Origin of the sequence: Chromohalobacter canadensis (assembly GCF_029544075.1) — a bacterium.
Taxonomy (GTDB): domain Bacteria; phylum Pseudomonadota; class Gammaproteobacteria; order Pseudomonadales; family Halomonadaceae; genus Chromohalobacter; species Chromohalobacter canadensis_A.
In genome coordinates this window covers 1-115343 of record NZ_JAJQJH010000009.1, presented here as the reverse complement: position 1 = coordinate 115343, position 115343 = coordinate 1, and the positions used below count along the sequence as shown (strand labels likewise).

Below are 115343 nucleotides of genomic sequence, written 5' to 3'. Positions count from 1 at the left end.
GAGATGGAAGCCGCCCTCCAGGATCGTCTATGGATGGAAACCGAGCTGCGCCAGGCTACCCAGGACGAGCAGATGCGCTTGTACTACCAGCCCCAGGTCGATGCCGAAGGCAACATCATCGGGGCCGAGACGTTGATTCGCTGGCAGCATCCCGAACGCGGCATGATCTCTCCGGGTGCATTCATCCCCCTCGCCGAAGAAACCGGTTTGATCGTGCCCATCGGGCAATGGGTACTGGCAAGGGCATGCGAGCGACTGGCTCGCTGGGCAGCCGATCCGGCCTTGTCTAACCTGCAGCTGTCCGTCAATGTCAGCGTGCACCAGTTTCAGCAGCACGATTTCGTCGCCCAGGTACTGGCCACGCTCGCCGACCACCAAGCGCCACCTGAGCGCCTGACCCTGGAACTCACCGAGAGCCTGCTACTCGCCAACGTCGAGGGCGTCATAGAGAAGATGATGCAGCTCAAGCACCACGGCGTGAGTTTTTCTCTGGATGACTTCGGCACTGGCTATTCGTCGCTGGCCTATTTAAAGCGTCTGCCTTTCAATGCTTTGAAGATCGATGTTTCCTTCGTGCAAGATGTCCTGGTCGAGGCCAACGATGCCGCTATCGTCAAGACAATCATCGCCCTGGCCGACAGCCTGCAACTAAAAACCGTGGCCGAAGGCGTGGAAACCCTGCCCCAACGCGATTTTCTCGCGCAGCTCGGCTGTCATCATTATCAGGGCTATTATTACGGACGCCCCGCCCCGGCCGAGGCCTTCGAGGCGCTCGTCACGCCACCTCCCGCACAGCACACGACACTCAGATAAGCCCTATCACGCCACGCACGGCGTAGTAACCACCTACCAGGGTAACCAACCAGCGCGTCCAGCCACGAAAGCTGGCATCGGTGAGCCGCTTCAGGATGGCGTTTCCCGAACGCGTCCCCAGGAAACTCAAGGGAATCGCCAACACGATCCAGCCCCACTGCCCCCGCTCCAGTGCCAATACCGCCTGAAAATAAAACACCACCTTGATGGTATGCGCGATGACTTGAATCGCCGCCTTGGAGGCCACCACCGTGCGCCGGTCGAGCCGCGTGCGCACGAAGCCGATATCGATGGTCGGCCCCGATACTCCAGCGGCGATGGTTAAACCGCCGGCTACCAGGCCGCACAGGATGGCATCGACAGGCCGCGAGACATCGAACCGGAACCAGCGACGCGGCAACCATACCAAAACCGGCATAACCCCGATCAAAAGCAACACCACATTTTCGCTGGGGGTGTAACGCAAGCTGGCCAGCAATAGCGCCGCGACCACCACGCCCAGCACGATCCACGCCACGATGTGCCAATCGATGTAACGTCTCGACAGCCAGGCACGCGAGGCATTGGAGCCCATCTGAATGATACCGTGCACGGCGATGGCCGTCGTGGCCGGCATCCACGCCAGCAGAAAGCCCATCAGGATCAAGCCGCCCGCCATACCGAAAACGCCGGACAACGCCGAGGCAAAAAACACCACGCCGAGAAACACCAGAGAAAGAGAAAACGTCATGCCTGTCCCGAACAGCCCCCGCGCCTATTGATCCGCACACATTCGCGCACCCTCACACCACTTTGAGCGTCGGCCAAGCGTGCCCCGGCCGCGCCACCAGGGTGTCACGCAATGCCTCGCCCGCCGCACCGCTGGTCAGCATCACATCGAAGGTCTCGAGGTCAGCGAAAAACGCCGGGCGCACCCGATCGAGCTTGCTCTCGTCGGCGATGAGGATGCGTTGCACGGCGGTTTCCAAGGCCACCTGCTTGGGCACCACCTCGTGGAAGTGAAAGCAGCTCACCCCCTTATCGACGTGCACGCCAGCGGCGGAAATAAACGCCTTGTTGATACCCAAGCGACGAATCGCAGTGACCAGCTCCTCGCCCCCGAAGGATTGCGACACGGGATAGTAGAGCCCGCCGAGCAATACCAGACGCACGTGAGGTAATGCCATTTGCTCGATGGCATTGGCGACGTTGAGCGCGTATGTCACCACCGTCAGCGGCATGTTGGGGTCTAGCTGGGCGAACAACGGGATCAGCGTTGTGCCACAATCCACGAAGATCGTGTCATCGGCCTCGACCATACGCGCCGCCTCGTCGCACATGCGCTGCTTGGCCTGGGCGAAACTGTCCTGCTGAGTGGCGAAGTCGTATCCGGTGGCAACCTGTGGATGCTCGGCCAGCAGCAAGCGCCCGCCCAGCGAGACGATGGTGTCCTGGCTGGCGGCGATGTCGCGGCGTATGGTCATCTCCGATACCTGACAGCGCTGGGCGGCCTCGGCAATCGGCAACATGCCTTCCGCGCGCAGGGTGTCCTGTAGCCATTGAAGGCGCGCCGCACTGCGGCTATTCATTTGCACATCTCCCTCGGCATACCGGTCGACGAGATCGCTCGCCCTTCTCCGGCACATTTTGTTAGCTTAGCCACAAAATTTCTGTTAGAAAATTAACAAAAATGGCTCGACGATAAATACAAGGACATTACCATGTCTGTGACTTCTTTCGCGCCGCCCGGCTCAACGGTCGGCAGCACGACCGACTCATCGCCCCATGCCCCGGCTCTGCCCGGACGCATGCCACTCGGGGACCCACGCCCATGACCGATCTCAAGCCCGTTGCCCGTCAGGCCCTGGCCCTGATGGACCTCACCTCGCTCAACGACGACGATGACAGTGCCCGCATCCAGGCGCTGTGCCGTCGTGCGGACACGCCCGCCGGCCATCCCGCCGCGCTGTGCCTGTACCCGGCCTTCATCGAGGACGCCCAGCGCGAGCTCGACGCCATCGGCCTGACCCGGCGCGTACGCATCGCCACGGTGACCAACTTTCCCGATGGCGCCCCCAACGCCGAGCGCGCCGCCCGGGAAACCCGGCTCGCGGTGGCTGCCGGCGCCGACGAAGTCGATGTGGTTTTCCCCTACCGGGCCCTGCTCGACGGCGCACCCGATGTCGGCCGCTTGCTCGTCGAGGCGTGCCGCGAAGCCTGCGGCGGCGCGACCTTGAAGGTCATCCTCGAGAGCGGCGAGCTCAAGGACCCCGCTCTGATCCGTCAGGCCGCGGAGATCGCTATTACCGCCGGTGCCGACTTCATCAAGACCTCTACCGGCAAGGTTGCCGTCAACGCCACCCTGGAGGCCGCCGAGATCATGCTCGACGCGATCCGCGACAGTGGCCGCGACGTCGGTTTCAAGGCCGCCGGCGGGATTCGCACCACCGAGGACGCCAAGGCCTACCTCGACCTGGCCGCACGGATCATGGGCGCGGCATGGATCAGCCCCGCGCACTTCCGCTTCGGCGCCTCGGGGCTGCTCGATGCCCTGCTCGCCACGCTGGAGGGCGATGAGGCCAAGGCGCCCGGCGACGGTTACTGAACGCGCCTCGGCAGATATCGACATTCAACAGCAGACATCGCAACGACAAAGAACAACACGGTTATCGCCATGCTGATTCAAGACATCATCCGTCGTAAGCGCGACGCCGAGACCCTCGACGCCGACGCCATCCACGCCTTCATGCGCGGCGTCGCCGACGGCAGCGTGGGCGACGCCCAGATCGGCGCCTTCGCCATGGCAGTCGTGCTCAACGGCATGACCCGCGACGAGGCCATCGCGCTGACCGAGGCCACCCGCGATTCCGGCCAGGTCCTGCGCTGGCATGACCTGCACCTCGACGGCCCGGTGCTCGACAAGCACTCCACCGGCGGCGTGGGCGATCTCGTCTCGCTGGTACTGGGGCCGTGGATCGCCGCCTGCGGCGGTCACGTGCCCATGATCTCCGGGCGCGGACTCGGCCATACCGGCGGCACACTGGACAAGCTCGAGGCGATTCCCGGCTATGACGTCACCCCCGACGTCGACCTCTTCCGCCGGCTGGTCAAGGACGTCGGCGTGGCGATCATCGGTCAGACCGGCACCCTCGCCCCCGCCGACAAGCGTCTGTACGGCGTGCGCGACGTGACCGCCACGGTCGAGTCCCTGCCGCTGATCGTGGCCTCGATTCTGGGCAAGAAACTGGCCTGCGGGCTCGACACCCTGGTCATGGACGTCAAGGTCGGCAACGGCTCCTTCATGCCCACGCCCGACGCCTCGCAGGAACTGGCCGAGGCCATCGTCGCCATCGGCAGCGGCGCCGGCACGCCCACCAGCGTGCTGCTGACCGACATGAATCAGCCGCTCGCCGACTGCGCCGGCAATGCCCTGGAAGTGCACGAAGCGCTGCGTCTGCTGAGAGGGGAAGGTCGCGATAGCCGCCTCTACCAGGTCACCCATGCCCTGGCCACGGAAATGCTCGTGCAAGCCGGCCTCGCCGCCGATGCCGCCGACGCCGCGACGCGTCTGGAAACCGCCCTGGCCTCCGGCGAGGCACTGGAACGCTTTTCGCGCATGGTGCATGGCCTCGGTGGCCCGAGCGATCTGGCCGAACGCGCCGAGCACTATTTAGCGCCAGCGCCCTTCACGACCGATGTCGTCGCGCCTCGGGCCGGCACCGTCAACGCCATCGACACCCGCGCGCTTGGGCTCGGCGTCGTCGAACTGGGCGGCGGCCGCCGTAACGCCGGGGATGCCATCGACCATCGCGTCGGGCTTTCGCGAATCGCTGCGCTCGGCCAGCGCGTCGAGGCCGGCCAGCCCCTGCTGCGCCTCCACGCCGCCAGCCAAGCCGATGCCGAGGCCGTCACACGCCAATTAGGCGCAGCCTTCACCCTCGGCGAGGCAGGTAGCGTCACGCCGGCGGCGCCGATCCACGCCACCCTGCGTCAGGAGACATCGTCATGACACGCGCCATCCTGTTGGTACTTGATTCCTTCGGCATCGGCAACGCCCCGGATGCCGCCGCCTTCGGCGATGCAGGGGCGGATACGCTAGGCCATATCGCACGTCACCGTGCCGCTGCCGGCCGACCGCTGGCACTGCCCCATCTGGCAAGCCTCGGGCTCTATCACGCGCACCATCTCGCCACTGGCGAGTGGGCCGAGGGCATCACGCCCCCCGAGACACTCGACGGCGCCTACGCGGCAGCGGCCGAGATCTCTTCGGGCAAGGACACGCCCTCCGGGCATTGGGAGATCGCCGGCGTCCCGGCGCTGTTCGAATGGGGTTACTTTCTCGACAAGACGCAGAGCTTCCCGCCCGATCTTTTGGAAGCGCTGATCGAGCGCGCCGACCTGCCCGGCGTTTTGGGCAACTGCCATGCGTCCGGCATGCCGATACTCGAGGCACTTGGCGAAGAACATATCGCCACTGGCAAGCCCATCGTCTATACCTCAGCGGACTCGGTGTTCCAGATCGCCGCCCACGAGACCCATTTCGGACTCGACCGCTTGTACGCGCTGTGCGAAATCGCCCGTGAACTGCTGATGCCCTACAACATCGGTCGCGTCATCGCCCGCCCTTTCGTCGGCGAAACGGCTTCGGGTTTCATTGGAGAGTCCCCCGAGACCTTCGAGCGCACCGGCAATCGCCGCGACTACGCCATCGAGCCCCCACGCCGACCGTACTCCAAAAGCTGCACGACGACGGCGGCACGGTGCTCGGCGTAGGCAAGATCGGCGATATCTATGCCCATTGCGGCGTTTCGAAAGTGCTCAAGGCCCACGGCCATGACGCGCTGTTCGACGCGACGCTCAAGGCCATCGATGAGGCCGGCGAGCGTTCACTGGAGAATAAGCAGACGCTGGTGATGACCAACTTCGTCGACTTCGACACGCTTTACGGCCACCGGCGCGACCCGGATGGCTACGCCGAGGCACTGGAAGCCTTCGATCGGCGTTTGCCGGAAGTGCTCGCCAAGCTGCGTCCCGAGGACCTGCTGATCCTCACCGCCGATCACGGTAACGATCCGACCTGGACGGGGACCGACCATACGCGCGAAAAAGTCCCCGTGCTTGCCAGCGGCGCGAACTTGGCGCCGGGACCGTTGGGCAACGAGGCCGGTCGTCTGGCGACCTTCGCCGATATCGGCCAGAGCCTGGCGACGCATTTCGGCCTTTCCCCCATGGTCCACGGCACCGCCTTCCTCGATGCCGCGCCGGCCGGCCCATCCTCTCACGCTTCGACGACAGGAGACTGACGCCATGTCGACCCCGCACATCGATGCCCCCGCCGGCGCCTTCGCCGACACCGTGCTCATGCCCGGCGATCCGCTGCGCGCCCAATTCATCGCCGAGACCTTTCTGGACGACGTCGAGTGCGTCAATCGGGTGCGCAACATGCTCGGTTTCACCGGCACCTACCAAGGCCAGCGCATCTCGGTGATGGGCAGCGGCATGGGCATTCCCTCGATCTCGATCTATGCCAAGGAGCTGATCACCGAGTACGGCGTCAAGCGCCTGGTGCGTGTGGGCTCCTGCGGTGCGGTACGCGACGACGTGGCGGTCAACGACATCGTCGTGGGCATGGGCGCGTGTACCGACTCCGGCGTCAATCGCGCCCGCTTCAGGGGGCATGACTTCGCCGCCATCGCCGACTACGCGCTGACCCGCCACGCCGTCGACGCCGCCAGCGCACGGGGCATCCCCGTCAAGGTCGGCAACCTGTTCTCGGCGGATCTCTTCTACTCGCCCGACGAGGCCATGTTCGAGGTCATGAAGCGCCATGGCGTGCTCGGCGTCGAGATGGAAGCCGCCGGGCTGTATGGCGTCGCCGCCGAGTTCGGCGCCCGCGCATTGACCGTGTGCACGGTGTCCGATCATATCCTGAAGGGTGAAGCCCTCGACGCGCAAACGCGCCAGACCGGCTTTCACGACATGATGGCCATCACTCTCGAGGGCCTGTTGCGCGACGACGAGGACACCTCCCATGACTAAGCCGCGTTTCACGCCTCTTTCCGAGGACTCACGCCAGGCGCTGATCGCGGTGCGCGACAGCGCCTACGCGCCCTACTCCCGGCACCCGGTCGGGGCACTGCTGATCGCCGAGAGCGGCCGGCATTATCTGGGCTGCAACGTGGAAAGCGCCAACTTCAAGGGCCTATGCGCCGAAGCCGGCGCCATCAGCGCAATGATCGCGCAGGGCGAGCGCGAGATCGCCACGCTTTACGTCATCGGGCCCGACGAGCATCTATGCACGCCCTGCGGCGACTGCCGCCAACGCATTCGCGAGTTCGTCACGCCGGACACCGTGATCGTCATCCTCGACGGCGAAGGCAATCCGCTCAAGCACTACACCATGGAGCAGTTACTGCCCGACTCCTTCGGGCCGGAGAACCTGCCACCCTCGTGACGCAGGCAACCGGCCTCAAGCATCCCAATACGGCGGCTCGCCGATCGTCGTCTGCAAGTCGTTCAGGAACGCCGCCACCTTGGAGGAGCGCAAGCGGTTTTCCGGAAAGATCGCATGAATGCCTTGCGGGGCGGGCTCACCGGAGGCTTCCCAATCGGACAGCACGGGCGTCAGCCGCCCGGCCTTGAGCTCCGCATGGATCAGCCAGGTCGGGAACAGCACGATGCCCTGTCCCTGCAAAGCTGCTTCCAGCAAGCTTTCCGCATTGTTGCTGCGCAGGTTGCCACGCACCTCCCTGACCCGGTACTTACGCGCGCCGGGATCACGAAAATACCACTGTTGAACGCCGCGCGTGCCCTTGTAGATCAAGCAGTTGTGTTCGGATAACGCGTCCGGCGTCGACGGCATGCCCCAGCGTTCAAGATAGCCAGGCGAAGCGCATACCACGAAGTGTTGCCTGGCCAACTGCCGCGCGACCAGGCTCGAATCGTTCAGGGCCCCCACCCGCACCACGACATCGACGCCTTCTTGTACCGGGTCGATGAAGGCATCGCTGAGCGTCAGCTCCGTCTCGATCCGCGCGTATCTAGCCTGAAAGCTCGCCAGACGTGGCGCGATATGCCGTCGCCCGAAGGCCACCGGGGCGTTGATGCGCAACAGCCCCTGTGGCTGCGAGGCCGTGCCCGCCGCCTGCTCCGTGGCAATATCCAGCGTATCCAGTATCTCGCGCACCTGCTGATAATAACGCTCGCCCACCTCCGTCAGCCGCACCGCGCGCGTATGCCGATAGAGCAGCCGCTGACCCAATGCCTTCTCCAGCGCCGCGATATGTCGCGATACCGACGAGGCCGGCAACCCCTGCTGGCGCGCCGCCGCCGCAAAGCTCCCGGTGGCCGCGACCCGTACGAACAAGCGCAACGCCACCAACGACATCGAGTTGCTCATAATGCAATTCACCTATGCCAAATCACCGCATTGTAGCGATAAAAGCAAGGCGCTATCGTCGCCTTCCTTTTGCGGAGGTTACCCCATGAAAACCATCATCATATTGCTGACCGTCCTCCTGGCAGGCATGGGCCTGTCCATGGAAGCCGGTCTGCTCGGCCCCTTGGGAGAGGAGATCGGCCACTTCTCGGCGACCCTGTCGATCTTTCTCGTCGGCGGGTTGTTATTGACCCTGGCCTTGATCTTCGCCCGGCCCCGGCTCGGCCAACTGTTCCAACAGCCTCGCTGGCTCTTGACCGGCGGCATTCTCGGCCCGGTCTACGTCGTCGTGCTCACCATCGCCACGCCCTTCGTGGGCGTGGGTACGACCATGATCGGCATTCTCAGCGGCCAGGTCGCCGCCAGCCTGGCCATCGACCACTTCGGGCTGCTGGGCAGCGAACGTCGCGCCGTCGACGGCTACCGGCTTCTCGCCCTGCTATTGATCATCGCCGCCCTCGGGCTCATGCAGTAAGGAGACTCCCATGCTACTGCCGTTCATCTTTCTCGTGCTTCTCGTCGGCGGCGCGGCTCTCGCCGCGCAATCGTCGATCAACGGCCGTCTCGGCGCCAATGTCGGCGTGCTGGAAAGCGCCTGGCTGACTTTTGCCTCGGGTGCCTTGGTCACCTTTCTGTTGATGTTCTTCTTCGAGCCCGCGCACAGCGAGACCTTGTTCACGGTTCCCAAGTGGCAGTTGATCGGCGCCCTGTTCGGCGTGGTCTACATGCTCGTCATCGTCTTCGCCGTGCCCCGCGTCGGCACCGCCGCCGCCACGGTCGCGACGATCTCCGGTCAATTGCTGATGAGCGTGTTGATCGACAACTTCGGCTGGCTGGGCAACGCCCGCATGCCGCTGGACGCCTCGCGCTATACCGCCCTGGCCCTGCTCGCCGGCGCCCTGGTGCTGATTTACCTGAGCAATACGCGGCGACGGGGCCAGCAGGCCAGAACTGCCACCGCGGGATGAGCGTCAGCGCAGCGGTTCGAGCAGCGCGTTGAGGCCGTTGTGGTCGATTTCATGCATCAAGGCGAGCAGCCGCCCGATTTCCCCCTGCGGAAAGCCCTCCCGGGCGAACCAGGCCAGATAGGGGCCGGGAAGGTCAGCGATGAGTCGGCCTTCGTATTTACCGAACGGCATCGTGCGGGTGGCGAGCTTTTGCAAATCTTCAGAGTTCATGGCGGCGCTTCTCGCGTAATGATTCGATGCGGTCATGCTAACGAACGCGTCATCGCACGTCGCCATGGCGCGTATGCCATGCGTCGCACGCATACCCCCATTACCAAGTAGCGTTTGAGCGTAGCGCACCGTGTGTCGGTAGAGTGGCATGCCATGCTATCGGCGCATGGCGCCACACGATAACGACAAACGGAGACTGGGTGATGCAAACATCGCTACGGCCCTTGGTTTTCTGGCCAACCTTCCTGGTATTGCTGGCAGCGGTAATCGCCAGCTACGTCAATCTCGATGCCTTCCTGGCGACCGCCAGCGCGCTAAACGATGCCATTCTGGATAACTTTGCGTGGCTCTTCAGCCTGGGCAGCCTGTACCTGCTGGTGTTGGCCGTCATCGTCTATTTCTCGCCACTGGGTAAACTACGCATCGGCGGTGAGCAGGCAACGCCCATGCTGTCGCGGCTGCGCTGGTTCTCGATCACCTTGTGCACCACCCTGGCCGTGGGGGTGTTGTTCTGGACCACCGCCGAGCCGCTTTATCACTTCATGGGGCCGCCCGAATCACTGGGTCTGGAAGCCGGTTCCAGCGATGCCATGCTGTTCGCGATGTCGACCATGTTCCTGCACTGGTCGTTCACGCCCTACGCCATCTACGCCGTGCCGGCGCTGATCTTCGCGCTGGCGTTTTATAACCTGCGTTTGCGCTTCTCGATCTCGAGCATGCTGGAGCCGGTATTCGGGCCCAAGGTCAAGCGTTTCGGCGGCTTGATCGACGCCGTCTCGCTCTACGCCCTGGTGGCCGGCATGGCCTCGTCGCTGGGCACCGGCGCGCTGACGCTGGCCGGCGGCGCAGGCCAGTACCTGGGCGGCGAGGCCAGCCCCCTGCGCCTGGGCGTGGTCATTGCCCTGATCGTGGTGACCTTCGTCATTTCGGCGGCTAGCGGCCTGCAGAAAGGCATCGCGCGGCTATCGTCGCTGAACGCTATATTGCTGTTGATTCTGGGCGTGTTCATCTTCGTGGTGGGGCCGACGAGCTTCATGCTCTCGCTGGGCGTGGAGTCCTTCGGCGTCTATCTCGACAACTTCTTCACCAAGAGCCTGTTCACCGGCGCCGCCGGCGAGGACCAGTGGCCACAGTGGTGGTCGATCTTCTACTGGGCGGTATGGTTCGCCTGGGCGCCCATGGCGGCGCTGTTCCTGGGCAAGATTTCACGCGGCTACACGGTACGCGAGTTTCTGCGCGTCAATCTGTTTTATCCAGCCCTTTTCGCCTCCGCTTGGGTCATCATCTTCTCCGGCGCGGCGCTTTACTTTCAGGCCCACACCGGTGTCGACCTGCATGCCATTCTTAATGACCGCGGCGTGGAAAACGTGCTCTACGAGCTGTTTCGACAGATGCCTTTCGCCGATGTCTGGATTCCCTTGCTGCTGTTCATTGCCTACATCTCCTACGTCACGGCGGCGGACTCGCAGACCGATGCCATCGGCAATCTTTGCACACGCGGTCTGACCGCCGACTCGGACCTCAACACTGGCGTGTCGATGAAAGTCCTGTGGGGCGTCATCGTCGGCATCGTGTCCTGGGTCATGGTCAGCTTCGTGGGCATCGACGGCATCAAGATGCTCTCCAATCTCGGCGGCCTGCCGGCGCTGATCATCGTGCTGCTCGCCACGGGCTCGCTGTGGCGCTGGTTGAAACATCCTGAGCGCCTCGCGACACCGCCTCACTCTTCTCACGCTTCCAAGGACGACGCATGAACATCAAGCACGACTTTCCACACCGCGTGCGCGAGATCGAGAACCAATGGATCGTGCTCGCCGATGGCACGCGGCTAGCGGCCCGTATCTGGTTGCCCGAGGATGCCGAGTCGAAGCCAGTGCCGGCGATCCTCGAATACCTGCCCTATCGCAAACGCGACGGCACGGCGGTGCGCGACGAGCTGACTCACCCCTACTTCGCCGGCCACGGTTACGCCTGCATTCGGGTCGATATGCGCGGCAACGGCGAGTCCGACGGGTTGATGGAAGACGAATATGCCCCGCAAGAGCAACGTGATGCGCTGGAGGTGATCGATTGGATTACCGATCAACCCTGGTGCGACGGCAAGCTCGGCATGATGGGCATCTCCTGGGGCGGCTTCAATAGCCTGCAACTCGCCGCGCTGCGCCCCGAACCGCTCAAGGCGATCATCACGCTGTGCTCCACCGACGACCGCTACGCCGACGACATCCATTACAAGGGCGGCAACATGCTGCTCGAGAACCTCGGCTGGGCGGCGACCATGCTGAGCTTCTCCGCCGCCGTGCCCGATCCGGCGCTGGTCGGCGATCGATGGCGCGAGATGTGGAAGCATCGCCTCGACAACATGCCGCTGCTGGCGGAAACCTGGCTCGAGCATCAGCATCGTGACGACTACTGGAAACATGGTTCGATCTGCGAGGGCTATCACCAAGCGCTAGGCGGCATCGAAGCGGCTGTCTATATGGTCAGCGGCTGGGCGGATTCGTACATCGATGCCATTCCGCGAATGATGGAGCACCTGTCGTGCCCCAAGAAGGCGCTGATCGGGCCGTGGATGCACAAGTACCCGCACTTTGCGATCCCCGACCCGGCCATCGGCTTTCTGCAGGAGGCGCTGCGCTGGTGGGACTACTGGCTCAAGGATACCGACACCGGCATCATGGACGAGCCCGCGTGCACCTTCTATCTGCAGGATGGCGTGCCGCCCGCACCGAATTACCTCGAACGCCCGGGGAAGTGGGTGCGGACCTCAGCCTGGCCAGCGCCCAGCGACGAGGTCGAGATGCAGTCTCTGGTACTCGGCGATTACGGCCTGGGGAGCAAGGGTCGGTTGAGCAATGATCGACAAATCGCCTCCCCGCTGACCACAGGCTCGCTGCAGGGCGAGTACATTCCGCTATGGTTTGGCGCCGACTTTCCCCCCGACCAGCGTCGCGACGACGGCCTGTCGTTGACCTTCGACTCGGCGCCCTACATCGAAGGGCTCGACATTCTCGGCCAGCCGACGGTGAGGGTGACGCTCGCCAGTGCCGAGGATTGCGGTCAGTTCCACGTGCGCCTTTGTGACGTAGCGCCGAGCGGCGAGAGCGCGTTGATCACCTACGCCACGCTCAATCTCAATCTGCGCGACGATCCCGGCACGCTCACGCCGCCGGTCCCCGGCGAGCCGATGGATATACGCCTGCCACTGGACCTAATCGGCTACCGCCTGCCCCCAGGACACCGCCTGCGCGTGGCGCTCTCCAGCGCCAGTTTTCCGCTTGTGTGGTCGCCCCAAAAGCGCGCTGACCTGACGCTTCAGTCGGGCATGCCGACACTCGAGCTGCCATGTTCAAAAGCGGCTTACATCTCGATGCCATTCGAAGCACCGGAGAGCGCCGCGCCGTGTCGCGTCGAAACGCTTCGCGGCGGACAACCCAAGCGCACTCTCAGCGAAGACGTCGGCAGTGGCGAGGTGACCGTCACCGTGGAAGACGACATGGGCGACATTCGCTTCGAAGATCACGGCTTACGTGTCGAGCAAAAAGCAAAAGAGGTCTACAGCAGTCACCCGACCGACGCCACACGGACACGTGCCAATATCGAATGGGTCTATCGTGCCAGCCGCGATGAAGGCGACGGTCAGTTCGCCGTCGAGGTGACCAGTCGCTATCACCTGCATTGCGACGCAGACACCTTCTACCTCAGCGCCGAGCAAATCGCCCACGAGGGCGAGACACTGGTCAGTGAGAAGTCGTGGCAGCGCGAGATTCCACGCACGGCCATCTGACCGGCGGCGTGCATGTTATGCTCCGGGGTCGTTTCATGGCCCCGGATACGTCTATGTCTTCCCGTGATGCGTTACCGCCGTTGGCGTGCTTGCGTGCCTTCGAGGCGGCCGCGCGGCATGCCAGTTTCACGCAGGCCGGCAGCGAACTGCACCTGACCCAGAGCGCGGTCAGCCGCCAGATCAAGCGGCTCGAGGACGACCTGGGCCGGCCACTGTTCGAACGTCATTACGAAGGCCTACGTTTAACGCCCGCCGGCGAACACTACTTTCGCGTGGTGCAGCGCCTGTTGCGTGACCTGCGCGACGAAACGGCGCGCCTGCGGCGTCGCGGCGACGACCGTCAGCTCACGTTGGCCTCCAGCCCCACCATTGCCTCGATCTGGCTGGCGCGGCAGCTTCCCGACTTCCAGCGTGCGCATCCGCATATCGAGATCCGCATCCTGACGGTCGAGGACCCTCACCGCCTGGACCTCGCCGAGTTCGATCTGGGCATCTACTATCACGTTCCTCACGAGGTCGACCCCACCGGCCTCGACGCCGAGGCGATCTTCGCCCACGAAGAGGTCGCCGCGGTATGCAGCCCGGCCTACCTGGCTCGTCATGGTGACATCCGCGATGCCGATGACCTGCTCGCTCGTCACACGTTGATGGTCGTCGAAGATCATTATCATGACTGGCTAACCTGGGAAGGCTGGTATCAGGCCCAGAACCTGGCCTGGCGCACGCCGGAGCACAGCCTGCGCGCCAACAGCTTCCAATTGCTGATGAATGCCACTCTGGCCGGGCAAGGCGTCACCCTGGGCTGGAAACACCTACTCGAGGCGGACCTGGCACAGCGCAACCTCGTGCAGGTTCTACCGCATACGCTGCCCAGCCGGGGGTGCCTGTCACTGCTCACCCCGCAACATCGCCACCTGACTGAGCCCATGCGCGCATTTCGGGCCTGGGTGTTGGGCGCCACCTGAACAGTGCCCGCGCTCATACGCCTAAAGTGGCATGCCTGGATCATATCCGGTAAGCTGCACGCCCGCTGCCCGCCTACTCTGGCCCACTTCGCAGCCACCGAGACGACTTCATGAGCTTTACCTCCTTGGGGCTTTCCGCTCCGATTCTGGATGCCGTGGCCGAGCAAGGCTACGAGACACCCTCACCGATTCAAGCCAAGGCGATCCCCGCCGTTCTCGACGGACGCGACGTCATGGCCGCCGCGCAGACCGGCACCGGCAAGACCGCCGGTTTCACGCTACCGATCCTCGAGCGCCTGTCTACCGGCACGCGCGCGCCCGCCAAGCAAGTGCGCGCGCTGATTCTCACGCCGACCCGCGAGCTGGCCGCCCAGATCGGCGCCAATATCGAGGCATACGGCAAGCATCTGCCGCTGCGCAGCGCCGTGGTCTTCGGCGGGGTGAAGGTCAACCCGCAGATCGCCAAGCTACGCGGCGGGGTCGATATCTTGGTGGCAACGCCGGGTCGACTGCTGGATCTGTATAGCCAGAAGGCCGTCAGTTTCGATGCGCTGGAAGTACTGGTGATGGACGAAGCCGACCGCATGCTCGACATGGGCTTCATTCACGATATCCGCCGGATCCTCAAGACCCTGCCCGCCAAGCGTCAGAACCTGATGTTCTCGGCGACTTTCTCGCAAGAGATCCGTGCGCTTGCCAAGGGCATGGTCAACGACCCTGTGGAAATCTCGGTCACGCCGCGTAACACGACCGCCGAGACGGTCACGCAGTGGATTCACCCGGTGGACAAGACCCGCAAGCCGGCGCTGCTCACACACTTGATCCACGAGAATCAGTGGCAGCAAGTGCTGGTCTTCATGCGTACCAAGCATGGCGCTAACCGCCTGAGTCGCCAGCTCGAAGACGCCGGTATCGAGGCGGCTGCGATTCACGGCAACAAGAGCCAGAATGCGCGCACCAAGGCCCTCGACGGCTTCAAGAGCGGCGATATTCGTGTACTGGTGGCAACCGATATCGCCGCGCGCGGCCTCGACATCGATCAGCTCCCGCAAGTGGTCAACTTCGAGCTACCCAATGTCGCCGAGGACTACGTCCACCGTATCGGACGTACCGGACGCGCAGGTGCTAGCGGCCACGCGGTGTCGCTGGTCAGCCCCGAAGAAGGCAAGGAGCTCGCGGGAATCGAGCGGCTGATTCGCCAGACGCTGGAACGCCAAACCATCGCCGGCTTCGAGCCCAGCGAAGCACTCGTCAGCGGCCAGGGCACCAGCCCGCCGCGCGGTGGCAACGGTGGAGGCCAGCGCAACGGTAACGGACGCGACAACGGCCAACGTCGCGGTGGCAACTCAGGCGGTAACGACTCACGCAACAGCAATGCATCCCGCGATCGCAATGGCGGCGAAAATCGCCCGCGCCGCCGTCGTGGCGGACGGGGTCGCGGTAACGGCACCCAAGGCGGGGCATAAGTCACGTCAATCGAGAGTCGTGGTACTATCGGCGCCGACGGCTCACGTATCGTCGTCGGATGCCGGTGACTCGCAACAACCGCGGGCAACACTGTGAGACAGCCGGATGTGATCATCGAGCAATGCCCGCGCGGCGCGAATGTCTCGACTCAGTGCCAGTTCGACCAGCTCGCCATGTTGGCGATCAAGCGCCTTCCGCACCGCCGGATTGGGCGGCGCCAGGCGCCGGTAGCGGTCGAACTGGTCGTGTAATTGTTCGATGAAGCGTAACAACCAGTGCGAACCACACGACGCTAGCAACGCCCGATGAAAGCGCAGGTGTGCTTGCTCCCATTCCTCCACTTGCTCAGGATGCTCGTCGGCACGGCGCAACCGATGATGCGCCGCCAATACCTGTGACTCCCATTCTGAATCTCCCGCCTGAAAAGCCTGCGTCAACGCCATGCATTCAAGCTGAGCGCGCAGCCCCGCGATGTCATCTAGCTCCTCAAGCTCCATTGCTGGGACTCGAAACCCCCGCTGGTTGACCTGCTCGAGCAGGCCGTAGGCCGCCAGTCGGTTGAGAGCCTCACGCAGCGGGCTGAGCCCCACTCGGTAATGGTCCTTGAGGGCGCTGATGGCGAGCTTCTCACCCGCCGCGAAACGTCCGCGAATCAAGTCCTGCTTGAGTGTCTCGAAGATTCGGCTCGAGGCCATGTCGCGACTAGTCGATGGCGATGCGGTCATGGCGTGGTTCTCTTATCAAGTTCAAAGGTAATGGCTGGCGATATGTGTTTCCGTTCGGCGAGCAAGGATTTGCCTCAGTGCAGTAAGCCCTTTGCCAAAATCCCATATTGACGTTAATTAAATTGCGCGCCATAGTCATCTCAACAAAATCGATTTTTTAATTCAAAACGATTTATAACATAACAATCGATCGGAGACGGCATGTTGACGCCCTTTTCCCAGGCAACGCCCTACACTTCCCAGCGCAGCGCTACCTATGCCAAACACGGAATGGTCGCCGCGTCCCAACCACAAGCCAGCCAGGTTGGCCGTGACATTCTCGCTCAGGGCGGCAACGCAGTGGACGCCGCCATCGCCACCGCAGCGGCGCTCACCGTGGTCGAACCCACCGGTTGCGGGATCGGCGGTGACGCTTTCGCGCTGGTCTGGATAGCCGACGACAATGCAGGCAACGGGGAACTTCACGGTCTAAACGCCAGCGGCACCGCCCCCGCCGCATTGACCCCACAGGCGGTCGCCGAGGCCGGATTCGAGTCCATGCCGCTTTACGGATGGACGCCGGTGACTGTGCCCGGCATTCCCGCCGCATGGGCCGAACTATCGCAGCGCTTCGGCAAGCTCGATTTTCAGGCGCTGCTCGCCCCGGCGATCCGCCTAGCCCGAGAGGGCTTTCCAGTCTCGCCGGTCATCGCCAGTCTCTGGCAACGCGCCGAGGAGACCTTCCGCAAACATCTAACGGATACCGCTACCTCAGGCTGGTTCGAGACCTTCGCGCCGACCGGGCATGCCCCGCGCGCCGGCGAGTGGCACCGCTGCGAGGAGCAGGCGAAAACCCTGGAAGCCATCGCCGCAAGCCACAGCGAGAGTTTTTATCGCGGCGAGCTGGCCGAGCGCATCGACGCCTTCTCCCGCGAGACCGGTGGCTATCTGCGTGCAGAAGATCTTGCCGGTTATCAGCCGGAATGGGTCAAGCCGATCGCGGCAGACTACCGTGGTCATAAAGTCTGGGAGATTCCGCCCAACGGCCAGGGGCTGGTCGCGCTGATGGCGCTGCGCATACTCGAGGGCTTCAAGATCGACAGCCGCGACAATCCCGAAGTAATGCACCGCCAACTCGAGGCGATGAAGCTGGCCTTCAGCGATGGGCAGGCCTATATCACCCAACCCGAGCACATGACCCATAGCGTCGAATCGCTACTCGGCGACGCCTATACGCGAGAGCGCCGCGCACTGATTGGTGAATCGGCGCTGGACCCGACCCCAGGCACCCCGCAGGCCGGCGGCACCGTCTACCTGGCGACCGCCGACAGCGACGGCAATATGGTCTCGTTCATACAGAGCAACTACCACGGCTTCGGCTCCGGTGTAGTGGTGCCGGGTACCGGCATCGCGCTGCAGAACCGCGGCCACAACTTCAGCCTCGACCCGAACCACGACAACGTGCTCGCGCCGGGCAAGAAGACCTTCCACACCATCATTCCCGGCTTTTTGACCCGCGACGACGGCACGCCGCTCGGGCCGTTCGGCGTGATGGGCGGCTTCATGCAGCCCCAGGGCCACGTCCAGGTGGTGATGAACCTGATCGACTTCGGCCTCAACCCGCAGGCCGCGCTCGACGCACCGCGCTGGCAGTGGATGGGCGGCAGGCGCATCGGCATCGAGCACGGCTACCCGGCGCCGCTGGTACGGGCGATGGCCGAGCGCGGCCACGACATGCGCGTCGATCACGACCCGCGCGGCTTCGGTCGCGGGCAGATGATCATCCGCGACCCGGACAGCGGCATCTACTGCGGCGGCACCGAGCCGCGCACCGACTCCAGCATCGCGGTGCTGTGATCATGCTGCGTACTCAAGCCCAGCTATTCATGGCCTTCCTGCGCATCGGACTGTTCGGTTTCGGCGGCGGCCCGTCGATGATCCCGCTCGTTCATCAGGAGGTGGTTAAACGCCACGCTTGGATGGACGACGAGGCATTCGCCGACGTGCTGGCGATAGGCAATACACTGCCCGGGCCAATCGCCACCAAGATGGCCGGTTATATCGGCTACCGGGTCGGCGGCGTGCTGGGCGCACTCAACGCCGTAGTCGCGGTGATCGGGCCAATAATCATTGCAATGATCGCGCTACTCGGACTCTACGCCCGTCACGGCGACCAGCGCTGGGTGCAGGGCATGGGCCAGGGCGTGGTCCCCGTCGTCATGGTGATGATGGCCAAGTTGACCTGGGATTTTTTCACCAAGTCGCGGGCCAGCCTTGGCTGGCTTGTGACGCTGGTGATGGGGGCCATCGCCGGTGGGCTGATCTACTGGCTCGATGTGCACCCGGGGCTGGTCATCGGCGCGATCTTGATCACAGCGTTACTGCGCCCCGAATCGCAGCAAGCGACCAGCGAGACGAACAAATGATCTATTGGCACCTGTTCCTGGCGTTCTTCATCCCCAACATCGTCGGTTACGGCGGCGGCCCGGCGATCATCCCGCTGATCGAGAACGAGGTGGTCGGCCGCTATGGGTGGATGAGTTCACAGGCTTTCGCCGAGACCTTGGCACTGGGCAACGCCCTGCCCAGCCCGATCGCCACCAAGATGGCCGGCTATATCGGCTACGACGTCGCCGGCGTGCCCGGATCGCTGATCGCCACCTTCGCCACCGTCGCACCGTCGCTGCTGCTGATGCTAATTGCGCTTGGCACGCTGTATCGCTACCGCGACTCGATCAAGGTCAAGTCGATGAGCCAGTGGGTCCGCCCTGTGGTGATGACGCTAATGGCCTATCTGACGTGGCGCTTTCTCGCCGAAGGGCTGGAGACCGCCGGCGCGGTGCACACCGCGATCATCGGCGGCGTGGCCGGCGTATTACTCCTGGCGACCCGGGTTCACCCGGCGTTCGTCGTGTGTTTCGGGCTCGGCTACGGCGCGCTGCTGCTCGGGTAGCGAGCGCCATGACCTCCCGTTCGCGGATTCGGCGATGTACCGCGCGAATCCACCAAGGCTCTTACGAGTCGGTAATCAAGCAATGCATGAATACGATGACCAACAAGGACAATATAGCCATGTCATTTACTTCTCAGCAGAGCAACACTATCCAAGGTCGTCCCCAAGCAACCCGCTCCCTCCGTTTCAAGCTAATTATCGGGGGGCTAGTGCTGGGTACAGCATTAGGTGCTAGCACCGCATCACTGGCCCAAGCCGAGGACTATCCCAACAAGCCGGTAGAATTCATCGTTCCATGGTCACCGGGCGGTGGCAGCGACACCTTGATGCGAGTGGTCTCCAATAATGCCGAAGAGTACCTCGGTCAGCCCATGCCGGTCATCAACATGCCCGGCGTCAGCGGCACCACCGGCCTCAAGGAACTATCCAAGCGCGACCCCGACGGCTACACGGTAGGCCAGATCCACGAGGGGCTACTAGTCGCCAACCATACCCAACTGACCCAACTCAACTGGGACGACTTCACCCCGGTCGCCGCCATGACCGCTTCGCCGCAATATCTAACGGTCAACGCCGATAGCCCATGGCAGACCTTCGACGAATTCGTCGACTACGCCCAGGACAACCCCGGCGAGATCCGTGTCGGCGTGACGCTTGGCGGGATTCCCCATGTCCACGCGGCGATGATGGAGGATGCCGCGAATCTATCGTTCCGTTATGTCGGTTTCGAGGGCACCGGTGCTCGCATCCGTGCGCTTGTTGGCGGGCATATCGACGCGGCGATTGGTGATATCGCCTCGAGTGGCGAGTTCGTCAAGAATGGCGATCTACGTTTCCTGGCGGTGGGCAGCGCTGAGCGTCAGGAAGAGACGCCAGACGTGCCGACCTTCAAGGAACTCGGCTACGACTCGCTCAGCCTCAACATCGTGCGCGGCCTGATCGCTCCCAAGGGTACTCCAGAGGATAAGGTCAAAGTACTCGCCGATGCCATGCAGGAACTCTCCCAAGATAAGCAGTTCATCCAGGCGGTACATAACGCCGGCGCCCAAGTACATTTCGAAGGTCCTGAGACATTCACTGACTACCTCAAGACCACCGACGAGACCATCGAACGGCTGTCCGGGAAGCTAGCCAAATGAGTCCGCAGTCTTCTTCGCAGCAGACCCGATCGTCGGATCGGGTCGCCGATGACGATACTCGGCGCGCCAACGCGCTCGCCCATCTGCTGCTGAACGGCGCGCTGGTGGTGCTGTTCGGCGCGCTGTTCGTCCAAGCCGGGGCGCTGCCCTCGTCGATGTGGGAACCCCTCGGTTCGGGCAGCTTTCCACGTCTGGTACTGGCCGTCCTGATGGTGATCAACCTGGGCATCATGGCCCAGGAGTGGCGACGCTATCGCGGTGCGCCGCGTGCCTCAGCGGGGCTTGTCAAGCGCTGGATGTGGCGGCACCGACTGGCGCTCGGCGTGCTGGCGCTGTTCGCCCTATACATCGTCGGCGTGCCGATGCTGGGCTTTCGCCTGGCCTCGCTGCTCTTCCTGACCCTGGTCCAGCTCACGCTTGGCGTGCGTCGCCCTCGTAGCCTGGCCATCGCCGCGATCATCGCCGTGACGTTCTCGTTCGGCATCGACTGGCTGTTCCGGGATGTCTTCATCATCAGCCTTCCGCGCGGCCCCTTCGGCTGAACATTGGCTGACACCATGGCTTCGCAGCTGCCCTCGAGAGGAGACATAACATGACGGAAGCGCTGTTCGCCGGCATGGACCAGTTATTCACGCTGCCGACCATGGCCACCATGCTGCTCGGCGTGGTCGCTGGCGTCATCGCCTCGGCGATTCCCGGCTTCACCATCACCATGGCCATCGTGCTGACCCTACCGCTGACCTTCACCATGGACCCACTGCAGGGCGTGGCGACCATGCTCGCGGTCTACGTCGGCGGCTATTCGGGCGGACTGATAAGCGCGGCCCTGCTGGGCATTCCCGGCACGCCCTCTTCGGTGGCCACTACCTTCGACGCCTTCCCGATGGCGCGCAGCGGCCAGCCCGGTCGCGCCCTGGCGCTGGGTATCTGGTCATCGTTCTTCGGCGCCCTGGTCAGCGCAATCGTGCTGATCATCGCCGCCCCACCGCTGGCAATGATCGCCGTCAAGCTGGGCGCCTGGGAGTATTTCTCGCTGATCATCTTCGCCATGACGGTGGTCGCCAGCCTGGTCGGCAAATCGATGCTCAAGGGTCTGATGACCGGCCTGCTGGGACTTTTCATCGCCACCGTAGGCGCCGACCCGATGATGGGCGTGGCGCGCTTCACCTTCGACTTCGACCTGCTCGCCAACGGCTTCCCCTTCCTGGTGGTACTGATCGGCATCTTCGCCGTCAGCCAGTTGCTCCAGGAAGTCGAGGACGCCGAGCAGACCAAGCACGGCAAGCAGTTGATTCCTGCCAACGTAGCCTTCAAGCCACTGGATGCGCTGCGCGAAACGCTGACCTACCCGATCAACTTGATCCGTTCGTCGCTGGTCGGGGTGTTCATCGGCGCGGTCCCCGGCGCTGGCGGCAGTATTGCCAACTTGCTGGCTTACGACCAGGCCAAGCGTGCTTCCAAAACACCCGAGAAGTTTGGCACCGGCACGCCCGAGGGCGTCATCGCTTCGGAATCCGGCAACTCGGCGACCTCAGGGGGCGGGTTGATCCCGATGATCGCTCTCGGCATTCCCGGCAGCGCCGTCGACGCCGTACTGATGGCCTCGCTGATGGTTCACGGCATCGGCATCGGCCCGCGACTAATTCTCGATCACGGCGATCTGGTCTATGGCATGTTCATGGCCATGCTGCTCGCCGCGTTCATGGTGCTGGTGGTGTGCCTGTTCAGCATGCGTTTCTTCCTGCGTGTTACCGACGTGCCGCGTTCGGTTATCGTCCCAGTAGTCCTGGTGTGCTGTGTCGTCGGCGCATTCGCCCTCAACAACCGCGTCACTGATATCTACCTGCTGCTAGGGGTGGGAGTCTTCGGCTATATCCTCAGTAAGCTGGACTACCCTCTGGCCCCGTTAGTGCTCGGCGTCATCCTCGGTCCGATTGCCGAAACCAACCTGCGCCGCGCACTGATGACCGACGAGAACTGGACACTGTTTTTCACCCGGCCGATCTCCCTGACGCTATTAATCCTTGCCGTGGTGTCAGTGGCCTTTGCAATTCGTCATCGGCTGCGCCAGCGCCACACCGCGAAACCTGCCTGACCCGGCCCCCTCGGGGGCCGCTTCGAAACCTCATCGATGACAACAAGGAATTAGCCCATGTCACCTTCCCGCTTGCTGGACTTTCATCCACCCGTGGCCACACCGTTCAAGCTGGCCATCGCCGTGCTGCTTGTTGCCCCTAGCCTGACCAGCACCCTTTCCGCACAGGCCAGCGACATTTCCGGCGAGGATAGACAGCACGTACGCATCGCCGTCGACGTGCCCTACCCGCCGTTCGAGTACCGCAACGCCGACGGTGAGCTGGCCGGGTTCGAGATCGATTTGGGCAACGCGCTCTGTCAGCGCGCCAAACTGGACTGCGAGTGGGTGGTACAAGGTTGGGATGGCATCCTCCCCGGACTGCTATCGCGCAAGTACGATGCCATTTTATCGTCGATGCGCATCACCCCCGCCCGCGAGAAGCAGGTACGCTTCACCGACCCCTACGCCATGTCACCCAAAGTGTGGGTGGCGCGACGTGGCAGCGACATCGATATCGACGACATGGAGACACTGAAAGGCTTGTCCGTCGGCGTGCAACGCGGGACGACACAAGATAACTATGTCACCGAGCGCTACGCAGATACTCTTGATATCCAGCGATATGCCACGGCAGCAGATGTGGCACTCGACCTACAGTCGCAGCGCCTCGATTTGGCATTCATCAACTATCCAGTCGCTTTGGATACGTTGGACGTCGATGACACCAATAGCGATTTTGTCCAAGTCGGGCCCCGCATCAACAGCCCTGAGTCGATCTTTGGCAAGGGTAACGCCATCGCCGTGCGACCACGCGACAAGGACCTGGCTGCCACTTTCAATCAAGCGCTGGACAGCGTCTACGCCGACGGCACTTTCATCGAGCTGATGGAACAGTACTTCGACTACGACCTGCGGCCCGCGTCGAGGAAATAAAAAAACGCCGTCGGAGAGTCTCCGACGGCGTTTTAGTTTTCCATTTACTGACAATCAAAATTCCAGGCAGATCTTGCCGAAGTGACGCCCTGCCTCTTGGTGACGAAACGCCTCGGCGATCTCGTCGAGGGCGAACCGGCGGTCGATGACCGGATGTAGATCGCTGGCGTCGATGGCACGGATCATCTCAATCTGATCGCGCCGGCTACCTACGATCAAGCCCTGCAGACGCGCCTGCTTGGCCATCAGCTTGGCGGTAGGAATTTCGCCGCCGCGTCCGGTGAGCACGCCAATCAATGAGATGTGTCCGCCGATGCGCACGGCGTCGATGGATTGCGGCAGCGTGCCAGGGCCACCGACTTCGATGACATGGTCGACGCCCCGGCCACCGGTGAGTGCCTTGACGCGCTTGCCCCACTCCGGCTCGGTCTTGTAGTTGAGCGTGTGATCAGCGCCCAGTTCCTTAAGCCGTGCGATCTTCTCGTCCGAGGACGAGGTCGCTATCACCGTGGCGCCCATCAGCTTGGCGAACTGCAAGGCAAAGATCGAGACACCGCCGGTGCCCAGCACCAGCACCGTGTCACCCGCCTTGAGCTTGCCATCCACCACGAGTGCACGCCAAGCGGTCAATCCGGCCGTGGTCAAGGTAGCCGCTTCGGCGTGGTCGTAATCGCGCGGTGCGTGGGTAAACCACGTCGTCGGACGCACGACCTGCTCGCGCGCGTAGCCATCAACACCATCGCCAGGCGTGGTGGTGAAGTCGCCGATCCGTGCCGGCCCTTCGAGCCAACCTGGGAAGAACGTCGATACCACGCGGTCACCCACGGTGAATTCCTCGACGCCTTCACCCACGGCTTCGACGACACCGGCCCCATCCGACATGGGAATACGGCCGTCTTCGGTCGGCATGGCTCCGGCGACAACCCCGTAATCATGGTAGTTGAGCGAGCTGGCATGCACCCGCACGCGCACCTCGCCCGGCCCCGGCTCGCCCGGCGCTTCGCGTTCGTGAACATCGAGCTTATCCAGCCCGCCCGGACTACGTAATGTGACGACGTTCATGGCACTTTCCTTTGCTGTTTGAATGCTATTCATAACCTTCAATGGCGATCCGCAGTCCCAACTTCAATGTGGCGGTTAACCTTGTCGGCACGGCGCCCTTCTTATTTGCCATCAACCTTGAGTCGATTTTTAGCGCCATATGGGCGAGCGCAGCCATTTCGCCAACTCATCGACGACCAGCAGCGTGACCGCAATCGCCAACAGAAGGCCCCAGGTCTGCAACGATACCGGTTCCAGCCCCAGCACATCCTTGAGGCCGGGAATGTACATCGCCGCGATATGGATGCCCTGCGCGGCCACGATCGAGCCTAGTAGCAAGGGATTGTTGAATGGAATCCGGAACAACGAGCGGTGCTCCGAGCGGCAGCTCAACAAGTGCACGTTCTCGAAAAGCACCATCAGTAGCAGCGTCAAGTTGCGGGCCTGATCCTCGCCCATGCCCATCGCCGAATGCAGATAGAAATACACGCCAAACGCCACCAGGCCGATATACATTCCGGAAACCAATACGTTCTCGACCATATGACGATTGAATATTGGTTCATCTGGCGAGCGCGGCGGGCGCTTGAGCACGTCCGGGTCGGTCTTCTCGAAGCCCAGAGCGACGTCCTGGATGCCGTTGGTAACCATGTTCAGCCACAGCAGTTGCACCGCCGTCAGCGGTATCGGCAGTCCGAAACCCAGCGCCAGGAAAAACAGCAACACTTCGGCCGCGCCGGTCGATAGCAATAGCCAGACGACCTTGCGCACGTTGTCGTAGGCGGTGCGTCCCCATTCTATGCCCGGCACGATGGAGACGAAATTATCGTCGGTGAGAATCAGGTCGCCGGTGTTGCGCGCCACGTCGGTGCCACTTTCGCCCATGGCGATCCCGATGTTGGCGCGATCCAGCGCCGGTGCGTCGTTGACCCCGTCGCCGGTAACGGCGACGAAATGTCCGGCACGCTGCAGCGATTCGACGATGCGAGTCTTCTGCAGCGGCTCGACCCGGGCAAAGACACGCGCCCGGCCGATGTGCTCGCCGGCTCCGTCGCCGGCCTCCGACAAAGACTTTCCGGTGAGCACCTGCTGCGGGTCATCGGTCAGCTTGAGGCCGTGGCCGATAGCATAGGCCGTGTCCGGATGGTCGCCAGTGACCATGCGCACCCCCACGCCGGCGCCGTAACACTGCTCGATGGCCTCGGGAACCTGGTCGCGCAGCGGGTCGATCATCGCCGCCAGTCCCAGCAGATCCAGTCCGCGCAGGCTCTCCTCATCTGTGCCATCCACCTGGCCGCCGGCAATCGCGAGTATCCGGAAACCCTCTTCGGCCCACGCCTTTCGCTGTTCCTCGGCGACGCACCGGGTCTCGCCATCGAGGTTGCACATTTCCATGATCGTTTCCGGCGCCCCTTTCGCGTACGCCAGCGTGCCGCCTTCGGCCTCGCTGAACACGGCGCTGAAGAACTTGGACGGATCGAACGGAATGCGCGCCTGCTCGGGGTAGTCGTCGTCCAGACGCCGGCGGTCGATCCCGAGCTTCTCCGCCAGAATCAGAAAGGCCAGATCCGTGCTGTCGCCCTTGCTGTCGGCGATCTCGCCGTTGTCGACCCGCAACGCGCCTTCGTTGGCCAGCGCACCGGCGGTGGCGAAGCGTTGCAGAGCATCGCGCAGCTCGTCATCGGGCGACTCGCCTTCCGCTGTGACCTCGCCTTCAAGCCCGCGCCCCTCGCCGCCGATCTCGACGCGCCGCCGCGCGCCCAGCCAGGTCCGCTGCACGGTCAGCTGGTTGGCGGTCAACGTGCCGGTCTTGTCACTGGCGATCAGCGTGCAGGAGCCCAACCCTTCGACAGCCGCCAACCGACGCACGATCACGTTGCGTTTGGCCATCCGGGCGGAGGCGACCGACAGCGCGACGGTGATGGCGACCGGCAGCCCGGCCGGTATCGCCGAGACCGCCAGGGCCACCGCCACGGTGACGATGTCGGCAAGCCCTTTGCCGTTGAGGAACTGGATCAGCGCCACTCCGGCCACTGCCACCAGCGTGAAGACCGCGATCCAGTTGGTCAGCCGCTTGAGCTTGTGCACCAGGGGCGGCGTGCCGCTATCGGTCTCCGCCAGCGATTCGGCGATCTGGCCGATCTCGGTGTGTTCGCCGATGCGAACGACGATGCCGGTGGCACGGCCGTTCATGATCGAGCTTCCCGAGTACAGCAGCGTCTCGCGCTTTGCCAGGGGTGTGTCTTCGTCCAGTTGTGCGTCGGCGTTCTTGGCGGCCGGGGTGGATTCCCCGGTCAGCAGCGACTCGTCAGCCTGCAGGTTGGTCGTCTCGATCAGCCGCAGGTCGGCGGGCACCGCATCGCCGGATTCGAGCAGCACGATGTCGCCGGGCACCAATTCGGCCGCCTCGACTTCCTCGCTACGCCCGTTGCGCAATACCCTCGGGCGAATGCGCACGACCGATTGCAGCGTCTGCGCGCTGGACTCGGCCTGGTACTCCTGAAAGCAGCCGACGACGGCATTGAGCACCAGCACAGCAGTGATGAAGACGGCGTTGGCGAAGCCACCGGCGAACAGTGAAACCGCCGCTGCGATCAGCAGGATATAGATCAGCGGGTCGGTGAACTGGCGCAAAAAGATGCGCACCAGGCCGGCATGCGCATCGTCGGGAATCTCGTTGGGGCCGTAACGCTCGCGCCGACGCGTTACCTCGTCACTACTCAGGCCGCTGTCGGCATCGCTGTCGAGATGGTCGAGAACCGCCGCCGTCGACTCGGCGTGAAAGCTAACATCAGGGTATTCTTCGCTGCGTCCTTGCTGCGCCACAACGCCTCCTGTACTGACCACGGTGGCACCCTTCCTGGGCACGGAAATCGTAAGCTCAGCATAGCAGCGCTCCATCACGACAACGATCCAACTACGCCAACTCCTATGGATTAGCCACACGCGCCCTGGCGTGCCGTCCAGTCTAGAGCGGCGCGATGATGCGATAGCCTACGGAGGAGTGGGGAACCGGCGACGACACGCCATGAGGCGTGTCGTCGGGCGTTTCATTCCAGCACGATCAGACGATTGGGGAGTTCGTTGCGCTCGTGCGTGGCGGGAACGTGCTCTCGGAGGTGCTCACCGCATGCTTCGATACAGGAGAGAAAGCCCTGCAGCGTCTGGCCTTGCTTTACCTGCTGGGTGAAGGTCGAGACAATGCCCTGCCAGGTTTCGTCGTCGAGGCGGCTGGAAATCCCGCGATCGACCAGGATCTCCACGTAGCGCTCAGCCTCGGAGACGAAGATCAGCATGCCGGTGCCGGCTTGGGTGTGATGCAGGTTCTGTTCGAGAAACTGCCGCCTTGCCAGATTGGCGGCCCGCCAGAAGCGCACACGTCGCGGGATCAGACGCGTCGTCACCGCCGGCAGCCGAAACACAATCGCGAGCACCGCGAAACACGCCCACTGCACGATCAACAGCTCCGAAGCACCCAGCCATTGGGGGAAATAATTGATCGCCCCCGGGATCAACAGGGACAGAATCCCTGCCCAGAGCAATGGGATGTAAGTGTAATCGTCGGCCTGCGGCGCGAGTACGGTGACTAGTTCGGCGTCGGTATCGCGCTCGATGTGCGTAATCGCATCACGCACCTGCTGCTGCTCGCTGTCGCTCAATAATGCCATGGTGATGTCCCTTGCGTTGATCTACCAGCCACCGGAGGCACCGCCCCCGCCGAAACCACCACCGCCGCCGCCGAAGCCGCCGCCTCCGAGGCCGCCACCGCCGCCTCCGAAACCGCCGCCCATGGCGCCGCCAAGCAGAAGACCGCCGAGCAAGCCACCGCCGCGTCCGCGACGACGCCCGCCGCGTCCGCCACCACCGATGCCGCGTACGATACCCATGACGATCATCAACATGACGAAAAACGCCACGGATGCGCCGCCGACATCGCGCGATTTATCTTGCCCGGAAGCCGATCCGGCAGGAGGCGCATCGGCCATCGGGTCGCCGCCCAGGACCTGAATGATCGCTTCCGTACCTTGGGTAATACCGGTCGCGTAATCGCCCTCACGAAACGCCGGGGCGATCTGCTGTGTGATGATTGCCGAGGACTGCGCATCAGTCAGGCGACCCTCGAGGCCATAACCGACCTCAATGCGGATGGCCTGCTCTTCCATGGAGACGATCAACAGCGCGCCAGTGTCTTCACCCTCCTGACCGATGCCCCAATGACGTCCCAACTGATAGCCGTATTCCTCGATCGGCGCACCCTGTAAATCGGGCAGCGTGACCACGACGACCTGCTCGCCGGTATCTTCCTCGTGCGCCGCGAGCATGCCGCTCAACTCATCTTGAGTCGACGCATCTAGAAGGTCGGCCTGGTCGACCACGCGCCCGGTCAGCTCGGGAAACTCGATGTCCTGCGCCTGAACGCTGAGGGCACAGGCCCACAATAGCGCCAGACATGTCAGACGGATGCAATGCCTCATTAGAACTCCACCTCAGGCGCCTGATCGGCGTTCTCAGCAGTCGCTTCGAAGTTTTCGCGAATCGGCATGTCGCTATACAAAAGGCCATGCCAGAGTCGCCCGGGGAAAGTACGAATCTCTGTATTGTATTGCTCAACCGCCTGGATGAAGTCGCGGCGCGCCACGGCGATGCGATTCTCGGTACCTTCCAGCTGCGACTGCAGTGCCAGGAAGTTCTGGTTCGACTTCAGCTCCGGATAGCGTTCGGACACCGCCATCAGGCGACTCAGCGCCCCAGTCAGTTGGCCCTGAGCCTGCTGAAATTGCTTCAGCTTTTCGGGATCGTCCAATGAGTCGGCGTCGATGTTGATCGAGGTTGCCTTGGAACGCGCTTCGATCACGGCCGTCAGCGTTTCCTGTTCTTGATCGGCGAAGCCTTTGACGGTTTCCACCAAATTGGGCACCAGATCCGCGCGCCGCTGATATTGGTTCTCGACCTGCGCCCAGGCCGACTTCACCTGTTCGTCCAGCGTAGGAATATTGTTGATGCCGCAGCCTGTCAGCGAGACGGCAAGGCACAGCCACAGCATGACGTGCCAGACGGAACGAGCAGTAAACGGCATTGGCAAGGATCGCATCGACATATGCATTTCCGATGAAGTGGGCAAATAGAGACCCCCTAAGCTACAGGTGAGCGCGCATTAAGCATAGCGTCGACTGAAGGAGACGGCGTATCGTCGGGAGACCAAACGTCGGCAGCGCAAAATTAAACCTGCCTCGACCGGCGATGTTGCGTAGAATCTTGTGCGTTGCGAACCATTTGATAGGGCATGACATGGGTAGGGCTTTCCAGAACCGCAAGGAATCCATGGCCAAGACGGCCGACGCCAAGACCAAGGTGTACAGCAAATACGGGCGTGAGATTTACGTTTGCGCCAAAGCCGGCGGGATCGACCCCGAGGGCAACCTCGCCCTGCGTGGTTTGATCGAGCGCGCCAAGAAGGACCAAGTCCCGTCGCACGTCATCGACAAGGCGCTGGACAAGGCCAAGGGCGGTGGCGGCGAGGACTACTCCCTCGCGCGCTACGAGGGCTTCGGTCCGGGTAGTTGCATGGTCATCGTCGAATGCCTGACCGACAACCCCAACCGCACCTTCGGCGACGTACGCGCCTGTTTCAACAAGGCCAAGAGCAAACTCGGCACCCCGGGCAGCGTCAGCCACATGTTCGATCACTGCGCGATCCTCGCCTTCGAGGGTAGCGACGAGGAAGCGGTGTTGGAAGCCTTGATGGAGGCCGATGTCGATGTCACCGACATCGAGAGCGAAACCGATCGTATTACCGTGTTCGCGCCTCATACCGAATATGCCAAGACCAAGCAGGCCCTCGCCGAGGCCTTCGGTGAGCTCGATTTCGAAGCCGACGAGATCCAGTTCCTGCCGCAGACCACGACCCCCGTCGTCGGCGATGACGTGGCCATGCTCGACAAGCTGCTCGCTACCCTCAACGATCTCGATGACGTTCAGAACATCTACCACAGCGCCGAGCGGCAAGACTGACCCGGCCTCGTCGACGATGCACTCGCCGACGACGTACTTACCGATCAGGTGAGCGCCGGCCACGGCATGCCGGCGCACGCCTATACTGATCGTCCCATTCTCCACGGGAGCCCGGTATCGCATGAGTCATGACATCGCAGACGCCACTGCCACCGAAACTCGCCCCACCGAACGCGCCCACACCCTGCAAGCCACGCCCTCGGTGATCGCCGTTCAGGGGCTGACCAAGCGTTACGCCTCGGGCTTCGAGGCGCTCAAACGCATCGACCTGGATATCCAGCATGGCGAAATCTTCGCTCTGCTGGGGCCCAATGGTGCCGGCAAGACCACCCTGATCAGCATCATCTGCGGGCTGGTCAACGCAAGCGACGGTCAGGTCCGTGTCAACGGCCACGACATCGTCACCGACTACCGTGCCGCGCGCGCCCAGATCGGCTTAGTCCCTCAGGAATTGACCAGCGACGCCTTTGCCACGGTCTGGAACACGGTCAGCTTCAGCCGTGGCCTGTTCGGCAAGCGCGCCGACTCTGCGCACATCGAGCGTGTGCTCAGGTCGTTGTCGTTGTGGGACAAGCGTCGCAACAAGATGATCACGCTCTCGGGCGGCATGAAACGCCGGGTACTGATCGCCAAGGCGCTGGCGCACGAGCCGCAGATCCTGTTTCTCGACGAGCCTACCGCCGGGGTCGATGTCGAGCTGCGTCGCGACATGTGGGACGTGGTGCGGTCGCTACGCGACCAAGGCGTCACCGTCATCCTGACTACGCACTACATCGAAGAGGCCGAGGAGATGGCCGACCGCATCGGCGTGATCAACGATGGGGAGATCGTGCTCGTCGAAGAGAAAGCCGCCCTGATGCGCCAGTTGGGCCGCAAGCAGCTGCGGCTCGATCTGCAGACGCCACTGGCGTCCATTCCCGAGACGCTGGCGCACTATCCTCTGAGCCTCGCCGACGACGGCCACGTACTGGTCTATACCTACGCCGCGTCACCTGACGAACACTCGACGCCGGCAAGCATCAGCGCCCTGCTCAACGATATCGAAGCAGCGGGCGTTCGATTCAAGGACCTCCACACCGAGCAAAGCTCGCTGGAGGAAATTTTCGTCAATCTGGTGAGGAAGGACGCATGAATTTCCGCGCGGTCGGCACCATTTACCATTTCGAATTGGCACGCGCATGGCGCACGTTGCTGCAGAGCCTGGTCTCGCCAGTGATTTCCACCTCGCTGTACTTCGTGGTCTTCGGCGCCGCCATCGGCTCGCGCATTCAGGAAGTCGAAGGCGTCAGCTACGGCGCCTTCATCGTGCCCGGGCTGATCATGTTGATGCTCCTCACCCAGAGCGTCTCCAACGCCTCGTTCGGGATCTTCTTTCCCAAGTTTACCGGCACCATCTACGAGGTACTCTCGGCGCCGGTTTCTTATTTCGAAATCGTCCTCGGGTATGTAGGCGCGGCGGCCACCAAGTCGCTCATCCTGGGCTTGATCATCCTCGTCACCGCCAGCTTCTTCGTGCCCTTGCGTATCGACCATCCATTCTGGATGCTGCTGTTCCTGACACTCACCGCCCTTACCTTCAGCCTGCTGGGCTTTATCATCGGTATCTGGGCGGAGGGTTTCGAGAAGCTACAACTCGTGCCGCTCTTGATCATCACACCGCTGACCTTCTTGGGCGGCAGCTTCTACTCCATCGACATGCTGCCCCCTGTGTGGCAGACGGTGACGCTGTTCAACCCGGTCGTTTATTTGGTCAGTGGCTTTCGCTGGAGCTTCTACGGCATCAGTGATGTGAGTGTCGGCGCCAGCCTGCTCATGATCATGATATTTCTGGGCCTGTGCCTGGCGCTGGTCGGCTGGATCTTCAAGACCGGTTACAACATCAAGCCCTAGATAGGCCTTAGAAGCTGGCCCGTACTGGGCGTTATCATGCCCGTTTTCGTTTTCACCAAGATGCCACCATGCCGATTCTGACCAGCACCATCCATCGCATCGACAAGTCCGATACCGAGACGCCCGCCACGCTGACCTGCGCCGAGCACGCACCGTCATCGACGGCATCTCTCGAGGCATTGCTGACGAGTGTCAATGACAGCTTTCATGCCAAGCCCAAGGCCTGGGGTCACTTCGGCGAGACCGGCAGCAGCGCCTTCGCCGCGGGACTCTCGGAGTATCTAGCCGGATCGATCGATTTCGTCACCTGGAGCGCGCGGATGGCGGAGCGCATCAATGCCTTGATCGACGCCCACCTCTCGGTGGGTGGCCATCTGCTATTCGTGCATTATCAGCACGGCGAGACGCAGTACGTCAGTGTGGCACTCCTCCATCATCGCCAGGGTTTTGCCATCGATAATGCCCTCGAAGTGACCGAAACGCCTCAGCTCAATCTTGGCCAATTGATGCTCGCCGCACGCATCGACCTCGCTCAATGGCAGGGCGGCGCCTCACATCAGTACGTGTCTTTCATCAAGGACCGCGGCGGCAAGAAATTCGCCGAAGGCTTCCGCGAACTGCTCGGCGTCGAGGAAGGCGTGGATGCCAGCGGCGAAACCCGAACCTTGCTCAAGGCATTCAGCGACTATGCCGAGCGCGAGGACTTGTCTGACGACGCCAGCCGCGAGAAGACCGATGCCGTGATCGACTACGCCAACACCCAGGCCAAGCACGGCGAAAAGGTGACCCTCGATGAGTTGTCCGAGCTCGTCGACGAGCAACATCCCAAGGCGTTTTACGACTACATTCGTCATCAGGATTACGGGCTCTCCGAGGAGATACCGCCGGACAAGCGAGCTCTCAATCAATTCCGGCGCTTCACAGGGCGCGCCAGCGGCGTCTCGATCAGCTTCGACTCTCACTTGCTCGGCAACAGTATCGAATTCGACGCCGAGCATGATCGCTTGATCATCAAGAAGGTGCCCGGCCCACTGAAGGAACAGCTCAAGCAGCGCAAGGAATAATAAAAGCGCACTAGATGCCTGGCTCGTGTCGGTCGGGACACATACGGTCACCATCGTGACATTGCGATGCCCGTGGCAGCGTCTATCTTGGCTTAAGATAGCCACGCTTATTGAAGCGCCATCACGGAAGAGGTGACGATATGCCCGCCAAGTCTCAGGCCCAGCAAATGGCTGCCGGTGCCGCGCTCGCCGCCAAACGCGGCGAGAAAAAGGCCAGTGAGCTAGAGGGAGCCGCGAAGTCGATGTACGACTCGATGAGCGAAGAGGAGCTGGAAGCCATGGCCTCGGCCCAGCAAAAAGGCAAGCCCGAGCACGACTCGAACGCCTGATCGTACGATCACCGCCTGCGACGATCGCCCTCACGAGACACGACCGTCAGCGACACCCTCCCGGTTAACGCATGCCGTCAGCGCTCCAGATAGCGTGGCTTGACGATGCCTTCGAGCGCCTGGGCAGGAATGCGTAGCTCCGGTTGCCCATAAGAATAAGGCGCGATGTCATAGGCGTTGTAACGTACCCGCCATTCATCGGCAAACGGTGCCACGTTGCGGTTCATGCTCAGCGGCCAGGATTCGACAAAGTCGGCACCCGCCTGTTGTTCTTCCAGCCAACGTAGATGCGCGCGCGACAGTGCCTTGCGATACGCGGACGTCTGGCCCTCGCGCAGCATGTCATCGAGTGTCACCACGCGTCGCTCGCGTTCGTCGATGACCATGAACTGCGTCAGCGGCATACCGTGCGCCCCGCCGGTGAACACGTAGCTATCGAGCTGGATGGTAGTCAGCTCGGCATGCCGGTCATAAACCTCTGCCTTGAAGACCGCCTGGTAACCGGGTAATTCAGGCACGCGCTCCCGCGCCGCCTTGGCCTCGTCGAAGAACGTCTGCGCATACTCTTCCCAGGACGCAATCACCACTTCGCTTTCGCCATTGGTGATACCCGAGCCCATGCTCAGCAGCGAATCTCGCAGCCGCTCGCTCAGGCCCGGTGCTCCGGGTAAACGCAGCGATTCGATCTCGATGGTCGCACAACGTCCTGCCGGGCAATCACCCTCGACGAAGCTTTTCTCCACGCGCTCGACATCCAGCCCTTCCGGCGCCGGCGACCATGCTTGGCAACCGCCAAGCACCGCCAGAACGCCCAACATGACGCCACCGCCCGCCAGACGGCGTGCGATCGATACATTCGCCTCACAGAACAAGATCCTTCCTCCCTGATAGGCCGAGGTTAGCCCGGCTGTCCTTCCTGACACGATTCCATCGTGTTGCGCATGACCCACTATAGACGATATCCAGTAATGGAAGCGTGGGTCTGCGCTGGACGCTCTTACCCTCTCGGGCGGGAAAACATGATGAAAGGGCCGATGAGCCGATTACAGAATCGGGCATGGACTCGACAGAATCGCGCATTTTGTCTGCCGTCACAGGGTCCATACTGAAGGAGCCATCCCGCCATGCCGCTTATCAGCGTCACGGGTCACAACGGCGGTTACCTACGCGGGTCGAATTCATCACCGTCAGGAGTGTTTCATGCGTTATCAACCCTTCGGCAATACCGGTTTGTTCGTTTCCGAGCTGTGCCTCGGCACCATGACCTTCGGTGGCCAGGGCGAACTCTGGAGCCAGATCGGCGATCTACAGCAAAGCGACGCCGAGCGCCTGATCGGCCGCGCGTTGGATGCCGGCATCAACTTCATCGACACCGCCGATGTATATTCCCAGGGCCAGTCCGAGATCATCACCGGCCAGGCGCTCAAGAATCTAGATGTCTCGCGCGACGAAATCGTCGTCGCTTCCAAGGTGTTCGGCGAGACCGGGCCTGGCGTCAATGCACGTGGCATGTCGCGCTATCACATCATGGAAGGCATCAAAGCCAGCCTGAAGCGAATGCAGCTCGATCATCTCGACCTCTACCAGATACATGGCTTCGATCCTGCCACACCCATCGAGGAAGCCGTCCGCGCACTCGACACTCTCGTGCAACAAGGTCATGTACGCTACGTCGGGGTCTCCAACTGGGCGGCTTGGCAAATCATGAAGGCGCTAGGCATCGCCGAGCGTCACGGTCTGGCGCGCTTCGAGTCGCTGCAGGCGTATTACACCCTTGCCGGGCGCGACCTCGAGCGCGAGCTGGTCCCCATGCTGCAGAGCGAAAATCTCGGGCTGATGGTCTGGAGCCCGCTTGCGGGTGGCTTCTTGAGCGGCAAATATACGCGCGACAGCCAGGGCGAGGCGGGCAGCCGCCGCCTCAACTTCGACTTCCCGCCAGTCGATAAAGAACGTGCCTTTGACTGCATAGATGTGATGGCCAAGATCGCCAAGGCACACAGCGTGTCCGTGGCCCAGGTCGCACTGGCTTGGCTGCTACATCAGCCGGCGGTGACGAGTGTCATCGTCGGGGCCAAGCGCGTTGACCAGCTTGACGATAACATCGCCGCCACACAGGTCACGCTCAGTACCGAGGAACTCGCCGAGCTCGAGGCCGTCAGTGCGCTCCCCGCCGAGTATCCCGGCTGGATGCTCGAACGTCAGGGCGACTATCGACGTCAGCAAATCGATCAGTCGCGTCAGCGCTGATCAACCTTATCGCAATGTGCCCGACGGCGTGACCGATCCCTCCAGGACACTCGTACCGCTGGCCGTCGAGCAACATGGCGCCAGCCCGTATGATCCTTGAGTCCCTTATGTACGTGGGCCGCTCAGCGGCCCATTTTTTTGCGCCTGTACTTTCTTTTCCCAGCCTTTATTGGCCTTGTAGCGTCTTTTTCTACCGGGTCCATATCGGCGGCCTTTTGGTCATCGACCTTTTTGTAATAGCCTTTTCCGTGACGGCTTTCGCGTGGCTGTCACTCATGTATCGCTGGATCAGCCCGCCATGCTGGCGCTGGCATACCCGAGTCTTGCTATTCTTTTACTCATCGAAGCGGTGCTATACCGTGAAGTGACGATGAGATCCCCGGTTCCCACTGAACGAGAATAGTAAGCCATGGACGAGCACCAGCAGACAGCAAGCAGTACCCAACGAGCCCGGCGCCGGCAATTCGCTCTTTTTGCCAGTAACTTCTTCAAGCATCCCAAGATGCTGGGCTCGATCATTCCCAGCTCGCCCTTTTTGGTCAGGCGCATGCTGAGCCATGTCGACTGGGAGAGTACCCGGGTGCTGGTCGAGTACGGCCCAGGCATCGGCACCTTCACCAAGGAAATCCTGCTCCAGATGCACCCCGACGCGGTGCTGCTGGTGCTTGAGACCAACAAGGATTTCGTTGATTACATCAATGGCACCTTCTTGGATCCGCGCATGCAGGTCGTACATGGTTCGGCGGCTGATATCCAGCAGGTACTGAGCGAGCGCGGGCTCGGTGCGGTCGACTACGTGGTCGCCGGCATCCCTTTCAGCACACTGCCCGACGCGGCGCGGAAAAACATCCTCGATGCGACGCGACAGGTCATCTCGCCGGACGGCACCTTCCTGCTCTACCAGTTTTCGCCCAACATCCTACCCTCGCTACACAAGACCTTCTCCCAGGTGACGCGGGAGTTCGAGCCGATGAACTTCCTGCCCGCGCATTTCTATCGCTGCCGCCCCTAGCATGCTGAGCGCATCGACCCTGAACCGCGCCATCCTCGATTGACGACGACATAGACTGGCACCAGGCAGAGCATTCACTCTCCCACAATGGCACAGTCGCAAACGACAACGGCCCGACCATCTCTCGATGGCCGGGCCGTGTTTTACATCATGGTTCGTGATTAAACGATTCGTGGTTAACCGCGACCCGCTTTCACCCCTTCTTCGATGCGACGTCCAATCTCGGCATCGATGTTCTTCCAATACTCGAACACGCGTGACAGCACCGGCTCTTCGACACCACCGGAGACATGCCCGACCACGTTGTTGACCAAACGATCCCGCGCGGCATCGTCCATGACCTTGTTGATCAGGTCATTGGCCTGGCCATAGTCGTTGTCATCCTTGCGCAGGGCATAGGGCGCACGCACCATCTGCCCATTGGCTTCCCAAGTGGAATCGGTGGGATAACGCTCGCCATCCGCCGCCGGACCACCCTTGGAATTGGGCGCGTAGACCGGGTCTGAGACCTTGTTGATGCGCATCGCCCCGTCCTTGCTGTAACTGTGCACGGGGGCCTTGGGTGCGTTGACCGGGATCTGCTTGTAGTTGACCCCGAGACGTGCGCGGTGCGCGTCGGCGTAGGAGAACACACGCCCGATGAGCATCTTGTCCGGGCTGATGCCGATGCCGGGCACGAGGTTGTTGGGCTCGAAGGCCGCCTGTTCGATCTCGGCATGGTTGTCGGTCGGGTTGCGGTTCAACTGCAGCTTGCCGACCTTGATCAACGGATAGTCATCGTGCGGCCAGACCTTGGTCAGATCGAACGGATTGATGCGGTACGTATCGGCATCCGCGAACGGCATGATCTGCATGTAGAGGGTCCAGCCCGGATAGTCACCACGCTGGATGGCCTCGTACAGATCACGGGTATGATAGTCACTATCTTCCCCGGCCAGGCGGTCAGCTTCTTCCTGGGTCAGGCACTCGATGCCTTGGTCGGTCTTGAAGTGGTACTTGACCCAGAATTTCTCGCCCTGGGCATTGGCCCACATGTAGGTATGACTGGAATAGCCGTTCATGTGACGCCAAGTCTTGGGAATCCCGCGATCGCCCATCAGCCAGGTGACTTGGTGCGCGGACTCCGGCGACAGCGTCCAGAAATCCCATTGCATGTCATGGTCGCGAAGGTTGCTGTCGGCGCGACGCTTCTGGGAGCGGATGAAGTGCTGAAACTTCATCGGATCGCGGATGAAGAACACCGGCGTATTGTTCCCCACCATGTCGTAATTGCCTTCGCTGGTGTAGAACTTGATCGAAAACCCACGCGGGTCACGCCACGTATCGGGACTCCCGCGTTCACCGGCTACCGTGGAGAAGCGGATCAGCACGTCGGTCTTGGTGCCGGGCTGGAACACGGCTGCCTTAGTGTACTGACTGACGTCGTCGGTCACCTCGAAATGACCGAATGCCCCGCTGCCTTTGGCGTGCGGTTGGCGCTCGGGAATCCGCTCGCGGTTGAAGTTCGCCATCTGCTCGATGAGATAGTGATCGTGCAGAACGAGCGGGCCGTCAGGCCCCACGGACAGCGAATGCTCATCACTGGCCACTGGGATTCCAGCGTCTGTCGTCGTCGGCTTGCGATTGTCTTGCGTCACGATGATATCTCCCCGTTCTATTTTATATGTGGCCCGGCATATCGCCACGCCCTTTCCTTGGGATCGAACCGTAGATCCGTGAACTCGAACCGCTGGTCCGATTGCAATCTGGCTGGAGGACCTCCTTCCCCCCGCTTCATGTATAGGAACAACCGCAGTGACTGTCTACCTACACACCATTGCCCAGGCGGCTAGGAAGGTCATTACCAGCCTCTCCCCGACCATCGCTGATGAAGTAAAAGCAGCCCGCCAAGCCCCGCATGGCAAGGGATCACTATGAACACTGCTCAATCAAAACGGCCCTTGCGATAGTCTTCTACAATCTACATCATCAAGAAGTTTCATAGCACGTGACACGCGCGCACGTCCAAGTAGTGCGCAATGTCAAGCCCCTTCGAAGTCCTGCTTTCCCCCGAGGTACGGCTTGCCCTTGGCGGTTTCACTCAAGACGTCTCCTCGTTATCGTTGGGCGCATTCGCCTTGCCAAATGTGGCGATGACGTGGCGAAGCACCTTGCGTTGCTCGCTAGGTAGGCTGCGGTATATTTTCAGCACTTCAGCTTCGTCTCCGCAGACCGGCACGACATCCAATTCGATAGGCGTGGCGTAAAGCGCTCGCTCACTCTCATCTCCATAGCGCAACACATGCGGTTCGATACGCAGCCACTCGGCAAGCACCTGTAGTTTGTCCTGGGCAGGAATGGAGTCACCACGAAGCCAACGCCGTACCGCTTGGAATGTAATCGGCTTTCCCCAGTAGCGAAGATTGAATTCGCGTTCAAGTACCGAGGGGCGAGGCTCATAGCCTGCGGCAATAAGGGCCTTTTTAAGGCGTTCGGCGAACATGGTTTTTTCATTCATACGCTGAATTTGAATCAATGATTCAATTCGCGTTGAATCGTAGTTCACTTTAATATTGAATTATCCATTCAGTGCGCTGATTGGACGGTTCATGATGCAGCCCCCATATGCCCTGGTGCTTCCGGGTGGACCAACCATGATACAGGGGGAAGGGGGATCGGCTAAGCGTCTCGTACGACGTCTCACTGAATTCAAACAAACGGTTGCGTATTCTAGACATCGGGAGATGGCATTGTGACGCTAAAACGACATGAGCAACGTCGCCTTCATGCACTGCATGGGACCGGGCTTCTGGATACCCCACCGGAAGAACGCTTCGATCGCCTTACGCGTATTGCCAAGCAACACTATCAAGTCAATACCACGCTTTTCACGCTCATCGATGCCAAGCGTCAATGGTTTAAATCCAAGCAAAATCTCAGGATAGAAGCGACTCCCAGACGACATTCATTTTGCGACCATACTATTCAGCAAAATAGTATTTATGTCGTTGAAAACGCAGCCAACGACCCTCTCTTTTATAAAAATCCGCTTGTCACCGGAACGCCCTTCATCCGCTTCTATGCCGGTATCCCCGTGCGTGACCCCACAGGTTTTAAGGTCGGAACCTTATGCCTTATTGACTCTTCCCCACGTGATGCATCTCGCATGGACTTCAGCATCCTGCGTAGCTTAGCGGCGATATTGGAAGGAGAGCTAGAACGTATATGCGCCGATATCGTCGATCAGGAGAAAAAGAAATGGCTGCATGAAGCCGGCAATATCGATGGCCTCACGGGCCTCCCTAACCGTCGTCTTCTCAATGAACTTTTCCAGAATGAACTCACTGCAGCAAGGCACCGGCGCGGTTCAGTTTCAGTATGTTTTCTCGATCTGGATGGTTTCAAGGCGATCAACGACCTCCAGGGCCACGCAGTCGGTGACGAGGTGCTCAAATGCGTTGCGGATCGACTCCGCAGCGCCGTGCGGCATCACGATGTCATCGCCCGGCTGAGTGGCGACGAGTTCGTGATCATTCTCCGTGACGTGGAACACCCTAGGACGTACCGCCATATCCTCGATCAACTGCACCATCCCATGCATCTTCAAGGGCACGTTATCGAGTTGTCTGCCAGCATGGGGATAACACGCTTTCCAAACGATGACTCGGATAGCGACTTGCTGCTACGTCACGCAGATCAAGCCATGTATACCGCCAAGGAAACAGGCAAGAATTGTTACCATTTCTTCGATCTTGAGAGTCATCATTCTCAACAGAAACGCTTTGCCATCGGTGAGCAAGTTCAGCATGCTCTGGACAACGATCAACTCGAACTTTTTTATCAACCTAAGTTACATTACAAGACCGGTGTCGTATCGGGATTCGAGTGCCTGATACGTTGGCATCATCCATCCGGAAAGCTCGTATACCCGGGACGTTTTCTGCCCTATATCGAACACACAAAACTCGATATCGAGCTCGGAAAACATGTTATAAGTCAAGCAGTATCGACCCTCGAAACATTCCAGAAACAAGACCTTCCTTACACCATCAGCATCAATTTGAGCCCGGCTCACTTTCTCGATGACGAGTTCCTCGACCACCTGAATAATACACTAAGCCGGTATGACATGGCGTTTCGCAAGCGCCTGACGCTCGAGATTCTCGAAAGCACGGCACTCGATGACGCGGGCCTCGCGGCGTCGAACATCAAGGCGTGTCAAGCACTAGGGGTACAACTCTCCCTCGATGACTTCGGCACCGGTTTCGCCTCGTTGAGTTACCTGCGCAAGTTCTCGACCAACGAGATCAAAATCGACCGCTCGTTCATCCTCGGCATGCTGGACGACCCCGAGGATGAAATGATCGTCGAGGCGATCATCGCGCTTTCCAGGAGTTTCAACCGCCGCGTGATCGCCGAGGGGATCGAGCATCGTGCCACCGAAGAAAAACTCATCGCCATGGGCTGTGACATGGGGCAAGGCTTTCTTTACAGCCCCGCCTTGCCCCTCGATGAAGCGCTGGACTGGGCGGCATGCTATGCGCGCCCCTGACATCGTTCAGCTGCCGTCGCCCTGCGTGGCAAAGCGCCATACCGTGCGCGACTCATACGTGTCGCCGGGCTTGAGGATCGTCGACGGGAAATCAGCCTGGTTGGGAGAATCCGGAAAGTGCTGAGTTTCCAGTGCGAAACCGCCACGCTTTTCGTAGGCTTCGCCCCCCTTGCCGGTCAGCGTGCCATCGAGAAAATTCCCCGAGTAGAATTGAATCCCAGGCTCAGTAGTGGCGACCTCCAGCACACGGCCACTGTCCGGCGCTACGACGCGGGCAGCCGTTACCAGTTCTCCTGCAGCCGCTTCATCACGCACTAAAACGAAATTATGATCGTAGCCTTGGCCGTATTCGAGCTGGGTATTGTCGTCGCCGATACGTGCGCCGATCGCCGTGGCCTCGCGGAAATCGAACGGCGTGCCCTCCACGTCGCGAATCTCACCGGTCGGGATCAACGCCTCTCCAATCGGTGTAAAAGCATCGGCATTGAGCATCAACCGGTGATCGGTAATCGGCCCACTGCCTTCACCCTCGAGGTTGAAGTAACTGTGCTGGGTCAAGTTGACCGGCGTCGCCTTATCGGTGGTGGCGTGATAGTCGATGATCATTTTGTTGTCAGTGGTTAGCGTATACCGCACGCGGGTCTCGAGCGTCCCGGGATAACCTTCCTCGCCATCTTCGCTGGTATAGCGCAGTTCGACACCGACGCCGGTGTCGTTCTCGAAGGAATGTGCCTGCCAGAGCCGCTTGTCGAAGCCTTTATCGCCTCCGTGGAGATGATTGGGGCCGTCATTGGTCGCCAGCTCGTAGGTCGTGCCATCGAGCGTGAAGCGCCCCTCGGCGATACGGTTGCCATAACGCCCGATCAGGGCCCCGAAATAGGGATTGGATTTACGATATGCTTCGGAACGGTAGTCTTCCAGGGAATCGAACCCCAGCACGATGTCGTCGACATTACCCTGCGCGTCCGGGGTGCGCAGCGAGGTAATGATGCCGCCGTAGGTAATCACCTGCATGTCAATGCCTTGGCCGTTGCGTAGGTGATACGCCTCGACCTCGCGGCCATCGGGAAGTTGGCCGAAGCTGTTCTTTTCGACGGAAGGAGTCTGTGTGGTCATCTCGTCTGCCTGTGCCGCACTCAATGCCAGGCATGTCATTCCCATGCCCAACGCCAAGCGCGGAATCGTCTGAAATCGTGTCATCCTCGGCCTCTCGATAGCGCACCTAAGCGCCACCCCATGCGACGCTTCATTATTCACGCTAGACGGGGCGAGTCCCTCTCACCAATAACCGAGTGACGACATCCTCATGTCCTAATGGATATCGACTCTGCACGAAGGGTGTCGATACCCTCGTGCGCGCCCTCGCATGCCGATCTCACGCTAGACCAACGTCGTGTCAAAATCAGCTTATCAGAGCGTCGCCATGAAACGCCCCTTGCGTCCGGCCGCCATCATGCCCATCTAATGAATACAGGCAAGCCCATCCGAGTGGGCGGCATGACACATACTGGTCATCACAGCGGAGACATCATGGAATCGCGCTATTTCACCATTCATTCCCATCCCCAAGGCCTACCATCTCGAGATTTTTTCGCGCTGGAGTCCCGGGCGTTACCTGAGCTGGCAGCAGGCGAGGTCCGCGTGCAGAACCACTGGCTCTCGGTCGATCCCTACATGCGCGGGCGTATGGACGGCGTGACGACCTATGTCCCGCCCTTCACGCTGGGCGAGCCCCTCGAAGGCGGCGCCATCGGCGAGGTGCTCGAATCACGTGACGAACGCTTCACCCCCGGAGACCGCGTCGTCCACATGGGCGGCTGGCGCGATATCGCCCAGCTTCCCGGCGATAGCTTACAGGCATTGCCCGATCTCGATGTGCCACCGCAAGCCTTTCTCGGCGTGCTCGGCATGCCGGGCATGACCGCCTGGACCGGGCTCAACCGCATTGCCCAGCTCAAGGAAGGCGAGCGCGTGTTGGTCAGCGCGGCGAGCGGCGCCGTCGGCTCCCTGGCCGTGCAATTGGCCAAGGCCAAAGGCTGCCATGTTGTGGGGATCGCCGGTGCCCCGGAAAAGCTCGAATGGCTGGAATCGCTCGGCGTGAGCGCGGTCAGCTATCGCGGAAAAGACGCGCAACAGCTCAGCGCCGACCTCAAGGCGGCGAGCCCCGAAGGGTTCGATGTGTACTATGAAAATGTCGGCGGCGACTGCCTCGAGGCCGCGCTCGATAACATTCGCGTCGGAGCGCGCATCGCGGTATGTGGCTTGATCGATAGCTATAACGCAGAGACGCCCACGCCCGGCCCCAGCAATCTGTCTCAGTTGCTGATCCGCCGCGCACGGATGGAAGGCTTCATCATCCTCGACGCCGGAAACTGGGAGCATTACCCCGAGTTCCTGCAAGAGATCGGCCCGCTCGTAGCGCGTGGCGAGATCGACTATCGGGAAACCGTCGAGGAAGGCCTTGAACGCACACCCGACGCCTTCCTCAAACTCTTCGAAGGCGGCAACACCGGCAAGATGCTGGTCCAGCTGTAAATACCAGCGGTTAAACCCTACCCAGCGTCTCGGCGATCCGCTCGCCGAGGCGCCGTCCGTTCTCCAAGCAATCTCCCACCGCTATACCATCGCGCCAGTTGCCAATGAGCGAGAGGCCCGGATGACGCTCGAGCGCCGTCTCGAGGGCAGCGATACGCTCGAGATGCCCCAGCTCGTACTGCGGAATCGCCTGCGGCCAGCGGCTTACACTCTGCCACACCGGCTCACCGCTAATGCCCAGCAGGTCACGGAGATCAGCGACGACCTGTGCCACCTGGGCGTCGTCATCTCTGGCGGCAGCCTCAGGCTGGCGACGGCCACCGAGAAACGCGGTCAGCAACACATGCTGGGAAGGTGCGCGCCCGGGAAACAGCGTCGAGGAAAATAGTGCGCCCAGAGTCTGGCGATGCTCGACGCCGGGAATCAGCATGCCGAAACCATCCAGCGGATGGGCGATATCGGCACGACAAAAGCCCACCGACACGGCGTTGACCGGCGGATAAACGATCGCCTCCAGCGGCGCGGCCACGTCTGGGTCGAGCGGTGCCAGTAGCGCAGCAGCCGTGGGCGCTGGAACCGCCAGCACCAGTTCCCGTGCACGAAAACCCTGCCCCGATGCCGTCTCCACACGCCAGTGTTCACCCTCGCGATACACGGCGCTAACCTCGCACTCGCAGTGAATCGACGCGCTGGACTGAGCGGTGATGTCCTCGGCCAAACGCTCGGCGAGGCGTTGCAGACCAGAGGGAAAGCTTACCAATTGGCCACGCCACTCGCGCGGCAAGGCAGGTGCCGCGCGGCGCGCTTGACGCAGCCGCACCAACCCCCCGCGAACCAACGAGCCATACTCGCGTTCCAGCGCCACCAGTCGGGGCATCGCCGCCTGCGCCGAGAGCCGCTCGGGATCACCGGCGTAAACACCGGAAACGAAAGGATCGACCAGATGATCGAGCGTGCGACGCCCCAAGCGCCGAGTGATGAAATCGGCCAGACTTTCCTCGGCCTGCGGTGCACGCCGTTGAAACGGTTCGCGCAACAACGCGCCCATGCCTCGCGGACCGATCAGCGAATTGATCGGCGCCTTGAGCCAATGCGACGGCAGCGCCACCGGTGCACCTCGATAGGCAATGTAACGCCGCCGCGCAGTCGGATTTGCGGGCTGCGCCTCGTCGAGCAGGCCGAGCTCATCGAGCAACACATGCAGCGGCGGTTTCATCATCAGGGTGTTGGGGCCGAGCTCGATCTGCCAGCCGCCGTCGCGGCGGGTACGCAGATTACCGCCGACCTGTGGCGAGCGTTCCAGCAAGGTGACGTTTAGCCCACGCCTGGCCGCCGCGCGTGCGGCCGTCAAGCCGCTGGCGCCACCGCCGACGACCACCAGGTCGCGTGTCTCGGACTCGGCGTGCCGTACCGACGCGTCGGGTTGTGCTTCACACTGCATGACATCTCCCGTGACAGGGTGCGCCGGCGCGTACCATTCGGTCAGGCGCGTAGGGTGCATTCAGGTGCCCAGCATAGCGGGAAATGCCGCCACCGCGTGCTTTCACGAGCGCGGCGCATCGACGCATGCGTCGCGTTGTCCGTCTTCTTCACTGCGGGCAATGATCGAAGCACCGACCATATCCCCGGTGACGTTGAGCGCCGTGCAACCCATGCCCACCAAGGCGTCGATGGCGGTCAGCAAGGCTACCGTCTCGATGGGCAGACCAACCTGCGAGAACACCGTGGCGATCATGATGATGCCGGCGCCAGGTACGCCCGCGGTACCGATGGACACCAGCGTGCCGATCAGCACGATCTCCAACATGCTGGTGAAATCCAGCGGCGCGCCGATCACATTGGCCGCGAATACCGCAGAAATCGCGATACGAATAGCCGCGCCATCCATGTTGATAGTCGCCCCCAGCGGCAAGCTGAAGCCATAGGTGCTTCGTGATAGCCCCATACGCCGTGCGGCGTCCAACGTCAGTGGCAACGTCCCGGAACTACTCTGGGTCGCGAAGGCAGTGGCCATTGGCGTGCGCGCCTCGCGGAAAAAGCCCCGCAGCTTGACACCAAAGGCTCCCATCAAGACGCAATAGAGCAGCAGATGCACGCCCAGAGCGATATACAGCACCAGCACCATGTCGCCCAGCGATAACAGTGTCTCCAGCCCCTGCTCGGCCACGGTGCCGGCAACGATGGCGAACACGCCGACCGGCACGTAATGCAGCACGCCCGACATTACCTTGAGCGTGACCTCATTGAGCGCCTCGACCACACGGTAAAGTTGCTCGGCTAGCACCCCATGCGACTCGGACGTCCGCAGCTTCAATAGGGCGATGCCGAAGACGATAGCCGTAAAGATGATACCCAGCAGGTTCAACTCGGCGAACGCCCCAATGATGTTATCCGGCACCACACCAAGCAGTACCTGGGCAATACCGGGATTCTCCGGCACCGAGACCTCGGCGCTGCTATCCAACGTCATCCCGGTCCCCGGGGAAAACAGCGAGGCCACCGTCAACCCCACGGCGATCGCCAGCGCCGAGGTACCGATATAGTAGACGAACACCTTGCGCCCGACGCGGCCCATGCTGCCTGCGCTGGCTTGGTTGATGCCCACCATCAGCGTGAACAGCACGATGGGCACGATCAAAAACTTCAGCAGCCGCAGTAGCAAATCACCGAATGGCGCCAGCCAATCCGCGACATCCTGGCCGCCGACCAAACCCACGACGACGCCGAGTACCAGCGCAATCGTAACCCTCAGGATCAATGAGCTCTTCGTATAGGCCTGCCACAATGCTTTCACCGCTCCCTCTCCTTCTTGTTTGGCCGACAACATGTGTTTGGCCGACACCGTGTTTCGCCTCCTGTTAGACAAAATGCCCGACACGGAGGCTGCGGCAGCGCTACATTACCATTATGCTGGTCGCATCGATTCAGCAACAGGACAACAAGGCGATGAGCGAACGCGCGATCGACTGCTGGTTAACAGACATGGACGGCGTACTGATCGGCGAGGACCGGGCCCTGCCCGGCGCGGTCGAGTTGATCGACCAATGGCGCGCCAATGGCACGCCTTTTCTCGTGCTCACCAATAACTCCATCTACACGCCGCGCGACCTCAGCGCCCGGCTGACGCGCCTGGGTATTGATGTCCCTGAAGACCGACTGTGGACATCCGCCCTGGCGACCGCCGCCTTTCTGCGCGATCAGACGCCCGGCGGCTCGGCCTTCGTAATAGGCGAAGCCGGCCTGACCACGGCGATTCACGAAGCCGGGTTCGTGATGACCGATGTCGCGCCAGACTTCGTGGTGCTCGGTGAGACGCGCAGCTATTCGTTCGAAGCGATCACCCGCGCGATCCGCTTGATCAACGGCGGCGCACGCTTCATCGCCACCAACCCCGATGTCACCGGCCCCAGCCCCGAGGGCCCCTTGCCCGCCACCGGGGCGGTCGCGGCTTTAATCACCGCCGCCACCAAGCGCGAACCTTATTACGTCGGCAAGCCCAACCCGATGATGTTTCGCTCGGCCATGAACAAGCTCGGCACGCATTCCGAGCGCACCGGCATGATTGGCGACCGCATGGATACCGACGTCATCGCCGGCATCGAAGCCGGCCTGCACACGGTTTTGGTAATGACCGGCATCGCCACGCGGGACGAAATCGAGCGCTACCCCTTCCGCCCCCGCGAAGTGCTCAACTCGGTCGCGGAACTGCTGGAGAAGTAGCGCTCGTTGACGGCGTAGGCATTATGACTCGAGTTTATCCTGCGTTTTGGTCTCAAAGTCGCTGGCATCGTGACGCTCGTGCAGCTGCATCTCCGGCTCACCGAAGGTGCGATTGACCATCCTTCCACGCAGCACCGCCGGGCGCGCGTCGATTTCCTCGGCCCAACGCCTAACATGGGTGTACTCCTGCACTTGCAGGAATTCAGCGGCATCGTAAAGACGCCCCAGCACCAACTGCCCATACCACGCCCAAGTGGCGATGTCGGCGATGCTGTATGCGTCGCCGGCCAGATACCGATTTTCCGCCAGATGCCGGTTCAACACATCGAGCTGACGTTTGGTCTCCATGGTATAGCGGTCGATGGCGTACTCGAGCTTGACCGGCGCATAGCTGTAGAAATGCCCGAAGCCGCCACCGAGGAACGGCGCGCTACCCATCTGCCAGAATAGCCAGTTGAGCGCTTCGGTGCGCGCCACATGCTCCTTGGGCAGAAGCTCCCCGAACTTCTCGGCGAGATACAGAAGAATTGAGCCCGACTCGAAAACCCGTGTCGGCGTGTCGGTGCTGTGGTCCATCAGCGCCGGAATCTTCGAGTTCGGGTTGGCCTCGACGAAACCACTGCCGAACTGATCGCCTTCACCGATGTTGATCAACCATGCGTCGTACTCGGCGCCCTGATGGCCCAGCGCCAGCAACTCCTCGAACATGATCCCCGCCTTGACGCCATTCGGCGTGGCCAGCGAGTACAGTTGGAACGGATGCTCGCCCACCGGGAGTGCTTTCTCATGGGTCGGCCCCGCGATCGGGCGGTTGATGCTCGCGAACTTGCCGCCGCTTTCGCTCTTCCAGGTCCACACACGGGGTGGGGTATATTCGGTCTCTTGGCTCATGAAGCCTCCTGATTGGTGCGTCGGATCACGCCTCACCAAGCGGCGGGACGTATCCAGTCGCCTGAAAAGGTAGTCTGATAATCATTGGGACGCGAGGTGGGTGGTTCAAGCGGGCCGATAACACAGCTCGATCCTCCCTTAACAAATCATGACAAAGTGCTAGAACTCAGGGTAAATTACGCTTTTTGCGGCCAATGTGCCCGCGTCCCGAGAACTGACACAAGGCATTGCCATGGCCGCGCCCCAGGACGAGTCGTCCCCTACCCTCGACGCCGGCATTTCCCTGCCACCCACGTCGTCTTCCCAGTCCATCTCCGAGCACGACTTCTCGGCCATTAACACCGGACCAACGCCCACACAGCGGCGCAGCGCCTTGAAAGAACAGCGCACGCAAGAATTGCTGGATCACTGCCGCGATGAAGCGCTAAGGCAACTGATTGGGCCATTTGGGCTAACACCGGCCATGTTCGATGATGTCGAAGGTGGCAATGTCACTACACAGCACAACGCCAGTCAGGATGTTTACGCCAAGACATCGGAAAAATATAACCGCGACGACTACGACTACCAGAGCGCCAAGAGAAACAAGAAGCGCGACGCCGTTAAAAACGGTGATATGAATTCCGACACCTTCACGGATGCCTATACAGGGGAAAAGGCACCTACTAAACGCACCACGTCTGGCGGCAAGCAGGCCATGAATGCGGAACTCGATCACACCGTTCCGCTCAAGCAGGCGCATAAAGAAGGTGGCTGGATGCTCGATGAAGAGCGCCGCCAAGCGCTCGCCTCAGATGATAAAAACCTGAATTACACCACGCTCGAAAACAATCGCAAGAAAAGTGATGCGCCTGCCGACGAGGCGCTTTCCAGTCAGCATGGCTACGATGAGGCACGCACACGCCCCCTCATTGATGGTGCACGCACCGCCATCGACGAACACTTACCCGACACAAAAGGGCGGGCCACCTACCATGCCAAGGAGCTCGGCAAGACCGGTGCCCGTGAGTTTGGAAAAATGGGGCTGCGTCGCGCCATGGGACTGTTGCTTCACGAGCTGATCAACGGTGTTTTTTCCGAAATCAAAATAGTGATTAATGATCGGCAGAACCCAGACGCCCTGCTCGATCGCTTGACCGCCGCGATCAAGCGTGTGGCCCAGCGCATGCAAAGCAAGTTCAAAGCTGCGCTTGACGAGTTCTTCAAGGGAGGGATTCAGGGCTTTATCAGTAACCTTCTCACCTTCCTCATCAACAACCTCATTACCACCTCCGCCAAGGTGGTCACGATCATCCGCGAAGGCCTTCATCAGTTATGGGATGCATTAAAGATGATGCTCTGGCCACCCGAAGGGATGAGCCGTGAGGAAAAGCTGCGTGCCATTACCAAAAGCATTGCCGGACTTTTCACACTAGGTGCTGGCATGGTGTGGGAAGAGTCTCTTAACGCTTTCTTGCTAGGCATTCCGCCGTTGGCGCCAATCGCGGGTTTCATCTCCCCCGTCATCACCGGCCTATTGACCGGGTTGGCGACGGCACTGCTGATGTATGCCATCGACTCGCTCATTGACTGGATGCTCGACAAAGGCACCGCCTACCTGAATGGTCAAATCGAAGCCTTGGAAGGTTATCAGTCGCTCATCCAAAGCACGGCCGAGCATATCGACGTGCAATTCCAACTGTCCGCGAGCTACAAGACGTCATTAGGCATCAACGAAGCCACCAAACATCAGTTAAGCGATGCCGACAACGCAATGGCTAATACCAACTTGGCCGCTGCACACACGCGCTCTACGCACGACCAGACGCGAACTCGCCTCGACAGCGCCACGCGTACTCAACAAGAAGTCAATGCCAAGCTCTCCCGCCTTCTCAATCGATCTCATAAGGAAACATGAGATGTCCAACGTCATTGCCCAGCTCGCCAAGACACAACCGCCGAAAGAACTGCTACAGCATATTGATATCAATGACATCTATGAGAAGTTCCACGAGACCTTCAAGCGTCTGGATGATTTCAAGGATATCCGCGACAAACATGAGCAACGCGGTTTCCTGGGACGTCTCTTCAATGGCAAAGAACTAAAAGACGCGCAGCTCGATGCCCACGAGCAGCAGGCGGAATTCTCCAAGACATTGGCCCAGCTGATGATGATCAGCACCATGCAGTCGCAACAACTCGTGGCACAACAAAATCAACTGGGCCAACAGCAGGGCGATTTGAAAGAAAAGGCCGAGTCACTCGCCGCCCACACGCACAAACTGGAAGAACACCAGGCCAGTATTTCGCGGCAGGCAACCGAACTACGCCAATACGTCACCAACCTCCTCAATGTGCAAGGTCTCACTGCTGAGCATGGACAGCAGCTGATCGACATCGCCGAAGAGGTCACGACGACCAAGGACCGTCTGCTGGAAGAATTCGCGGCGCGCGTCCAAGAGATCGATGTCGCCTTGGCCGCTCAACAAGAAAGCGCCCAGGCGGAAATTGGTCGAGTACACGACGAGTTACAAGAACGTCTCGCCGTATCCGAACGACACCAACTTGAAAAGCAGCAGCATGCCGAAAGCCAACAGGCACAGCAGCAAGAGGCATTGGTGTCACGTCTGGAGCACGTCAAGACAACGCTCGAGGAAGCAACACGCGCCGACATCGCCACGCTACGACGGGAGGTAGAGGCACAAAAGGCCGATTTCCTATCACGTCAGTCATCTCTGTCCGAGGCCCTCTCGCAAGCTCGGCAAGAGTTGCAAGCACAGCTCGATACCGACATCACCAAAACTCACGAGGCACTCTCGCGACAAATTGAAGAACATACGACACAACGTGATAAAGAAATAGCGTTGCTACACACCGAGCTTGGCCAGTTACATCAACAGCAACGCACCGACGCCAAGGCACAGCGTCGACGCACCTATTATCTGTGGGCCGGCATGGTCTTGCTCGCCATTGCCGGCGGTATTGGCATCGCTTACCCGTACCTGCCGCTCAGCTATCTTGCATAGCCACCGCCACGGCCAGTGCCGGCGCCAGCGGTAGACGCGGCAGCAAGGTGGCTTGATAAGCGTGATAGAGGTCGGGTTTGACGTCACCCTGCTCCGGGTCGATGGCGAGGAAATGATCCAGTTCCTGCTGCCAGCCACCGCGTTGCCGGTCGATGAAGGTGGTGTCGATGAAGTCCCACAAGTGGCGGTACCAGCGCTCGTAGTGCGCCTCGCCCGTGCGTTGCAGGAAGGCACCGGCGGCGGCCAGTGCCTCGGCATGGGTCCAGTGGCGACGACGGCGAGAGCTCGGCTGGCCTTGCCAGTCCACGGTATACACCAGCCCCGGCGCGCCATCGGGCGCCCAACCATCGCGCAGGCTGGCCTCGAACAGCGCAGCGGCGTCCGCGAACAGCCAGGCGGGCGCCTCCCGTCCGCGCGCCTCGAGCGCCGCCTCCAGATGCAGCATCAGGCGCGACCATTCGAAGCCGTGTCCAGGCGTGGCGCCATACGGATAGAAGTCGTGATGCGGCTGCTCGGCGTTGTATTCCGGCCACTCGGCCCAGTCGCCATGGAAATGCTCGAGAATGCGGTAATCGCGAGGCGCGGCATGGCGATGGATCAGGCGCTCGGCGATGGCCAGTGCACGATCCAGCCAATGCGGCTCGTCGCGCACGTCGGCCAACGCCAGGCACAGCTCCACGCCATGCATGTTGCTGTTGCCGCCACGGTAGTCCGCCAGCTCGTGCCATCCTTGTGCATAACGCTCTACGAAGGCCTGCTCGTCCTCCGACCAGAAGCGCGTCTCGATGACCTCGACCACCTCATCGAGCAGCCGCGGCGCGCCGGGAATGCCCGCCTGGGTTGCCGTCGCGGCTCCCAGGGCGACGAAATGATGCAGGTAGCACTGCTTGGTACGATCCTCCATCACGGCGGGATCCCCCGCCAGCCAGCCGCCGTCTCGTTCGTCGCGCAGCAGGCCGCTCAAGGCACGTATGGCATGCTCGGCCAGCGCGGCCGCGCCGGGCACGCCCTGCATCGCCGCCAAGCCATAGCTGTGCGCCATGCGACCGGTGATCATGGTATCCGCGCTCGCCCCTTCGGAAATCCTCCCATCGCCGTCCAGCGGCGCGAACCCGCCGCTCGACAGGCGGGCCTGTCGGTGGAACTCGAGCAGCCCCAGCCCTTCCCGGGTCAGCCAGTGGTGATGCGTGTCGGCGTCCAGCCAGCGCCGTGCCGGTGAGTGCCTATCATCTGCCATGCCTTGCGCGCCTCGCGTGACCAAAACGTTGGCTGTCATTAGCCATTGACGACGGTACCACCATTGGGATGAATCGTCTGGCCGCTGATGAAGGAAGCATCGAGACTCGCCAGGAAGACGAATACCGGTCCCAGCTCGCTGGGCTGTCCGGCGCGTCCCATCGGCGTCTCCTCGCCGAAGCCTTCCAGCCATTGCGGGTCGTGGGCGCCCAGCGTCGCCGGCTGCAACGGCGTCCACACCGGCCCGGGCGCCACGGCGTTGACACGAATGCCGCGCCCCACCACCTGGTTCGAGAGACTCCGCGTGAAGCTGACGATCGCCCCCTTGGTGGCCGAATAGTCGACCAGGAAGTCCGGCCCGATATAGGCATTCACCGAGGCGTTGTTGATGATGGCGTCGTCCTCGCCCAGGTGCGGCAACGCCGCCTTGGCGAGATAGAACTGGCTGTGCATGTTGGTCTCGAACACCGAGCGCCACTGCTCGTCGGAAAGCTCGGTCAGGTCCTGGCACACCCACTGGGTGCCGGCGTTGTTGACCAGGATGTTGAGCCCTCCGTAGACCTGCACCGTCTCGTCGATGCAGCGACGGCAGAACTCGGCCTCCGCCAGGTCGCCCTCGATCAGATGACAACGGCGCCCTTCGGCCTCCACCAGGCGCTGCGTCTCGGCGGCATCCTCGCGCTCGCTCAGATAGACCACCGCCACATCGGCGCCCTCGCGAGCGAAGTGGATCGCCACCGAGCGGCCGATGCCGCTGTCGCCACCGGTGATCAAGGCGATCTTGCCTTCCAGCTTCGCCGCTCCCCGGTAGCCGGGACGGATCATTTCCGCCGGCGGGTCCATCTCGGCTTCGCTGCCCGGCAGTGTCTGGGACTGTGCGTGAATCGCGACCTTGCGAACCATGCTCACCTCCATGTGGTGTATAAGACATCCTTGTACGGCAAAACGTGTTTAGCCCTCTAAACGTAGATCCTGCTATAAGCCACAACAAGCAAGCGCTTATTCACGCTGCGCCAGGGCTCGCTGGTACTCGTCCCGCCACGCCTGGGCATGCAGGGCGGTATCGGCGGGAAACCGCTCCAGTTCGACGGCTAACTCGAAGAAGCCACGTGCCGGCATGTGCGGGGCACGGCGGCTGACCACCAGCGCGGCGATAAAGGGGCGGTCCTGGGCGGCATCCTCGCGCATCGACGCCTCCAGTGCTTGGGCGACACGCTGGATAGTACGCGGTGGCTGCAAGCCGAGCGCGTCGGCGACGTCCTGGTAGGTCATTGGTAGCTTCTCTCGCGGCGCCAATCCAAGCGTTTCGCGCACGGCGACCACAAACGGTAACGGACTATCGGACATGGTTTCGCTCAGTTGCTCGGGTCAAACAGTTTCACTTCGCGAATATCGACTCGCTCCCATACGCGACCGGTCATGTAGGGTTCTATCTCAAGCCATGCTTCCAACGCCTGGCGGTCGGCGAACTGGAAGTGCGCGCTAGAGCCAACCATCTTGCCGTTGTCATCCAGGATTGCCCCACCACTCAGGAAACATCCCTCTTGGGCAAGCGCGCGCACGCCCGCCAAATGCGCCTCGCGGTTGGCCAGGCGGCGATCCAACGCCTCGGCATCAGTGTAATCGTAGGCCACTACGGCATATTGCGGCATGATGTCCTCTCGTCTCAGAAATATCGAATCGGGGCGTTGCCACCATGGTCTGAATCATGCGTGAGGCCAGGCCGTGGTACAACGGTCGTTAGCGGATTAACGCTGCCACTCCGATCCTTCAACCAGTCCAAAACGCTTATGCACAGCAACTCAAACCGTACGACCTTCTTCTCCCGTCAACTGCTATGCACGGCATGAGTGATACCCGCCTTTTTCGCTCGCTACGTTTTTACAATTACCGCGTGTGGGCCATCGGCGCCCTGGTTTCCAATATCGGCACTTGGATGCAGCGCATCGCTCAGGACTGGTTGGTACTAACCGTGCTCACCGACCACGATGCCAGCGCCGTGGGCATCACCATCGCCTTACAGTTCGGCCCACAGTTGCTGCTGCTTCCGCTGACCGGCTACGCCGCCGATCATTTCGACCGCCGCCGGCTAATCCTTCTCACTCAGGCATTGCTGGGGCTATTGGCAGTAGGGCTGGGACTGGTCACCCTCACCGGCGTGGTGACACTTTGGCAGGTTTACCTCTTCGCTTTGGGGCTCGGCTGCGTCACGGCCTTCGATGCCCCCGCACGACAGACCTTCGTCAACGATCTGGTCGGCGAAAAGTATCTCTCCAACGCAGTGGCCCTCAACTCGACCTCCTTCAACGCTGCACGGATGATCGGCCCTGCCGTTGCCGGGTTGTTGATCGCTGCCTTCGGCAGCGGTTGGGTCTTCATGATCAACGCAGCGTCTTTCGCCGCCGTGCTCGGGTCGCTATGTTTACTGCGGCTAGATGAACTGCTCCCCGTCGCCCGGCCAAGGCATAACACTGGCGGACTGACGGAAGGTTTCCGTTATGTCTGGCAGCGCCCCGAGTTGAAAGCCATTTTGCTGATGCTCTTCATGATCGGCACCTTCGGCTTCAACTTCGCGGTCTATATTTCCACCATGTCGGTACGCGCCTTTCATGGCGAAGCTGGCCAGTACGGGTTCCTAACCTCATCCTTAGCCGTCGGCTCGGTCACGGGTGCGCTATTGGCAGCCAAGCGCGAGCGCCCACACATGCGGCTACTGTGCTTCTCTACTCTGGGATTCGGTGTCTGCTGCGGCCTGGCAGCTCTTGCCCCCAACGCATACCTCTTCGCCTCCGCCCTGATGCTGACGGGCTTGGCCGCGCTGACCTTCATGACCGCGTCCAACGCACTGATTCAGCTCTCGACGGAACCGATGATGCGTGGCCGAGTAATGGCGTTGCGCATGGCGATCACCATGGGTGGCACGCCGCTTGGCGCCCCCATCGTCGGCTGGCTCGCCGACCACGCTGGGCCACGCTGGGCGATGAGCGTCGGCGCCAGTGCCGGCGTCATCGCCGCCCTGATCGGGGCTATCATGCTGATCCAACAGCGCCGACAGCGCCGACAGCGCTTATATCTTCAACCGCAAGAGACCTATCGCCAACACGAGCCGTAATACGGGTTGATCTAATTAGTGACTACGAGATCGCCAGTCGAGCCCCATTTGCCAAAAGTCGATCTCTAGACGGGTCGCATCTCGAAAAACACCCACCAGTTCTTCAAAGCGCTGCTCAGTCACGCCGGCCAGCCGTTTGTCCAGCCATTCGATTTCGCTGCGCATGGCGCTCTGAAATTCATCGCTTTCGTACATCGCGATCCAGGCATCGTAAGGATTATCGGCACGTACCGTCGTGGGCTCGCTATTGAGTACATTGGCGATTTCACCGTAGCCCACCAGACACGGGGCAAGCGCCACGTGCATATCGAGTAAATCACCCCGATTGCCGGCATCGAGCACATAGCGCGTGTAAGCCATGGTGGCACGGTCTTCTGGTAATCGAGCCAAGTCATGGTCACTGATGCCCCATTGCCGGCAGTAGTCGACATGCAGCGTCAGCTCGGTATCGACGATGGCCTTGAGACCGTCGAAGGCTTGGCGCAGATCCGCCATATTGCGGCTTTTATAGATCGCCAGCGCATACGCCCGCGCGAAATGCTGAAGAAACAGATAGTCCTGCTGGAGATAATAGCGAAAAGCACCCGGCTCGAGCGTACCGGTGCCTAGACGGCGCACGAAATCGTGCTGGAGATACGCCTGCCAGTCGGCCGCGCACGCGTTTTTGAGATCGTCGAAACTGTAGGCCATGATCGTCTCCGGTCGTTGGCAAGTAGGATCCGGAGGCAGGCCACAGGGGACAGGCAGATGTGTTGTCACAGGCCCGCTTGATTCCCTACGCCAGTACCCGCCTGCACGCGCAGGCATTCGCCGGATCAGGTTCAACGGGTTAATGCGCTAGCCCGACTCACGGACTTGCATCTCTCAGCCGGTCGCCCGGCACCCCGTCAAGCACGCTAGACACACTAGCCAACGGGAGGTTGTTTGTTCAACAACTGTCTGGGATGAGCTAGTCCTGAGAAACAAGAGACGAAATCACAGCAAAAGCGTTCTTATATCGCTCAAAGCCCGGGCCAAAAAGGCCGTGAAGCGAGCCGCGTCGGCGCCGTTGACCGCTCGGTGGTCGTAGGACAACGACAGCGGCATCATCAGCCTTGGGGCGAACTCCGAGCCGTCCCACACCGGTTTCGTCTGCGCCTTGGAAACGCCGAGGATGGCGACTTCCGGGGCGTTGACGATGGGCGTGAAGGCGGTGCCGCCGATGGAACCCAAACTGGAGATGGTGAAGCAGCCACCGCTCATCTCCTCGCGCTTGAGCTTCTTCGACTGCGCCTTGCCGGCCAGCTCGACCGATTCCTTGGCCAGCTCGATCAGCGATTTCTGGTCGGCGTTACGGATTACCGGCACCATCAGGCCGTCCGGCGTATCCACGGCGATGCCGATGTGCACGTAGTGCTTCTGCACCAGCGTTTCGCCGTCGCTCTTCAGGCTGACGTTGAACTGCGGGAACTTCTGCAAGGCGTAGGCACAGGCCTTGATCATGAACGGCAGCGGCGTGAGCTTGGCGTCCTGCTTGGCGGCCTCGTCCTTCATCGACTTGCGGAAGGCTTCGAGCTCGGTGATGTCCGCTTCGTCGAACTGGGTGACGTGCGGCACGTTGAGCCAGCTGCGATGCAGGTTGGCCGCGCCCGCCTTCATCAGGCGGCCCATGGGCTTTTCCTCGACCTCGCCGAACTGGCTGAAGTCGATGTCCGGCACCGCCGGGATACCCGCACCGCCACTCGGCGCGGCCGAGCTTCCGGCCCCGCTGGAACGCTGCTGCAGGGCGTTCTTGACGTAGCCTTGCACATCTTCCTTCAGCACACGATTCTTGGGCCCAGTGGGTGTGACTTGGGCCAGGTCGACGCCCAGCTCGCGCGCCAGCATGCGCACCGCCGGACCGGCATGGACATGAGCTCCCACCGTTTTGTCGTCGCCGTGCTTGTGGCGTGCCTCGGGGCCCGGCTCGCCCGCTGGCTCCTTGGCAGACGGCTCCGACTTGGTAGCGCTGGTCGTTTGCTGACTGGCGTCTTTCTGACCGGCATTAGCTTTCTTGGCTGACTTCTTGGCTTCCGCAGGCAGCGCGACACTCTCAGACTCGCCTTCCGCTAGCGTCTCGTCGGCGTCTTCCGCATCGTCCCCTGCATCGGCAACTTCCATGGTACCGATTAGGTCTCCTTCGGAGACGCTATCTCCTTCCTTGACCGAAACTTCGACCATCTTGCCCTTGTAGGGGCTGGGCACGTCCATGGAGGCCTTGTCGGATTCCAGCGTGATCAACGTATCTTCCGCGTCGATCTCGTCGCCTGCGCTAATCGCCAATTCGATGATCGGCACGTTCTCGCTGCCGCCGATGTCGGGCACCCGTATCATTTCCTTACGCACTGTAGCGCTCCTTGTCCTTTAATCCGCTTTCATGTCATGTGAGCTCATACTCGGGTGCGCTTCAGTGATCGAGCGGGTTAGGTGCGGCAGGATCGATGCCGTAACGCGTCATGGCATCGGAAACCACATGCGGCGCTATCTCGCCACGTTCGGACAAGGCCCAAAGCGTCATCGTCACTACGTGATAGCGGTCTACCTCGAAGAAACGGCGCAGCGCCTCGCGTGTGTCGGAACGTCCGAAACCATCGGTGCCCAGCACATGAAAGTCACTCGGTACCCAGGCACGAATCTGATCGGCATACAGACGAATGGAATCGGTGGCCGCGATCACGGGGCCTTGTCGATCGGCCAACTGGCGCTTCACCCAAGGGGCTTCCTGGTGCTCACCCGGAGCAAGGAAGCGCCGGCGATCATAGTCGAGCGCCTCGCGACGCAACTCGTTGAAGCTGGTCACACTCCAGACGTCTGCGGTCACGCCATGTGCTTCGCGCAGTATCTCGGCCGCCGCCTCGACCTCGCGGAGAATCGTCCCGCTCCCCAGTAGCTGAACCCGGGGCTTGCCGTCGTCACTCTCTCCCGGATGCAACAGGTACATGCCGCGCACGATGCCCTCTTCACAGTCGTCGGGCATGGCCGTGTGCGGGTAGTTCTCGTTCATCACTGTCAGGTAGAAGAAGATGTCCTTCCCTCGCTCGTACATCTCCTGCAGGCCATGGCGCACGATGGCCGCAACTTCATATGCATAGGTCGGGTCGTAAGTACGGCAGTTGGGAATGACAGAAGCGAACAAGTGACTATGGCCATCCTGATGCTGCAGCCCCTCACCGTTGATCGTGGTCCGCCCCGCCGTGCCGCCCACCATGAAACCCCGACACATCATGTCGCCAGCGGCCCAGGCGAGATCGCCGATGCGCTGGAAGCCGAACATCGCATAAAAAAAGTAGAAGGGAATCAACATCGTGCCGTGGTTCGCATGCGACGTCGCCGCCGCGATCCACGACGACATGGCACCGGATTCCGTGATGCCTTCCTCGAGGATCTGCCCAGCTTGGTCCTCGCGATAGAACATGATCTGCCCGGCATCGACTGGCTCATATTTCTGGCCTTCCGGCGCATAAATGCCAAGCTGGCGGAACATGCCCTCCATACCGAAGGTCCGCGCCTCGTCCGGAACGATCGGCACGACTCGTTCGCGTAGCGGCTTGTACTTGGTCAAGCCACTCAGCACACGCACGAAGGCCATCGTGGTCGAGACCTCGCGTTCCCCAGTGCCCTTCAATTGAGCAGCGAATGGCTTGTCTTCGAGCTCGGGAATCGGCAGCGTCTCGTGATCAGTCCGCCGCGCGGGCTGAAAGCCATATAGACGCTCGCGAGACCCTTGCAGATAACGCATCTCGAGAGAATCCGACGCCGGCCGATAGTACGGCATGCCACCGTCCTGCAATTGCTCGTCGGTAATCGGCACCTGAAAACGATCGCGAAGCTGCCTCAAGCCCTCTGGCGTCATGGTCTTGATGTTATGGGCTTCCATATCAGCTTCACCGTGCTCGCTGCCCATGCCATAGCCCTTCACGGTATGCGCCAAAACCACCGTGGGTCGGCCATTGTCAGCGTCCATGGCAGCACGATAAGCGGCATGAACCTTCACCGGATCGTGTCCACCGCGAATGAGGCTCTGGATTTCCTCGTCCGATAGAGAAGCGACCTGCTCCGCCAGCTCATTGTACTTGCCGAAGAAATGCTCACGTGTGTAGGCCCCACCTTGTGCCTTGAAGTTCTGATATTCGCCATCGACGGCTTCGTCCATGCGCCGTTGCAAAAGACCACTATGATCTTCATTCAGCAAGCGATCCCAGGTACTCCCCCAGACCACCTTGAACACATTCCAACCCGCACCTCGGAAAGTCCGCTCCAGTTCGCTCATCACGCTACCGTTACCACGCACCGGCCCGTCGAGACGCTGCAGATTGCAGTTGATGACGAAGATCAGATTATCCAGCCGCTCCCGGCTCGCCACGTTGAGTGCACCCAACGTTTCCGGCTCGTCGCATTCGCCATCGCCGAGAAACGCCCAGACCTTGCGATTCTGGAGAGGTTGGAGCCCACGGTTATCCATGTATTTCATCAGGCGCGCCTGATAGATTGCCTGGATCGGCCCGAGGCCCATCGATACCGTCGAGAACTGCCAATAATCCGGCATCAGGTAAGGATGTGGATAAGACGATAATCCTCCGCCCCCGACTTCCTGGCGAAAGCGATCCAACTGGTCTTCGGTCAGACGCCCCTCGAGGAAAGAACGTGCATAGATACCTGGGGTGATGTGGCCTTGGAAATAGACCAGATCGCCGGCGAAGTCATCCGACGCGGCGCGAAAGAAGTGGTTGAAGCCGACTTCATAGAGCGTACAACTCGACATATAACTGGCCAGATGACCGCCGAGGCTCTTATCTTTGGCATTGGCACGCACCACCATGGCCACGCTGTTCCAGCGCACCGCCGAGCGAATCTTGCGCTCCAGCACCAGGTCGCCGGGATAATCTGGCTCTTCTTGGGGAGCGATAGTGTTACGGTGGTGCGTCGCGAACCCACCCTCGAATGACACCCCGTTTTCACCGGCCGCCTCGAGTAAACGGTGAATCATGAAACGTGTTCGATCCTGACCTTCACAATGAGTCAACGATGACAGAGCATCCAGCCATTCACGTGTTTCAATGGGGTCCGCATCGACAATGTTGCTGACAACGTCGCTCATAATATCGCGCCTCTTTCAAAAGATAAGATCGATTAAGCTATACAAGAGGCCGGCCGCCTACTCCTCGAAAACCCTAATATTGCGCCTCGATGCTGGCAACGCAGTAAGATTGGAAACACTTTCCCGGATTTGAGCCTATGAATCTCGATTACTTAAAAGTCTTTGTCGCCATCGCCAAGCAAGGTTCGATCCTGGCAGCCTCAAAGGCATTGGACATTCCCAAGTCAACGGTGGCACGCCACCTCGATCAATTGGAAAATCAACTGTCTCATCAGTTAGTAATGAGAAATACACGACATTTGCGCCTTACCGCCGAGGGCCAACGTTTATATCATCTATCAGAAAGCATCATTGGCGATTTGGAGGAAGTCGAGCATGAGATGAAGGGTCAACATGGCAGCCTAAGCGGTAGGATTACCGTCGCTATTCCTTCCGAATTCGGCGTCAAATGGCTCGATGAAAGTATCGCCACTTTCGTGGCCGACCACCCGGACATCGCCATCGACTGTATCACCAGCATGGCACCGCTCGACCCCGTCAGAAGGGATGTGGATGTCTCGATCTGCTACCACCGTGGCAAGCTGTCCGATAGCGGTATGGTGGTTCGCCCACTGGTCAGCATGCGCAGCGCCGTGGTCGCAGCCCCTTCGGTCATTGCCGAGCATGGCCGGCCCGCGTCGGTGCAGGAACTCAGCCAGTTACCCTGCATTTCGACCTTGACGGCACTACAGGCGAATCCCTGGCATTTCCTTGACGCTGAAGATCGAACCATCGCGCTGGATGTACCGACTCGCTATCGCGTTGACAGTAGCTTGATGCTCATCGCTGGCGCCCGTGCCGGAATCGGGTTCGCGATCATTCCCTATGAATTTTGCAAGGACAGTATCGAGGCAGGTGAACTCATCGAATTAGGACTCGACCTCAAACCGGCACCACTGGAAATCGTCGCTATCCATCCGAATAGGCAAAGTATTTCGACACGAACACGTGCGTTCGTCGATATCGTAGAGCAGCAATTGCGGGCACGCCAAGACCTTTAACTTCTGTCATGAAAACTGGTTCATTGACGCTAGCGCATATCATGGAGCACGATACTTTGACTAATTTCCAGGAAAGGTGGACAAAAAAAATTAACCACTCTTCTCCTTTTACCCGAGGTCCGACCAATGGAAAAGAGCTTATCCCAACCAGAAACGTCACCTTTTAATCACCCTATACCGGCAACAATAGCAGCCGTTATTCGGGATGGTAATGTCTTATTAGTTAGACGCAGGAACCCACCGGACGCCAATCACTGGGGCTTTCCGGGAGGAAAAATAGATTTTGGCGAAACGATTGAAAGCGCAGCATTACGTGAGCTTCACGAAGAGACGGGCGTACAAGCAAACGTTGTAAAAACCTTTACCGCCGTAGATGTATTCGATCATGATGACACTGGCCATATTCAGCAGCACTTTGTTCTTATCGCTGTATTGTGTCAGTGGATCTCTGGCGAGCCCGTGGCCGGCGATGATGCCCTGGATGCACGATGGTTTCCGATAGAAAGTCTAGAAAGACAAGACTTGGCGTTGAGCCTTGATGTGGTTGAAGTGGCCAAGATGGCTGCGGCGCTATAAGCGAAAGCCGGATCGTCTATCCTAGGGAGACTGTCTTTTCCCGCCTCCCGGAGCTTCCATGGACCTTAAAAGCGGCTACCCCTATTGGGCGGTCAAGAACGGCCTGATGCAGGCGTTTCCCAAACTCGACCGGGATGTGAACTGCGAGGTGGTGGTCATCGGCGGTGGCATTACCGGGGCCCTGATCGCCGACGAGCTGGCCCAGCACGGGTATGATGTCATCGTACTGGAACGCCGCGATGTGGGCTGGGGCAGTTCCGCGGCGAGCACCGCGTTGATTCAGTACGAGCTCGATACTCACATGACCGACCTCGCCGCGCTCTACGGCGAAGCCGATGCCGTCTCGACCTATCGCGCCTGCGCGCAGGCCATCGACGCTCTCCAGAAGTTGGCCGAAGCCGTGGGCGACGTCGATTTCGCCAGGCAAGCCAGCCTGTATTACGCCAGCGACGAAGGGGATCTCGACAGCCTGCGCCGCGAATGGGAAAGGCGTCGTCAGCACGACTTTGACGCCGACTGGCTGACGCCCGAAGCCATCGCGTCGCGTTTTGGGTTCGAAGCGCCGGGCGCGATTCTGACACCCCAGGCGGCGCGGCTCGACCCTTACCGCATGGCCTACAAGCTGCTCGACCGGGTGCTCACCACCGGCGGCCAGGTGTATGACCGCACCGAGGTCGCCACCGTCACGCCGCATGCGCACGGCGTCACGCTCACCACTACCAGCGGCCACTCACTCGACTGCCGGCACCTCATCGTCGCCGCAGGCTACGAGGCCCAGTCCTGGCTCGATGACAAGGTCGCCATCAACCGCAGCAGCTATGCCTTCATCACCGACCCCATTGCACAGGATGTGCTCGGCGAACTCGCCTCGACGCTGATCTGGGAATCCGCGCGCCCGTATCTCTACATGCGCACTACCGGCGACGGCCGGCTAATGGTCGGCGGCGAGGACGACGATATCGACATCCCCGCCAAGCGCGACCAACGCGTGGGCCAGAAGGCTGAAACTTTGATTAAGCAGGTGGAAACGCTCTTCCCACGGCTCTCGCTCAACCCGACGTTTTCCTGGGGCGGTACCTTCGCCGAGACCGATGATGGCCTGCCTTTCTTCGGCCCCCACCCGCAATACGGCCCCCGCGTCCACTTCGCCATGGCCTACGGCGGCAACGGCATCAGCTACAGCATGATCGGCGCCGGCTTGTTACGCGCCCTGATTGAGGGCCGAGAGCATCCACTGGCCGAGTTATTCTCCTTCCGACGCGTGGGAGATTGACAAGCTTCAAGCCACTCATAATTACCGATCGGTCATTAAGGAAACGCTGCACAAATCCCGGTGCAGCTGCTTGATCGCCACCGGCGGGGTAGAATCGGGTCATCCCATCAGCGTCTGACAGAGCCATCCCATGAAGCAGATCTCTTTCGCCCAGGCAGAGCACCACAACAAGAAGAAGATGACACGTCGCGAGCGGTTCCTGGCCCAGATGGAGGCGCTGGTGCCTTGGCAACGACTCATCAACGCGCTGTCGCCGTCTTACTTCCCTAACGCAGCAGGCAAACGCGGCCGTCCGCCCATCGGCCTAGAGCGCATGCTGCGGATCTACTTCCTGCAACAATGGTATGCGCTCGCCGACGAGGCGCTGGAGGATGCCATCTACGACAGCCAGGCGATGCGTGACTTCGTGGGTATCGATCTGGCCATCGAGAGCGTGCCGGACGCGACTACGCTGCTGCGCTTCCGTCATCTGCTGGAGAAGCATGCCCTGACTCAGCGGATCTTCGAGGAGATCAACGCCCACTTGGCCGAGAAAGGGCTGTTCATGCGCGAGGGCACGATCGTCGACGCCACTATCGTGGCGGCTGCCCCTTCCACGAAGAACAAGGCCAAGCAACGCGATCCGGAGATGAAGCAGACCAAGAAAGGCAACCAGTGGTACTTCGGGATGAAGGCCCATATCGGCGTCGATGCCGTCACCGGACTGACTCACAGTGTCGCCGCGTCCTCGGCCAACGTCGCCGATGTCACCATGGCCGGCGCTCTGGTCCGGGACGATGATAAGCGGGTATACGGCGACGCGGGCTACACCGGCATGGGGAAGCACCTCGACGAAGAGAAGGATGCCTCGGATTCGCGGTGCTGTGTTGCCGCCAAGCGTGGCGCCATCAAGAAGATGGACGACAGCCCGATGAAAGCGCTGCTGTTGGCGATCGAGAAGACCAAGGCCAGTATCCGCGCCAAGGTCGAGCATCCGTTTCATGTCATCAAGAACCTCTTTGGCTACCGGAAGGTGCGCTACAAGGGGCTGGCCAAGAACCAGGCGCAACTCTTGAGCCTGTTCGGGCTGGCCAACCTGGTGCTGTCGACACGATGCAAGGGCCGAGTTAACGGGGCCAGTGCGCCTTGAGTCTGGCCTAGCAGCCGGGGTAACCGGCTGCCAGGGAAAACAGACCACCTCAGGTGGTCAGAAATTGATCGCTGACGCGGTGATTATGCCCCTCTGAGCCCTTCGGCCGCTCAGAGACGAATTGATCAGTGGTTCCTTAATTGGTCGAATAGTCTCTCGTAGCGCTATAAATTACCGCTCAGTAATTCTAGACTAGGAATGCACATGGCCGACCTCACCCCACCCAAAACGCTTAGCGACCGTATTCGTCACAGCGAAGACCTCGGCAAGCTGGTGCGCCAAGCGCGTACCGAGCAATCATTGCTACAGATCGATTTGGCCGGGTTAGCCGGCACCGGCAACCGTTTCATCGTTGATCTGGAACGGGGAAAACCGACGCTGCAGCTCCAGAAAGTTCTGGACGTACTCGATCTCTTGGGCTTTGAAGTCATCGTGCAGCGCAAGGAGGTACATCAACAACGGACCTCCAGCGGCTCATTGGCTGGTTTTTCTTCAACCTGCTGATCGGTAACAACGATAACCACGCAAAGAATCCTTCCCTCTTGCAGATCGACGAATGCCCATTGCACTGGAAGCCACCCGCGCAAGCCTCGAAGAGGTCGCCCAGCCCGGCAAGGAGCAGATACTGCTGGAAAGGCTTCATCAGCGACTGATGAGCAACTGTCGCAAACTCCCCGCCCACTGGTCGGCCAGCCAGACGTGAGACGCTATAGATGATCGCCAGCGCTCTCGGCACCGTGGGATCCATCAGGAGGCCCCGCCGCCATGGCCGGAAGGACGTCCCGGCCTTTCCCCTAGCGCCACATCGTGTTCACTGATAGCCGTCACTTCTCTTGGCCACCATTCGGGGTGGTTGTCCCGGATGAAGGCCATCAATTTCTCCCGCACATTCATCTCGGCGACCCAGCCGGCGAACGGGTCCGACGTCATCAAGTAGCAAACGACCGTCTGCGCTCGCTCGGTCTGCCCCGTCACATAGCAAGAAAGCTTGTGATGTTCGATGACATTATCTTCTTCCTGCGCATACTCCAGGAACTTCTCCCTGAGGCATTGGATATCAGCGCTCAAGTGGAGGATCAACTCCAGGCTCCGGAACTCCTTCGCGCTCTTGACCGACAGGTTTTCGAAGGGTCTGGAGACGAAGTACGTGACCGGCACGATCAAGCGCCGGTCGTTCCAGATCCTCAAGCGGATGTAGGTATAGAAGATACCCTCCACATAGCACCACTGGCCTTCGAAGACCACCAGGTCGCCGATGCGTATGGATTTGGCTAACGAGAGCTGAAACGAAGAAAGGATATTGCCGATCACTGCCTGCCCGGCGATCCCCACCAGGACCGTCAGGACACTGGCCGAGGCCAGCAAGGTGACCCCCAGCGTCTCGAAGAGTTGGACCTGGCTCAGCACATAGGCCGAGACCGCAGTAACCGCGATCAGGATGATGATCCGACGCAACGCATAGAGTGTCGTCAGCAGCTTGCGTTCGTCCTTGGGCTTGGTGTCATCGATCTGGCCGATGAGGCGCCGCGTCAATCGCAACATCAGGGTATCGACTAAACGCAGCGCCACTGTCCCCGCGCCCCAGGCCAGGATGACGATCAACAGCACCCGGAAGGTCGTGGTTGCCACGGCCGAGAAAGACACTACATAGTCGAGCACAGCCTGGGTGACCAGTGACATGACGACGAGTGCTACAGGCGTCTTGATTCGCCCGGCGAAGATGCTTGGCGATCCGGAAGGCAGCCAGCGTGTCGCCACCCCGACCAAGTGGTGGACCCACCAGCCCATCAGCCCCACCAGCAACAGAAAAACCGGTATGGCGACCCATTCCCAGATTCTGAGCATTCCAAACGAGGCCTTGAAACGCTCCGGAATATACGCCTCAAACATCAAAGGGCCGTATTCCTGGTAAAGCAGAGGCACCGACGAAACGCTGTCCGGCATAACCAGCCAAACCGGTTCCTCGTCGCCCATTCGGTATCGGCCCAGACGGATGTCATAGGTTTCGCCCTGGGCCGTGAGTGACGCCAGCTTGAGGTTTCGTCGAGGTTCTCCGGTCTGGGGGTGCTGGCCTGTGGGATCCTCGATGGCGGCATCCTGGCGTCCAGGGAGGTCAGAAACCTTGAGCCATTCGCCACGCTTGAGAACCTCGGCCAGTTGCCTGGCCAACTGGCTCCCTCGCTCTCGCTGTTCCGCCTGAGACAGTTCTGAAAGATTGAGGATATGCGCCGCCGCCGCGAAGTCCTCATTCTCGGTCAGGGTCAGAAAGCTACGAATCGCCTCTCGCGGTGTCATTCGTTTGACCGCCTTGGGAACCTCGTCCAGCCCCGCGTTCAGCGAGTCGACGACAAACCAACGCGTCTCCCCATCCCCTTCATCCGGCGTTTGAGCCCCACATAGGCTGGTAAAAATGAGTGCCACTGCGGCCACCAACCACAGTCGCCATGCGCCATTTTTCTTCATACGTCCCTTACCGATCCGGTGAGCCATCCATGCATTCCACCTACCACCGGATCGATCCCGACCCGGCCAGGCCTTTATCTATAAAAGGCCTTCAAGTTAATGGTTTTCGCAGTACAGCGCACCGAACATTGGCTCGTCTAGTCTTCATTCCCCCGATACCCCGCGTCAGGAACGCAACTCAGAGTGTCATAGGCGAGCAAAGTGTCATGGGAAAGCAAGGGGATCGGTCAGTACGACTATTTTGGTGGGACCTGCATGAGCCAACTACACTGCAGCCGAATACGCATCGCCAAGTCCTTTTGGCGAGGCGTCTTCCATTGATCCGCAAAAGGAGTTTGCCGTGATTGCCACTGCCGAACGACCGGCTCGAAACGGGCCGAACCCGCTACATGGAATGTTGCTTGCGGGCGCCTTCCCTCTCTTTTTGGGCGCCGCATTGAGCGACTATGCTTACGCCTCGACATATCACATTCAATGGAGCCACTTCGCTTCCTGGCTGATCGCCGGCGGCCTGGTGTTCTGCGGCCTGGCACTGATCTGCGCACTGATCGGGGTCTTTCGTCCCGCCACTAGTCGAGGACTTTCCATCGTCTACTTCCTGCTGTTGCTGGTGACTTGGGTTCTGGGCTTCGTCAACGCACTGGTCCACGCCAGAGACGCCTGGGGCATGATGCCGACGGGGCTGACGCTCTCCATCGTCATTGCCGTGCTCTCCTTCATAGCCGTCTGGATCGGATTTATCAGCCGCAAGAGCGGAGGTCAGTCATGAAGTTCACACGCAAGCACATCGGCATGCGTTACGCCGCACCGCTCACGCTCCTGCTGCTCGCCGGTGGCACCTACGCCGCGGATTCGGGTCAGCAGTATGGCCCTAACCCGGAGCTGCCCGAACCGCAGCGAGGCCTTCTGCCCAACATGACGGTCCCCGAGCAGGCCCCGTGGGACGATGCGAAACCCGCGGTACCCGATGGCTACACGATCACCGCCATCGCCACCGACCTGAAGGTCCCACGTCAGACGCTGGTGCTCCCGAACGGCGATATCCTGGTGGCGGAAGGCAAAGGCGGCGGCAAGGCGCCGAAATCGCGGCCGAAGGATTTCATCGCCGGGCTGATTCAGTCGCAAGGCACCACCTCGGTCAAGGGCGGCGACCGGCTGACCCTGCTGCGCGACGGCAACGGCGATGGCAAATACGAGGAACAGACGGTCTTCGCCGACAACCTCAATGCGCCCTACGGCCTCGCCCTGGTGGATGACGATCTCTACGTCGCCAATCAAGATTCGCTCGTTCGCTTCGACTACGAAACGGGCCAGACCGAAGCCAGCGGCCCACCGGAACTGGTCACGCCGCTGCCGTCGGAGATCAATCATCACTGGACCAAGGCCCTGACCGCCAGCGCGGATGGCGACTATCTCTACGTCGGCATCGGCTCCAACAGCAACATCACCGAGCGCGGCATGGCGGCGGAAGTGAACCGTGCGGAAATCTGGGAGATCGATCCGGAGACCGGCGCGCACCGCGCCTATGCCACCGGCGTGCGCAACCCCACCGCGCTGACCATTCAGCCAGACTCGGACGAGCTTTGGGCCGTCGTCAACGAACGCGACGAACTCGGCCCCAACTTGGTGCCCGACTATCTCACCTCCATTCAGGAAGGCGGCTTCTACGGCTGGCCTTACAGCTACTGGGGCCAACACGTCGATCCGCGTGTGAAGCCGGAGAACCCAGAGCTGGTGGAGTCAGCGATCGCGCCCGACTACAGCCTCGGTTCGCACCACGCCCCGCTTGGCGTCGACTTCTCCAACACCGCCGTGGGTGGAGAATTCACCAACGGCGTCTTCGTCGGCGAACACGGCAGTTGGAACCGAGCCGACCCCGTCGGGTACAAGGTGGTCTTCGTGCCATTCGAGAACGGTGAGCCCTCTGGCGACCCGGTCGACTTCGTCTCCGGCTTTCTCACCGGTGAGGGCAAGACACGCGGCCGACCAGTCGGCGTCACTGTGGCACCGGATGGTTCGGTAATAATCGCCGATGATATGACCAATGCGATCTGGCGGGTGACGCGAGATGATGCGAACGCACAGCCAGCGGAGTCCGCTACCGAGGCGCCATCGGCCTCCTCCAACGAGGAAGCCACATCGCCTGAAGGCGAGCCCGAGATGCCCGAGGACGGATACGCCGGGGACGCATGAACCCGGCGCGGGGCGCCCTGCTCGGCCGTTACTCGATGATCGAGGCGAAGCGATCGTTCAATCGTCTGAGTGCGGGCTTGAGCAGGGGCGCCGGCTTGTCGCGACGCATCAGCGCTTCTTCTCCGGCATAGCTGAAGGTGATCGCTTGCGCGGCGAGCCAACGTAGCGGCTCGACTTCCCAGCGTTTTATCAGCTGACGATGACTGGCGTCGCTGAAGGCCCAGGGCATGCACACCCGCTCGGTATCGCGCTCGAGGATCATCTCCGCCAGGGTGCGACCGAACAGGTGCGAGGCGGCCACCCCTTCGCCGGCGTAACCGCCCGCAGTGGCAAGGCCGCTGGCGCGGTCGAGGATTGCATGGGGGCGGAAGTTGCGCGACAAGCCCAGCGAACCGCCCCAGCCATACTCGACCCTGACACCCTCCAGCGCGGGCAGGAGATCCACCAGCAGGTCCCGCCGCATGCGGATGGCCTCATCATCGATCGCTTGGTCGGCCTTGGATCTAGCGCCGAGATAATAGTTGCCGCGGGCACCGAAAACGATGCGCCCATCGGCGGTGCGATGGCCGTAATTGATCAACCGGCTGGCATCCGCGAAGGCGGGACGCTCGGCCATGCCGATCTCCTGCCAGCGGGCCTCCGATAGCGGCTCGGTGGCGATCACCAGGCTCTGCACCGGAATCACGTGGCGCTTGAAATCGAGGAACCGGTCGGCGTACCCCTCGGTGGCACACACCACCATCGGTGACTCGACGCTGCCTTCGCGCGTGCTCACCTTGTGGTGCGACAGGGTTTCGGCGCGGCTCTGCTCATGGATCGTCACGCCCAGGCGCTCGACGCACTCGGCCAGGCCAGCGACCAGCTTGGCCGGGTTCACGGTGGCGACCTGGCGATGATAGATGCCGCCATGGCCGTTTCTGAACCGGGCCTTCTCCGAGAGTTGCTCGGCATCCAGCCAGCAGCAGTTCGCCTCACTGTGCCCCAGCTCATGCAGATGCTGCAGGTAGTCGCGCTGGATGGCGATCTGATCCCGGTAGCGAGCCGCCGCATAGATCGCGCCGCCCTTGTTGAAATCGGCTTCGATCCCCTCGTGCGCCAGTACCCGACCCACCTCGTCGACGTTATCGGCCACCACGCCACAACAGGTTCGCCGCTCTTCACGTGACAGCCCCCCGATATGTCGTTCCAGCCCAGCAAGATTACCCACCACCCAGCCGCCATTGCGCCCCGACGCGCCATGACCGACACGTTCGGCCTCGAGCACGACGATCTCCCGCTCGGGGGCAAGGCGCTTCAGGTAATAAGCGGTCCATAGCCCGGTGAAGCCGGCACCGACGATGACCACGTCGGCCTGGACATGCGCGGTCAGGCGCGGGCGCGACGCCGGCCGCTCGCCCAGGGTGGTGCTCCAGAAGTTGCTAAGCGCATCAGTGTGCATGGCGTATTCGCTCATCCAAGATCACATGTAGCCCAGCACCAGATACCCCGCGGCGGCAATACAGCCCGCGAGGGCCGCATAAGGCAACTGGGTGAAGGCGTGCTGGAAGGGAGTGCAGCCGCTGGCCTGGGCGGTCAGTACCGTGGCATCAGAATAGAAGCAGGCATGGCTGCCGAAGGTGCTGGCAGAGAGCGTGGCACCGATCACCAGCGTCATGTCGGCCCCAAGGTTCTGCCCCAGCACGGCGACGATCGGCAGGATGATCACGAACACGCCCCAGTTGGACCCGGTGGCAAAGGACACGAAGCCCATGACGGTGAAAATGATGAAGGGCAGCATTTCCGCGCTGACCAGCGGCTCGACCGTGGTGATGACATAATCGGCGAGCCCCAGCGAGGTGTTGACCTCATTGAAGAGGAAAGCGGCCACCAGCACGGCCAAGGCATCCAGCATCGACTTGAAGCCTTCCAGGATATTGTCGAAGGTCTGGCTGGGCGACAGCTTCTTGAACCCGATGAAAGCCACGATCATGCCGGCCAGGGTCACGAAGATGCCCATCAGGAAATCCAGGTCGAACCACCAGGTAAAGAAGGCCAGTGACGCCATGGGCAGCAGAAAGGACCAGATGCTGCCTTTCGCATGGGTGTCCGCTTCGAGGTGGGCGATTTCGTCATCGATGTGTTCGGCACCGGGAGGCACGCACTGCCCTTGCTTTTCGGCACGCTGCTCGGCCTTCTTCATCGGGCCGAAGGCAGGAATCCAGCGAAAGATGAACAGCGGCACCAGGATCACGGCGACCCAGGGGTAGAACATGAAGAGAATGGCCTGAATATAGGTCCACCCCCCCTGGCCATCCTCCGCCACGCCATTGCTCTCGAGCAAGGCGCCGAAGAAGACCGCCCAGGTCGATATCGGGATCAGCACGCTGATGGGCGCCGCGGTGGAGTCGACCACGTAGGCCAGCATTTCCCGGGACGTCTTGAAGCGATCGGTGACCTTGCGCATCGAGGTGCCGACGGCCAGGGAGTTCAGATAGTCGTCGACGAACAGGATGATGCCCATGATCCAGCAGCCCAGCAGCGCGCGAGGCTTGCTGGTGGTATAGCGCATCAGCTTGTCCGCAAAAGCGCGGGAGGAACCGGACTTGAGCAGCAGCGCGATGATACTGCCCATCAGGCCGCAGACCATGATGACCCAGGCGACATCCTCGTTGGTCATCACCGTGAGCAGATCCTCGGTGAGGCTGCTCAAGGCATTGCCCGGATCGATCATCAAGGTGCCGATAAAGGCCCCCAGCACCAGGGGTTCGAGGGCCCGGCGGGTCCACAATGCCAGTATCAGTACGATTGCCGTGGGCAGCAGGACAAGGGGATTGTCATATTCCATCGTGTCTCACCTCAGCGGAGTTGTTGTTGTGCCTTCGTGAATGACGGGAAGCCGAATTGTCGGGCGCAAATGCGCCGCTATTTCAGTTTTTCCGAGTAATTTTTATTTAAGTTTTTCTAGTAATTGCTACTTCAGCTTTTCGAGTAATTGGTAGTACCACATGCCGGCCGCGAGCAGTGCATTGCCGAGTCGGTCGTCAAGCGGGATGCGGATGTGCCGCACGTTGGCGAAGGCATCGAACTCCTCGAGCGTGCCGGCAACCGCATTGGCCATGATCTCGCCGACGATGTGCGAGGTAGCTATGCCGTGGCCGGAGTAGCCCTGGGCGTAGTAGACGTTGTCCGAGAGCTTGCCGAGCTGAGGAATGCGGTTGATGACGATGCCCGCCATGCCTTGCCATTGAAAATCGATGGCAACGCCTTTGAGTTGCGGGAAGGTGTGCTCCAGGCGCGGCCGCAGCTCAGCGGTGATGTCTTGTGAATCGCGACCCGAGTAGTTAGCGCCGCCACCGAAGAGAAGCCGCTTGTCGGCGGTCAGCCGGTAGTAATCGAGCACGAAACGCGTGTCGTAGACCGCCAGGCCCTCGGGGTCGATGGACTGCACCTGTTCGGGCGATAGCGGCGCCGTCGTCACGATGCCCAGCGATGCCGGAAACAACTTGCCCTTCAGCTGCTTGCGCTCCAGGCGATGATAGGCGTTGCCAGCCAGAATCACGCTGTCGGCCGTTACCCGGCCGTGCTCGCCAACCACTACCGGCGTATCGCCGTGCTCGATATCCACCACCGGCGAATGCTCGAAGATCAGTGCCCCCAGGCTTGCCGCCGCGCGGGCCTCCCCGAGGCACAGGTTGAGCGGGTGCAGGTGCATGTTGTAATCGTTGCGGATCGCCCCGTGATAGAGCTCGGTACCGACCACGTCGCGCACCGCTTTGGCATCCAGCCAGTGGATGTGCTCGCCGATGGCATGGCGTTGCGACTCCTCGAAATCCTGTCGCAACGCCTTGATGTGGCTGGGCTTGTAGGCCGCCTGCAGGTGGCCGTGCTTGAGATCGCAGGGGATCGCATACTTCTCGACACGTTGTTTGATGATCCGGTGCCCGCGCCAGCGCAGGTTCCAGACGAACGACTCGGCGTCGTCGCCCAGCGTGTGGCGCATTTGCCGGGTCATGGCGTCCTGGCCGGAGAGACTGCCGGTCACCTGCCCGCCGTTGCGTCCGCTGGCCCCCCAGCCGATTCGGTTGGCCTCGACGATGGCCACGCGATAGCCGCGTTCGGCCAGTTCGACCGCCGTAGCCACGCCGGTGAAGCCGCCGCCGACGATCGCCACGTCGACACGATGTTCGCCCTCCAGTCGCGGGTAGTCGGACTCCTGGACGATCGATGCGCTGTAGTAGGAGGCACAGCGTTGCTGGGTCATGCCTGCTCCTTAAAGACGGGAAAGATAAGTCTGGCAGTCGACATCGGTGACCCTGGCCATGAGCTCTCGGGCCTCGTGGCGCTTGACCCTGGCGTAGAGATCTCGATACGCCGTGCCGAATATATCGGCCATGGCCGACGAGGCGGCGAAGCGCTCGAGCGCGGTGAGCCAATCATGGGTGAGATGCTCGGGGGGCTGCCGCGAATGGGCTTCGTCCTCGATGGCCGGTGGCGGCGCGATGCGTTGCTCGAGCCCATGCAGAATGCCACCCAGCAGCGCCGTGGCGACCAGATAAGGATTGGCATCGGCGCCGGCCACGCGATGTTCCAGACGCGCCGCGGCACCATGCCATTCCGGCACGCGGACGGCCGCACCGCGATGATCGCGCCCCCAGGTGCACTCGATCGGAGCAAAGCTATCGGGTTGAAAGCGCCGGTAGGAATTGCCGTGCGGCGCGAAGATCGCCTGGCCATCGAGCAAGCTGTGCATCACACCGCCGATGGCAGCGTCGAGATGCCCGGCGCCGTTATCCTGATCGAAGATATTGTTGCCGGCCTCATCGAGCACACTGACGTGCAGATGCATGCCCGATCCCGCCTGATCGGTGTAGGGCTTGGCCATGAAGGTGCTCGCCAGGCCGTGATGACGGGCGGCCTGAGCCACGAGACGCTTGAAGTACAGCGCATCGTCGGCGGCGGCCAGGGCATCCGGGCGATGCCAGAGATTGACCTCGAACTGCCCCGGACCGAACTCGGCGATCAACGTATCCGCCGGGATGTTCTGGGCGCGGGCGAAGGCACGAATGGTGTCGAGGACCGGCGCCATAGCATCCATCGTCTCGAGCTCGTAGAGCTGCTGCCCCCGGTGATCTCCACCTGGACACAGCGGCGCGGGCGGCATGGTCTTCAGCGCATGCCGTGCCTCGGCGTCGAGCAAGTAGAACTCCAGCTCGATGGCGACCACCGGCGTCCAGCCGTGGTGCCGAAAGCGCTCGACGACCGCGGCGAGCATGGCGCGCGGGTCCATGAAACTCGGCGTGCCGTTCAGGTCGTGCAGGGTGGTGAGCACCTGGTGGCCCTTGGCCCAGGGCAGTGGCGTCAAGGTGCGCTCGTCTGCGTGACAGGCACCGTCGGGGTCGCCGATCGACTGCGACAGCCCGGTCAGCGCATCGTTGTCCTCGCCCCAGATATCCAGCGACTGCGTCGAGAGCGGCAGGCGCACCTGCCCGTCCATCACCTTGTCGAGCTGTTCGGCGGGCACCCACTTGCCGCGCGGAATGCCGTTCATGTCGATGCACAGCACTTCGACCCGGTCGGTGGCCGCATCCTCGTGAGGGCGGTCGGTGCGTTGGGCATCGGTGCCGTGGGCAAACGGAGCCTGCGATATCTGCGCCATAGGGGACTCTCGATCTTGTTATGGTCCGGTGTGATCACATATGTGTGATCACACTAGCAGAGCCCCATCGACCCCACAAGCAAGCCGGTATCGTGATTGCCCCCGCCAGTTACGTTAAGCTGGAACGCCTGGCTCGGCTTCTTCATCACAAAAGGCTTTGGCACATCGCATGACCACGGAATCAACCGTCAGTCGTACGGCTTTTTCGCCCGACACCGCCTCGACCCGGCTTCACCGGGCCCTGCGCGTGCGTCTTTGCGAGGGTGATTTCACGCCCGGCGAAGTGATCTCGATTCGGCGCATCGCCGCGAAATACGGCACCGGCACCATGCCGGCCCGAGAGGCGATACGCTGGCTGGTGACCGAGGGCGCGCTGATCTTCTCCGACAGCCGAAAGATCATCGTCCCCGAGCTGAGCCATGACCGGTTCCATGAAATCCTGTTCGCCAGAAAGAACCTGGAAACCGAGGTGTCACGCCAGGCCTTCGACAATATCGGCACCACCGACATCGAAGCTCTGGAACGGATCGACGAGCAGATCAACGACGCCATCGCCCAAGGCGACCTGGTCAGCTACATGCGCGGCAATTACCAGTTTCACTTCCATATCTACCGCCTGAGCCAATCGCAGGTGCTGTTGCCACTAGTTGAGATACTCTGGCTGCAATACGGCCCCAGCATGCGCTACATCTGCACGCGCTGGGGCGCATCGAGCATCGCCGACGACTATCATCGCGAAGTGACACAGGCGCTCAGGCGCGGCGACCTGACGTCGTTCTGCGAGGCGATTGCCGCGGATATCGAGCAGGGCATGCTGCTGCTGGAGTAACGGCATTAGTCGGTGCAAAACCACCCAGAGAAAAGCAGCCTCACCGATCCAGCCCGCGCAGACGGCGGCAACGTTCGTGTCGTCGCATTGGGGATGGCAGCTCTAGGAGGGCAATTCGAGAAACCGTTCATCTACGGTCCTGCTTCCCGATATTGGCGGACATGTTCGATCAGGGCGCGCAGCTTCGGCGTCACCGAACGGCGGCTTGGGTAGTAGAGAAAGAAGCCGGTGAAAGGTGGCAGCCAGTCGTCGAGCAGCGTGACCAGCTCGCCACGCTCGAGGTAGGGGAGAAAGGTCTCCTCAATGCCGAAGGTGATGCCGCCATCGGAAAGCGCGGTGCGAACCATCAGGAGCATGTCGTTGGTGGTAATCTGCGGCTCGACCGCCACATCGAACGCCCGCCCATCACGCTCGAACTCCCACCGATAAGGCGCCGTCTCGGGCAACGGCCGCCAGCCGATGCAGCGATGCGCCGTCAATTCCCGAGGATGCTGTGGTATGCCGTGGCGCGCCAGATAGCCGGGCGTGGCGACAGCCACCTGACGCTGGTCGCCGGTCAGCGGCACGGCAACCATGTCCTTCTCGATCACCTCTCCAAGCCGCACGCCCGCATCAAAGCCGGCGGCGACGATGTCGAACTCCTCGTCGCTCACGGTCACGTCCAGCGTAATGCCAGGATAGGTCTCGGCGAAGCTTGCGATCAGCGGTCCCGATAGAAAGCGCTCGGCGATCGAGGTCGCGGTGATTCGCAGATGTCCGTGGGGCGCATCTTCCACGTCGCGCATCACCTCGATGGCAGCTGTCATCTCGCCGAACGGGTTCGAGATCGCTTCCAGGAAGCGTTCGCCATCCTGAGTCAAGCGCACGCTGCGCGTGGTGCGCTGAAACAGCGGCCGGCCGAGATGCCGCTCGAGCCGCCGCACGCCTTGGCTCACCGCAGAACGGGTGACGCCCAGACGGTCGGCGGCGGCGCGGAAGTTACCGGTCTGGGCCACGGTGATAAAGAGAGTCAGCAGATTGAGGTCCATGCCTATTGATAAATCATGCTAACCGCCAGGTCCAGTCTGGAGCAGGTTCTCGTGTACACCCCCGCCGCTTACCGTAGGTAGCACGCAAGAAGCGCTGGGCTTCTTCGTCCTCCACGGGAGAACTTATCATGCAGACTATCGACAAGGTCGTACTGATCACGGGCGCGAGTGGCGGTATCGGCGAAGGTATCGCGCGCGAGCTGGCAGCCGCCGGCGCCAGAGTCATGCTGGGCGCACGCCGCCGCGCGGAGCTCGAGCGTATCGCCACGGAGATCCGCGCCGAGGGCGGTAACGTCGAAACCCACGCCCTGGACGTGACCGACCGTGACGCCATGGCCGCGTTCGCCCAGGCCGCGCTGACACATTGGGGGCGAATCGACGTGCTGGTGAACAATGCGGGCGTCATGCCGTTGTCGCCACTCGCCGCCGGTAAGCTGGACGAATGGGGGCGCATGGTCGACGTGAACATCAAGGGCGTACTGTGGGGCATCGGTGCGGTGCTGCCGGTGATGGAACGCCAGGGAGCCGGCCAGATCATCAACATCGGATCGATCGGGGCCTTGCAGGCGGTGCCCACGGGGGCTGTCTACTGCGCGACGAAATTCGCCGTCCGGGCGATCTCGGACGGGCTACGCCAGGAGACCTCAAACATCCGGGTGACCTGTGTCAATCCCGGCGTCGTGGCAAGCGACCTGGCCGCTACCATCACCCATGAAGAAACCGCTACCTTCATGGACAGCTACCGCGCCGTCGCGCTGAAACCCGCGGATATCGCTCGCGCCGTGCGTCAGGTGATCGCGGCCCCCGAGAGCGTCGATACCACGGAGATCACCATTCGCCCGACGGCGTCAGCCAACTGACTCTGGCAGCCCGGCGCTATGCGACGGGCATCACCGCCAGCATGTATACCAGACGCTATGACAACAAAAGAGGAAACGCGATAAGTGTCTTAGGCCCCCAACTTACAAAGGAGATGGTAAGCCCAGCCTTGAAATCACGTTTAGTCAGGACTCCTTGACGATCCATTCATGGGCAGGATCGTTCTGAAATTTCCATTCCCTTTTCGGGCCTGCCATGACGTTCAGGTAGTAGAGTTCATAGCCATGCGGTACACCAGCGGGATGGTAGCCCCTCGGTACCATGACGCAATCGCCGTTTTCCACGGTCATGGTCTCGTCCAAGGAACGATCGTCGGTATAGACACGCTGGAACGCGAATCCCTGCGACGGGTTCAGCCGATGGTAATAGGTCTCTTCGAGAATCGATTCGTACGGCAGATTGTCGACGTCATGCTTGTGGGGTGGGTAGCTCGACCAGTTGCCGGATGGTGTATAGACCTCGACTACCAGCAGGCTGTCCGCTGGTTCGCTCTCCGGAAGGATATCCTGAATGTGGCGCGTATTGCTGCCCGTCCCCCGCGTCGCTCGCTTGACATCATCGGGGCCGATCAGGCGCGGCTGGTGGTTGCCATGCCCGGGGGCGCTGCATACCGCGACTTCGAGATCGGTCAACGCCTCGACGCTGTAGCTCACCCCATCGGGAAGATAGACGGAATAGGCAGGAATCTTCTCGAAAATATCCATGCGCTCGCCGATACTTTCCCAGCGATGCTCGCCACTGGCTACGTTGGCCTTGCCCGATAGCAGAACCAGGCAGTGTTCGCGAGCACCGGTATGAGATTCGAAACTTTGGCCTTTCTCGAGCCTATGCACGCGAAAGCCGACATGCTCCCAGCCGGCCGATTCCGGTGTGACCTCGAGTATCTTGCCTTGGTCGTCGGGTTGCTGGGGACGTACCAGAAGCGAAGTCATGAGTGCTGCCCTCCTCGTCTTCAGTCAGATTCGTTCATTGCTCGATCATCGAACATCGGGATTCACCTCTTGGCCTTCGCCTCATCGTGTACAGACTCGCTAGCCTTGTCTTGGCGTACGCCCAGAGCAATTGCCAGCGTCTGTGTCAGACACAAGGAGGCCGTCAGGCCACGAAAGCTTTTTACTTCGGCTTCATGCACCACCAGGCTCACGTCCGCGAGCCGCGCCAGAGGGCTGAGGCTGGAGTCGGTGATCACCACCATGGGAATGCCACGCTCCTTGGCCTCGGCCGCGGCATCCTGCGTTTCATGCGCGTAGGGAGAAAAGCTCACCACCAGCATTGCATCCCGGGGACCGACGGCTTTCATCTGCTCTCCGTGCATCCCACCCAGGCCATCAATCAGAAAAGCCCGCTTGTCGATGTGATGCAGTGCGTAGGCAAAGTAACTAGCCACCACGAAACTGCGTCGTGCTCCCAGCACGTGGACAATCTCGGCTTGCTCAAGCACATCCAGCGCTCGCTCCAGATCGTGCGGATCGATACGACTGGGCAAGGCCTCGAGCACCTCACGGTTGGCCTCGGCAAACTCCCAGAGGAGTTGGGTACTGTCAGGGGTTTCGCCGGTCGCCGAGCGCACCGCGCGGATGCGCTCGGCGTAGTTGGGTAATTCATCGACCAGCCGGGTCCTGAACAGTTGCTGCATTTCCGAGAAGCCCTTGAAGCCGAAGCTGTTGGCAAAGCGGATCAATGTCGATGGCGTCACACCGGCGCGCTCGGCCAACTTGGCGACCGTGGCGAAGGCTACTTCCTGGGGGTGGTCGAGCAGAAAACGCGCCGTTTGCTGTAAACGCCGGCTCAGGGTTCCGTACTCGGTAGTGATTCGCGCTTCGAGTTCGGCGAAGTCTTGCGGTAATTGATTCATTGATGCCTGTTCTCCGAGTTCGCTGCGCCGCTACTTGGCCTGATGTAACGACAGCCTAGGCGCAATGGAATAAAAATTCCATTAATACCAAAGTATAGAACACACCATTCTCATAATACAGGAAAGGTGACTCGCCCAGCATTTACGCCCATCCGGGCAACGCTGGCTTGCGACATCCGCATTGGGACAAGGCATCGTTTGGCGATGGCTGCCCTACATCTTTGGTCGCAGAAAATCTAGAGCAAGCTCGGGAAAACACGGCGACAACTGGCACAAGGATTTAACATGTCACTGATATATAAAGGTTTTTATCTAATTTCCCGCTTGTCCACCTGACACGAGATGAAATTTTCCAAATATTGAATAACTGGAATACCTATTCTAATCTCCACTCAATCGATAGGCCAAAACGTCGGCAAGGCCGGCGTCTGCGTCTTCAGCTCGTCAGTCAAGAGAGAAAACAACCATGGCCCAGCAAGCACCCCGTTTTGCCTTGAACCACATGATTTGCCCACGACTGAGCGTGAGTGAGCTACTTGAAGGTGCCGCCCAGTTGGGATTAAGCGCAGTCGAACTTCGCAACGATGTCGGCAACAACAGTATCAAGACACTTGACCAGGCCAAGGAGGCCGGGCGGCTGGCACGAGAGAAAGGCATTGAGATCCTGAGCATCAACGCCCTCTATCCATTCAACATCTGGAACGACGAGCGTGCCGAGCAGGCCGAGCATCTGGCTCAGTTGGTCGATGCCTGCGGCGGACGTGGCCTGGTACTCTGCCCCTTGGTCGATGATGACCACGGCGCATCCGAGCATGAAAAACGCGCTGGACTCAAGGACGCGCTGGCCGCCTTGGACCGCATTCTGGGGCGCTATGACCTGCAGGGATTCGTCGAGCCCCTGGGCTTCCCGATTTCGTCACTTCGCACCAAGCAGGAAGCCGTCGAGGCTATCCGTGATCTTGGCCTGACGCACCGTTTCAGTCTGGTTCATGACACCTTCCACCATGCCGGCGCCGGAGAGCGGGACGTGTTTCCCGAGCATACCGGCCTGGTGCATGTCTCCGGTGTCGAAGACGAGTCGATCAACTTCGACTCCATGCTCGACGAACATCGCCTGCTGGTCGGCCCGCACGACCGCCTGGACAGTATCGGACAGGTGCAGCAACTGCTCGCGGCAGGCTACGACCAGTACATTTCCTTCGAGCCCTTCGCCCCTGCAGTCTGCAACTTGGATGACCCGTTCACGGCCATTCAGGGCAGCATGGATGAAATTCGCCGCAAACTGACCGCCTGAGTAAACGAACACCAATCTACGCAGGAGCTTCGCATGAAAATCGCCCTGGATCCGTTCATGCACCGCCACGTGCCACTCAATGAACTGCCGCGACTGGCCGCCGAACTGGGCTATGAGTACATCGAACTGTCGCCTCGCGCCGATTTTCTCGACTGGTTCGTGCACCCTCGGGTCTATCCCGAGCGCCTGCAAACCTTCAAAAAATCGCTCAAAGACCATGGCGTGCAGCTTTCCTCGCTGCTCCCCATGTACCGCTGGGCCAGTCCCCACGAGGATGAGCGCCAGTCGGCAGTGAAGTACTGGAAGAAAGCCATCGAGATTGCCGTGGAGCTGGGCGTGGACACCATGAATTCCGAGATGGGGCGCGGCCCCCATCCCGAGCGCGGCAGCTGTTCGAGCTGCTGCCAGGGCGGCGCCACCACCGAGTCGAGCGAGGCCTCCTGGTGGCGCTCCATGGAAGAACTGGTACCGATCCTTGAACGCGAAAGGATTCAGCTCAACATCGAGCCTCACCCCGACGATTTCGTCGAGACGCTGCACCCAGCCGTGGACATGATCCGCACTGTCAATTCTAACAACGTCAAGTTCCTCTATTGCGCGCCGCACACCTTCCATTTCGGCGACGACATGGAACAAATGATCCGCGATTGTGCCCCGGTACTGGCCCATGTGCATGTCGCCGATACCTTCAATCACAAGGCCTCCTCGGGGCTGCGCTACATCATCAACCCACCGGGTTCCACCGCCCGCGTTCATCAGCATCTCAATATCGGTGAAGGCGAAGTGGACTGGGACCTGTTCTTCAAGACGCTCGCCGATGTCGGCTTCGACGGCATCATGACCGCCTGCGTCTTCGCCTGGGAGGAACGTGCCGAGCAGTCCTCGCGCTTCATGCGCGAGGAAATCCAGCGCTACGTGGACAAATACTGGAAATAACGAGGAATCATCATGACTGTCAGAATCGGCATCATCGGTACCGGCATGATCGGCGAAGAGCATGCGCGGCGCATCACCCACTCCCTCACCGGCGGGCGCATCGTTGCCGTCAGCGACGTCAATGCCGATCAGGCGCGCGCGGTCGTCGACCGCCTCGGCCTGGACGCCAAGGTCTATGATAGCGGCCTGGAGCTGATCCAGGCTGACGACGTCGATGCCGTCATGGTGACGTCCTGGGGCGGCACTCACGAAGAATATGTACTCGCCGCCATCCAAGCCGGCAAGTACGTATTCTGCGAAAAGCCACTGGCCACCACCGCGCAAGGCTGCCGCAATATCATCGATGCCGAGATCGATGCAGGAAAGCGCCGGGTCCAGGTTGGCTTCATGCGTCGCTACGACAGCGGCTACCAGCTGATGAAGGAGGCCATCGACGCCAATCGCCTCGGCGAGCCATTGATGATTCACGCAGCCCACCGCAACCCGACGGTCCCAGAGCGCTACGTCACGCCCATGGCGATTCACGACACCCTGATCCATGAGCTGGACACCTTCCGCTGGCTGCTCGACGACGACTACTCTACCGCCCAGGTCGTCTTCCCGCGCAAGACTCGCCACGCCCATAGCAAGGTCGAGGATCCACAGATCGTACTGCTCGAGACCACCCAGGGCGTGCGCATCGACGTCGAAGTCTTCGTCAACTGCCAGTATGGCTATGACATCCAGTGCGACGTGATCGGCGAAGAGGGCATTGCCCACCTGCCCGAGCCGCAGAGCCTGACTTTCCGCCAGGCCGGACAGCGCTCCAACGAAGTCCTGCAGGACTGGAAGAAACGTTTCGGCGAAGCCTTCGACGTCGAACTTCAGGCCTTCATCGATGGTGCCGCCAGCGGCACGGTTGGCGGCCCGTCGTCATGGGATGGCTACGCGGCAGCCATTGCCAGCGATGCCTGCGTCAGGGCGCAGGAGAGCAGACAGATCGAAAGAATCGAGATGCCCGAGCGCCCCGCCTTCTACGCCTGATCCGGTTCCAGAAAGAGGCCTGCCCGTCCCGCCACTGGCAGAACGGGGCAGGCCGGGCCAGTACGAGGCAAGGATGCCGTGAAAAGGCATGCCATGGCTTCCGTTACGGTTTTGCCACGCAGTGCATGAAAGGCCGCCGCCTATGGCCTTGAGGGCGACGCTCGGAGCATAAAAAGAATTTTTATTCCGTAAATTGAAATATTGAAATTAAAATTCTATATTTTTTATAACGACTCGATTGACGTGACTACACCCTCACTGGCCGGTAGTACCTGATATCAACGTGAACGTCCGCACAGGCACACGGTGACGGCCTAACGTAGGAAAACACTATGAACAAGACCAAGTCATTGGACCTGATTTGCCTGGGCAGGGTCGCCGTCGACCTCTACTCCGAACAGATCGGCAGCCGTCTGGAAGATGTCTCCAGCTTCGCCAAGTACCTGGGCGGCAGTTCCGGCAACATGGCCTACGGCACCGCCCGTCTGGGGCTCAAGTCAGCCATGCTGTCGCGCGTCGGCAACGAGCAGATGGGCAACTTCGTGCGCGAGGAACTCGAACGAGCCGGTGTGGATACCAGCGCCCTGCAGACCGATCCGGAGCGGCATACCGGCCTGGTACTTCTGGCACTCAAGGACCGCGACAGTTTTCCCCTGCTGTTCTACCGCCGCGACTGTGCCGACATGGCCATTGATGCCGATGCCATCGACCCCGACTTCATCGCCCGGGCACAGGCCCTGGCCATCACCGGCACCCACCTGTCCACCGAAACCACCCAGAGCGCTTGCCGCAAGGCACTCGACGCCGCGGCGCAGCAAGACACGAAGCGGGTGCTGGATATCGACTACCGTCCGGTGCTGTGGGGACTGACCAACCCCGGCGATGGCGAGACCCGCTTCATTGCCGATGACCAGGTCACCCGTCACCTGCAGCGCTGGCTCGGCGATTTCGACCTGATCGTCGGCACCGAAGAGGAATTCCATATCGCCGGCGGGAGCATCGACACGCTCGAAGCGCTGCGCAATGTGCGCAAAATCAGCGATGCCACACTGGTCTGCAAGCTCGGCGCGCTGGGTTGCGTAGTATTCGAGGGCACGATCCCAGATCGCATCGAGGACGGCATTCTGGTCGAGGGCGTCAAGGTTGAGGTACTAAACGTGCTGGGCGCCGGCGATGCCTTCATGAGCGGCCTGCTGCGTGGCTGGCTGCGCGGCGAGGCTTGGGCCACCAGCGCTGCCTACGCCAACGCCTGCGGCGCGCTGGTCGTATCACGCCACGGCTGTGCACCGGCCATGCCCACCGAGGAAGAACTGTTCGACTACCTGGACCGCCGCGCCTCAGTAAAGCGCCCCGACCGGGACGAGCGGCTCAATCATCTGCATCGTGTCACCACACGCGCTCCTGCCGACTGGCCCCAGGTCTGCGGGCTGGCCTTCGACCATCGTCGTCAGCTCACCGATATGGCCCGCGAGGTCAAGGCCGACCCGGCCCACATCCCCCAGCTCAAGCAGTTGCTGGTGAAAGCCGCCGAGGAAGGCGCACGGCGTACCGGCCTGGAAAGCCCGGCCATCCTGGTCGATGACGTGTTCGGTCAGGACGCGCTCAACGATGCCACCGGTAAGCATTGGTGGATAGGCCGTCCGGTCGAGCTGCCCAGCTCGCGTCCGCTGCGTTTCCAGCACGGTGATGACTTGGGCAGCGAATTCCGCCATTGGCCGACCGAACATATCATCAAGTGCCTGGTGTTCTACCACCCGGACGACCCGCTGGCCCTGCGCCTCGAGCAGGAAGCCCGTCTGCGCCAGCTTTACCAGGCCGCCTGTGCCAACCACCTGGAGCTGCTGATCGAGGTGATTCCGCCCAACCAGGCCGAGGTCGACGACCAGACCCTGGCCCGTTCGCTGACGCGGCTCTACAACCTGGGCATCCGCCCCGACTGGTGGAAGCTGCCGACGCTTACCGATGAGGGCTGGCAGTCGGTGAGCCAAGCCATTGACGAACAGGACCCGCATTGTCGAGGTGTGGTGTTGCTGGGATTGGACGCCCCCATGGAGGACATGAAGCGCGGTTTCGCCGCGGCAGCGCGCCACGCCCGGTGCAAGGGATTCACCGTGGGCCGCACCTTGTTCGCTGCGCCCAGCCGCGACTGGCTGGCCGGCAACCTCGACAACAACCAGCTCATCGATAGGGTCGCCAGCAATTATGCCGAGCTGATCCAGGAATGGCAGCGGCTGCGTTCTACCCAGCCCAATGCAGAGGAAGTCCTGTCATGAATACCGTTCGCCTGACCATGGCCCAGGCCGTCATCCGTTACCTGACGGCCCAGAAAGTCGAAATCGATGGCGAGATCAAGCCACTGTTCGCGGGTTGCTGGGCGATCTTCGGTCACGGCAACGTTGCTGGGCTGGGCGAGGCGCTCTATCACGCCCGCGACCAGTTGCCGACCTACCGCGCCCATAACGAGCAAGGCATGGCGCATGCCGCCATCGCCTATACCAAGACGCTCGACCGTCGTCAGATGATGGCCTGCACCGCCTCCGCCGGTCCCGGCTCGACCAACATGGTCACTGCCGCCGCGGTAGCGCACGTCAACCGACTGCCGGTGCTATTCCTGCCCGGGGATACCTTCGCCACACGCATGCCGGACCCGGTCCTGCAACAGATCGAGAACTTTCACGATCATACGCTGACCACCAACGATTGTTTCAAGCCGGTCAGCCGTTTCTTCGATCGCATCACCCGCCCCGAGCAGCTACTCACCTCGCTGCCCCAGGCGATCCGTGTTCTGACCGACCCGGTGGAGTGCGGCCCCGTCACCCTGGCCATGCCTCAGGACGTACAGACGATGGCCTTCGACTATCCGGTGCATTTCTTCGACGAGAAGATCCATCGCCCACGCCGCCAGGCGGCCGACCGCGACGAGCTGGCCCGCGCCATCGAGCTGATCAAGCAGGCCAGCAAGCCCTTGGTCATCGCCGGTGGCGGTGTGCATTACGCCGATGCCCGCGAAGCACTCGACGCGCTGGTATCCGCCTATCACCTACCGGTGGGCGAGACCCAGGCCGGCAAGGGTGCCCTGCCCTGGGATCACGAGCAGAACATGGGCACCATCGGCGTCACCGGCGCGTCGTCCACCAACACCCTGGCCGCCGAGGCCGACCTGATCATCGCCGTGGGTACGCGCCTGGGCGACTTCGCGTCCGGATCGCGGGCGATGATCAATCCCGAGGCCAAGCTGTTGTGTCTCAACGTTGCCTCGTTCGATGCCGTCAAGCACAAGGCTCAGCCCCTGGTTGGAGACGCCCGCCTGACCCTCCCCGAACTCACCGATGGCCTGGCTGGCTGGCAACCCGACGGTGAATGGATCGAACGTGCCGCCAAGCTGCGCAGCGAGTGGAACAAGGCCGTCGACATTGCCACCACCGACCGCGGCACCGACCTACCCACCGATGCCGAGGTGGTGGGCGCCGTCAACCGTGCCGCCGGCGAGCGTGACATCGTGGTGTGTGCCGCCGGTGGGCTGCCCGGCGAGCTGCAGAAGCTGTGGCGGACTCGTTATGCACGTGGCTACCACATGGAGTATGGCTATTCGTGCATGGGCTACGAACTAGCCGGTGGCCTGGGCACCAAAATGGCCAAGCCCGACTCGGAAGTGTTCGTGATGGTCGGCGACGGTTCCTACCTGATGCTCAACTCGGAGATCGCCACCTCGTTGATGCTGGGCCACAAGATCATTGCCGTGGTGCTCGACAATCGTGGCTATGGCTGCATCCATCGCCTGCAGCAGTTCTGTGGCGGTCCCGGCTTCAACAACCTGCTCGATGATTGCCTCAGCGTCGAGGATGGCGCACCGAAGACCAATTTCGCCGCCCACGCCATCGCACTTGGTGCACGCGCCGAGCATGTCGGCAACATCCAGGAACTGGAAGCGGCTCTCGAGCGGGCCAAGGCGTCACCGGTCAGCTACGTCATCAGCCTGGACACCGATCCGCTGGTGGGCACTGATGAGGGCGGCTCCTGGTGGGATGTGGCGGTGGCCGAGGTCTCCGAACGCTCTGAAGTCGAGGAAGCGCGCCGGCGCTACGAATCCTACAAGGCCCGCCAGTGGCAGAACATGTAACGGCTCTCTCAATGATCGAATCACCAACAACAGCCTTTTTCGGGAGTTCGCCATGAGCGTAAGACTAGGTATCAATCCCCTCACCTGGACCAACGACGACCTACCCAGCCTGGGGGGTGACACGCCACTTGAGGTCTGCCTGTCCGAGGGACGCGAGGCCGGTTTCAGCGGCTTCGAGCTGGGCCACAAGTTCCCGCGCACCCCCGAGACTCTGTCGAAGATCCTCGGCGACCATGATCTGTCGCTGGTCTCCGGCTGGTACTCCAGCCAATTGCTGGAGCGCAGCCCCGAGGAGGAGATCGAGGCGATCAAGGACCACCTGACGCTGCTCAAGGAGTGCGGCGCCAAGGTCATGGTGTTCTGCGAGGTGACCCACTGCGTGCACGGCAACCAGTCACACCCGCTGTCGCAGCGCCCGCACCTCAGCGATGCCGAATGGCAGCGTCTCACCGAGGGGCTCGATATTGTCGGTGACTACCTCAAGGAACAGGGCGTGCACATGGCCTACCACCACCATCTCGGCACGGTGGTGGAAAGCCAGGCCGATGTGGAACGTCTGATGGACAATACTCGCGACTCGGTGGGCCTGCTACTCGACCTGGGCCATCTGGTGGGTGCCGGCGGCGACCCGCTAGCTATTGCCAAGCGTTACACCTCACGCATCAAGCACGTGCACTGCAAGGACATCCGCTTCCCGGTCCTCGATGATGTGCGCAATCGCGACAAGAGCTTCCTCAACGGGGTACTCGATGGGCTGTTCACCGTTCCCGGCGACGGCAATGTGGACTTCCTACCCACGCTCCAGCACCTCAGCGAAGCGGGCTACGAGGGCTGGCTGGTCGTCGAGGCCGAGCAGGACCCGCAGGTTGCTCACCCCCTCACCTATGCCCGCATGGGACATGACAACCTGCGTTTGCTGGCCGAGCAGGCGGGCTTCACCATCGCGAAGTAACTGACGAGTCAAAGGGCTATCACATGAACCAGATACACCACTATCTCAACGGCACGACCGTGGCCGGCCACAGCGAACGCTTCGCCCCGGTCTACAACCCCGCCACCGGCGAGCAGAGCGCCCAGGTTGCCCTGGCCTCCGCCGACGAGACCCGCGAGGCCATTGCCAGCGCCGACCAGGCCTTCGCCACGTGGTCGAAGATGTCCGCCCTTAAGCGCGCGCGTATTCTTTTCAAGTTCAAGGCGCTGGTCGAACAGCACGCCGACGAGATCGCACGCCTGATTTCCAGCGAGCACGGCAAGGTGTTCTCCGATGCCAAGGGCGAGCTGACTCGCGGCCTGGAAGTCGTCGAGTTTGCCTGCGGTATCCCGCACCTGCAGAAGGGCGAACATTCCATGAACGTCGGTACCGGCGTCGACAGCTTCTCGATGATGCAGCCGCTGGGTGTGTGTGCCGGCATCTCGCCGTTCAACTTCCCGGCGATGGTGCCGATGTGGATGTTCCCCATCGCCCTGGCCTGCGGCAATACCTTCGTTATGAAGCCCTCGGAAAAGGACCCATCCACGCCGATGCGCCTGGCCGAGCTGCTCAGCGAGGCCGGCCTACCCGATGGCGTGTTCAACGTGGTCAATGGTGACAAGGAAGCCGTTGACGTGCTGCTCACCGACGAGCACGTGCAGGCGGTAAGCTTCGTCGGCTCCACCCCGATCGCCGAATATATCTATGCCACGGCCTCCAGCCATGGCAAGCGCGTCCAGGCCTTGGGCGGCGCCAAGAATCACATGGTGATCATGCCCGATGCCGATCTTGACCAGGCTGTGGACGCCCTGATGGGCGCTGCCTACGGTTCGGCGGGCGAACGCTGCATGGCGATCTCGGTAGCCGTGCCGGTCGGTGAGGAGACCGCCAGCCGGCTACGTGACAAGCTGGTCGAGAAGCTCGAGACCCTGCGTGTCGGCCCCGGGCTGGTCGATGGTCCCGACAATGACATGGGGCCACTGATCACTGGCGATCATCTGGAGAAGGTCAAGGACTATATCGCCACTGGCGTCGAGGAAGGCGCGGAACTGGTCGTCGATGGTCGCGAGACGGTCGTCGATGGCGCTGGCAACGGTTACTTCATCGGCGGCACGCTGTTCGATCACGTCAAGCCGGGCATGCGCATCCATGCCGAGGAGATCTTCGGGCCGGTGCTGGCCATCGCCCGCGCAGGCAGCTTCGACGAAGCCGTGTCGATGATCAACGCTCACGAGTTCGGGAACGGTACGGCGATATTCACTCGTGATGGCGATGCCGCACGCCAGTACTGCGAGCAGATCCAAGTGGGCATGGTCGGCGTCAACGTGCCGATCCCGGTACCCATGGCCTTCCATAGCTTCGGCGGCTGGAAGCGTTCGCTGTTCGGTCCGCTGCACATGCATGGCAGCGACGGGGTGCGCTTCTATACGCGCATGAAGACGATAACGCAGCGTTGGCCGAGCGGGATTCGGGAAGAGACGAACCATTTCACGATGCCCACCCACTAAGCGCTGGTTATTGCAGGCCCGTCGATGAGGTGGCCGCCGGGAGCAAGCTGAAGCGAGGGTCATTCGTCATGGCCGGAAAATAGCTCACGGATTTTCCGGTATTTCCATTATCCATGGCGGACAGATGACGAATGTAGCGCCTAAGGAAGGGCTTATAGCGCCCTCGCGCAAGCTTGCTGACGGACTGCCATCCTGCTTGGCGAATCAGGCACGAATCGCTTTTATTCAATAACTCGCGTGGAGAACGAACATATGCCGCTCGTGACCATTTCCGTTCCCGATCACCGCCCGGTGCTGTGGCGCAAGAAAGTCGCCGACATCGTCAACGCAGCGGTGATCGAGACGCTGGATTTTCCACCGGACGATCGCTATCAGTTGATCCAGGCCTTGCCGGCAGAGCAGATCGAACTGCAGAATCGCCACCGTGATTCGGTCGTCCTGCAGCTAACCATGCGCGCCGGTCGCGACAGCCATGCCAAGCAGGCTTTCTATCGGCGTGTCGTCGACGACCTGGCCAAGCATGCCGATATCGATCCCGCCTGTATCATGATCGTGATCACCGAGAATGCTGACGCCGACTGGTCGTTCAGCAATGGCGAAGCGCAGTTCCTCGTCGCCCAGCAGCAAGCCAGCTGACTCCCTTTATCTTCCATCTCTAACAGCCCCCGCAGAACCGGCATTGCCGCGTTCAGCTGGGGGCTACCCTGCATTTAGAATAAAAATTCCATTAATACCAAAGTATAGAATAAATGATTTGAACGTTTATACCTCGGCATATAGATTCAAATAACGCCATTCAAAACATCGCCCACTGTGGCCTAGCAGCAATGGCCCGGGAGGAAAACAACATGATATCGTCTCCAAGTACAAGGAAAGTTACCGAAACCGGTGATAGCGGCGAATTCGAGCGCCAGCGCATTCCCGCCGACAAGCAACTGAGCGGTACCTACTTTCTCGGCGCCTATGCCGGCGAGCACGTTGCCGGCACCGAGTTCGTTATCGGCGCCTCGTTGGTCGCACTGGGCGTCAGCACCAGCGACTTGATATGGGGCCTGCTGATCGGCAACCTGCTCGCCGTGCTGTCCTGGGCCTGGGTCTGCAGCCCGATCGCCACCCGCTCGCGCATGACCATCTACTGGTATCTGGAACGGCTGGCCGGCAAGCACTTCTCGACGGTCTACAATCTGCTCAATGGCTTGATCTTCGCAGTGGTTTCCGGTGCCATGATCACGGTATCTGCTTCGGCCTTTCGCGTGATGACCGACATTCCGCCTCAGACCGCCTGGTATCCCCAAAGCGTCAGCTTCGTGGCACTGGCCCTGTTCGTTGGCGCCATCACCGTTTGGATGACGGTCAAGGGTTTCAAGCTGATCGCCAACTTCTCGACGGTGTGCTCACCCTGGATGGCCACGATGTTCCTGGCCAGTGGCATCGTCACTGTGCCCGTGCTGCTGCATACCGGCCAGCTCGAGGGCATTACCTCGCTCGGTGGTGTACTCGACACGTTCGTGTGGACCGGCACCACCCCCGACGGCGGCACAGGCATTTCCGTGTGGATCATTGCCGCCTGGGCCTGGGGTGCCAACCTGCCCATGCACTTAGGGATGAGTGACATGAGCATCCTGCGCTTCGCGCGCAAGTCCAGCTATGGCTACTTCTCCGCAGCCGGTATGTACATCGGCCATTTCATGGCCTGGATCTGCGCCGGCCTGATGGGGGCGACCGCCGCCCTGCTGGCGAAATCCTCGCTCATTGAGATGGACCCGGGCGGTGTCGCGTTCCGTATCCTCGGCGCCATGGGGCTGATCGCCGTAGTGGTGGCCGGCTGGACAACCTCCATCCCCAGCCTGTACCGCGCTGGGCTGGCCTTCCAGGCCGTGTTCGACCGCTTCTCGCGTGTGCAGGTTACCGTTGCCACCGGTGCCGTGACGACAGTGATCGCCTGTTTCCCGTTCGTGTTTACCCAGTGGTTGAATGTGCTGTCTTACTTCATCATGCTCATCGCTCCGGTGGGGGCAATAATCGCTGCCGAACATTTTCTCCTGCCCCGCCTGGGCATCCGTCCTTTCTGGCGTGAGCAGCACGGACATGACACCAACCTGCCTGCCTTTGCCGCCTGGGGGCTTGGTGTCGCGGTGGGGATCGCGCTACTAGCACTCAACGCCATCCACCTGTTCGCCCTGTTCATCCCCGTCTGGCTCGTCAGCTTCCTTGGCTACCCGCTGATGTGCCATCTTGCCGGTGCCGCCAGAGGCAACGACGCCAACGATCCCTATCAAGCCGCCTATGGACCGGTACTCGAACGCGGCCTCACGGAATCGCCTCCCGCCGGCTACCAGCCCATCAATCGTCGCAGCCCCTGGTACGCCATCGCCGTGGTCTGCCTGGTGACTATCCTCGGCTTGGCTGCCTGGGGCGGAATCACCAACGACGCCGTGGCACACCTTGACACGTTCCAGCGCTTGGTCGTTTTGCCCACACTGCTCTATTTCATTGCGGCCACCGCTTGGATGAAAGAGCGCCGTAGGCACAGGCACGCCAACCACATCTCTTCAAACTTAGCAAAGTAAAGGTGATCAACCACTCCTGCCGTCCAGGCGCGCCGCAACGGCGCCTGGGTCTGGCGCAGCGGCGACGATCTCGAGACCCGTTTCCGCGCCGCCGATGGGGCGATGCTGGAAGCGACCGGACTATCACCTCACGACGTGTTCGGCCTCGCCACCGTCACCGGTGCCCCCAACGTTGAATTCAACCTGGCCATTGGTGTCAGCTCGAGCCGCCGCCGTGGCGAGCCGATGTCCACCGAGATCATCATCGAACTCGAGGGCGAGGATCAGGCAGCGCAGCCGCTACGCTCACGCCACGCGGTGACTCACCCCGAAGGGCAGATGCCGCTGACAGGGCTCGGGGTCGCGCTACTTCTCGAGAGGCTCGTTGGCCTCGATGGCAAACCAGCAGTTGGCGCGGGGCTCTATTTTCCGTATCAACTGCTGGACCCCGCGGTTTACCTCGAGCGCTTCACGCAGGCCGGTGGGCGGATCTTGGAGCTCGACGTGCGCTAACGCCCCAGCGCACATGCACCCTCCTCCCAAGTCGTGCATGCTGATGAGCAAGGAGACAACGACATCACGGTAGCCAGGACAGGCAGGGGGATGCATGAGCCAGGAATCGGAACCGACGCGCAAGGCACTCTACGAGCAAGCGCAACAGCAGGAGATCTCGGGACGCTCGCAGATGAGCAAGGCGGAACTGGCGGCGGCGCTCGAGCGGCAGTCGTTCGAGAAGGCCGCCGCGCCGGTGGTGGCGACGCGTTTCGATACCTTCAAGCGCCTGGCCGAGGCAGTGGCGGCCGGCGAGTTCGTGCTGCGCCCGCGCGTACTGACCGGGTTCGAGCGTCGTCGGCACGTGCGCCAGACGCTGCGCGAGGATCACCAGACACGCATCGCGGAAGGTTGCGAAGAAGCCGGCGCCAAGTTCGACCAGCTCTCCGACTCGCTGTTTTCGTTCTTTCGCGGCACGGCGCTGCTGTTCTACCGCGACATGGCCGGCGACGACGCCTGGATGCCCACCGTACTCGCGCTCGGCGACGTTCACCCCGGCAACTTCGGCGTCATGCCCAACGTGGACAACGTGCCGATCTTCTCGGTCAACGATTTCGACGAAGCCTACTACGCGCCCTTCACCTGGGATATCAAACGCGGCGCGGTCGGCTTCATGATCGCCTCCGAAACCGAGGGCGAGCTCAAGCGCAAGCATCGCGTCAAGGTCGTGCGTCGTTTCGTGCAGGGCTACCTCGAGACGATGGAGCGGCTGGCGCGCGAAGGCACCGAGCAGGATGAGGAAATGCGTCACGACAACGCGCCGAAGCTCATCCGCAAGCTGTTCGAGGACGCCGATGAAGACCGTGCCGAGTGGCTCGCCGACGACTACCTGAACGAGACGCGCAGCGGCTTCCGCCCGACCAGGAAACTGGTGCCGATCTCGTCGCGCCGTGACGAATTCCAGGCGATCACCGACCGGCTGGTCGAGGAAAACGAGATCGACGTGCCGGCACGCGCCAAGGGACGAGACAAGCATGACATGCACGTGAAGGACGTGGCGATACGTCTCGGCCAGGGCACCGCCTCGCTGGGGCTCAACCGCTATTACGTGCTGATCGAAGGTCCCCGGCGCGACGGCACGGACGACTTGATCATCGAGTACAAGCAGGCCCGGCGCTCCGCCCTGTCCGGCCTGGTACCGCCCTCCGCCTACGAAATGGACACCCTCGCCGAACGCATCAGCCATGCCCAGGCCGTGCACCTGATACGCGGCGATCTTTTCTACGGCCACGTCACGTTCGAGGGGCACAGCTATCTGTCCCGCGAGCGCGCGCCGTTCCGCGACGACATGGACCTCGACGACCTCTCCAAGAGCGAATGGAAGGAATACGCCCATATCTGCGGCGGCGTGCTTGCCACCGTGCACGCCCTCTCGGACGAATCCGGCAAGCTCGACTACGACATCGAACCCGCGATCCTCAACGCCATCGGCCCACCGGCACTGTTCGCCGAGGACATGGTGGAATTCGCCACCGAGGCTGCTGACCGCCTGCACCGGGACCACGAGATGTTCCGCGAGGATCACGCCCGAGGCGCGTTCGAGCACCTGGACTGGGTGCACCGATAAGTGCTCGTCCCGGGGACGGTGGCGCACGAACGCTGCTCCCGGGCACAAGCCGCAGACCGAGCCCCGAGTTGATCTCGCGAGGCGCCGGACGCCTCCCTCCGCTTCCAGGCCCAAGAGCCGCCGACTGACGTATGGCAACGCGATCGGGACAGGAAACGCATGTCGTCGACGAAAACATTGCGTTTCAGCAGGAACAGCGCTTCCTGAACACACCGCTTCACGTCGTTGGAGACTAATCTACAAGAGCTGTTCAAGCGGGGATGGTGAAACCACTGCGAGAATCGAGCATCGCCTGTCGAGTCGCCAGCCCCTGGAAAATCGGTATCCGGCTTCTACCAACAGAAGGTAAAGAGATGGCAACCATTACGACTCGAGACGGTGCGAACGTTTTCTACAAGGACTGGGGAGCCAAAGACGCCCAGCCCATTGTCTTTCACCACGGCTGGCCGCTTTCGGCGGACGACTGGGATAGTCAGATGCTGTTCTTTCTATCGCAGGGCTACCGTGTCATCGCCTTCGACCGCCGAGGGCACAGGCGCTCGGACCAGACCGATACGAGCAACGACATGGACACCTACGCGTCCGACACGACGGAACTGGTGAACACACTCGATTTGAAAGACGCCGTTCATATCGGCCATTCCACCGGAGGCGGCGTCGTCGCGCGCTACGTCGCCCGGGCAGAATCAGGCCGCGTCGCCAAGGCCGTCTTGATGGGCGCGGTGACCCCGCTCATGCTACAGACATCCGCCAATCCGGAAGGCACGCCCAAGGAGGTGTTCGACGGCTTTCGCAGCACCCTGGCAGCCAATCGCGCACAGTTCTTCAAGGACATCCCCGCCGGCCCGTTCTACGGGTTCAATCGCGACGGTGCCGAGGTCAGCCAAGGCCTGATCGACAACTGGTGGCGACAGGGCATGGAAGGCGGCGCCAAGGCCCAGTACGACTCCATCGAAGCATTTTCGGAGACCGACTTCACCGACGACCTCCAGGCGATCACGATTCCCGTGCTGGTGATGCACGGAGAGGACGACCAGATCGTTCCGATCGCGGCCTCGGCCCACAAGGCGGTCAAGCTCCTGCCTAACGGCACGCTGAAGACATATCCCGACCTGTCGCATGGCATGTTCGCGACGCACCCCGAACGGATCAACGCTGACCTGCTCGAATTCATACAGGCGCGCTGATACGTAGCTCTCGCGGGCTCGATGGGGACATCGAGCCCGCTCTCCTCAAAACCAGCGGCGTAGCGGCGCTTCAATCCAAGAGCAGCTCGCCCTCGATGGGTATGAACTGGCTCGCGGCATTGAGAAGAAAATGGCGGCGCGGGTTCATGAACCATGCCGTCAAGATCACTATGGGGCACTTTCATGCCCGGCCGGTTGCGCAAGCTTTCCGGTGTCACCGTCACTTCTACACGCTTTTCGGCCCAGCAAGCGCTATACATAAAGAGACGCAAGTCCAGCCGGATTGAAGAGGAGCGTGGCCATGAACACGCAATGGAAGATAGAGGGGGACTATCTAGAGAGTTGCACTTGCAAGGGGGCCTGCCCCTGCCTCTATCTGGGAGCCCCTACCGAGGGTGACTGCACGGCACTGGTGGGCTGGCACATCTCCACGGGGCAATATGGTGATGTGGCGCTCAAAGACCTCAACGTGGCGGTCGCGCTGTACGCCCCAGGGCCAATGGCGGAGGGCGATTGGAAGGCGGTGCTCTACCTGGACCAACGCGGGGACGAGCACCAGCAAGAGGCAATGGAGACGATATTCGGCGGCCAGGCCGGGGGGCACCCGGCATTACTCGCCTCGTTGATCAGCGAGGTGCGCGCTGTCGAGCGGGTCCCCATTCGCTACGAGGCCGAAAAAGGCCAGCGGCACCTGACGCTCGGCGAATCGGCGGGCGCGCACATCAAAGCGCTCGCAGGTCAGGACGGCGACGATATCCACATTCGCAACCATCCCCTGGCGGTCGCACCGGGTGAATCCTTGGTGGTGGCTACCTCCCAGTCACTGTTCCACCAGGCTCATGGCATCGATGTCGACCTCAGCGAGCGTACGGCCTTCTATTCGCCGTTCGCCTACGCCGGGCCTTGAACGGGCGTCCTACCATGCACCTGACAATGGCCAGGCTCCACTCGCGGGAGCGGCTGGTGGTCGCTATCGCCCTGGGGGTGCTGACACTGCTTGCCTGGAGCTATCTCGTCATCACAGCCACATCCCGCCATGTCGACATGCCCATGAGCCTGCCTGTCTCGGGCGAATGGGGACTGGATATGGCGGCGATCAGCGCGCTGATGTGGTGCGTAATGATGGTCGCGATGATGCTGCCGAGCGCCAGCCCGATGATTCTTACTTACACCCGAGTGCACCAGCAACGCATGGTCCATGGCAGAGCCATCGCCCCCACCTGGTGTTTCATAGCGGGTTATTTGGCCACCTGGATGGGATTCGGTCTCCTGGCCGCCGCGACCCAGTGGGGGCTGCAACAGAGTACGCTGATAAGTTCAACCATGGGCAAGGTGGGCCCATCACTCGGGGGCGGCTTGCTCATCCTGGCGGGGAGTTTCCAGTTCAGCCAACTCAAGCGCGCTTGTCTGAGCAAGTGTCGCTCGCCGCTTAGCTTTCTGATGACGGAATGGCGCGAGGGCACCGCCGGGGCGCTTACCATGGGGATCCGCCACGGCGCCTACTGTATTGGCTGTTGCTGGGCACTGATGCTGCTGATGTTCGTCGGGGGCGTCATGAGTCTCGCCTGGATGGCCGCCCTGGCCCTGCTGTTCCTGATGGAGAAGCTCGTGCCCCACGCCCACCACGTGGGCCGGTTCATCGGGGGCCTGCTCATTGCGGTGGGCCTGGGCATTCTGATCCTGAGCCCGTAGAGCACCGTCGCACCGGCCACATGCCTACGGATCACATTCGTCAGTTGCCCCTCGATATTCCTCCAAAGATTGCTGCGCACGTCGCCATGCTGCCGGTGGCATGCCGAACGTCCGCTTGAACGCCTTGCTGAAGGCGGCTTCCGAGTCGTATCCCGCTTCCAGGGCGATGCGCGAGAGGGGCGTCAGCGTTTCACGCAGCCGGCAGGCGGCGCTTTGCATACGTAGCTGGGCCAGGTAGCGCATCGGCGGCACGCCCACCAGCTCCGTGAAACGCTCGGCAAAGGCGGATCGGGACAGCCCGACATGGCGCGCCAGGGCTTGCGTCGTCCAATGCCGCTCGGGGGTGTCATGCAGTTGGGTCAGCGCCCGGCTGACGTAGGGGTCGCGCAACCCGCCGATCCAGGCACGTTGCTCGGGCGGCAAGCAGGCGAGATAACGTTGCGCGGCCTCGATGAAGAGCATTTCGGCGAGTCTGGCGAGCAGCGCTGGCGAGCATACCGTCCCCGCCGTCAGCTCACTGGCGGCAAAGCGGAAGGAACTCTCGATCCACGCCCCGGCCGCACCCTCCGCCACGTCCAGCGTCATCACCCTGGGCAGCATACCGACCAAGGCATGGCAGGGCATCTCGCTATACAGAAAACCGCACAACAGGCGGGTGGTGTCGCCACCGCCCCCATAAACGATATGCGCCGGTCCGCCCGCGATCACGGGCTGCAACAGGTGATCGACACTGACCGGCCTGCCACCCAGCTCACTGCCGAGCAGGTGCGGATCATTGCGCGGCAGCAGCACGATGTGTCCCGCCGGCACCGCCACCGGGCTGCCCGACTCCACCTGCAACAGCAGCCGTCCCGCACTGACGTAGTGATAAGCCAGGATGCCCTGGGGCACCGGGGTCAACGGCCGGCAATCCGCCGGCGTGACCTGAGCCGCCACGCACCAGGGCGCGGAGAACTCCGCATCGAGGAAAATGCCGCCGGTAAAGCGAATCATGCGCAGCACATCAAGCGCCGCATCCATGGGCCGGAACCTCTATCGCGGCGGATCGGACAACAATACCGGCGCCTTGGCCATTATGGTGTTTTGCACCTTATTTTAGTCTAGCAGCATGGCATGCCGCCACGCCGTCCCAGGTGGATATCGTGCCCTTCCCGCTTACCCTCAAACAGTGATACCTGGAACCCTGCCATGTTAACCGACCGCCAAGGCAACGCCCTGCCCGGCGCCACCGCCGAGACTCTAGCCCTATACAACAGCGCCATCGACGCCTTCAACATCTACCGTGGCGATCCTATCGCCCCGCTGGACCAAGCCATCGAAGTCGCCCCCGACTTCACCATGGCGCGCATCGCCAGGACCTACTTGTTTGCCCTGGCCACCGAGCCCGCCGCCGCCATCGCCGCCAAGGCTGACCTGGCAACCGCCAAGGAGTCGCGTCTGGATGACCGTGAGGCTTCCCACGTCGCCGCCCTCGCGCTACTGCTGGCCGGCGAGTGGAGTGCCGCGGGACTCGCGCTAGATCGTCACAACCTGCGCTACCCGAACGACCTGCTGGCCCTGCAAGCTGGCCACCTGATCGACTTCTACCGTGCCAACGCCCGCAACCTGCGCGACCGCCTCGCCCGCGTGCTGCCCCGCTGGTCGCCCGACATGCCGGGTCGTTCCATCGCCCAGGGGATGTATGCCTTCGGGCTGGAAGAAACCGGCGACTACGTCCGCGCCGAAGAAACCGGCCGCCAAGCGCTGGACCAGCAACCGCTCGACTGCTGGGCGCATCACGCCGTGGCCCACGTCATGGAGATGCAGGGCCGTGCCCAGGACGGCATCGGCTGGATGACAGCGCGCGAGCCCTACTGGTCCGGCGACGACAACCTGTTCAAGGTGCATAACTGGTGGCACCTCACTCTCTGCCATCTCGACCTCGGCCAGACTCAGGAGGTATTGGCCCTCTATGACGGCCCGATACGCAAGGAGCGCAGCGCCGTGGCGCTGGACATGATCGACGCCTCGGCACTGCTGTGGCGCTTGACCCTCACCGGCCAGGACGTCGGCGAGCGCTGGCAGGAACTTGCAACTGCCTGGGACCAACACGCCGACGGCACACTCTATCCCTTCAATGACTGGCACGCGGTCATGGCCTACCTGGGCGCCGGGCGTGATGACCGCGTGGAAGAACTGCTGACCACGCTGCGCGCCACTCGCGATCAATCGGAGACGGCAACCTGGGCCCGGCGCACCGGCCTGCCGCTGGTGGAAGGCTTCGTTGCCTTCTGGCGCGGCGACTACACCACCGCCACCGAGCGCCTGCACCCGGTACGCTTCATCGCCAACACCTTCGGCGGCAGCCACGCCCAACGCGATATCATCGACTGGACACTGACCGAAGCCGCCCTACGCGGCGGGCATCGCGATCTAGCCGAAGGCCTGGCTCATGAACGCCTGGCACTCAAGCCACACAGCCCCATCAACCGAGACTTCCTGCGGCGAGCCACCGCCCCGGCGAAGGAGGAACTAAAGATTGCCTGAGGTTCGAGAACGGACACTCCCGGCGCCCTATCGGTCGGGAGTGAACTGCGTTTCGCCATCGAAACCACCGTTCGCACTCAACGAAAATGGCTTATTTAGTGAGAATAATGCACGAGCGGCGTTCACGCATTTGAATAACGTTCACCGGTGATTCCAGCAGGCGCCGTGTCACCGGCGAGCATGTTCATGATCAGCCGGATCATCGTCTCCTTGTTGGCGGGATCGGACTCCGCCACCAGCAGCGTCAGCGCGGCCAAACCGACATCGTTGATCACGGGCTCCCCCGTCGATGACAGCAGGCGCTCATTACGGTACAGGAAGTCGACGAACAGAAAGGCCGCACTGCGCTTGTTGCCATCGGCGAACGGGTGATTCTTGATCACGAAATAGAGCAGGTGCGCAGCTTTCGACTCGATACTCGGATAGGCCGGCTCGCCGAAGACGGACTGATCGAGATTGCCCAGCAGTGAGGCCAGCCCATCGCTTCGATCCCGCGCAAACAGGTCGGTGGCCTCTCCCCGTCCTATCAATTCGGCTTTCAACTCGTCCAGCGCGGCTCTCGCGGTCTCCAGCGAAGGCAGCTGACCGCCCGCCTGCACGTCGGGATCGCTTAATAGCCCTTCGTCATAGCGCTGCAGCAGCAGAAACGTCTGCGCATAACGCGCGACGATATCCACCAGCCCACGACTGCCCGGCATATCCAGCGCCGGGCTGTGCGCCGCCTTGCGCACCAGCGCCATCGCCGCCTCCAACTCCTGGGCATTCGCCTCGAAGCGCTGTTGATGCAACGTCCAGCCCTGGATGAGATGCTCACGAAGGACGCGCGTTGCCCACTGGCGAAAGCGGACCGCCCGCCGGGAGTTGACGCGGTAACCGACGGAGATGATGGCATCGAGGTTGTAATGCAGCCTCGCACGCTTGACCTTTCTGCCCCCTTCAATCTGAACTTGTAAGAATTCCTTACAAGTTCCCTCCTCCACCAACTCTTCCTCAGCGTAGATATTTTTCAAGTGGATCGTGATGTTCTGCGGCTTGACGTCGAACAGCTCGGCCATCTGCCGCTGCGTCAGCCATACGGTCTCGCGTCCTTCGTCCAGACGCACGTCGACCGCCTTTGCGGTATCTTCGTAGATCAGGATCTGTAGTTGTTCGCTCATGTCGGTCTTGTTCGAGTGAGTTCAAGATTAACCGACCATAGCACGCTCTCTCCGACGAATCCGGCAACTCAGCATCAGCGCCTCACCCCAGCAGCAGCTCGCCCTCGATGGGGATGAACTGGCTCGCGGCGTTGATAAGGGAATTGGCGGTGAGCTTGGGCACGCCGTAGACCTCGACGCGCTTGCCATGCACCTCGCGGATCTTCTCCGCCAGCAGGTCGAAGTCGCCATCCCCGGAGACCAGCACCACCACATCCGCCTGTGCCGCGTACTCGATGGCATCCAGCGTGATGCCCACGTCCCAATCGCCCTTGGCGGAACCATCCGCGCGCTGGATGAACGGCTTGAGCCTGACCTCGAAGCCGATCGAGCGGAGAATATTCTGGAACTCGCGTTGCTTCGCGTCGCCCTTGTCGGTGGCATAACAGCGCGCGGCCAGTACCTCCCGGTTCGCCGTGACCCTCGCCCAGAACCGGCGGTAATCGAAGTGTTTGCCGTAGGCTTCGCGCACGGTGTAGTAGACGTTCTGGGTATCCACGAAGATGGCGACGCGTGTCATGGCAAGGAGATCCCCGGCAGGCAGTGAGGCGCCAGCCCCGGAAGGCAAGCGTTGGCTTGACTGCATGATACGTGATAACCGACGCGTTCGGCTTCAGGGCAGGGGCTGGATGGTTGGTTGGATTTCATGGCCGCCAGCGCTGACCGGCGCTCAGCGGCCTGGGTAACTTCTCGATTGCGGTTCTAGCCTTCGTTTTCCATGGCATTCAGCTTTTCCACGCGCCGGCGGAACTCTTCGCTGGTGGAAAACTCGGCTTCGAGATAGGCCTTGATCAGGTCGTTGGCCAGCCAGGGGCCGACGATCTGCGCGCCGATACACATCACGTTGACGTCATCGTGCTCGACGCACTGGTGCGCCGAATGGATGTCATGGCACACCGCGGCGCGAATGCCGCGAATCTTGTTGGCAGCAATGGAGGCGCCCACGCCGGTACCGCAGACCATCAATCCCCGGGCCGCCTCGCCACTCGTCACCTTGCCGGCCATCTGCTTCGCAATATCGGGAAAATCCACCGGGGTGTCATCGTGTGACCCGACGTCGATCACCTCATATCCGAGCGATTCCACGTATTCCACCACCGAGGCCTTGAGCCTGTAGCCCGCATGATCCGAGCCTATGACGATCTTCATATATCTACTCCAGGTTTTTGTTTAGCGAAGCATGCCGGGCAACCAGAGCACCAGGTCCGAGGCAAACGTGATAATAGCCAGCGTCGTCAGCAGCGGCACATAAAAGGGAATCAGCGCCCACAGCAATTGGCGCAGCGATATTCTGGCAATGGACGAAATCAGGTACAACGACAGTCCCATGGGCGGCGTCAGCAGGCCGATCATCAGGTTGAAGATCGCCACGATGCCCAGGTGCACTGGGTCGACGCCGGCCAGCACCATGGGCGGTGCAATCACCGGCACCACCAGCAGCGTGGCAGTGGTGGAATCAAGGAACATGCCAACCGAAAAGAAGATCAGGTTGGCGATCAGCAGCAGTACCAGCGGATCCTTCGAGACCTGCAGGATCCAGCCGGCGAATTCCTGAGGAATCTGCTCGACGGCCAGAATCCACCCAAACAACGAGGCGGCGGCGACGATGATCAAGATGGCACTGGTACTGCGAAGCGTGACCATCATGGCGTTCCACAAGTGCCCCCAGGTCAGCTCCCGGTATACCACCCCGCTGACCAGCAGCACATAACCGGCCGTGACCGCCGCCGCTTCGGTCGGGGTGAACAGGCCGCTCATCATCCCTGCGATCATCAGGACCGGCGCCAGCAACGCCGGTAGCGCCGGCAGCAGTGCCGACAAGATTTCCCCCAGGGTGGGCCGGCGTGCCGCACGGGGCATGTTGCCACGTAGCGCCAGGACGGCTGCTGTCGTCATCAGCAAGGCGATGCAGATCAGTGCCGGAACGATGCCTGCAACCAACAGTTGCACGATGGAGACACTGGTCACCGAGCCATAGACGATCAAGGGAATGCTCGGCGGAAAGATCGGCCCCACGACCGCCGAAGAGGCCGTGACGGCAGCGGAAAAAGGCGCTGCAAAGCCACGTTTGCGCATGGCCTCGATTTCGATCTTGCCTAGCCCGCCGACATCGGCCAACGCCGCGCCGGACATCCCCGAAAAGATCAGGCTGGAGAAGATATTGACCTGTGCCAGACCGCCCGGCACTCGGCCCACCAGCGTATCGGCGAACCGAAAGATGCGCTCGGTCACGCCCGCCAGATTCATGATGTTGCCCACGAATATGAAGATCGGCACGGCCACCAGGGGGAAGCTGTCGAGTGCATAGGTGATGCGCTGGGCCAGCAAACCACTGGGAAAGCCCTCGATCAGGACATAGCCAATGGAGGGAATCAGAATGGAATAAACGACCGGGAACCCCAGAATGAACAGGGCCAGGAAGCCGATGATCAAGGCAATGCCCATGATTACCCCTTATTGGTTGGGTCCGACGTCAGCGGCGGGTGGCTTGGTGCCATGGACGATATGCAACAGGCATGCGGCACTGAACCCGAGCAATGTCGATCCCAAAAACAGCCAGAACGGAATCTTGAGGGTCGGCGTGGTATTGCCGAGGTTCGCTTGCATGGTGATGACCGTGGCATAGGCGATAAAGACGCTGGCCGCGATCGTGCACAATAGAATCACCACCTTCACGGGCCCGCGCAGCCATGCCGGCAACGACTCGCGAAGCTCGGCCATGACGATGTTCTCGCCGTTGTCGACCACCAACGGGTAAGCCATGAAGACCAGACAGACCAGCAAGAATCGGGTGAACTCCTCCGCCCCGACCATCGGGCTGGTGAAGACTTGCCGCAGGATGACTTGCGCCAGCGGGACTAGCACGATCCCCGCCAGCAGCAAGGCGCACAACCCTTCAAGCAGCCGCCTGACTAGATGCATGCCGACACTCCTTTACTGACGAACCATTCGCCAAGGAGCCCCATTCCGGGGCTCCTGGCGCTAGCTCACTCGACCTTCGAAATCATGTCGATGTAGGGTTTGAAGTTCGGAAAGTCCTGGTCGACCTGGGCCCGCACCTGATCGCGGAAGGCTTCCACGTCCAGCCCGTCGTCCTCGTCCAGCACCGTCATGCCCTTGTCCGTCAATGTCTGCACCAGCTCGTCTTCCGAGTTTTGCGCCCACTGAAGCGACTGCGCTGCCTTCTCGTCGAGCACCTTCTTGATATCGCTGCGATCAGACTCATCCAGCGACTGCCACGCCTGCTCGTTCACGAATACCGCCAGCACGGAATCCATGTGGCCGGTGAGCGAGACATGCGACTGGACTTCGTACAGCTGGTTGGCGTTGATCATGGTCAGAGGATTTTCCTGGCCGACCACCAGCCCGGTCATCAGTGCCGTGGGCAGCTCTGAGACCGCGACGGGCGTCGGCGTGGCGCCAAAGCCCTTGACCATGGAGACCCAGAGATCCAGCGGCACGGCCCGGAAGGGCTTGTTGTCGAGATCTTCCGGCGACTTGACCGCGAAGTTGGAAGAGATATGGCGCTTGCCCCGGTAGATCCTGCCGATGATGCGAACGCCACCCTCTTCGATCAGCTGCTGATTGATCTTCTGTACTGCCGGCGACTCCGGCGCTGTCGCATTCAGGGCATGTTCGGCATCGCGATAGACGTAGGGGGCATTGAAAACAGCCGCCTCCGGCACGATCCGAGCCAGCGAGGCAAAGTCATGATGGCCCATGCCGATGGACCCCATGCGTACCCCATCCACCATTTCAGCCACACCACCTAACTGGCTGGCGGGAAAGACCTGAACCGAGATGTTGCCGTCGGTCGCCTCGTTGATCTCTTTGGCGGCTTCGGCCGCGTAGCGGGTTTGAAGGTCGCCTTCCGCCCCTACGTGGGCGTAGCGCAGGGTTTCAGCGGATGCCATAGTGGTCAGGCCCAGCGCCAATGCCGCCGTGGCCACTCCCATGCCGATTCTCGTGAACATGCGTGCCTCACTTATATTTGTCGGTTGAGTACGTGCTGGCGCTGCCCTTGGTATGGGCAGCAATGATGCTTCGCCGGCGCAGCTCGTCGCCTATCGCGAAGTGTTCGCGGAGCCTCTGGTGGGCCAGGTCGCCATCGCCCTCGACGATTGCCAAAAACACCTGGCGATGGGAGTCGATATGGCTCTCGATGATCTCGGGTGCGTTCGCCGTTGTTCTTCGCCGCTCGACGTGACTTTTCAGCAGCATGTTGGAGATGGCGTGGTAGAGGGTGATCAGAGTCTGGCTGTGACTCGCCTCCACGATGGCGATGTGGAACTCATAATCCGAGCGACCACCCAGCTCCGGATCGTCCACGGTCTCCGTCAGCTGCGTGAAGCACGTCTCGATGCGGGAGATGTCGGCGTCCGTGGCTCTCTCACAGGCGAGGCGGATGGCCTGACACTCGATGGCGATACGGGCCTGCATGACGTCATCGAGAGCGCTCTGCTCCTGGGCCAGATAAAAGGTGAAGAAATCCGACAGCATCCCGAAGTTGGCGCGGGCGATGAAAGCCCCCTTGCCATGACGGATATCGAGTACGCCCAGCATGTTGAGCGAACGCATGACCTCGCGCAGCAACGGCCGCCCCACTCCCAGGGTCAGTGACAATTCGCGCTCGCTGGGCAGGCGATCCCCGGGATTCAGCGCCCCCGAAAGGACCTGATCGCGGAAATAGCCGAACACCTTCTCGGCTCCGCGCAGTTCCTCACCCTTCCCTCGGGCCGTCTCCTCAGCCATGCATCCTCCTCTGGTCTTACCTCTTGGCACCAATGACACGCCTACGTTGCTCAAACTGAAGCATCAGCGAAGCTTCAAAACTCGATATTGGCAGGGAAGCGCCATCAATCCCTCTTGCAAGAAAGCCTATGGCGGTTCCGCGTGGTCAACAATTAAACTTTCGTACCCAACAACTGGTCTTACCACTTAAAGCACACGCCAGCCTATTCGGCGGCTGGCAAGCAGCCATGACCTATCTCGACCTGAGGGACCGTCGCCCGTACGGCTTTGCCTCGAGCTGTCTTCAGATTCTCCTTCGTGGGAGCCCTGCCGTCGGCTAGCACTTTCCCTTGCTGGCGTGCATGTGACTTTCACCCCAAAGTCATCCCAAGGCACCAAACAGTGCCAGTCGGGCGCTGCGCGCCACGCCTGGCACACCAAAAAAAAGAACCCGCCAGCGGGCGAGTTCCTATGGTATTCATCTAACGGTGAGACTAGCGCCTCGCTCGTCAGTGCTGCTCCTTCGCCTGCTCAAGGACACGCTTCTGGCGAGCAATGGCTTTGTCGATGACCTTACTGCGAATCGCCTGCTTTTGCTCAGCGGTCATATGGCGCGCGCAATACGTAAGCGGGGTCGACTTTGCGATTCGATCTTTCATGTTTCATCCTCGCCTGTCAGCAGGATTACCAATTGCTCACAGATGTGTCACTCAGCATCAGCGCCTCACCCCAGCAGCAGCTCGCCCTCGATGGGGATGAACTGGCTCGCGGCGTTGATAAGGGAATTGGCGGTGAGCTTGGGCACGCCGTAGACCTCGACGCGCTTGCCATGCACTTCGCGGATTTTCTCCGCCAGCAGGTCGAAGTCGCCATCGCCGGAGACCAGCACCACCACATCCGCCTGTGCCGCGTACTCGATGGCATCCAGCGTGATGCCCACGTCCCAATCGCCCTTGGCGGAACCATCCGCGCGCTGGATGAACGGCTTGAGCCTGACCTCGAAGCCGATCGAGCGGAGAATATTCTGGAATTCGCGCTGCTTCGCGTCGCCCTTGTCGGTGGCATAGCAGCGGGCGGCCAGCACCTCCCGGTTCGCCGTGACCCTCGCCCAGAACCGGCGGTAATCGAAGTGTTTGCCGTAGGCTTCACGCACGGTGTAGTAGACGTTCTGGGTATCTACGAAGATGGCGACGCGTGTCATGGCAAGGAGATCCCCGGAAGGCAGTGAAACGCCAGCCCCGGAAGGCAGGCGTTGGCTGGAGTGCATGATACCGTGCACCCGATGCGAGCAGAAAGAAAAGGCCGAGGGTAGATGCTTCAAGCCTGTCCATGCGGGCATCAACGCCGACTAGGCCCCTTCCGTTTGCCGTGCCATCGATGCTCGCATCTGACCAGGCTTAGCTACCAATTCAGTTGATTATTTTAGCTAGACTGATCAGCGCTTTTTCCGAAGTGCGCGTGCCGAATTCACAAGCATTGAGGCGTAAGCAATGCTCGAACTGACGGTCGATCGAGAATAATTTGCCAGGCGCAAACGAAACCCCTTCCTGCAGCGCTTCATCCAGTACAGCAGATGTATCGATAGCATCTGGCAACTCAATCCATAACAGATAGCCACCTCGTGGTCGACTGATACGGGTGCCTGTAGGAAAGCTATCTTCCACTCGGCGTGCCAGGAGAGCCGTTCGCCGGTTGTATGTCACCGAGGCATGGTTGAGGAGGCGGCCAATGCTTGCAGTCTCCAGCAATTTCGCCACGACCAACTGAGCATGCATGTCGACTGTCACAGTGTAGGCGTATTGAATTTCGCGGGCTCTTTGCATCTGGAGTTGAGGTACTGTCAACCAACCGACCCTAAAGCTTGAACCGAAGGTTTTGGTGATAGAGCCACAGTAATACACATGGCCTTCCTCGTCCCAACGTTTGATGGGGCTAGGACGTTGACTATTTTCACGCAGCTCGCCCAACACATCATCCTCAATAACAGCCACGTTATAACGCTTTGCTACATCGACAATGCGTTGCTTGCACGCGTCATACATGCAATAGCCCAACGGATTGCTGAAATTAGGAACCACGATGAAGGCTTTTACTGGCCACTGCTGACAAGCGAGTTCCAAAGCGTTCATCGAAATGCCATAAGCCGGATCAGTGGGTATCGGTAGGGCCTGCAACCCAAGCTGTTCCAGGAGTTCTAAAATACCGTAATGGGTTGGAGCCTCGACGGCGACAACATCGCCCGGCTCGGTCAGTAGACGTAGTGCTAGAGCGATAGCCGCTTGGCAGCCCTGAGTAATGATCAGTTCGTCAGGAGATATTAGGCAACCAGCCTGCGCAAGCTGTTTCGCGACCAATACACGAAGTTCCTCAATCCCCGGCGGAAAAGCTGGCGTCACTGATCGTTGCCGATCCACGCTCCAGACCTGACGACTGGCTCGCTGTAGCTCCCGGCTAGGAACTAGGTCCATGGCCGGACGGGCTATAGCGAAATCCACTACACCCGGATTGTGTGCAGCTTCGAGCAGCTTTAAGACGCCAGAGCCACTGTTAGCAGGCAAGGGCTGATGGCTGGTACAACCCATCGCTGGCAATTCAGCAGCCTCATCGGGCACAACTGCAAAATATCCCGATCGCGGCGCCGCCCTGACCACGCCGCGACGCTCGAGTTCGTGGAAAGTCCGTACGCTCGTAGACACGCTAACACCGCGCTGCTGACTAAAGGCCCGGATCGACGGCATGCGATTCCCCGTCACGTACACGCCACGCCGAATCATTTCCTCGACCGAATCGGCCAAGCCCTGATAAATCGGGGTCTGCATTACACACCTCAATGAAAAGTGGGGCACAGATTCTATAATCTACAACTTGTACCCCATAAATTAAATATTTTTGTATCTGTACCCTCCAGAGAGCACTCAATGATAATGACTTCGTAGCAAGGCAGTGCATCGTCTCAGGCGATGCAGGCCGGTTCTTGTTAAATATGAATCTCCTGGAGCAACCATGCGTTACGACGATCTGTTCGAAGCAAGAGTCAGCGCGCTGAAGGCATCAGGTGAGTACCGAGTATTCCGCCGCATCGACCGTATCTGCGGAGAATACCCCCACTGTCTCATGGACGGTGATCCGCAAAATGGGGGGATAATCTGGTGCAGTAATGACTACCTCAATATGTCCCAGCATCCAGTAGTGCTTGACGCAATGATCCGCGCTACCCGATCTCACGGTGCAGGGGCGGGCGGCTCACGCAACATAGGTGGTTCGCACTCCTTCTTCACGGACCTAGAGCTCTCGCTGGCAAACTGGCACGGCAAGGAGTCCGCACTGGGTTTTCGTCCAACGATGCAACTCTGCAGTGCCTGATTCGCATGCTCGATAATTGCCAGGTTTTCTCTGATGCCAATAACCATGCCTCTATCATCAATGGTATCCGCAGCACTTCAGCCACTCGGCATATCTTTACACATAACGATGTCAGCGACCTGGCCAAAAAGCTTGAAGCTGCTCCGGTAGGTGCCCCGAAAATTATCGTCTTTGAATCCGTCTACTCCATGGATGGCGATATCGCTCCCTTATCCGAAATAGTCGCACTAGCTGAACGCCACAATGCTCTGACTTATCTCGACGAAGTTCACGCTGTAGGCATGTATGGCCCGCGTGGGGCAGGTATTGCTGCTGAGCTCGGTATCGCAAGTCGAATCGATATCATCCAAGGAACCATGGCCAAAGCGGTAGGTGTCATCGGCGGCTACATCACAGGATCAGCCCCACTGATAGATGCAATCAGGTCATTTTGCACGGGCTTCATCTTCACGACCGCGTTGCCGCCTGCTGTTGTAGCGGCTTGCCAAGCCAGCATCGAGCATCTCAAAGTTTCAGATACTGAACGCCATACCCTACTAACCAAGAGCGGCTTACTTCGCCAGAAGTTACAAGAGGCCTGTATTCCGGTCATGAGCTGCTCCGAGACGCACATCCTACCTGTGCCTATTGGGGATGCCGTGAAGTGCACACAGGCTGCTAAGCATTTGGCCGACACCTATGGCATTTACATTCAGCCAATCAACTCCCCTACCGTAGCTCAAGGTACTGAGCGATTCAGACTCAACATAACTCCCTGCCATACCGATATTCACATCCAAGAGCTGGTTGTGGCCTTGCAGAATACTTTCAAGAAACTGGATATTCCTTTTCTCTCATCACGTCGGGGGGAAGAGGCAACTATAACGCTGAAATAATGGCAGGAGTCAACTCAATGTCAGACATCATCATCGATACTGCCCAAACCTGGGATATTCCTCAGCTGATCACGCTGCGCTCCCTTCTTCTATCTGGCGGTGACGCACATTACGCTGCTCAAGACCTAGCCGAGGAGCAATGCTGGCAGAATGCTTATCGCACCTGGTTGGAGAAACAACTAGTCGACGATGAGCCTATCCATATTGCTGTGGCGCGTCAGTCCACCACACAAAAAGCAACCGGCTGTGCCATTGGTCTAGTGAATAAAAGAGTACCGGGGATTCATTGCCCCAATGGTCTAGTTGGCTGGATCCAGACAGTGGTCGTAGATTCCGAGTGGCGTGAGTTAGGCCTTGGGCGGGCGCTGATCCAATCTTTGCTGGAATGGTTCACAGCTCAAGGAGTCAGGGAAGTCACATTGGAAACCACCCCCGGGGCTCTACGCCTATACACCTCTATGGGATTTGAACCATCAGGTGAGGACCTTCTTTATTATCACCCACGCAATAGGAATGCGATATGAGAATATTGATCGTGGGGCTCGGCTATGCCGGAAAGCGTTTCCTGAGCGCTTTCTACGAAATCAACCGTGAACGCGCCCGTAATTCTCAGTCTATGATTAATCTTGCCTATATCAACCGCTCTCCAATAGAGGTGGGCATACCAAGCTATACAGATATTGCGTCAGCATTGAGCCAGTTCATGCCTGACATCGTGGTAGTTGCCGTGACTGATGGCGAACACTTTAACATCCTCCAAAAACTCAATGGCTATCGTGGCTTTATTATTTGTGAAAAGCCTTTGGTGAATCGCTGTGACAACTTGCCTCTTGTCGAGTCTTGTATGCAGAACACAGCAGGCTTCGCAATGGATATGGTAGAGCGCTATTCCGCTGTCACTAGTACTTTAAAAGATTATGTTCGTCAACATGGGCTGATGCTGTCACGGGCTCACTTCATTTGGGGGAAAGACCGCATTAACGACCACCGCCGTACCAGCGGAGCGGTCAGCGAAATTGTCCATCCTCTAGATCTTATCGAACATGTCATAGGGGACACGGCACCGCTCGAATATCATAGTGCGATAGGTACCTATTCCGATTTTTCTGTATCTGGATCATCGATACTGGATAGCTTGTATGTCGGCGCACGGCTCAATAAGGCGATAGTGACTGGATACAGCAGTTTCGTAAATATCGAACGTCAGCGCACAGTCGATTTCATTTTCACCAAACCAGATGGTTTTAGCGTTTATGCCCACGCTGTATATGACACACCCACATGGGATTCAGATCTTTTGACAATTTGGGACCCTGACCGTCCAGATAAAACTCCCTTACGTGAGCTAGTTACCGATAATGGGACGGCTGGAATGGGCGCGTTGACTATTGCCAAGTTGACTCAACTTTCCCGAGCAGCAGTTGACTATACCGAAGGCAGGATACAGCCCGACACACCCTTCTGTGATCTCGATAATTCCTTGCGCCTGCAGAAACTCCTAAACTTGGTGGAGCTAAATGCAAAAGCAGTAGGACCCTATCGTATTCGTGGCAGCCGACGCCCTGCCGACCCAGCCACGCTGACGGATGAGATCCTGGGTTAAACTTAAGCAAGGAGTATATATGTTTAATCTTCTTTTGCTATCTTGTGCCATGTTTGCACTGGGTCTTGATGCATATGTATTAGCAGGTCTCTTGCCAGACATAGCTACTTCTTTCGACATCACCGAAGGCGCAGCTGCTCAAGTGGTTACTGCCTTTACTCTATGTTATGCCGTAGCCGCTCCCGCCCTGGCGACAGCATTAGCCGGCCAGCCGATTCGTCGGATACTAGTATTGGCTATGTCACTGTTCGTGCTAGGCAACTTACTATCAGTGGTTGTTGGTAATTTTACACTCTTGCTCATTTCGCGCTGTATTGCCGGTGCCGGCGCTGGGGTTTTTGCACCTGTCGCCGCTGCCGTAGCCAGCAACCTAGTTACTAAGGAGCGCAAAGGACGTGCGCTCGGCATCATCCTTGGAGGTATGGGCACTGGCACGGTAGTTGGTGTTCCCATCGGAATTCAGATCGCGAACGCCTTCGGCTGGCAGAGCACTCTTTTGCTAGTCGCCCTGATGGGCTCGATAACAGCGATTGGCATACTCGCCAAGCTCCCTACGATCCAAGTGCCCCCGCCACCATCTCTGCGCGCGCGAGTCAATATGCTCATACATCCACGCGTCGCTATCGTTGTCACCGTTACGCTATTCACGGCCATAGCCAGCTTGGGCTTGTATACATACATAGCCCCCCTGCTGAAAGGGCTAGGCCTAGCCTCCGATCCTACAATTTATCTATGGGTCTGGGGAGCTGGTGGTGTAACAGCAGCTTTTTCCGTCGGTCATATTATTGACCGAACCAACCGTCCAGGTTCAGTGCTGTTGATAATTCTAACCATTCTAGCCATAGCCTTATTATGCCTACCGCTAACAGATTCGGGCCCTGCACTTTTGTCGTTCATTCCATTTCTATTGTGGGGCGCAATGGGTTGGTCCTCTCTGGCACCTCAACAACACGTTCTTCTCGACCTTCAACCAGAACATGGCAGCATAGCAGTTGCTCTGAATAGTTCAGCCAACTATTTAGGTAGCGCTATTGGGGCCATGCTAGGTGGAGTATTGCTTGGTAACGACTTGTTAGGTCCGACTACTCTCCCTATAGCTGCTTCAGCGATCATGATTATAGCCATCAGCTTACAACTAATAGTCATAGCAGCCAAAGTTGGCATAAAAGCTTAACTTAAACCTAAGCCAAAAGGTGAAGCTGGAATGGAATTAGGAATCATAGGTGACGGCGCATCTGTAGTTATAGTATTAAACTCAATACTAAAGAATACCACTTGCAGCAACATAAGCAGCATCACTATTTATGCCGCAAGACCTAAAATAGGTCCAGGAAGAGCCTATCAGAATGACATACACAAAGCTTTAATGAATCTACCAAACTCCTCACTGAGTCTTAAAAACCAAGAAAGCGAGTATATAAAGTGGTGCCAACGCCACCCTTTACTTTCAAACACAATCCAAGTAAAAAAACATGAATACTCACCCCGAAAAATATTTGGCCGGTATATTGCCTATACCTTCCTTGAAACCATGTCCGAAATAAAGTCAAAAGGAGTGGAAGTAAAAATATTTAACAAACCCGCCACCTCAATAGATGAATGTAAAGGGAAGTACATCGTAAACAGGCAAGACAGCTCACAAAAAACCGTCAACAAATTAATTTTGGGGTTTGGAACAAGCAAGCCAAAAGACTTTTACAATCTCGCCAATAACCAAGGCTACATAGCTAGCGTCTACCCACTATCCGAAAGCCTATACCGAATACTAGATAAGGATAGGGTAGCTATAATCGGAAGCGGTCTAACCGCGGTGGATATAGCCAAGAGCCTTTTAGAAGGTGGGCATAAAGGACGGATTTTTATGGCCACACGATATGGAAACCTTCCGCGAGTTAGAAATGCGCTCGCAGAATATCACTTGACTCACACAAACATGGAAATACTAACAGGAGAAATAAGTGACAGCATCAACATAGCTCGTCAAGTGTATAAAGAAATCTATAAAATAGCCAAAAAAGAGCATATTGAATTAGAACATTTTAAGCAACACTTTTTATCTAGGCTAACGCCTGAGGAACGACTCTCACACTCTCTGCTATTAGCCAACAGCGGAGAGAACACTCTCGAAACAATATTAAAAATATTACATCCCAACATCGAAAAGATTTGGCAAAAAATGTCTAATAGGCAAGCCGCCCTCTTTCTTGATAAATGGGAAAGAAGATTTCGTTCATTTATGAACCCGATGCCTATCGAGACCGCTAATACATTAAAAAAAGCCATTCAAAAAGGACAGCTAGTAATTTTGAGCGGCACCCAGTCAATCAATAAAAACCGTTATGATGAATTTGATATTCGTCATAACAAAGGCATATCGTTTGCAGATAAAGTATATAACGCAGCTTCCCCAGAATATGAATCATATGGCTTCATACCAAGCAACAAAAAAATCTTGGAGAGATTTTCACCTTGCAAGGGAGAACACTCGATGTACTTCAATAGCCTATCCATAGACCCTTCGACAGGAAGCCTTAAAAGCAATCCAGATATATATTTAATTGGTCAACCCACAGCAAACTTCTATTACCTTACAAATTCACTTGAGGCTCTCAGTCGCCAAGCAAATATAATCTCAAAATCTCTTTAGGAGTATAATGATGCGTATCGTAGTAATAAACCCAAGAAGCAGTGGCCTAGATCTATGCCAAGAGCTAATAGATAATGGCATAGATCTAATAATATCTTATATTGGCAGTGATAAAGCATCATTATTTAAAATTCACACAGAAATATCATCGCGAACAGAAGAAGAGGCATTAGAGAAAATCAAGAAGTATAATCCTTATTGCCTCTTACCTGGTTGCGAAGAGGCTATTGGTGCTACTGATAGAATTAGTCAAGAGCTTGGCCTACCTCATAATGAGCCAAGATTGCAAGAAGCTAGGCAAAACAAAGACCTGATGCTACATGCTCTTAATAAAGCACAAATACCAATCGCCAGAAGTTTTACGGTATCTAGCCTGAATGAACTTAAAAATATCAATATTGATCATGAAATGATCGTAAAACCCGTTAACAGCTCTGCTAGCGAGTCGGTCAACAGGGTTTCAAATTTTGAACAGCTAACCGTTTCTGCTCGTAATATACTGGGTATAAAAAATCGCCTTGGTAGAGTTAATGAGAAATTATTAGTGCAAGATTTCCTAAAGGGGCCAATGTATGTTATCAACACAGTAACTATAAATGGAGTCCACTTATTGACGGATCTCCATTACAAAGATGTAACTTACTGGGGGAATACTCCGATATCAAGCTCAATGTGTCTGTGCCAAGATCTATCAGAAGGACGCTCTTTATTAGTATCCTATATTTTTGATTGTCTGGATGCTTTAGGCATATGTTTTGGTGCCGCCCATAGTGAGGTCATATTAACTGAACAAGGACCAAGGTTAGTAGAAGTGAACTCGAGATTGATGGGGCCTGCGTTACCTGCTCATGTTCTTGGATTCATAGAATAACCGCAGCACTTTGGACCGCCAGGTAGAGGAAGGAGGGCCAGCGCCGGTACCCTCTCGAC

Annotated in this window: 105 protein-coding genes and 2 pseudogenes (1 of these 107 running past the window's edge); 64 read left to right on the top strand and 43 right to left on the bottom strand. The window is 60.4% G+C overall.

All coding sequences use genetic code 11. The features are described from left to right. A protein-coding gene (locus tag LUN51_RS12185) for an EAL domain-containing protein (protein ID WP_277811481.1) crosses the window boundary here: on the top strand, nucleotides 1-813 show its 3' end. Its footprint begins 1668 nt before the window's first position; only the last 813 of its 2481 coding nucleotides appear in the window; its start codon lies beyond the left edge, outside the window; it ends in the stop codon at nucleotides 811-813. Here LUN51_RS12185 and LUN51_RS12180 read toward each other — a convergent pair. Next, nucleotides 806-1543, bottom strand: a complete 738-nt coding sequence (locus LUN51_RS12180; protein ID WP_277811480.1) for a sulfite exporter TauE/SafE family protein — start codon at nucleotides 1541-1543, stop codon at nucleotides 806-808. The two genes, LUN51_RS12185 and LUN51_RS12180, sit on opposite strands and share 8 nt — an antisense overlap. A 52-nt stretch (nucleotides 1544-1595) precedes the next feature. After that, a complete protein-coding gene (locus tag LUN51_RS12175; protein WP_246939596.1) occupies nucleotides 1596-2381 on the bottom strand; it encodes a DeoR/GlpR family DNA-binding transcription regulator in 786 nt (261 codons plus the stop codon). A 242-nt stretch (nucleotides 2382-2623) separates the two neighbouring features. On the opposite strand from LUN51_RS12175, the gene deoC reads away from it, so the two are divergent. The 5 genes and pseudogenes from deoC (at nucleotide 2624) to cdd (ending at nucleotide 7246) form a co-directional block, all read left to right on the top strand. Further along, on the top strand, nucleotides 2624-3397 hold the full coding sequence (gene deoC, locus LUN51_RS12170) for a deoxyribose-phosphate aldolase (protein WP_277811479.1): 774 nt from the start codon (nucleotides 2624-2626) through the stop codon (nucleotides 3395-3397). 69 nt (nucleotides 3398-3466) lie between these two features. Then, the gene (gene deoA / locus LUN51_RS12165; RefSeq protein ID WP_277811478.1) at nucleotides 3467-4801 is read left to right on the top strand and encodes a thymidine phosphorylase; all 1335 of its coding nucleotides are present in this window, start codon (nucleotides 3467-3469) and stop codon (nucleotides 4799-4801) included. Further along, nucleotides 4798-6095 (top strand): annotated as a pseudogene (locus tag LUN51_RS12160) (phosphopentomutase). Before deoA ends, LUN51_RS12160 begins: the two are co-directional and overlap by 4 nt. A 4-nt stretch (nucleotides 6096-6099) precedes the next feature. Next, nucleotides 6100-6831: a purine-nucleoside phosphorylase gene (gene deoD, locus LUN51_RS12155; protein ID WP_277811477.1), complete on the top strand. Its 732-nt coding sequence runs from the start codon at nucleotides 6100-6102 to the stop codon at nucleotides 6829-6831. After that, complete coding sequence (cdd, locus tag LUN51_RS12150) at nucleotides 6824-7246, top strand: cytidine deaminase (RefSeq protein ID WP_277811476.1); 423 nt, start codon at nucleotides 6824-6826, stop codon at nucleotides 7244-7246. Before deoD ends, cdd begins: the two co-directional genes overlap by 8 nt. 15 nt (nucleotides 7247-7261) lie before the next feature. Here the strand turns inward: cdd and LUN51_RS12145 are convergent, their stop codons facing one another. After that, complete coding sequence (locus LUN51_RS12145) at nucleotides 7262-8191, bottom strand: LysR family transcriptional regulator (RefSeq protein ID WP_277811475.1); 930 nt, start codon at nucleotides 8189-8191, stop codon at nucleotides 7262-7264. Nucleotides 8192-8276: 85 nt separating this feature from the next. Here LUN51_RS12145 and LUN51_RS12140 point away from each other — a divergent pair, with 85 nt between their 5' ends. Further along, nucleotides 8277-8705: a DMT family transporter gene (locus tag LUN51_RS12140; protein WP_277811474.1), complete on the top strand. Its 429-nt coding sequence runs from the start codon at nucleotides 8277-8279 to the stop codon at nucleotides 8703-8705. Between the two features lie 10 nt (nucleotides 8706-8715). Beyond that, nucleotides 8716-9198, top strand: a complete 483-nt coding sequence (locus LUN51_RS12135) for a DMT family transporter (protein WP_011506125.1) — start codon at nucleotides 8716-8718, stop codon at nucleotides 9196-9198. A gap of 3 nt (nucleotides 9199-9201) precedes the next feature. On the opposite strand, the gene LUN51_RS12130 is transcribed toward LUN51_RS12135, so the two are convergent. Continuing rightward, nucleotides 9202-9408, bottom strand: a complete 207-nt coding sequence (locus LUN51_RS12130) for a DUF3820 family protein (protein WP_277811473.1) — start codon at nucleotides 9406-9408, stop codon at nucleotides 9202-9204. Nucleotides 9409-9611: 203 nt separating this feature from the next. Between LUN51_RS12130 and LUN51_RS12125 the strand changes: the two genes are divergently transcribed. From LUN51_RS12125 to LUN51_RS12110, 4 genes are all read left to right on the top strand, one after another. After that, entirely contained in the window at nucleotides 9612-11162 is a 1551-nt protein-coding gene (locus LUN51_RS12125; protein WP_277811472.1) for a BCCT family transporter, read from the top strand. Beyond that, nucleotides 11159-13195 (top strand): CocE/NonD family hydrolase, encoded by a 2037-nt coding sequence (locus tag LUN51_RS12120; protein WP_277811471.1) that lies wholly within the window; start codon nucleotides 11159-11161, stop codon nucleotides 13193-13195. The genes LUN51_RS12125 and LUN51_RS12120 overlap by 4 nt, the downstream gene beginning before the upstream one ends. A 53-nt stretch (nucleotides 13196-13248) precedes the next feature. After that, complete coding sequence (locus LUN51_RS12115) at nucleotides 13249-14160, top strand: LysR substrate-binding domain-containing protein (RefSeq protein WP_246895465.1); 912 nt, start codon at nucleotides 13249-13251, stop codon at nucleotides 14158-14160. Nucleotides 14161-14270: 110 nt separating this feature from the next. After that, complete coding sequence (locus tag LUN51_RS12110; RefSeq protein ID WP_277811470.1) at nucleotides 14271-15626, top strand: DEAD/DEAH box helicase; 1356 nt, start codon at nucleotides 14271-14273, stop codon at nucleotides 15624-15626. A 42-nt stretch (nucleotides 15627-15668) separates the two neighbouring features. On the opposite strand, the gene LUN51_RS12105 is transcribed toward LUN51_RS12110, so the two are convergent. Further along, nucleotides 15669-16352 carry a GntR family transcriptional regulator gene (locus LUN51_RS12105; protein ID WP_277811469.1) on the bottom strand — a complete coding sequence of 228 codons (684 nt, stop codon included), beginning with the start codon at nucleotides 16350-16352 and terminating at the stop codon, nucleotides 15669-15671. Between the two features lie 201 nt (nucleotides 16353-16553). Here LUN51_RS12105 and LUN51_RS12100 point away from each other — a divergent pair, with 201 nt between their 5' ends. The 7 genes from LUN51_RS12100 to LUN51_RS12070 all read left to right on the top strand — a co-directional run bounded on the left by LUN51_RS12100 (nucleotide 16554) and on the right by LUN51_RS12070 (nucleotide 23433). Further along, on the top strand, nucleotides 16554-18188 hold the full coding sequence (locus LUN51_RS12100) for a gamma-glutamyltransferase family protein (RefSeq protein WP_277811468.1): 1635 nt from the start codon (nucleotides 16554-16556) through the stop codon (nucleotides 18186-18188). 2 nt (nucleotides 18189-18190) lie between these two features. After that, nucleotides 18191-18757 carry a chromate transporter gene (locus LUN51_RS12095; RefSeq protein WP_277811467.1) on the top strand — a complete coding sequence of 189 codons (567 nt, stop codon included), beginning with the start codon at nucleotides 18191-18193 and terminating at the stop codon, nucleotides 18755-18757. Beyond that, nucleotides 18754-19284 (top strand): chromate transporter, encoded by a 531-nt coding sequence (locus tag LUN51_RS12090; RefSeq protein ID WP_246939571.1) that lies wholly within the window; start codon nucleotides 18754-18756, stop codon nucleotides 19282-19284. The genes LUN51_RS12095 and LUN51_RS12090 overlap by 4 nt, the downstream gene beginning before the upstream one ends. A gap of 119 nt (nucleotides 19285-19403) precedes the next feature. Continuing rightward, on the top strand, nucleotides 19404-20423 hold the full coding sequence (locus LUN51_RS12085) for a Bug family tripartite tricarboxylate transporter substrate binding protein (RefSeq protein ID WP_277811466.1): 1020 nt from the start codon (nucleotides 19404-19406) through the stop codon (nucleotides 20421-20423). Continuing rightward, nucleotides 20420-20965, top strand: coding sequence for a tripartite tricarboxylate transporter TctB family protein (locus LUN51_RS12080; protein ID WP_277811465.1), 546 nt, complete (start codon nucleotides 20420-20422; stop codon nucleotides 20963-20965). Before LUN51_RS12085 ends, LUN51_RS12080 begins: the two co-directional genes overlap by 4 nt. Nucleotides 20966-21015: 50 nt before the next feature. Continuing rightward, entirely contained in the window at nucleotides 21016-22518 is a 1503-nt protein-coding gene (locus LUN51_RS12075; protein WP_277811464.1) for a tripartite tricarboxylate transporter permease, read from the top strand. A 57-nt stretch (nucleotides 22519-22575) separates the two neighbouring features. Next, nucleotides 22576-23433, top strand: a complete 858-nt coding sequence (locus LUN51_RS12070; RefSeq protein ID WP_277811463.1) for a transporter substrate-binding domain-containing protein — start codon at nucleotides 22576-22578, stop codon at nucleotides 23431-23433. 54 nt (nucleotides 23434-23487) lie between these two features. On the opposite strand, the gene LUN51_RS12065 is transcribed toward LUN51_RS12070, so the two are convergent. The 5 genes from LUN51_RS12065 to LUN51_RS12045 all read right to left on the bottom strand — a co-directional run bounded on the left by LUN51_RS12065 (nucleotide 23488) and on the right by LUN51_RS12045 (nucleotide 29572). Continuing rightward, nucleotides 23488-24495, bottom strand: coding sequence for a zinc-dependent alcohol dehydrogenase family protein (locus LUN51_RS12065; RefSeq protein WP_246895472.1), 1008 nt, complete (start codon nucleotides 24493-24495; stop codon nucleotides 23488-23490). 129 nt (nucleotides 24496-24624) lie between these two features. Then, nucleotides 24625-27300, bottom strand: coding sequence for a cation-translocating P-type ATPase (locus LUN51_RS12060; protein WP_277811462.1), 2676 nt, complete (start codon nucleotides 27298-27300; stop codon nucleotides 24625-24627). 224 nt (nucleotides 27301-27524) lie between these two features. Continuing rightward, nucleotides 27525-28142 carry a TPM domain-containing protein gene (locus LUN51_RS12055; RefSeq protein ID WP_040244993.1) on the bottom strand — a complete coding sequence of 206 codons (618 nt, stop codon included), beginning with the start codon at nucleotides 28140-28142 and terminating at the stop codon, nucleotides 27525-27527. 21 nt (nucleotides 28143-28163) lie between these two features. Continuing rightward, nucleotides 28164-28949 (bottom strand): TPM domain-containing protein, encoded by a 786-nt coding sequence (locus LUN51_RS12050; RefSeq protein ID WP_277811461.1) that lies wholly within the window; start codon nucleotides 28947-28949, stop codon nucleotides 28164-28166. Continuing rightward, nucleotides 28949-29572 (bottom strand): LemA family protein, encoded by a 624-nt coding sequence (locus tag LUN51_RS12045; RefSeq protein ID WP_378092802.1) that lies wholly within the window; start codon nucleotides 29570-29572, stop codon nucleotides 28949-28951. Before LUN51_RS12045 ends, LUN51_RS12050 begins: the two co-directional genes overlap by 1 nt. 191 nt (nucleotides 29573-29763) lie before the next feature. Between LUN51_RS12045 and LUN51_RS12040 the strand changes: the two genes are divergently transcribed. The 5 genes from LUN51_RS12040 to LUN51_RS12020 all read left to right on the top strand — a co-directional run bounded on the left by LUN51_RS12040 (nucleotide 29764) and on the right by LUN51_RS12020 (nucleotide 33769). After that, nucleotides 29764-30486, top strand: a complete 723-nt coding sequence (locus LUN51_RS12040) for a YebC/PmpR family DNA-binding transcriptional regulator (RefSeq protein WP_246939561.1) — start codon at nucleotides 29764-29766, stop codon at nucleotides 30484-30486. A 121-nt stretch (nucleotides 30487-30607) separates the two neighbouring features. Beyond that, entirely contained in the window at nucleotides 30608-31618 is a 1011-nt protein-coding gene (locus tag LUN51_RS12035) for an ABC transporter ATP-binding protein (protein WP_277811460.1), read from the top strand. After that, the gene (locus tag LUN51_RS12030; protein ID WP_277811459.1) at nucleotides 31615-32376 is read left to right on the top strand and encodes an ABC transporter permease; all 762 of its coding nucleotides are present in this window, start codon (nucleotides 31615-31617) and stop codon (nucleotides 32374-32376) included. The genes LUN51_RS12035 and LUN51_RS12030 overlap by 4 nt, the downstream gene beginning before the upstream one ends. Before the next feature lie 68 nt (nucleotides 32377-32444). Continuing rightward, complete coding sequence (yejK, locus tag LUN51_RS12025) at nucleotides 32445-33440, top strand: nucleoid-associated protein YejK (RefSeq protein WP_277811458.1); 996 nt, start codon at nucleotides 32445-32447, stop codon at nucleotides 33438-33440. Nucleotides 33441-33580: 140 nt separating this feature from the next. Continuing rightward, entirely contained in the window at nucleotides 33581-33769 is a 189-nt protein-coding gene (locus tag LUN51_RS12020; protein ID WP_075370445.1) for a DUF3008 family protein, read from the top strand. A 77-nt stretch (nucleotides 33770-33846) separates the two neighbouring features. Here the strand turns inward: LUN51_RS12020 and LUN51_RS12015 are convergent, their stop codons facing one another. After that, complete coding sequence (locus LUN51_RS12015; protein ID WP_277811457.1) at nucleotides 33847-34692, bottom strand: RsiV family protein; 846 nt, start codon at nucleotides 34690-34692, stop codon at nucleotides 33847-33849. 277 nt (nucleotides 34693-34969) lie between these two features. On the opposite strand from LUN51_RS12015, the gene LUN51_RS12010 reads away from it, so the two are divergent. Both LUN51_RS12010 and LUN51_RS12005 read left to right on the top strand, forming a co-directional pair. After that, nucleotides 34970-36016 carry an aldo/keto reductase gene (locus tag LUN51_RS12010; RefSeq protein WP_277811456.1) on the top strand — a complete coding sequence of 349 codons (1047 nt, stop codon included), beginning with the start codon at nucleotides 34970-34972 and terminating at the stop codon, nucleotides 36014-36016. Nucleotides 36017-36425: 409 nt separating this feature from the next. After that, nucleotides 36426-37028: a class I SAM-dependent methyltransferase gene (locus LUN51_RS12005; protein ID WP_277811455.1), complete on the top strand. Its 603-nt coding sequence runs from the start codon at nucleotides 36426-36428 to the stop codon at nucleotides 37026-37028. Nucleotides 37029-37204: 176 nt separating this feature from the next. Here the strand turns inward: LUN51_RS12005 and LUN51_RS12000 are convergent, their stop codons facing one another. Both LUN51_RS12000 and LUN51_RS11995 read right to left on the bottom strand, forming a co-directional pair. Next, entirely contained in the window at nucleotides 37205-38665 is a 1461-nt protein-coding gene (locus LUN51_RS12000; protein ID WP_277811454.1) for a catalase, read from the bottom strand. 443 nt (nucleotides 38666-39108) lie between these two features. Continuing rightward, on the bottom strand, nucleotides 39109-39510 hold the full coding sequence (locus LUN51_RS11995) for a transcriptional regulator (RefSeq protein ID WP_277811453.1): 402 nt from the start codon (nucleotides 39508-39510) through the stop codon (nucleotides 39109-39111). Nucleotides 39511-39759: 249 nt separating this feature from the next. On the opposite strand from LUN51_RS11995, the gene LUN51_RS11990 reads away from it, so the two are divergent. Beyond that, a complete protein-coding gene (locus LUN51_RS11990) occupies nucleotides 39760-41559 on the top strand; it encodes a sensor domain-containing phosphodiesterase (RefSeq protein WP_277811452.1) in 1800 nt (599 codons plus the stop codon). Nucleotides 41560-41565: 6 nt separating this feature from the next. On the opposite strand, the gene LUN51_RS11985 is transcribed toward LUN51_RS11990, so the two are convergent. Then, the gene (locus tag LUN51_RS11985; protein WP_277811451.1) at nucleotides 41566-42759 is read right to left on the bottom strand and encodes an aldose epimerase family protein; all 1194 of its coding nucleotides are present in this window, start codon (nucleotides 42757-42759) and stop codon (nucleotides 41566-41568) included. 330 nt (nucleotides 42760-43089) lie between these two features. Between LUN51_RS11985 and LUN51_RS11980 the strand changes: the two genes are divergently transcribed. Beyond that, nucleotides 43090-44094, top strand: a complete 1005-nt coding sequence (locus LUN51_RS11980) for an NADP-dependent oxidoreductase (protein WP_277811450.1) — start codon at nucleotides 43090-43092, stop codon at nucleotides 44092-44094. Nucleotides 44095-44104: 10 nt separating this feature from the next. On the opposite strand, the gene hemG is transcribed toward LUN51_RS11980, so the two are convergent. Together hemG and LUN51_RS11970 are read right to left on the bottom strand one after the other, a co-directional pair. Beyond that, the gene (hemG, locus tag LUN51_RS11975; RefSeq protein WP_277811449.1) at nucleotides 44105-45535 is read right to left on the bottom strand and encodes a protoporphyrinogen oxidase; all 1431 of its coding nucleotides are present in this window, start codon (nucleotides 45533-45535) and stop codon (nucleotides 44105-44107) included. Between the two features lie 102 nt (nucleotides 45536-45637). Beyond that, complete coding sequence (locus LUN51_RS11970; protein ID WP_431355577.1) at nucleotides 45638-46921, bottom strand: dicarboxylate/amino acid:cation symporter; 1284 nt, start codon at nucleotides 46919-46921, stop codon at nucleotides 45638-45640. A gap of 119 nt (nucleotides 46922-47040) precedes the next feature. On the opposite strand from LUN51_RS11970, the gene LUN51_RS11965 reads away from it, so the two are divergent. Next, nucleotides 47041-47814, top strand: a complete 774-nt coding sequence (locus tag LUN51_RS11965; protein ID WP_277811447.1) for an HAD-IIA family hydrolase — start codon at nucleotides 47041-47043, stop codon at nucleotides 47812-47814. A gap of 21 nt (nucleotides 47815-47835) precedes the next feature. On the opposite strand, the gene yghU is transcribed toward LUN51_RS11965, so the two are convergent. Beyond that, complete coding sequence (gene yghU, locus LUN51_RS11960) at nucleotides 47836-48705, bottom strand: glutathione-dependent disulfide-bond oxidoreductase (protein ID WP_277811446.1); 870 nt, start codon at nucleotides 48703-48705, stop codon at nucleotides 47836-47838. A gap of 232 nt (nucleotides 48706-48937) precedes the next feature. Between yghU and LUN51_RS11955 the strand changes: the two genes are divergently transcribed. Together LUN51_RS11955 and LUN51_RS11950 are read left to right on the top strand one after the other, a co-directional pair. Continuing rightward, the gene (locus LUN51_RS11955; RefSeq protein ID WP_277811445.1) at nucleotides 48938-50602 is read left to right on the top strand and encodes a hypothetical protein; all 1665 of its coding nucleotides are present in this window, start codon (nucleotides 48938-48940) and stop codon (nucleotides 50600-50602) included. Between the two features lies 1 nt (nucleotide 50603). Continuing rightward, on the top strand, nucleotides 50604-51710 hold the full coding sequence (locus tag LUN51_RS11950) for a hypothetical protein (protein WP_277811444.1): 1107 nt from the start codon (nucleotides 50604-50606) through the stop codon (nucleotides 51708-51710). Here the strand turns inward: LUN51_RS11950 and LUN51_RS11945 are convergent. From LUN51_RS11945 to LUN51_RS11930, 4 genes are all read right to left on the bottom strand, one after another. Further along, the gene (locus LUN51_RS11945) at nucleotides 51694-52947 is read right to left on the bottom strand and encodes an AGE family epimerase/isomerase (protein WP_277811443.1); all 1254 of its coding nucleotides are present in this window, start codon (nucleotides 52945-52947) and stop codon (nucleotides 51694-51696) included. The genes LUN51_RS11950 and LUN51_RS11945 overlap by 17 nt on opposite strands. Nucleotides 52948-52985: 38 nt before the next feature. Continuing rightward, nucleotides 52986-53849 (bottom strand): SDR family oxidoreductase, encoded by an 864-nt coding sequence (locus LUN51_RS11940; protein WP_035414787.1) that lies wholly within the window; start codon nucleotides 53847-53849, stop codon nucleotides 52986-52988. Between the two features lie 96 nt (nucleotides 53850-53945). After that, entirely contained in the window at nucleotides 53946-54293 is a 348-nt protein-coding gene (locus LUN51_RS11935; RefSeq protein ID WP_277811442.1) for a hypothetical protein, read from the bottom strand. 8 nt (nucleotides 54294-54301) lie between these two features. Next, a complete protein-coding gene (locus tag LUN51_RS11930; RefSeq protein WP_277811441.1) occupies nucleotides 54302-54598 on the bottom strand; it encodes a YciI family protein in 297 nt (98 codons plus the stop codon). 194 nt (nucleotides 54599-54792) lie between these two features. Here LUN51_RS11930 and LUN51_RS11925 point away from each other — a divergent pair, with 194 nt between their 5' ends. After that, on the top strand, nucleotides 54793-56058 hold the full coding sequence (locus LUN51_RS11925) for an MFS transporter (RefSeq protein ID WP_277811440.1): 1266 nt from the start codon (nucleotides 54793-54795) through the stop codon (nucleotides 56056-56058). Between the two features lie 15 nt (nucleotides 56059-56073). On the opposite strand, the gene tenA is transcribed toward LUN51_RS11925, so the two are convergent. The 3 genes and pseudogenes from tenA to aceE all read right to left on the bottom strand — a co-directional run bounded on the left by tenA (nucleotide 56074) and on the right by aceE (nucleotide 61174). After that, nucleotides 56074-56748, bottom strand: a complete 675-nt coding sequence (gene tenA, locus LUN51_RS11920; protein WP_277811439.1) for a thiaminase II — start codon at nucleotides 56746-56748, stop codon at nucleotides 56074-56076. 285 nt (nucleotides 56749-57033) lie between these two features. Continuing rightward, nucleotides 57034-58419, bottom strand: a pseudogene (gene aceF, locus LUN51_RS11915) (dihydrolipoyllysine-residue acetyltransferase); the annotation flags it as partial. 64 nt (nucleotides 58420-58483) lie between these two features. Continuing rightward, nucleotides 58484-61174 (bottom strand): pyruvate dehydrogenase (acetyl-transferring), homodimeric type, encoded by a 2691-nt coding sequence (gene aceE / locus LUN51_RS11910; protein ID WP_277811438.1) that lies wholly within the window; start codon nucleotides 61172-61174, stop codon nucleotides 58484-58486. A 137-nt stretch (nucleotides 61175-61311) separates the two neighbouring features. Between aceE and LUN51_RS11905 the strand changes: the two genes are divergently transcribed. From LUN51_RS11905 to LUN51_RS17450, 6 genes are all read left to right on the top strand, one after another. Beyond that, nucleotides 61312-62214 (top strand): LysR family transcriptional regulator, encoded by a 903-nt coding sequence (locus tag LUN51_RS11905; protein WP_277811437.1) that lies wholly within the window; start codon nucleotides 61312-61314, stop codon nucleotides 62212-62214. A 126-nt stretch (nucleotides 62215-62340) separates the two neighbouring features. Then, complete coding sequence (locus tag LUN51_RS11900; protein ID WP_277811436.1) at nucleotides 62341-62790, top strand: NUDIX hydrolase; 450 nt, start codon at nucleotides 62341-62343, stop codon at nucleotides 62788-62790. Between the two features lie 58 nt (nucleotides 62791-62848). Next, nucleotides 62849-64063, top strand: a complete 1215-nt coding sequence (locus tag LUN51_RS11895; protein ID WP_277811435.1) for an NAD(P)/FAD-dependent oxidoreductase — start codon at nucleotides 62849-62851, stop codon at nucleotides 64061-64063. Between the two features lie 130 nt (nucleotides 64064-64193). Then, entirely contained in the window at nucleotides 64194-65192 is a 999-nt protein-coding gene (locus tag LUN51_RS11890) for an IS5 family transposase (RefSeq protein WP_087720298.1), read from the top strand. Between the two features lie 204 nt (nucleotides 65193-65396). Then, a complete protein-coding gene (locus LUN51_RS11885) occupies nucleotides 65397-65696 on the top strand; it encodes a helix-turn-helix transcriptional regulator (protein ID WP_277811434.1) in 300 nt (99 codons plus the stop codon). After that, entirely contained in the window at nucleotides 65669-65845 is a 177-nt protein-coding gene (locus tag LUN51_RS17450) for a hypothetical protein (RefSeq protein ID WP_431355576.1), read from the top strand. The genes LUN51_RS11885 and LUN51_RS17450 overlap by 28 nt, the downstream gene beginning before the upstream one ends. Nucleotides 65846-65939: 94 nt before the next feature. On the opposite strand, the gene LUN51_RS11875 is transcribed toward LUN51_RS17450, so the two are convergent. After that, complete coding sequence (locus LUN51_RS11875; protein WP_277811432.1) at nucleotides 65940-67682, bottom strand: mechanosensitive ion channel family protein; 1743 nt, start codon at nucleotides 67680-67682, stop codon at nucleotides 65940-65942. Nucleotides 67683-67995: 313 nt separating this feature from the next. Here LUN51_RS11875 and LUN51_RS11870 point away from each other — a divergent pair, with 313 nt between their 5' ends. Together LUN51_RS11870 and LUN51_RS11865 are read left to right on the top strand one after the other, a co-directional pair. Beyond that, nucleotides 67996-68424: a DUF2231 domain-containing protein gene (locus LUN51_RS11870; RefSeq protein WP_075369559.1), complete on the top strand. Its 429-nt coding sequence runs from the start codon at nucleotides 67996-67998 to the stop codon at nucleotides 68422-68424. Continuing rightward, the gene (locus LUN51_RS11865) at nucleotides 68421-69848 is read left to right on the top strand and encodes a PQQ-dependent sugar dehydrogenase (RefSeq protein WP_277811431.1); all 1428 of its coding nucleotides are present in this window, start codon (nucleotides 68421-68423) and stop codon (nucleotides 69846-69848) included. The genes LUN51_RS11870 and LUN51_RS11865 overlap by 4 nt, the downstream gene beginning before the upstream one ends. A gap of 28 nt (nucleotides 69849-69876) precedes the next feature. Here LUN51_RS11865 and LUN51_RS11860 read toward each other — a convergent pair whose 3' ends face one another. The 4 genes from LUN51_RS11860 to LUN51_RS11845 form a co-directional block, all read right to left on the bottom strand. Then, the gene (locus LUN51_RS11860; protein ID WP_277811430.1) at nucleotides 69877-71286 is read right to left on the bottom strand and encodes an NAD(P)/FAD-dependent oxidoreductase; all 1410 of its coding nucleotides are present in this window, start codon (nucleotides 71284-71286) and stop codon (nucleotides 69877-69879) included. A 21-nt stretch (nucleotides 71287-71307) separates the two neighbouring features. Further along, nucleotides 71308-72672 carry a Na+/H+ antiporter NhaC family protein gene (locus LUN51_RS11855; protein ID WP_277811429.1) on the bottom strand — a complete coding sequence of 455 codons (1365 nt, stop codon included), beginning with the start codon at nucleotides 72670-72672 and terminating at the stop codon, nucleotides 71308-71310. 126 nt (nucleotides 72673-72798) lie between these two features. Continuing rightward, entirely contained in the window at nucleotides 72799-74088 is a 1290-nt protein-coding gene (locus tag LUN51_RS11850) for an NAD(P)/FAD-dependent oxidoreductase (RefSeq protein ID WP_277811428.1), read from the bottom strand. A 9-nt stretch (nucleotides 74089-74097) separates the two neighbouring features. After that, nucleotides 74098-75483, bottom strand: a complete 1386-nt coding sequence (locus LUN51_RS11845; RefSeq protein WP_277811427.1) for a glutamine synthetase family protein — start codon at nucleotides 75481-75483, stop codon at nucleotides 74098-74100. A 169-nt stretch (nucleotides 75484-75652) separates the two neighbouring features. Between LUN51_RS11845 and LUN51_RS11840 the strand changes: the two genes are divergently transcribed. Next, the gene (locus LUN51_RS11840) at nucleotides 75653-76312 is read left to right on the top strand and encodes a GntR family transcriptional regulator (protein ID WP_277811426.1); all 660 of its coding nucleotides are present in this window, start codon (nucleotides 75653-75655) and stop codon (nucleotides 76310-76312) included. 131 nt (nucleotides 76313-76443) lie between these two features. On the opposite strand, the gene LUN51_RS11835 is transcribed toward LUN51_RS11840, so the two are convergent. Then, entirely contained in the window at nucleotides 76444-77340 is an 897-nt protein-coding gene (locus tag LUN51_RS11835) for a LysR family transcriptional regulator (RefSeq protein WP_277811425.1), read from the bottom strand. Between the two features lie 128 nt (nucleotides 77341-77468). Here LUN51_RS11835 and LUN51_RS11830 point away from each other — a divergent pair, with 128 nt between their 5' ends. Then, the gene (locus tag LUN51_RS11830) at nucleotides 77469-78200 is read left to right on the top strand and encodes an SDR family oxidoreductase (RefSeq protein ID WP_277811424.1); all 732 of its coding nucleotides are present in this window, start codon (nucleotides 77469-77471) and stop codon (nucleotides 78198-78200) included. Nucleotides 78201-78344: 144 nt separating this feature from the next. Here the strand turns inward: LUN51_RS11830 and iolB are convergent, their stop codons facing one another. Further along, nucleotides 78345-79151, bottom strand: a complete 807-nt coding sequence (iolB, locus tag LUN51_RS11825; protein WP_277811423.1) for a 5-deoxy-glucuronate isomerase — start codon at nucleotides 79149-79151, stop codon at nucleotides 78345-78347. A gap of 62 nt (nucleotides 79152-79213) precedes the next feature. Continuing rightward, complete coding sequence (locus tag LUN51_RS11820) at nucleotides 79214-80074, bottom strand: MurR/RpiR family transcriptional regulator (protein ID WP_277811422.1); 861 nt, start codon at nucleotides 80072-80074, stop codon at nucleotides 79214-79216. A 523-nt stretch (nucleotides 80075-80597) separates the two neighbouring features. On the opposite strand from LUN51_RS11820, the gene LUN51_RS11815 reads away from it, so the two are divergent. From LUN51_RS11815 to LUN51_RS11750, 14 genes are all read left to right on the top strand, one after another. Next, entirely contained in the window at nucleotides 80598-81368 is a 771-nt protein-coding gene (locus tag LUN51_RS11815; RefSeq protein WP_277811421.1) for a TIM barrel protein, read from the top strand. Between the two features lie 33 nt (nucleotides 81369-81401). Next, on the top strand, nucleotides 81402-82304 hold the full coding sequence (locus LUN51_RS11810) for a sugar phosphate isomerase/epimerase family protein (RefSeq protein WP_277811420.1): 903 nt from the start codon (nucleotides 81402-81404) through the stop codon (nucleotides 82302-82304). Nucleotides 82305-82316: 12 nt separating this feature from the next. After that, nucleotides 82317-83327 carry a Gfo/Idh/MocA family protein gene (locus tag LUN51_RS11805; RefSeq protein WP_277811419.1) on the top strand — a complete coding sequence of 337 codons (1011 nt, stop codon included), beginning with the start codon at nucleotides 82317-82319 and terminating at the stop codon, nucleotides 83325-83327. Nucleotides 83328-83659: 332 nt separating this feature from the next. Beyond that, nucleotides 83660-85600: a bifunctional 5-dehydro-2-deoxygluconokinase/5-dehydro-2-deoxyphosphogluconate aldolase gene (locus tag LUN51_RS11800; protein WP_277811418.1), complete on the top strand. Its 1941-nt coding sequence runs from the start codon at nucleotides 83660-83662 to the stop codon at nucleotides 85598-85600. Further along, a complete protein-coding gene (gene iolD, locus LUN51_RS11795) occupies nucleotides 85597-87447 on the top strand; it encodes a 3D-(3,5/4)-trihydroxycyclohexane-1,2-dione acylhydrolase (decyclizing) (protein ID WP_277811417.1) in 1851 nt (616 codons plus the stop codon). Before LUN51_RS11800 ends, iolD begins: the two co-directional genes overlap by 4 nt. Before the next feature lie 52 nt (nucleotides 87448-87499). Then, on the top strand, nucleotides 87500-88399 hold the full coding sequence (gene iolE, locus LUN51_RS11790) for a myo-inosose-2 dehydratase (RefSeq protein ID WP_277811416.1): 900 nt from the start codon (nucleotides 87500-87502) through the stop codon (nucleotides 88397-88399). A 23-nt stretch (nucleotides 88400-88422) separates the two neighbouring features. Then, the gene (locus LUN51_RS11785; RefSeq protein WP_277811415.1) at nucleotides 88423-89925 is read left to right on the top strand and encodes a CoA-acylating methylmalonate-semialdehyde dehydrogenase; all 1503 of its coding nucleotides are present in this window, start codon (nucleotides 88423-88425) and stop codon (nucleotides 89923-89925) included. Between the two features lie 252 nt (nucleotides 89926-90177). After that, nucleotides 90178-90561 (top strand): tautomerase family protein, encoded by a 384-nt coding sequence (locus LUN51_RS11780; RefSeq protein ID WP_277811414.1) that lies wholly within the window; start codon nucleotides 90178-90180, stop codon nucleotides 90559-90561. Between the two features lie 212 nt (nucleotides 90562-90773). Beyond that, nucleotides 90774-92495, top strand: coding sequence for a purine-cytosine permease family protein (locus tag LUN51_RS11775; RefSeq protein ID WP_277811413.1), 1722 nt, complete (start codon nucleotides 90774-90776; stop codon nucleotides 92493-92495). 102 nt (nucleotides 92496-92597) lie between these two features. Next, the gene (locus tag LUN51_RS11770) at nucleotides 92598-92987 is read left to right on the top strand and encodes a hypothetical protein (RefSeq protein ID WP_277811412.1); all 390 of its coding nucleotides are present in this window, start codon (nucleotides 92598-92600) and stop codon (nucleotides 92985-92987) included. A gap of 94 nt (nucleotides 92988-93081) precedes the next feature. Beyond that, nucleotides 93082-94593 carry a DUF2252 domain-containing protein gene (locus tag LUN51_RS11765; protein ID WP_277811411.1) on the top strand — a complete coding sequence of 504 codons (1512 nt, stop codon included), beginning with the start codon at nucleotides 93082-93084 and terminating at the stop codon, nucleotides 94591-94593. 353 nt (nucleotides 94594-94946) lie between these two features. Further along, complete coding sequence (locus LUN51_RS11760) at nucleotides 94947-95780, top strand: alpha/beta fold hydrolase (protein ID WP_277811410.1); 834 nt, start codon at nucleotides 94947-94949, stop codon at nucleotides 95778-95780. A 301-nt stretch (nucleotides 95781-96081) separates the two neighbouring features. Beyond that, the gene (locus LUN51_RS11755; protein WP_277811409.1) at nucleotides 96082-96687 is read left to right on the top strand and encodes a DUF1326 domain-containing protein; all 606 of its coding nucleotides are present in this window, start codon (nucleotides 96082-96084) and stop codon (nucleotides 96685-96687) included. Nucleotides 96688-96701: 14 nt separating this feature from the next. Continuing rightward, nucleotides 96702-97472: a DUF2182 domain-containing protein gene (locus tag LUN51_RS11750; RefSeq protein WP_277811408.1), complete on the top strand. Its 771-nt coding sequence runs from the start codon at nucleotides 96702-96704 to the stop codon at nucleotides 97470-97472. A 24-nt stretch (nucleotides 97473-97496) separates the two neighbouring features. On the opposite strand, the gene LUN51_RS11745 is transcribed toward LUN51_RS11750, so the two are convergent. After that, the gene (locus tag LUN51_RS11745; RefSeq protein ID WP_277811407.1) at nucleotides 97497-98492 is read right to left on the bottom strand and encodes an AraC family transcriptional regulator; all 996 of its coding nucleotides are present in this window, start codon (nucleotides 98490-98492) and stop codon (nucleotides 97497-97499) included. 168 nt (nucleotides 98493-98660) lie between these two features. Here LUN51_RS11745 and LUN51_RS11740 point away from each other — a divergent pair, with 168 nt between their 5' ends. Next, nucleotides 98661-99998: a tetratricopeptide repeat protein gene (locus LUN51_RS11740; protein WP_277811406.1), complete on the top strand. Its 1338-nt coding sequence runs from the start codon at nucleotides 98661-98663 to the stop codon at nucleotides 99996-99998. A gap of 122 nt (nucleotides 99999-100120) precedes the next feature. On the opposite strand, the gene rhuM is transcribed toward LUN51_RS11740, so the two are convergent. The 10 genes from rhuM to LUN51_RS11690 form a co-directional block, all read right to left on the bottom strand. Beyond that, complete coding sequence (gene rhuM, locus LUN51_RS11735) at nucleotides 100121-101155, bottom strand: virulence protein RhuM/Fic/DOC family protein (RefSeq protein WP_277811405.1); 1035 nt, start codon at nucleotides 101153-101155, stop codon at nucleotides 100121-100123. 82 nt (nucleotides 101156-101237) lie between these two features. Next, the gene (locus LUN51_RS11730; protein WP_035414661.1) at nucleotides 101238-101714 is read right to left on the bottom strand and encodes an NYN domain-containing protein; all 477 of its coding nucleotides are present in this window, start codon (nucleotides 101712-101714) and stop codon (nucleotides 101238-101240) included. A 182-nt stretch (nucleotides 101715-101896) separates the two neighbouring features. Continuing rightward, entirely contained in the window at nucleotides 101897-102343 is a 447-nt protein-coding gene (rpiB, locus tag LUN51_RS11725) for a ribose 5-phosphate isomerase B (RefSeq protein WP_261505961.1), read from the bottom strand. A gap of 21 nt (nucleotides 102344-102364) precedes the next feature. After that, nucleotides 102365-103639, bottom strand: coding sequence for a TRAP transporter large permease (locus LUN51_RS11720; RefSeq protein ID WP_277811404.1), 1275 nt, complete (start codon nucleotides 103637-103639; stop codon nucleotides 102365-102367). 9 nt (nucleotides 103640-103648) lie between these two features. Then, the gene (locus LUN51_RS11715) at nucleotides 103649-104116 is read right to left on the bottom strand and encodes a TRAP transporter small permease (protein WP_261505959.1); all 468 of its coding nucleotides are present in this window, start codon (nucleotides 104114-104116) and stop codon (nucleotides 103649-103651) included. 65 nt (nucleotides 104117-104181) lie between these two features. Further along, nucleotides 104182-105168 (bottom strand): TRAP transporter substrate-binding protein, encoded by a 987-nt coding sequence (locus LUN51_RS11710; RefSeq protein WP_277811403.1) that lies wholly within the window; start codon nucleotides 105166-105168, stop codon nucleotides 104182-104184. 7 nt (nucleotides 105169-105175) lie between these two features. After that, nucleotides 105176-105946 carry a FadR/GntR family transcriptional regulator gene (locus LUN51_RS11705; protein WP_277811402.1) on the bottom strand — a complete coding sequence of 257 codons (771 nt, stop codon included), beginning with the start codon at nucleotides 105944-105946 and terminating at the stop codon, nucleotides 105176-105178. A gap of 488 nt (nucleotides 105947-106434) precedes the next feature. Next, on the bottom strand, nucleotides 106435-106584 hold the full coding sequence (locus LUN51_RS11700) for a hypothetical protein (RefSeq protein WP_277811401.1): 150 nt from the start codon (nucleotides 106582-106584) through the stop codon (nucleotides 106435-106437). Between the two features lie 65 nt (nucleotides 106585-106649). Beyond that, nucleotides 106650-107126 carry an NYN domain-containing protein gene (locus tag LUN51_RS11695; RefSeq protein WP_035414661.1) on the bottom strand — a complete coding sequence of 159 codons (477 nt, stop codon included), beginning with the start codon at nucleotides 107124-107126 and terminating at the stop codon, nucleotides 106650-106652. A 208-nt stretch (nucleotides 107127-107334) separates the two neighbouring features. Continuing rightward, nucleotides 107335-108744 (bottom strand): PLP-dependent aminotransferase family protein, encoded by a 1410-nt coding sequence (locus LUN51_RS11690; protein ID WP_277811400.1) that lies wholly within the window; start codon nucleotides 108742-108744, stop codon nucleotides 107335-107337. Between the two features lie 184 nt (nucleotides 108745-108928). On the opposite strand from LUN51_RS11690, the gene LUN51_RS17420 reads away from it, so the two are divergent. The 7 genes from LUN51_RS17420 to LUN51_RS11660 are packed head-to-tail and all read left to right on the top strand — an operon-like array spanning nucleotide 108929 to nucleotide 115284. Further along, complete coding sequence (locus LUN51_RS17420) at nucleotides 108929-109288, top strand: hypothetical protein (RefSeq protein WP_347276515.1); 360 nt, start codon at nucleotides 108929-108931, stop codon at nucleotides 109286-109288. A 5-nt stretch (nucleotides 109289-109293) separates the two neighbouring features. Then, a complete protein-coding gene (hemA, locus tag LUN51_RS11685; RefSeq protein ID WP_347276514.1) occupies nucleotides 109294-110163 on the top strand; it encodes a 5-aminolevulinate synthase in 870 nt (289 codons plus the stop codon). 17 nt (nucleotides 110164-110180) lie between these two features. Further along, nucleotides 110181-110687 carry a GNAT family N-acetyltransferase gene (locus LUN51_RS11680; RefSeq protein WP_277811399.1) on the top strand — a complete coding sequence of 169 codons (507 nt, stop codon included), beginning with the start codon at nucleotides 110181-110183 and terminating at the stop codon, nucleotides 110685-110687. Then, nucleotides 110684-111766, top strand: coding sequence for a Gfo/Idh/MocA family oxidoreductase (locus LUN51_RS11675; protein WP_277811398.1), 1083 nt, complete (start codon nucleotides 110684-110686; stop codon nucleotides 111764-111766). The genes LUN51_RS11680 and LUN51_RS11675 overlap by 4 nt, the downstream gene beginning before the upstream one ends. A 19-nt stretch (nucleotides 111767-111785) precedes the next feature. Further along, on the top strand, nucleotides 111786-112940 hold the full coding sequence (locus tag LUN51_RS11670) for an MFS transporter (protein WP_277811397.1): 1155 nt from the start codon (nucleotides 111786-111788) through the stop codon (nucleotides 112938-112940). A 30-nt stretch (nucleotides 112941-112970) separates the two neighbouring features. Then, nucleotides 112971-114413, top strand: a complete 1443-nt coding sequence (locus LUN51_RS11665) for an FAD/NAD(P)-binding protein (RefSeq protein ID WP_277811396.1) — start codon at nucleotides 112971-112973, stop codon at nucleotides 114411-114413. A gap of 7 nt (nucleotides 114414-114420) precedes the next feature. Beyond that, complete coding sequence (locus tag LUN51_RS11660; RefSeq protein ID WP_277811395.1) at nucleotides 114421-115284, top strand: ATP-grasp domain-containing protein; 864 nt, start codon at nucleotides 114421-114423, stop codon at nucleotides 115282-115284. Nucleotides 115285-115343: the final 59 nt, after the last annotated feature.

Coding starts and splice junctions, on each gene's coding strand:
- iolB (WP_277811423.1), bottom strand. CDS start 79,151: ATGACTTCGCTTCTGGTACGTCCCCAGCAACCCGACGACCAAGGCAAG.
- LUN51_RS11980 (WP_277811450.1), top strand. CDS start 43,090: ATGGAATCGCGCTATTTCACCATTCATTCCCATCCCCAAGGCCTACCA.
- LUN51_RS12045 (WP_378092802.1), bottom strand. CDS start 29,572: ATGTCGATGCGATCCTTGCCAATGCCGTTTACTGCTCGTTCCGTCTGG.
- LUN51_RS17420 (WP_347276515.1), top strand. CDS start 108,929: ATGCGTTACGACGATCTGTTCGAAGCAAGAGTCAGCGCGCTGAAGGCA.
- LUN51_RS11965 (WP_277811447.1), top strand. CDS start 47,041: ATGAGCGAACGCGCGATCGACTGCTGGTTAACAGACATGGACGGCGTA.
- LUN51_RS11675 (WP_277811398.1), top strand. CDS start 110,684: ATGAGAATATTGATCGTGGGGCTCGGCTATGCCGGAAAGCGTTTCCTG.
- deoC (WP_277811479.1), top strand. CDS start 2,624: ATGACCGATCTCAAGCCCGTTGCCCGTCAGGCCCTGGCCCTGATGGAC.
- LUN51_RS11945 (WP_277811443.1), bottom strand. CDS start 52,947: ATGGCAGATGATAGGCACTCACCGGCACGGCGCTGGCTGGACGCCGAC.
- LUN51_RS11840 (WP_277811426.1), top strand. CDS start 75,653: ATGACCACGGAATCAACCGTCAGTCGTACGGCTTTTTCGCCCGACACC.
- LUN51_RS11665 (WP_277811396.1), top strand. CDS start 112,971: ATGGAATTAGGAATCATAGGTGACGGCGCATCTGTAGTTATAGTATTA.
- LUN51_RS11770 (WP_277811412.1), top strand. CDS start 92,598: ATGCTGGAAGCGACCGGACTATCACCTCACGACGTGTTCGGCCTCGCC.
- LUN51_RS11765 (WP_277811411.1), top strand. CDS start 93,082: ATGAGCCAGGAATCGGAACCGACGCGCAAGGCACTCTACGAGCAAGCG.
- LUN51_RS11830 (WP_277811424.1), top strand. CDS start 77,469: ATGCAGACTATCGACAAGGTCGTACTGATCACGGGCGCGAGTGGCGGT.
- LUN51_RS11865 (WP_277811431.1), top strand. CDS start 68,421: ATGAAGTTCACACGCAAGCACATCGGCATGCGTTACGCCGCACCGCTC.
- LUN51_RS11850 (WP_277811428.1), bottom strand. CDS start 74,088: ATGACCCAGCAACGCTGTGCCTCCTACTACAGCGCATCGATCGTCCAG.
- cdd (WP_277811476.1), top strand. CDS start 6,824: ATGACTAAGCCGCGTTTCACGCCTCTTTCCGAGGACTCACGCCAGGCG.
- LUN51_RS11940 (WP_035414787.1), bottom strand. CDS start 53,849: ATGGTTCGCAAGGTCGCGATTCACGCACAGTCCCAGACACTGCCGGGC.
- iolD (WP_277811417.1), top strand. CDS start 85,597: ATGAATACCGTTCGCCTGACCATGGCCCAGGCCGTCATCCGTTACCTG.
- LUN51_RS12085 (WP_277811466.1), top strand. CDS start 19,404: ATGTCATTTACTTCTCAGCAGAGCAACACTATCCAAGGTCGTCCCCAA.
- tenA (WP_277811439.1), bottom strand. CDS start 56,748: ATGGCCTACAGTTTCGACGATCTCAAAAACGCGTGCGCGGCCGACTGG.
- LUN51_RS12130 (WP_277811473.1), bottom strand. CDS start 9,408: ATGAACTCTGAAGATTTGCAAAAGCTCGCCACCCGCACGATGCCGTTC.
- LUN51_RS11855 (WP_277811429.1), bottom strand. CDS start 72,672: ATGGAATATGACAATCCCCTTGTCCTGCTGCCCACGGCAATCGTACTG.
- LUN51_RS11805 (WP_277811419.1), top strand. CDS start 82,317: ATGACTGTCAGAATCGGCATCATCGGTACCGGCATGATCGGCGAAGAG.
- LUN51_RS12055 (WP_040244993.1), bottom strand. CDS start 28,142: ATGGCATTATTGAGCGACAGCGAGCAGCAGCAGGTGCGTGATGCGATT.
- hemG (WP_277811449.1), bottom strand. CDS start 45,535: ATGCAGTGTGAAGCACAACCCGACGCGTCGGTACGGCACGCCGAGTCC.
- LUN51_RS12030 (WP_277811459.1), top strand. CDS start 31,615: ATGAATTTCCGCGCGGTCGGCACCATTTACCATTTCGAATTGGCACGC.
- LUN51_RS11755 (WP_277811409.1), top strand. CDS start 96,082: ATGAACACGCAATGGAAGATAGAGGGGGACTATCTAGAGAGTTGCACT.
- LUN51_RS11700 (WP_277811401.1), bottom strand. CDS start 106,584: ATGAAAGATCGAATCGCAAAGTCGACCCCGCTTACGTATTGCGCGCGC.
- LUN51_RS12010 (WP_277811456.1), top strand. CDS start 34,970: ATGCGTTATCAACCCTTCGGCAATACCGGTTTGTTCGTTTCCGAGCTG.
- aceE (WP_277811438.1), bottom strand. CDS start 61,174: ATGAGCGACGTTGTCAGCAACATTGTCGATGCGGACCCCATTGAAACA.
- LUN51_RS11750 (WP_277811408.1), top strand. CDS start 96,702: ATGCACCTGACAATGGCCAGGCTCCACTCGCGGGAGCGGCTGGTGGTC.
- LUN51_RS12105 (WP_277811469.1), bottom strand. CDS start 16,352: ATGACCGCATCGCCATCGACTAGTCGCGACATGGCCTCGAGCCGAATC.
- LUN51_RS11785 (WP_277811415.1), top strand. CDS start 88,423: ATGAACCAGATACACCACTATCTCAACGGCACGACCGTGGCCGGCCAC.
- LUN51_RS11720 (WP_277811404.1), bottom strand. CDS start 103,639: ATGGGCATTGCCTTGATCATCGGCTTCCTGGCCCTGTTCATTCTGGGG.
- iolE (WP_277811416.1), top strand. CDS start 87,500: ATGAGCGTAAGACTAGGTATCAATCCCCTCACCTGGACCAACGACGAC.
- LUN51_RS11695 (WP_035414661.1), bottom strand. CDS start 107,126: ATGACACGCGTCGCCATCTTCGTAGATACCCAGAACGTCTACTACACC.
- LUN51_RS12110 (WP_277811470.1), top strand. CDS start 14,271: ATGAGCTTTACCTCCTTGGGGCTTTCCGCTCCGATTCTGGATGCCGTG.
- LUN51_RS12140 (WP_277811474.1), top strand. CDS start 8,277: ATGAAAACCATCATCATATTGCTGACCGTCCTCCTGGCAGGCATGGGC.
- LUN51_RS11895 (WP_277811435.1), top strand. CDS start 62,849: ATGGACCTTAAAAGCGGCTACCCCTATTGGGCGGTCAAGAACGGCCTG.
- LUN51_RS12115 (WP_246895465.1), top strand. CDS start 13,249: ATGTCTTCCCGTGATGCGTTACCGCCGTTGGCGTGCTTGCGTGCCTTC.
- LUN51_RS11925 (WP_277811440.1), top strand. CDS start 54,793: ATGAGTGATACCCGCCTTTTTCGCTCGCTACGTTTTTACAATTACCGC.
- LUN51_RS11760 (WP_277811410.1), top strand. CDS start 94,947: ATGGCAACCATTACGACTCGAGACGGTGCGAACGTTTTCTACAAGGAC.
- LUN51_RS11820 (WP_277811422.1), bottom strand. CDS start 80,074: ATGAATCAATTACCGCAAGACTTCGCCGAACTCGAAGCGCGAATCACT.
- LUN51_RS12100 (WP_277811468.1), top strand. CDS start 16,554: ATGTTGACGCCCTTTTCCCAGGCAACGCCCTACACTTCCCAGCGCAGC.
- LUN51_RS12175 (WP_246939596.1), bottom strand. CDS start 2,381: ATGAATAGCCGCAGTGCGGCGCGCCTTCAATGGCTACAGGACACCCTG.
- LUN51_RS11885 (WP_277811434.1), top strand. CDS start 65,397: ATGGCCGACCTCACCCCACCCAAAACGCTTAGCGACCGTATTCGTCAC.
- LUN51_RS11875 (WP_277811432.1), bottom strand. CDS start 67,682: ATGGCTCACCGGATCGGTAAGGGACGTATGAAGAAAAATGGCGCATGG.
- LUN51_RS11810 (WP_277811420.1), top strand. CDS start 81,402: ATGAAAATCGCCCTGGATCCGTTCATGCACCGCCACGTGCCACTCAAT.
- hemA (WP_347276514.1), top strand. CDS start 109,294: ATGCTCGATAATTGCCAGGTTTTCTCTGATGCCAATAACCATGCCTCT.
- LUN51_RS12090 (WP_246939571.1), top strand. CDS start 18,754: ATGATCTATTGGCACCTGTTCCTGGCGTTCTTCATCCCCAACATCGTC.
- LUN51_RS12035 (WP_277811460.1), top strand. CDS start 30,608: ATGAGTCATGACATCGCAGACGCCACTGCCACCGAAACTCGCCCCACC.
- LUN51_RS11680 (WP_277811399.1), top strand. CDS start 110,181: ATGTCAGACATCATCATCGATACTGCCCAAACCTGGGATATTCCTCAG.
- LUN51_RS11775 (WP_277811413.1), top strand. CDS start 90,774: ATGATATCGTCTCCAAGTACAAGGAAAGTTACCGAAACCGGTGATAGC.
- LUN51_RS12070 (WP_277811463.1), top strand. CDS start 22,576: ATGTCACCTTCCCGCTTGCTGGACTTTCATCCACCCGTGGCCACACCG.
- LUN51_RS11970 (WP_431355577.1), bottom strand. CDS start 46,921: ATGTTGTCGGCCAAACAAGAAGGAGAGGGAGCGGTGAAAGCATTGTGG.
- LUN51_RS11660 (WP_277811395.1), top strand. CDS start 114,421: ATGATGCGTATCGTAGTAATAAACCCAAGAAGCAGTGGCCTAGATCTA.
- LUN51_RS11860 (WP_277811430.1), bottom strand. CDS start 71,286: ATGCACACTGATGCGCTTAGCAACTTCTGGAGCACCACCCTGGGCGAG.
- yghU (WP_277811446.1), bottom strand. CDS start 48,705: ATGAGCCAAGAGACCGAATATACCCCACCCCGTGTGTGGACCTGGAAG.
- LUN51_RS11800 (WP_277811418.1), top strand. CDS start 83,660: ATGAACAAGACCAAGTCATTGGACCTGATTTGCCTGGGCAGGGTCGCC.
- LUN51_RS12080 (WP_277811465.1), top strand. CDS start 20,420: ATGAGTCCGCAGTCTTCTTCGCAGCAGACCCGATCGTCGGATCGGGTC.
- rhuM (WP_277811405.1), bottom strand. CDS start 101,155: ATGAGCGAACAACTACAGATCCTGATCTACGAAGATACCGCAAAGGCG.
- LUN51_RS11995 (WP_277811453.1), bottom strand. CDS start 39,510: ATGTTCGCCGAACGCCTTAAAAAGGCCCTTATTGCCGCAGGCTATGAG.
- LUN51_RS11705 (WP_277811402.1), bottom strand. CDS start 105,946: ATGGCTGAGGAGACGGCCCGAGGGAAGGGTGAGGAACTGCGCGGAGCC.
- LUN51_RS11935 (WP_277811442.1), bottom strand. CDS start 54,293: ATGTCCGATAGTCCGTTACCGTTTGTGGTCGCCGTGCGCGAAACGCTT.
- LUN51_RS12145 (WP_277811475.1), bottom strand. CDS start 8,191: ATGAGCAACTCGATGTCGTTGGTGGCGTTGCGCTTGTTCGTACGGGTC.
- LUN51_RS12095 (WP_277811467.1), top strand. CDS start 18,191: ATGCTGCGTACTCAAGCCCAGCTATTCATGGCCTTCCTGCGCATCGGA.
- LUN51_RS12075 (WP_277811464.1), top strand. CDS start 21,016: ATGACGGAAGCGCTGTTCGCCGGCATGGACCAGTTATTCACGCTGCCG.
- LUN51_RS12040 (WP_246939561.1), top strand. CDS start 29,764: ATGGGTAGGGCTTTCCAGAACCGCAAGGAATCCATGGCCAAGACGGCC.
- LUN51_RS11730 (WP_035414661.1), bottom strand. CDS start 101,714: ATGACACGCGTCGCCATCTTCGTGGATACCCAGAACGTCTACTACACC.
- LUN51_RS11780 (WP_277811414.1), top strand. CDS start 90,178: ATGCCGCTCGTGACCATTTCCGTTCCCGATCACCGCCCGGTGCTGTGG.
- LUN51_RS11930 (WP_277811441.1), bottom strand. CDS start 54,598: ATGCCGCAATATGCCGTAGTGGCCTACGATTACACTGATGCCGAGGCG.
- LUN51_RS11745 (WP_277811407.1), bottom strand. CDS start 98,492: ATGGATGCGGCGCTTGATGTGCTGCGCATGATTCGCTTTACCGGCGGC.
- LUN51_RS12005 (WP_277811455.1), top strand. CDS start 36,426: ATGGACGAGCACCAGCAGACAGCAAGCAGTACCCAACGAGCCCGGCGC.
- LUN51_RS12135 (WP_011506125.1), top strand. CDS start 8,716: ATGCTACTGCCGTTCATCTTTCTCGTGCTTCTCGTCGGCGGCGCGGCT.
- LUN51_RS11950 (WP_277811444.1), top strand. CDS start 50,604: ATGTCCAACGTCATTGCCCAGCTCGCCAAGACACAACCGCCGAAAGAA.
- LUN51_RS11955 (WP_277811445.1), top strand. CDS start 48,938: ATGGCCGCGCCCCAGGACGAGTCGTCCCCTACCCTCGACGCCGGCATT.
- LUN51_RS11690 (WP_277811400.1), bottom strand. CDS start 108,744: ATGCAGACCCCGATTTATCAGGGCTTGGCCGATTCGGTCGAGGAAATG.
- LUN51_RS11715 (WP_261505959.1), bottom strand. CDS start 104,116: ATGCATCTAGTCAGGCGGCTGCTTGAAGGGTTGTGCGCCTTGCTGCTG.
- LUN51_RS11835 (WP_277811425.1), bottom strand. CDS start 77,340: ATGGACCTCAATCTGCTGACTCTCTTTATCACCGTGGCCCAGACCGGT.
- rpiB (WP_261505961.1), bottom strand. CDS start 102,343: ATGAAGATCGTCATAGGCTCGGATCATGCGGGCTACAGGCTCAAGGCC.
- LUN51_RS11845 (WP_277811427.1), bottom strand. CDS start 75,483: ATGGCGCAGATATCGCAGGCTCCGTTTGCCCACGGCACCGATGCCCAA.
- LUN51_RS11890 (WP_087720298.1), top strand. CDS start 64,194: ATGAAGCAGATCTCTTTCGCCCAGGCAGAGCACCACAACAAGAAGAAG.
- LUN51_RS11740 (WP_277811406.1), top strand. CDS start 98,661: ATGTTAACCGACCGCCAAGGCAACGCCCTGCCCGGCGCCACCGCCGAG.
- LUN51_RS12020 (WP_075370445.1), top strand. CDS start 33,581: ATGCCCGCCAAGTCTCAGGCCCAGCAAATGGCTGCCGGTGCCGCGCTC.
- LUN51_RS12120 (WP_277811471.1), top strand. CDS start 11,159: ATGAACATCAAGCACGACTTTCCACACCGCGTGCGCGAGATCGAGAAC.
- LUN51_RS11710 (WP_277811403.1), bottom strand. CDS start 105,168: ATGTTCACGAGAATCGGCATGGGAGTGGCCACGGCGGCATTGGCGCTG.
- deoD (WP_277811477.1), top strand. CDS start 6,100: ATGTCGACCCCGCACATCGATGCCCCCGCCGGCGCCTTCGCCGACACC.
- LUN51_RS12050 (WP_277811461.1), bottom strand. CDS start 28,949: ATGAGGCATTGCATCCGTCTGACATGTCTGGCGCTATTGTGGGCCTGT.
- yejK (WP_277811458.1), top strand. CDS start 32,445: ATGCCGATTCTGACCAGCACCATCCATCGCATCGACAAGTCCGATACC.
- LUN51_RS11670 (WP_277811397.1), top strand. CDS start 111,786: ATGTTTAATCTTCTTTTGCTATCTTGTGCCATGTTTGCACTGGGTCTT.
- LUN51_RS11985 (WP_277811451.1), bottom strand. CDS start 42,759: ATGACACGATTTCAGACGATTCCGCGCTTGGCGTTGGGCATGGGAATG.
- deoA (WP_277811478.1), top strand. CDS start 3,467: ATGCTGATTCAAGACATCATCCGTCGTAAGCGCGACGCCGAGACCCTC.
- LUN51_RS12180 (WP_277811480.1), bottom strand. CDS start 1,543: ATGACGTTTTCTCTTTCTCTGGTGTTTCTCGGCGTGGTGTTTTTTGCC.
- LUN51_RS11900 (WP_277811436.1), top strand. CDS start 62,341: ATGGAAAAGAGCTTATCCCAACCAGAAACGTCACCTTTTAATCACCCT.
- LUN51_RS12125 (WP_277811472.1), top strand. CDS start 9,612: ATGCAAACATCGCTACGGCCCTTGGTTTTCTGGCCAACCTTCCTGGTA.
- LUN51_RS11905 (WP_277811437.1), top strand. CDS start 61,312: ATGAATCTCGATTACTTAAAAGTCTTTGTCGCCATCGCCAAGCAAGGT.
- LUN51_RS12065 (WP_246895472.1), bottom strand. CDS start 24,495: ATGAACGTCGTCACATTACGTAGTCCGGGCGGGCTGGATAAGCTCGAT.